General features: G+C 65.4%; 94 protein-coding genes, 2 tRNA genes and 1 pseudogene (2 of these 97 running past the window's edge). 49 read left to right on the top strand and 48 right to left on the bottom strand.

What is annotated here, in order from left to right; genetic code table 11:
- Positions 1-238, top strand: the end of a protein-coding gene (locus tag ACFPO9_RS16040) for a type 1 glutamine amidotransferase domain-containing protein (RefSeq protein WP_379772116.1). It extends 443 nt beyond the left edge of the window; the window shows 238 of its 681 coding nt (coding positions 444-681); its start codon lies beyond the left edge, outside the window; it ends in the stop codon at positions 236-238.
- Between the two features lie 130 nt (positions 239-368).
- Here the strand turns inward: ACFPO9_RS16040 and ACFPO9_RS16035 are convergent, their stop codons facing one another.
- On the bottom strand, positions 369-1,121 hold the full coding sequence (locus ACFPO9_RS16035; protein ID WP_379772115.1) for a PEP-CTERM sorting domain-containing protein: 753 nt from the start codon (positions 1,119-1,121) through the stop codon (positions 369-371).
- Between the two features lie 181 nt (positions 1,122-1,302).
- A complete protein-coding gene (locus ACFPO9_RS16030; RefSeq protein WP_379772114.1) occupies positions 1,303-4,230 on the bottom strand; it encodes a bifunctional diguanylate cyclase/phosphodiesterase in 2,928 nt (975 codons plus the stop codon).
- Positions 4,231-4,601: 371 nt separating this feature from the next.
- Here ACFPO9_RS16030 and ACFPO9_RS16025 point away from each other — a divergent pair, with 371 nt between their 5' ends.
- Positions 4,602-4,985 (top strand): COG4315 family predicted lipoprotein, encoded by a 384-nt coding sequence (locus ACFPO9_RS16025; protein ID WP_379772113.1) that lies wholly within the window; start codon positions 4,602-4,604, stop codon positions 4,983-4,985.
- Positions 4,986-5,023: 38 nt separating this feature from the next.
- Here ACFPO9_RS16025 and ACFPO9_RS16020 read toward each other — a convergent pair whose 3' ends face one another.
- Together ACFPO9_RS16020 and ACFPO9_RS16015 are read right to left on the bottom strand one after the other, a co-directional pair.
- Positions 5,024-5,728, bottom strand: coding sequence for a hypothetical protein (locus ACFPO9_RS16020; protein WP_379772112.1), 705 nt, complete (start codon positions 5,726-5,728; stop codon positions 5,024-5,026).
- Positions 5,728-6,867, bottom strand: a complete 1,140-nt coding sequence (locus tag ACFPO9_RS16015; RefSeq protein ID WP_379772111.1) for a branched-chain amino acid ABC transporter substrate-binding protein — start codon at positions 6,865-6,867, stop codon at positions 5,728-5,730. Before ACFPO9_RS16015 ends, ACFPO9_RS16020 begins: the two co-directional genes overlap by 1 nt.
- Before the next feature lie 180 nt (positions 6,868-7,047).
- On the opposite strand from ACFPO9_RS16015, the gene ACFPO9_RS16010 reads away from it, so the two are divergent.
- The 3 genes from ACFPO9_RS16010 (at position 7,048) to ACFPO9_RS16000 (ending at position 8,648) form a co-directional block, all read left to right on the top strand.
- Positions 7,048-7,488 (top strand): nuclear transport factor 2 family protein, encoded by a 441-nt coding sequence (locus ACFPO9_RS16010; protein WP_379772110.1) that lies wholly within the window; start codon positions 7,048-7,050, stop codon positions 7,486-7,488.
- A gap of 77 nt (positions 7,489-7,565) precedes the next feature.
- Positions 7,566-7,721, top strand: coding sequence for a DUF2256 domain-containing protein (locus ACFPO9_RS16005; RefSeq protein ID WP_379772109.1), 156 nt, complete (start codon positions 7,566-7,568; stop codon positions 7,719-7,721).
- 60 nt (positions 7,722-7,781) lie between these two features.
- Entirely contained in the window at positions 7,782-8,648 is an 867-nt protein-coding gene (locus ACFPO9_RS16000; protein WP_379772108.1) for a DUF4886 domain-containing protein, read from the top strand.
- Here ACFPO9_RS16000 and ACFPO9_RS15995 read toward each other — a convergent pair.
- Together ACFPO9_RS15995 and ACFPO9_RS15990 are read right to left on the bottom strand one after the other, a co-directional pair.
- Positions 8,621-9,571, bottom strand: coding sequence for a LysR family transcriptional regulator (locus tag ACFPO9_RS15995; protein ID WP_379772107.1), 951 nt, complete (start codon positions 9,569-9,571; stop codon positions 8,621-8,623). The genes ACFPO9_RS16000 and ACFPO9_RS15995 overlap by 28 nt on opposite strands.
- 15 nt (positions 9,572-9,586) lie before the next feature.
- Positions 9,587-9,931 carry a CzcE family metal-binding protein gene (locus ACFPO9_RS15990; protein WP_379772106.1) on the bottom strand — a complete coding sequence of 115 codons (345 nt, stop codon included), beginning with the start codon at positions 9,929-9,931 and terminating at the stop codon, positions 9,587-9,589.
- A 283-nt stretch (positions 9,932-10,214) separates the two neighbouring features.
- Between ACFPO9_RS15990 and ACFPO9_RS15985 the strand changes: the two genes are divergently transcribed.
- Positions 10,215-11,144 carry a DUF2167 domain-containing protein gene (locus ACFPO9_RS15985; protein WP_379772105.1) on the top strand — a complete coding sequence of 310 codons (930 nt, stop codon included), beginning with the start codon at positions 10,215-10,217 and terminating at the stop codon, positions 11,142-11,144.
- Positions 11,144-11,848 carry a site-2 protease family protein gene (locus ACFPO9_RS15980; RefSeq protein ID WP_379772104.1) on the top strand — a complete coding sequence of 235 codons (705 nt, stop codon included), beginning with the start codon at positions 11,144-11,146 and terminating at the stop codon, positions 11,846-11,848. Before ACFPO9_RS15985 ends, ACFPO9_RS15980 begins: the two co-directional genes overlap by 1 nt.
- A gap of 166 nt (positions 11,849-12,014) precedes the next feature.
- Here ACFPO9_RS15980 and ACFPO9_RS15975 read toward each other — a convergent pair whose 3' ends face one another.
- Entirely contained in the window at positions 12,015-14,096 is a 2,082-nt protein-coding gene (locus ACFPO9_RS15975) for a M13 family metallopeptidase (RefSeq protein ID WP_379772103.1), read from the bottom strand.
- A gap of 156 nt (positions 14,097-14,252) precedes the next feature.
- Between ACFPO9_RS15975 and ACFPO9_RS15970 the strand changes: the two genes are divergently transcribed.
- Positions 14,253-15,131, top strand: a complete 879-nt coding sequence (locus ACFPO9_RS15970; protein WP_379772102.1) for a CAP domain-containing protein — start codon at positions 14,253-14,255, stop codon at positions 15,129-15,131.
- A gap of 121 nt (positions 15,132-15,252) precedes the next feature.
- Positions 15,253-15,681: an organic hydroperoxide resistance protein gene (locus tag ACFPO9_RS15965; RefSeq protein ID WP_379772101.1), complete on the top strand. Its 429-nt coding sequence runs from the start codon at positions 15,253-15,255 to the stop codon at positions 15,679-15,681.
- A gap of 5 nt (positions 15,682-15,686) precedes the next feature.
- Here the strand turns inward: ACFPO9_RS15965 and ACFPO9_RS15960 are convergent, their stop codons facing one another.
- Entirely contained in the window at positions 15,687-17,060 is a 1,374-nt protein-coding gene (locus tag ACFPO9_RS15960; RefSeq protein ID WP_379772100.1) for an HD-GYP domain-containing protein, read from the bottom strand.
- Between the two features lie 212 nt (positions 17,061-17,272).
- Between ACFPO9_RS15960 and ACFPO9_RS15955 the strand changes: the two genes are divergently transcribed.
- Complete coding sequence (locus ACFPO9_RS15955; protein WP_379772099.1) at positions 17,273-18,727, top strand: catalase; 1,455 nt, start codon at positions 17,273-17,275, stop codon at positions 18,725-18,727.
- A gap of 37 nt (positions 18,728-18,764) precedes the next feature.
- Here ACFPO9_RS15955 and ACFPO9_RS15950 read toward each other — a convergent pair whose 3' ends face one another.
- Positions 18,765-19,457, bottom strand: coding sequence for an alpha/beta fold hydrolase (locus tag ACFPO9_RS15950; protein ID WP_379772098.1), 693 nt, complete (start codon positions 19,455-19,457; stop codon positions 18,765-18,767).
- Positions 19,458-19,572: 115 nt separating this feature from the next.
- Here ACFPO9_RS15950 and ACFPO9_RS15945 point away from each other — a divergent pair, with 115 nt between their 5' ends.
- The 3 genes from ACFPO9_RS15945 (at position 19,573) to ACFPO9_RS15935 (ending at position 21,966) form a co-directional block, all read left to right on the top strand.
- The gene (locus ACFPO9_RS15945; RefSeq protein WP_379772097.1) at positions 19,573-21,297 is read left to right on the top strand and encodes a methyl-accepting chemotaxis protein; all 1,725 of its coding nucleotides are present in this window, start codon (positions 19,573-19,575) and stop codon (positions 21,295-21,297) included.
- Positions 21,298-21,361: 64 nt separating this feature from the next.
- Complete coding sequence (locus ACFPO9_RS15940) at positions 21,362-21,847, top strand: acyl-CoA thioesterase (protein WP_379772096.1); 486 nt, start codon at positions 21,362-21,364, stop codon at positions 21,845-21,847.
- Between the two features lie 43 nt (positions 21,848-21,890).
- Positions 21,891-21,966: transfer RNA gene (locus ACFPO9_RS15935), tRNA-Phe, on the top strand.
- 510 nt (positions 21,967-22,476) lie between these two features.
- Here the strand turns inward: ACFPO9_RS15935 and ACFPO9_RS27720 are convergent.
- Positions 22,477-24,426 carry a DUF262 domain-containing protein gene (locus tag ACFPO9_RS27720; RefSeq protein WP_465263311.1) on the bottom strand — a complete coding sequence of 650 codons (1,950 nt, stop codon included), beginning with the start codon at positions 24,424-24,426 and terminating at the stop codon, positions 22,477-22,479.
- 566 nt (positions 24,427-24,992) lie between these two features.
- The gene (locus ACFPO9_RS15915) at positions 24,993-25,373 is read right to left on the bottom strand and encodes a hypothetical protein (RefSeq protein ID WP_379772095.1); all 381 of its coding nucleotides are present in this window, start codon (positions 25,371-25,373) and stop codon (positions 24,993-24,995) included.
- A 124-nt stretch (positions 25,374-25,497) separates the two neighbouring features.
- Between ACFPO9_RS15915 and ACFPO9_RS15910 the strand changes: the two genes are divergently transcribed.
- From ACFPO9_RS15910 to ACFPO9_RS15900, 3 genes and pseudogenes are all read left to right on the top strand, one after another.
- Positions 25,498-27,261, top strand: coding sequence for a hypothetical protein (locus ACFPO9_RS15910; protein WP_379772094.1), 1,764 nt, complete (start codon positions 25,498-25,500; stop codon positions 27,259-27,261).
- A gap of 84 nt (positions 27,262-27,345) precedes the next feature.
- Positions 27,346-27,722 (top strand): annotated as a pseudogene (locus tag ACFPO9_RS15905) (transposase family protein); the annotation flags it as partial.
- A gap of 15 nt (positions 27,723-27,737) precedes the next feature.
- Positions 27,738-27,809 (top strand) — tRNA-Phe (locus ACFPO9_RS15900).
- Positions 27,810-28,117: 308 nt separating this feature from the next.
- Here ACFPO9_RS15900 and ACFPO9_RS15895 read toward each other — a convergent pair.
- From ACFPO9_RS15895 to ACFPO9_RS15830, 14 genes are all read right to left on the bottom strand, one after another.
- Positions 28,118-28,480: a hypothetical protein gene (locus tag ACFPO9_RS15895; RefSeq protein ID WP_379772093.1), complete on the bottom strand. Its 363-nt coding sequence runs from the start codon at positions 28,478-28,480 to the stop codon at positions 28,118-28,120.
- A gap of 58 nt (positions 28,481-28,538) precedes the next feature.
- Complete coding sequence (proX, locus tag ACFPO9_RS15890; protein ID WP_379772092.1) at positions 28,539-29,588, bottom strand: glycine betaine/L-proline ABC transporter substrate-binding protein ProX; 1,050 nt, start codon at positions 29,586-29,588, stop codon at positions 28,539-28,541.
- 15 nt (positions 29,589-29,603) lie between these two features.
- Positions 29,604-30,674, bottom strand: coding sequence for a glycine betaine/L-proline ABC transporter permease ProW (proW, locus tag ACFPO9_RS15885; RefSeq protein ID WP_379772091.1), 1,071 nt, complete (start codon positions 30,672-30,674; stop codon positions 29,604-29,606).
- Positions 30,671-31,879: a glycine betaine/L-proline ABC transporter ATP-binding protein ProV gene (gene proV / locus ACFPO9_RS15880; RefSeq protein WP_379772090.1), complete on the bottom strand. Its 1,209-nt coding sequence runs from the start codon at positions 31,877-31,879 to the stop codon at positions 30,671-30,673. Before proV ends, proW begins: the two co-directional genes overlap by 4 nt.
- Positions 31,880-32,262: 383 nt before the next feature.
- Positions 32,263-33,228: a hypothetical protein gene (locus ACFPO9_RS15875; protein WP_379772089.1), complete on the bottom strand. Its 966-nt coding sequence runs from the start codon at positions 33,226-33,228 to the stop codon at positions 32,263-32,265.
- A gap of 77 nt (positions 33,229-33,305) precedes the next feature.
- A complete protein-coding gene (locus ACFPO9_RS15870) occupies positions 33,306-34,574 on the bottom strand; it encodes a sugar MFS transporter (RefSeq protein ID WP_379772088.1) in 1,269 nt (422 codons plus the stop codon).
- Positions 34,575-34,586: 12 nt separating this feature from the next.
- Complete coding sequence (locus ACFPO9_RS15865; protein WP_379772087.1) at positions 34,587-36,989, bottom strand: GH92 family glycosyl hydrolase; 2,403 nt, start codon at positions 36,987-36,989, stop codon at positions 34,587-34,589.
- Positions 36,989-37,912, bottom strand: a complete 924-nt coding sequence (locus ACFPO9_RS15860) for a carbohydrate kinase family protein (protein ID WP_379772086.1) — start codon at positions 37,910-37,912, stop codon at positions 36,989-36,991. The genes ACFPO9_RS15865 and ACFPO9_RS15860 overlap by 1 nt, the downstream gene beginning before the upstream one ends.
- Positions 37,905-39,119 carry an AGE family epimerase/isomerase gene (locus tag ACFPO9_RS15855; RefSeq protein WP_379772085.1) on the bottom strand — a complete coding sequence of 405 codons (1,215 nt, stop codon included), beginning with the start codon at positions 39,117-39,119 and terminating at the stop codon, positions 37,905-37,907. Before ACFPO9_RS15855 ends, ACFPO9_RS15860 begins: the two co-directional genes overlap by 8 nt.
- Before the next feature lie 22 nt (positions 39,120-39,141).
- Entirely contained in the window at positions 39,142-40,122 is a 981-nt protein-coding gene (locus ACFPO9_RS15850; protein WP_379772146.1) for a LacI family DNA-binding transcriptional regulator, read from the bottom strand.
- 135 nt (positions 40,123-40,257) lie between these two features.
- On the bottom strand, positions 40,258-42,924 hold the full coding sequence (locus ACFPO9_RS15845; RefSeq protein ID WP_379772084.1) for a beta-mannosidase: 2,667 nt from the start codon (positions 42,922-42,924) through the stop codon (positions 40,258-40,260).
- Positions 42,921-44,441, bottom strand: coding sequence for a tryptophan halogenase family protein (locus ACFPO9_RS15840; RefSeq protein WP_379772083.1), 1,521 nt, complete (start codon positions 44,439-44,441; stop codon positions 42,921-42,923). Before ACFPO9_RS15840 ends, ACFPO9_RS15845 begins: the two co-directional genes overlap by 4 nt.
- Before the next feature lie 55 nt (positions 44,442-44,496).
- Positions 44,497-47,574: a TonB-dependent receptor gene (locus tag ACFPO9_RS15835; RefSeq protein ID WP_379772082.1), complete on the bottom strand. Its 3,078-nt coding sequence runs from the start codon at positions 47,572-47,574 to the stop codon at positions 44,497-44,499.
- A gap of 486 nt (positions 47,575-48,060) precedes the next feature.
- The gene (locus ACFPO9_RS15830) at positions 48,061-48,789 is read right to left on the bottom strand and encodes an alpha/beta hydrolase family protein (protein ID WP_379772081.1); all 729 of its coding nucleotides are present in this window, start codon (positions 48,787-48,789) and stop codon (positions 48,061-48,063) included.
- A gap of 405 nt (positions 48,790-49,194) precedes the next feature.
- Here ACFPO9_RS15830 and ACFPO9_RS15820 point away from each other — a divergent pair, with 405 nt between their 5' ends.
- Entirely contained in the window at positions 49,195-49,602 is a 408-nt protein-coding gene (locus ACFPO9_RS15820) for an NUDIX hydrolase (protein ID WP_379772079.1), read from the top strand.
- 193 nt (positions 49,603-49,795) lie between these two features.
- Here the strand turns inward: ACFPO9_RS15820 and ACFPO9_RS15815 are convergent, their stop codons facing one another.
- Together ACFPO9_RS15815 and ACFPO9_RS15810 are read right to left on the bottom strand one after the other, a co-directional pair.
- Complete coding sequence (locus ACFPO9_RS15815) at positions 49,796-50,161, bottom strand: hypothetical protein (RefSeq protein WP_379772078.1); 366 nt, start codon at positions 50,159-50,161, stop codon at positions 49,796-49,798.
- A 134-nt stretch (positions 50,162-50,295) separates the two neighbouring features.
- The gene (locus ACFPO9_RS15810) at positions 50,296-50,505 is read right to left on the bottom strand and encodes a hypervirulence associated TUDOR domain-containing protein (protein ID WP_379772077.1); all 210 of its coding nucleotides are present in this window, start codon (positions 50,503-50,505) and stop codon (positions 50,296-50,298) included.
- A 174-nt stretch (positions 50,506-50,679) separates the two neighbouring features.
- Here ACFPO9_RS15810 and ACFPO9_RS15805 point away from each other — a divergent pair, with 174 nt between their 5' ends.
- The 6 genes from ACFPO9_RS15805 (at position 50,680) to ACFPO9_RS15780 (ending at position 61,691) form a co-directional block, all read left to right on the top strand.
- Complete coding sequence (locus tag ACFPO9_RS15805; RefSeq protein ID WP_379772076.1) at positions 50,680-51,201, top strand: host attachment protein; 522 nt, start codon at positions 50,680-50,682, stop codon at positions 51,199-51,201.
- Between the two features lie 187 nt (positions 51,202-51,388).
- Positions 51,389-53,014, top strand: coding sequence for a methyl-accepting chemotaxis protein (locus ACFPO9_RS15800; RefSeq protein ID WP_379772075.1), 1,626 nt, complete (start codon positions 51,389-51,391; stop codon positions 53,012-53,014).
- Positions 53,015-53,268: 254 nt separating this feature from the next.
- Positions 53,269-55,803 (top strand): bifunctional diguanylate cyclase/phosphodiesterase, encoded by a 2,535-nt coding sequence (locus ACFPO9_RS15795; protein WP_379772074.1) that lies wholly within the window; start codon positions 53,269-53,271, stop codon positions 55,801-55,803.
- Positions 55,804-55,815: 12 nt separating this feature from the next.
- Positions 55,816-57,216 (top strand): aminotransferase class I/II-fold pyridoxal phosphate-dependent enzyme, encoded by a 1,401-nt coding sequence (locus ACFPO9_RS15790; RefSeq protein WP_379772073.1) that lies wholly within the window; start codon positions 55,816-55,818, stop codon positions 57,214-57,216.
- Between the two features lie 21 nt (positions 57,217-57,237).
- On the top strand, positions 57,238-61,098 hold the full coding sequence (locus ACFPO9_RS15785; protein ID WP_379772072.1) for an AMP-binding protein: 3,861 nt from the start codon (positions 57,238-57,240) through the stop codon (positions 61,096-61,098).
- Complete coding sequence (locus ACFPO9_RS15780; protein ID WP_379772071.1) at positions 61,095-61,691, top strand: hypothetical protein; 597 nt, start codon at positions 61,095-61,097, stop codon at positions 61,689-61,691. The genes ACFPO9_RS15785 and ACFPO9_RS15780 overlap by 4 nt, the downstream gene beginning before the upstream one ends.
- A gap of 52 nt (positions 61,692-61,743) precedes the next feature.
- Here ACFPO9_RS15780 and ACFPO9_RS15775 read toward each other — a convergent pair whose 3' ends face one another.
- Positions 61,744-62,139, bottom strand: a complete 396-nt coding sequence (locus ACFPO9_RS15775) for a hypothetical protein (RefSeq protein WP_379772070.1) — start codon at positions 62,137-62,139, stop codon at positions 61,744-61,746.
- 173 nt (positions 62,140-62,312) lie between these two features.
- Here ACFPO9_RS15775 and ACFPO9_RS15770 point away from each other — a divergent pair, with 173 nt between their 5' ends.
- Positions 62,313-62,885 carry a lipocalin family protein gene (locus ACFPO9_RS15770; RefSeq protein WP_379772069.1) on the top strand — a complete coding sequence of 191 codons (573 nt, stop codon included), beginning with the start codon at positions 62,313-62,315 and terminating at the stop codon, positions 62,883-62,885.
- Positions 62,886-62,986: 101 nt separating this feature from the next.
- Complete coding sequence (locus tag ACFPO9_RS15765; protein WP_379772068.1) at positions 62,987-63,898, top strand: helix-turn-helix domain-containing protein; 912 nt, start codon at positions 62,987-62,989, stop codon at positions 63,896-63,898.
- Between the two features lie 101 nt (positions 63,899-63,999).
- On the opposite strand, the gene ACFPO9_RS15760 is transcribed toward ACFPO9_RS15765, so the two are convergent.
- From ACFPO9_RS15760 to ACFPO9_RS15720, 9 genes are all read right to left on the bottom strand, one after another.
- The gene (locus tag ACFPO9_RS15760) at positions 64,000-64,539 is read right to left on the bottom strand and encodes a DUF2058 domain-containing protein (RefSeq protein ID WP_379772067.1); all 540 of its coding nucleotides are present in this window, start codon (positions 64,537-64,539) and stop codon (positions 64,000-64,002) included.
- Between the two features lie 58 nt (positions 64,540-64,597).
- Positions 64,598-65,755, bottom strand: a complete 1,158-nt coding sequence (locus ACFPO9_RS15755; protein ID WP_379772066.1) for an extracellular catalytic domain type 1 short-chain-length polyhydroxyalkanoate depolymerase — start codon at positions 65,753-65,755, stop codon at positions 64,598-64,600.
- A gap of 10 nt (positions 65,756-65,765) precedes the next feature.
- Positions 65,766-66,182, bottom strand: coding sequence for a CopG family transcriptional regulator (locus ACFPO9_RS15750; RefSeq protein ID WP_379772065.1), 417 nt, complete (start codon positions 66,180-66,182; stop codon positions 65,766-65,768).
- A 56-nt stretch (positions 66,183-66,238) separates the two neighbouring features.
- A complete protein-coding gene (locus ACFPO9_RS15745) occupies positions 66,239-67,537 on the bottom strand; it encodes an MFS transporter (protein ID WP_379772064.1) in 1,299 nt (432 codons plus the stop codon).
- A gap of 2 nt (positions 67,538-67,539) precedes the next feature.
- Entirely contained in the window at positions 67,540-70,032 is a 2,493-nt protein-coding gene (locus tag ACFPO9_RS15740; RefSeq protein WP_379772063.1) for a family 20 glycosylhydrolase, read from the bottom strand.
- A gap of 4 nt (positions 70,033-70,036) precedes the next feature.
- Positions 70,037-72,703, bottom strand: coding sequence for a TonB-dependent receptor (locus ACFPO9_RS15735; protein ID WP_379772062.1), 2,667 nt, complete (start codon positions 72,701-72,703; stop codon positions 70,037-70,039).
- 139 nt (positions 72,704-72,842) lie between these two features.
- The gene (locus ACFPO9_RS15730) at positions 72,843-73,043 is read right to left on the bottom strand and encodes a DUF2905 domain-containing protein (RefSeq protein ID WP_379772061.1); all 201 of its coding nucleotides are present in this window, start codon (positions 73,041-73,043) and stop codon (positions 72,843-72,845) included.
- 126 nt (positions 73,044-73,169) lie between these two features.
- Entirely contained in the window at positions 73,170-74,741 is a 1,572-nt protein-coding gene (locus ACFPO9_RS15725; protein ID WP_379772060.1) for a methyl-accepting chemotaxis protein, read from the bottom strand.
- 30 nt (positions 74,742-74,771) lie between these two features.
- Complete coding sequence (locus ACFPO9_RS15720) at positions 74,772-76,358, bottom strand: methyl-accepting chemotaxis protein (protein ID WP_379772059.1); 1,587 nt, start codon at positions 76,356-76,358, stop codon at positions 74,772-74,774.
- A 198-nt stretch (positions 76,359-76,556) separates the two neighbouring features.
- Between ACFPO9_RS15720 and ACFPO9_RS15715 the strand changes: the two genes are divergently transcribed.
- From ACFPO9_RS15715 to ACFPO9_RS15690, 6 genes are all read left to right on the top strand, one after another.
- Positions 76,557-77,759, top strand: coding sequence for an ABC transporter substrate-binding protein (locus ACFPO9_RS15715; protein ID WP_379772058.1), 1,203 nt, complete (start codon positions 76,557-76,559; stop codon positions 77,757-77,759).
- A gap of 2 nt (positions 77,760-77,761) precedes the next feature.
- The gene (locus ACFPO9_RS15710) at positions 77,762-80,167 is read left to right on the top strand and encodes a sensor histidine kinase (RefSeq protein ID WP_379772057.1); all 2,406 of its coding nucleotides are present in this window, start codon (positions 77,762-77,764) and stop codon (positions 80,165-80,167) included.
- A 105-nt stretch (positions 80,168-80,272) separates the two neighbouring features.
- Positions 80,273-81,151 carry a UV DNA damage repair endonuclease UvsE gene (gene uvsE / locus ACFPO9_RS15705; RefSeq protein WP_379772056.1) on the top strand — a complete coding sequence of 293 codons (879 nt, stop codon included), beginning with the start codon at positions 80,273-80,275 and terminating at the stop codon, positions 81,149-81,151.
- 129 nt (positions 81,152-81,280) lie between these two features.
- The gene (locus tag ACFPO9_RS15700) at positions 81,281-82,192 is read left to right on the top strand and encodes a bestrophin family protein (protein ID WP_379772055.1); all 912 of its coding nucleotides are present in this window, start codon (positions 81,281-81,283) and stop codon (positions 82,190-82,192) included.
- A gap of 12 nt (positions 82,193-82,204) precedes the next feature.
- A complete protein-coding gene (locus tag ACFPO9_RS15695) occupies positions 82,205-83,710 on the top strand; it encodes an acetyl-CoA hydrolase/transferase family protein (protein ID WP_379772054.1) in 1,506 nt (501 codons plus the stop codon).
- Positions 83,711-83,744: 34 nt separating this feature from the next.
- Positions 83,745-84,698 (top strand): alpha/beta fold hydrolase, encoded by a 954-nt coding sequence (locus ACFPO9_RS15690; RefSeq protein ID WP_379772053.1) that lies wholly within the window; start codon positions 83,745-83,747, stop codon positions 84,696-84,698.
- Positions 84,699-84,759: 61 nt separating this feature from the next.
- Here ACFPO9_RS15690 and ACFPO9_RS15685 read toward each other — a convergent pair whose 3' ends face one another.
- Both ACFPO9_RS15685 and ACFPO9_RS15680 read right to left on the bottom strand, forming a co-directional pair.
- Positions 84,760-85,470 (bottom strand): hypothetical protein, encoded by a 711-nt coding sequence (locus ACFPO9_RS15685; RefSeq protein WP_379772052.1) that lies wholly within the window; start codon positions 85,468-85,470, stop codon positions 84,760-84,762.
- A gap of 155 nt (positions 85,471-85,625) precedes the next feature.
- Complete coding sequence (locus tag ACFPO9_RS15680; protein WP_379772051.1) at positions 85,626-86,894, bottom strand: serine hydrolase domain-containing protein; 1,269 nt, start codon at positions 86,892-86,894, stop codon at positions 85,626-85,628.
- Positions 86,895-87,000: 106 nt separating this feature from the next.
- Between ACFPO9_RS15680 and ACFPO9_RS15675 the strand changes: the two genes are divergently transcribed.
- Positions 87,001-87,987: an LLM class flavin-dependent oxidoreductase gene (locus ACFPO9_RS15675; RefSeq protein ID WP_379772050.1), complete on the top strand. Its 987-nt coding sequence runs from the start codon at positions 87,001-87,003 to the stop codon at positions 87,985-87,987.
- A gap of 204 nt (positions 87,988-88,191) precedes the next feature.
- Positions 88,192-88,479, top strand: coding sequence for a hypothetical protein (locus tag ACFPO9_RS15670; RefSeq protein WP_379772049.1), 288 nt, complete (start codon positions 88,192-88,194; stop codon positions 88,477-88,479).
- Positions 88,480-88,596: 117 nt separating this feature from the next.
- Here the strand turns inward: ACFPO9_RS15670 and ACFPO9_RS15665 are convergent, their stop codons facing one another.
- Positions 88,597-89,196, bottom strand: coding sequence for an isochorismatase family protein (locus ACFPO9_RS15665; protein WP_379772048.1), 600 nt, complete (start codon positions 89,194-89,196; stop codon positions 88,597-88,599).
- A gap of 138 nt (positions 89,197-89,334) precedes the next feature.
- Here ACFPO9_RS15665 and ACFPO9_RS15660 point away from each other — a divergent pair, with 138 nt between their 5' ends.
- Positions 89,335-91,044 carry a M1 family metallopeptidase gene (locus ACFPO9_RS15660; RefSeq protein ID WP_379772047.1) on the top strand — a complete coding sequence of 570 codons (1,710 nt, stop codon included), beginning with the start codon at positions 89,335-89,337 and terminating at the stop codon, positions 91,042-91,044.
- Positions 91,045-91,185: 141 nt separating this feature from the next.
- Here the strand turns inward: ACFPO9_RS15660 and ACFPO9_RS15655 are convergent, their stop codons facing one another.
- A complete protein-coding gene (locus tag ACFPO9_RS15655; RefSeq protein WP_379772046.1) occupies positions 91,186-91,605 on the bottom strand; it encodes a hypothetical protein in 420 nt (139 codons plus the stop codon).
- Positions 91,606-91,765: 160 nt separating this feature from the next.
- Positions 91,766-94,516, bottom strand: a complete 2,751-nt coding sequence (locus ACFPO9_RS15650; RefSeq protein ID WP_379772045.1) for a M16 family metallopeptidase — start codon at positions 94,514-94,516, stop codon at positions 91,766-91,768.
- A gap of 239 nt (positions 94,517-94,755) precedes the next feature.
- Here ACFPO9_RS15650 and ACFPO9_RS15645 point away from each other — a divergent pair, with 239 nt between their 5' ends.
- From ACFPO9_RS15645 to ACFPO9_RS15630, 4 genes are all read left to right on the top strand, one after another.
- Entirely contained in the window at positions 94,756-95,034 is a 279-nt protein-coding gene (locus tag ACFPO9_RS15645; protein WP_379772044.1) for a cysteine hydrolase family protein, read from the top strand.
- 28 nt (positions 95,035-95,062) lie between these two features.
- Positions 95,063-96,946 (top strand): amidohydrolase, encoded by a 1,884-nt coding sequence (locus ACFPO9_RS15640; protein WP_379772043.1) that lies wholly within the window; start codon positions 95,063-95,065, stop codon positions 96,944-96,946.
- A 2-nt stretch (positions 96,947-96,948) separates the two neighbouring features.
- Positions 96,949-97,629 (top strand): YoaK family protein, encoded by a 681-nt coding sequence (locus ACFPO9_RS15635; protein WP_379772042.1) that lies wholly within the window; start codon positions 96,949-96,951, stop codon positions 97,627-97,629.
- A 66-nt stretch (positions 97,630-97,695) separates the two neighbouring features.
- Positions 97,696-98,094: a hypothetical protein gene (locus ACFPO9_RS15630; protein ID WP_379772041.1), complete on the top strand. Its 399-nt coding sequence runs from the start codon at positions 97,696-97,698 to the stop codon at positions 98,092-98,094.
- Positions 98,095-98,512: 418 nt separating this feature from the next.
- Here the strand turns inward: ACFPO9_RS15630 and ACFPO9_RS15625 are convergent, their stop codons facing one another.
- Positions 98,513-99,136 carry a 2-hydroxychromene-2-carboxylate isomerase gene (locus tag ACFPO9_RS15625; protein ID WP_379772040.1) on the bottom strand — a complete coding sequence of 208 codons (624 nt, stop codon included), beginning with the start codon at positions 99,134-99,136 and terminating at the stop codon, positions 98,513-98,515.
- A gap of 14 nt (positions 99,137-99,150) precedes the next feature.
- Entirely contained in the window at positions 99,151-99,528 is a 378-nt protein-coding gene (locus ACFPO9_RS15620; RefSeq protein WP_379772039.1) for a hypothetical protein, read from the bottom strand.
- A 158-nt stretch (positions 99,529-99,686) separates the two neighbouring features.
- Between ACFPO9_RS15620 and mepK the strand changes: the two genes are divergently transcribed.
- The 8 genes from mepK to ACFPO9_RS15580 all read left to right on the top strand — a co-directional run bounded on the left by mepK (position 99,687) and on the right by ACFPO9_RS15580 (position 105,587).
- Positions 99,687-100,244: a peptidoglycan L,D-endopeptidase MepK gene (gene mepK / locus ACFPO9_RS15615; RefSeq protein WP_379772038.1), complete on the top strand. Its 558-nt coding sequence runs from the start codon at positions 99,687-99,689 to the stop codon at positions 100,242-100,244.
- A 66-nt stretch (positions 100,245-100,310) separates the two neighbouring features.
- On the top strand, positions 100,311-101,087 hold the full coding sequence (locus tag ACFPO9_RS15610) for a hypothetical protein (RefSeq protein ID WP_379772037.1): 777 nt from the start codon (positions 100,311-100,313) through the stop codon (positions 101,085-101,087).
- Complete coding sequence (locus tag ACFPO9_RS15605; protein ID WP_379772036.1) at positions 101,084-101,401, top strand: hypothetical protein; 318 nt, start codon at positions 101,084-101,086, stop codon at positions 101,399-101,401. The genes ACFPO9_RS15610 and ACFPO9_RS15605 overlap by 4 nt, the downstream gene beginning before the upstream one ends.
- 73 nt (positions 101,402-101,474) lie before the next feature.
- The gene (locus tag ACFPO9_RS15600; protein ID WP_379772035.1) at positions 101,475-102,833 is read left to right on the top strand and encodes a M20/M25/M40 family metallo-hydrolase; all 1,359 of its coding nucleotides are present in this window, start codon (positions 101,475-101,477) and stop codon (positions 102,831-102,833) included.
- A gap of 12 nt (positions 102,834-102,845) precedes the next feature.
- A complete protein-coding gene (locus ACFPO9_RS15595) occupies positions 102,846-103,289 on the top strand; it encodes a thioesterase family protein (RefSeq protein WP_379772034.1) in 444 nt (147 codons plus the stop codon).
- A gap of 64 nt (positions 103,290-103,353) precedes the next feature.
- Positions 103,354-103,962 carry an RNA polymerase sigma factor gene (locus ACFPO9_RS15590; RefSeq protein ID WP_379772033.1) on the top strand — a complete coding sequence of 203 codons (609 nt, stop codon included), beginning with the start codon at positions 103,354-103,356 and terminating at the stop codon, positions 103,960-103,962.
- Between the two features lie 14 nt (positions 103,963-103,976).
- Complete coding sequence (locus ACFPO9_RS15585; RefSeq protein ID WP_379772032.1) at positions 103,977-104,468, top strand: hypothetical protein; 492 nt, start codon at positions 103,977-103,979, stop codon at positions 104,466-104,468.
- Positions 104,469-104,492: 24 nt separating this feature from the next.
- Complete coding sequence (locus ACFPO9_RS15580) at positions 104,493-105,587, top strand: hypothetical protein (protein WP_379772031.1); 1,095 nt, start codon at positions 104,493-104,495, stop codon at positions 105,585-105,587.
- Between the two features lie 101 nt (positions 105,588-105,688).
- Here the strand turns inward: ACFPO9_RS15580 and ACFPO9_RS15575 are convergent, their stop codons facing one another.
- The 3 genes from ACFPO9_RS15575 to ACFPO9_RS15565 all read right to left on the bottom strand — a co-directional run bounded on the left by ACFPO9_RS15575 (position 105,689) and on the right by ACFPO9_RS15565 (position 109,232).
- Entirely contained in the window at positions 105,689-108,079 is a 2,391-nt protein-coding gene (locus ACFPO9_RS15575) for a catalase (protein WP_379772030.1), read from the bottom strand.
- A 140-nt stretch (positions 108,080-108,219) separates the two neighbouring features.
- Entirely contained in the window at positions 108,220-108,720 is a 501-nt protein-coding gene (locus ACFPO9_RS15570; protein ID WP_379772029.1) for a DUF3016 domain-containing protein, read from the bottom strand.
- 11 nt (positions 108,721-108,731) lie between these two features.
- Complete coding sequence (locus ACFPO9_RS15565) at positions 108,732-109,232, bottom strand: DUF3016 domain-containing protein (protein ID WP_379772028.1); 501 nt, start codon at positions 109,230-109,232, stop codon at positions 108,732-108,734.
- A gap of 159 nt (positions 109,233-109,391) precedes the next feature.
- Here ACFPO9_RS15565 and ACFPO9_RS15560 point away from each other — a divergent pair, with 159 nt between their 5' ends.
- The 3 genes from ACFPO9_RS15560 (at position 109,392) to ACFPO9_RS15550 (ending at position 114,128) form a co-directional block, all read left to right on the top strand.
- Entirely contained in the window at positions 109,392-110,129 is a 738-nt protein-coding gene (locus ACFPO9_RS15560; protein ID WP_379772027.1) for a DNA-formamidopyrimidine glycosylase family protein, read from the top strand.
- Between the two features lie 169 nt (positions 110,130-110,298).
- A complete protein-coding gene (locus tag ACFPO9_RS15555) occupies positions 110,299-111,804 on the top strand; it encodes an HD domain-containing phosphohydrolase (RefSeq protein ID WP_379772026.1) in 1,506 nt (501 codons plus the stop codon).
- A gap of 125 nt (positions 111,805-111,929) precedes the next feature.
- A complete protein-coding gene (locus ACFPO9_RS15550; protein WP_379772025.1) occupies positions 111,930-114,128 on the top strand; it encodes a hybrid sensor histidine kinase/response regulator in 2,199 nt (732 codons plus the stop codon).
- On the opposite strand, the gene ACFPO9_RS15545 is transcribed toward ACFPO9_RS15550, so the two are convergent.
- On the bottom strand, positions 114,080-114,243 hold the 3' portion of the coding sequence (locus tag ACFPO9_RS15545) for a hypothetical protein (protein WP_379772024.1). It continues 190 nt past the right edge of the window; only the last 164 of its 354 coding nucleotides appear in the window; its start codon lies off the right edge, out of view; its stop codon occupies positions 114,080-114,082. The two genes, ACFPO9_RS15550 and ACFPO9_RS15545, sit on opposite strands and share 49 nt — an antisense overlap.

Genomic DNA, 114,243 nt, shown 5'->3' with positions numbered 1-114,243 from the left:
CAGTCCGCTGGTCAAGGGCAAGAAGGTGACCGGCTTCACCAACACCGAAGAAGATGCGGTTGGCCTGACCCAGGTCGTACCCTTCCTGGTCGAGGACATGCTGAAGCAAAACGGCGGCGAATATTCGAAAGGCGCGGATTGGCAATCCTATGTCGTCACCGACGGCAAGCTGGTGACCGGCCAGAACCCGGCCTCGTCGGAAGCGGGTGCGGAAGCCCTGCTGAAGCTGCTGGCCTGAGTAGCGTAGTCGGACTGCCGGGTTCGACGGCACCGTGGAGCGACTTCGTTTCCCGAAAAAAAACGCCAACCGCGCAGGTTGGCGTTTCGGTTACTGCCGCCGTGCGATCGGCGGACGCATTGCCGGAAACTCAGGACTTACGGCGCCGCGCCACCGCTCCGCCCAGCAGGCCAAGCGCCAGCAGGGCCATCGAACCCGGTTCCGGCACGGCGGTGCCCAGCACCTGCACATTGAAATCGGAAGCCTTGTCCCAGCCGTTGCCCAGGCTCGTGAACGAATCCACCGAGATCGCGCTGCCGCCGACCATATGCGCTTCCCACAGCAGGTCGTCGGCGCCCTGTTGCGGGGTGCCGCTGAGCGCGGCGTTCGAGGCGCTCATGAAGGGAATCACGTAGTCGCCGCCGGTACCGTCCAGGAAGAACATATAGGTCTGGCCGGCGCCGAGCGTCAGGTTGACCGCAAAGTCGATCTGGGTCAATGAGCGCGTGGCGCCACTGGTGGTGGTGTAGCTGGCGCCGCCCGGGTAAGTGGTCGGGGTCGCGGTGTAGGTGCTGGAAATCGACGTCAGGCTGCCCGGACTGCCGCTGCTCAAGCCGCCAATCAGGGATACCGTCCCGGTCGGCCCGACCGTCCAGATGCGAATGGTATTGATGTTCCAGGTTGCCCCGGTGGTGTTGGTGAAGGTATCGCCCTCGACCCAGTAATCGCCCCGCTGGTAGCCGGCGTCGGTCCAGGCGACGTTCGAGCGGTTGGCGGTATTGAGATTGAGGTTATCCGACGGCAGGCCGCGGTCCACGAGCACATCCGCGTATGCGGCGCTCATCATTGCAAAGGACATCGCCACTGCGCCAATGGCGGAAGCAAAGCGCTTGGTAGTCAACATCAGGTTCTCCCCAGAATGAATGTTTAGGTGACTGCTCTTGCGGTATCTGGGGTATGCAATTTACAGGCCCGGTTCCTGCAGGTCCTTAATAAACAAGTATTTGCACGAATATTATGCAAGACGGCTCAGTCACCCGGCATAACCGGAAAAACCTGTCAATTTTTTCGACAAGGTTTGGACATCAAGCCGCCAGCCGCAACTCGATCCGCTCGATCACCTGGTGTACATCCTCGGGCGGCACCGGTGGGCTGAAGTAATAGCCCTGGCCGATATGGCAGCCGTGCGCCAGCAGCCAGTTCATCTGCTCGCGCGTCTCCACCCCTTCCGCCACGATATTCATCTTCAAGGCATTTCCCATGGCGACGATCGCCTGGGTCAGCTTTTCCGCGTTCGAGTCTTCCAGCATGCTCTGGGTGAAGGACTGGTCGATCTTGAGGCACTGCAGCGGCAGCTGGCGCAAATAGCTCAGCGAGGAAAAGCCGGTGCCGAAATCGTCGAGCGCGGTGGAAATGCCGGTCTCGTTCAGCGCCCGCAACACGTTCTGGGTCTCGTCGAGCTGGCGCATGAAGCAGGATTCGGTCACTTCGACCTGCAGCGCGTGCGCCGGCACCTGGTATTCCTCCAATAGTTCGGCCAGGTAGGCGACCAGGTTCGGCGACAGGATATCCGCGATCGACAGGTTGATCGCGACCGGCAGCGGCGCCAGGCCATGGCTCAGCCAGTTGGCCTGTTCCGCGATCGCATTGCGCATGACCCAGCGGTCGATGCGCAGGATCTGGTCGCTGTGCTCGGCAATCGGGATGAAGGCGCCGGGACTGTTCTGGCCCCGGGTCGGGTGGTTCCAGCGCACCAGCGCCTCGAGGCCGACCACTTTCCGGCTGATCAGGTCCACCTTGGGCTGGAACACCAGCGACAGCTGGTTGCGCTCCACCGCTTCGTCCAGGTCGCGCTCGAGCAGGTAGTAGTCACGCTGGCTCGCCGCCATCGCCAGTTCGAAGACCACGCTGCGGCTGCGGCCCCGGGACTTGGCCTGGTACAGGGCCAGGTCGGCGTGGCGCAACAGTTCGCTCACCGTGCGGCCATGGCCTGGCGGAATCGCCACGCCCACTGAAATCCCCAGGCGGAACTGCTGTCCCTTGATGTCGAAGGGTGCGGCCACCGCCTGATGCAGGCGCTCCGCGAAAGTCAGGGCCGTGGCGGCGTTCGGGTGCGGAATCTGCAGCAGGAGCATGAATTCATCGCCGCCCAGGCGGGCCAGCAGGTCGAATTCCCGCACCACCGCCTTCAGCCTCAGGCTCAGCTGCTGCAGCACCAGGTCGCCGGTTTCATGGCCGTAGGTGTCGTTGATCTTCTTGAAGTGATCCAGGTCCAGCAGCATCAGCGCGGTGTTGTAGCGCGTATCGTCGAGGCGCCGCGCGACCTCGTCCTCCATGGCCCGGCGGTTGTACAGGCCGGTCAGGTGGTCGTGGTGGGCGCGCCAGTGCAGGGTTTCCTGCATCTTCCGGTTGGCCCGCAGCTTGTTCACCTCGCTCAGGATGCGCAGCAGGTTCTGCAGCGCGTCGGCGTCGATCTGCTGCCATGGGTCCGAATGGCCCTTGACCGATTCCTTCCACTCCGCAAACGAGCGCCGCGGTTCCAGCCTGACGCGGCCATCCGGCAGCGCGACGATGTCCTTGACCGGCTCGCCGCCCCAGCGCACCTGCTGCACCGCTTCGGCCCGGGTCATGAAGCAGAAGATCAGGTCGCCGTCATGCCGCTGCGCCAGCAGCAGGCCCGCCGCTTCCGGCAGCAGCAACAGGGATTTCCTGGGCGAGGTCAGCAAGTCGTCCCACATCCGCACGCCCGGACTGGTGTTGCGGCTGTCCAGGCGCGACGCGACTTCGTCCAGTATCCGGTGGATGGACCCCTTGCGCTTTCCCGGCCCGCCCAGGCAGGCCAGGGTCCCGATCTGCACGCCCATGGTGTTGGCATTGAACGCCGGCAAGAGCTTGGGCAGCCATAGGTCCAGCTCGGCCGCGATATCGCCATCCTGGATCAGGGCCTGGTGAAACTCGTTCATCAGGCGATCCAGCATCAGGCGATGGCGTACCGCCTCCAGGTTGCTCAGGCCCTCGATGCGCATGTTGGTGATTTCCGCCAGCAGTTCCGACAGGTGGCGCATGCCGTCGCGCAGCTGGTGCGGCGGCGTGCGGGGGCTGTGGTGATGGCAGGCGATCAGGCCCCAGAGCTTGCCTTCGCAGACGATCGACAGGGTCAGGGTGGCGCGCACGCCCATATTCCGGAGATAGGACAGGTGCACCGGCGACAGGCCGCGCAGCATGCAATGGCTCTGGTCGAGTGTCTCGCCGTTCGGCAGCAGCGGGGGCTGCAGCGCATCCATGGGGGCTTCCACGTCGGCCAGCACGCGCAGCTTGTTGGCCAGGTAAAGCGCGCGCGCCTGGCTGGGAATGTCGGACGCGGGAAAGCGCAGTCCCAGGTATTTTTGCGGGTGGCCCTGCGCGGTGCGCTCGGCCACGACCTCGCCGCTCCCATCGGCCCGGAAACGGTAGATCATGACGCGGTCGAAGCCGCTGATTTCCTGGACCACCTTCACGCACTCGCCAAAGAAAGCCTCCAGCCCTTCGGCGCGGCGCAGCCGGCCCATCACTTCCGAGAAATCGGAAAAGATCTCGTTCTGCCGCCGCAGCTCATCCGCGCCGGCGTTCACCGGCAGCCATTCGAGCACCGCCACCGTGCCGCGCCGGTGCCCGAGGCATTCCCATTGCGTCGCGGCGATCTCTTCCTGGCTGGCGCAGGTCCGCTCGAAGCGGGGACGCCAGGGCAGGTTCACGGGATGCGAGGTGGGCAGCGCGGCGATGTCGAGCGGATCGCCCCCGCCGGCGCCGGCCACCCAATCGGACAAGGGCCCGGCGATCAGCGCATTCGCATCCTGCAAGCCCGGCCAATGGCGCACGATGCCGGCCGAGACTTGCACGATGGCCCGGCTCGCGAGATCGACGACCGTCATGAAGCCATAGGACTGCACGGCGCCCAGCAGATGAATTTCTTCCTGTGCACAGGTTTCTTCCAGTGCCGCCGGAATGGTGTCGTCATGCACACCCGGGCTCATGCTCGTTCGTCCTCCCACACGTTGAAGCGGCGCCAGCGAATTAGACACCCGGCAGGAAGGATGGTTCTCGACGCGGAAATGCAAAACGCCAACCCATGCAGGTTGGCGTTTTGACTGTTGCGGCTCGTGCGATCAGTGGAAGAACATGTAGATCAGCACCAGGACGATTGCGGGAACGCCCAGAATCCATGCCAGGAAATATTTGCCCATGATCGTGCTCCTTTGAAGGTTGTGCGATGAGTACGGCTCCATGGTGCCTCGGGCGCATGTCATTGTCCGTACGCTAATACACAAAGTGCGCGGGGCTTCCTCCTACACGGCTACAATGGCCGCGCAGTTCAAGCAGTCCCCCACTGAATAGTTCACAGGAGATGTCCATGAAAACGCTCGGTCTTGCTTCTGCATTCCTCGTCACCTTCCTCTCCTTCTCCGCCCACGCGGCCGACCAGTCGGCGCCCGTCATGAAAAAGGACGGCATGCTGGTCGACATGAAAGGCATGACGGTCTACACCTTCGACAAGGACGCCGCCAACAGCGGCAAGAGCGCCTGCAGCGGCGGCTGCGCGGCCAACTGGCCTGCCGTCCAGCCCGGCGATGCGGCGCCCAGCGCACCCTACTCGGTGATCACCCGCGACGACGGCAGCAAGCAGCTCGCCTACAAGGGCAAGCCGCTGTACACCTTCGTCAAGGACAAGAAGCCGGGCGACAAGGCCGGAGATAAAGCCATGAACGCCTGGCACGTCGTGACCGATTGATCTAGCGCGGTGGCGCCGGCATGCGCCGGCGACGCACGCTAGCTGTTGTGATCGTGCTCGCCGGAGGCGTGCCCGAGGCCCATGCCGAGGCCCATGCCCATGCCGCCTCCGCCGCCATCGGCGCCCCCACCACCTCCACCGCCACCGCCTTTACCGCCGCCACCGCCCTCACCACGGCCACGCGCGGCGCCGCCCTGGGTCCGGGTCGGGCCCTGCAGCGGAATCGCGACGTCCTTCGGCATCGGTCCCAGGTCCAGCGCCTCGCGGATGAAATCGCGCAGCGAGACCACCAGTTCCGCGGTGTGGATCGGGCGTCCGGCCGCCATGTCGCCGGCGGCCTGCCCCGCCAGCCGGCAGTGTTCCTCGGTGCCGAGCAGGAGGATGTCGGCCAGCGCCGCCTCGACGGCGTCGCGGATGCGGCGTGCGCGGTCGGAGTTCACGCGCGCGTCCGCCGCCGCCGCCGGTGCGATATCGCCTGCCGGCGCCGGAGCCGGCGCGGTGCGCAATTCGCGCAGGTGGGTCGGGTCGACGGTCAGCTCGCCGGTGAAGGAGCCGCCCAGGGTCTTGTAGGCCGCGATCAGGGTCCGCAGGCGCTCGTTGATCTGGCGGTTCATGCGCTCGCGGCGCTGCTGGATGGTCTGCATCATCAGCACGCGGATGCCGACGCCGACCAGGGTCACGATGGCCAGGGAAATGAAGGTCGTCAGTACCGCATGCCAGGAGCTGAAATCCATCGCACGCATCACCGCACCACCTGCAGCTTGACCTGTCGACCGTCGCGGTAGGTGTACAGCGTGAGCGCGGCATCGTGCAGATCGCCGCTGGGGTCGAAGGCGATGTCGCCGGTGACGCCGTGGTACCTGATCTTCGCCAGCGCCGGCAGGAACCTGGCTGGATCGGTCGAATTCGCCTGCTGCATGGCCTGCGCGAACACCATGGTGGCGTCGTAGGCATAGGGTGCGTAGGTCTGCAGCGGGATCTTGTAGCGCTGGCGGTAGCGCTCGGCGAAGGCGGCGGCCGCCGCCTCTTCCTTCGCGCCGCTGACGCCGCCGGCCACCACGCAGATCACCTTGTCGCTGCCCAGCGCGTCGCCGGCCAGCTCCGGCAGCTTTTCCGAGCATACGCCGTCGCCCGAGACCAGCTTGGCGCCGATGCCGAGCGCCTTCATCTGCTTGAGCATGGGACCGGCCACCGCGTCCATGCCGCCGTAGAAGATCACGTCCGGCTTGTGCGCGCGGATCTGGGTCAGGATGGCGTTGAAATCGGTCGCCTTGTCGTTGGTGAACTGGCGGCTGACCAGCTGGGCGCCGCCCACCGCCTTCACGCCCCTGGTGAATTCGTCGGCCAGGCCCTGGCCGAAGGCGGTGCGGTCGTCGATCACCGCGATCTTCGTCGCGTGCAGGGTCTTGATCGAATACGCGGCCAGGGTCTTGCCCACCAGGCTGTCGCTGGCGACCACGCGGAAGGCCGTCTTGTAGCCCTGGCGCGTGTAGAGCGGCGTGGTGGCGGCCGGCGAGATCTGCGGGATGCCGGCGTTGTTGTAGATTTTCGAGGCCGGCACCGTGGTGCCCGAATTCAGGTGGCCGACCACCGCCACCACGCCATTGTCGACCAGCTTCTGCGCCGCCGCCGTGCCCATCTTCGGATCGGCGCCGTCGTCCTCGGCTTGCAGCACGAAGCGGACTTTTTTGCCGGCGATGCTGACGCCCTTCGCGTTCAGGTCGTCGATCGCCATGCGCGCGCCGTTCTCGATGTCCTTGCCCTGGTGGGCGCCAGTGCCGGACAGCGGCGAGACGCTGCCGATCTTCACCGTCGTCTGGGCGGACGCGGAGGCGGCGGCGAGAGGAAGCAGGATGGCGGCGATGATGGCGCGGCAATGCATGGGGTTCTCCGGTGACGATGCTTGTCCGATTGTAATGGCGCAACGCCGCCGCACGGCAAACGCAAGCAAAAGTCGCAAACTCTGCTTGACTTTAGGTAAATGAAAACTAGGCTCCATAAGCGGCCGCTTGCGGCAGGGGCATCCGCGCTTGCCGTCGGGCGCTGCATACAGGAGACGATCATGAACACAGAACAGAACAAGCAACTCGTCCTCGAAGGCTACCGGAAGTTCCAGTCAGGCGACATTGCCGGCCTGCTGGAACGCTTCCGCGACGATGCCGTGTGGACCAGCCCGGATTCGGAGTTCATTCCTTTCGCAGGCCACTTCCACGGCAAGCAGGGCATCGCGCAATTCTTCGCCAAGCTGAACGCCAACGTCCAGGCCACCAGTTTCAGCGTCAAGGAGCTGATCGCGGAAGGCGACAAGGTGGTTGCCATCGGCGACAGCAGCTGGCACGGCCACCTGACCGGACGCGATTACGATTTGCCATGGGTGCATGTGTTCACGCTGCGCGACGGCATGGTCGAACGCGTCGACGCCTACTACGACACGGCGCCCCCCACTGCGGCGCTGCAAGCCCTGCGCAGCGCCGAGGCGGACCGCCCGGACCTGCGCCAGTAGGCTTGCCTTGCACCTGCCGCGCGTTCGTCCTGGCGGGCGCGTGGCATCATCCGTCCGGCATGCACGAGGAGCGGACGATGAAGATGCGCAAGAAGGCGGACTTGCCGTACAAGCTGTGCGCCCACTGCGCCCTGCCCTTCAGCTGGCGCAAGAAGTGGGAACGGGATTGGGAGCAGGTCAAATACTGCTCGGAGCGTTGCCGGCGCTCGGCCAGGCCGGCGGAAAAAGGCTGAGCGGCCCGCCTGGCTCTACAATATCCGGATTGCCGATCATTGCCGATACTGGAGTCCGCCATGCCCCTGCCCCGCACCCTCGCCTTCCTGAACCTCCTGTCGCTGGGGGCTGCGGCCATCCCGGCCGCGGCGGCCACCACCATTCTCTTCATCGGCAACAGCTTCACCTACGGCGATCCGGCCGGCGCCGCGCCGCTGGTGCGCGAGTACCGCCCCGACACGGTGACGGACCTGAACGGCACCCACCTCGGCGGCGTGCCGGCCCTGTTCAAGGCCTTCACCCTGCAGGCCGGCCTGGACTACGAGGTCAGCCTCGAGACCTCGCCCGGCAAGGGCCTCGACTGGCATTACGAGAACCGGCTGGCCACCATCGCCAAGCCCTTCGACAAGGTGGTCCTGCAAAGCTACAGCACGATGGACGGCGCCCATCCCGGCGACCCGGCCACGCTGGTGAAGTATGCCGGCCTGCTGGCCCAGGCCTTCCACGACAAGAATCCGAAGGTGGACGTGCGCCTGGCCGCGACCTGGTCGCGCGCCGACCAGACCTATAAACAGGGCGGCGCCTGGTACGGCCAGCCGATTCAAAAAATGGCGCTGGACGTGCGCGCCGGCTACGACAAGGCGAAGCAGGCGTCCGAGCTGATCGGCGGCGTGATCCCGGTCGGCCAGGCCTGGAACCGCGCTTTCGCCAGCGGCCTGGCGGACGACAATCCCTACGACGGCAAGGTCGCCGGCATCAACCTGTGGGCGCCGGATTCGTACCACGGCAGCGTCTACGGCTATTACCTCGAGGCGCTGACCATCTTCGTGCATATCACCGGGCGCGATCCGCGCTCGCTGGGGGCGCAGGATCAGGTGGCGCAGGACCTGGGCATCGGCGCCGACATCGCCGTCGCGCTTCAGGAGGCGGCGGCGTCCGTGAAATAGGCCATGTCGCGCTCGATGGCCGGCGGCAGCGCTTCCTTCAGCAAGGCTATCCAGGCGCGCGTCTTGGCGTCCACGAAGCGGCTCGAGGGCAGCAGCGCAAAGATGCCGATCTCCGCCGAGCGCCAGCCCGGCAGCACCTGGGCCAGCCGGCCGCTGCGCAGGCCGTCGACCACGCTGTAGGCCGGCAGCAGCACGATCCCGAGTCCGCGCAAGGCGGCGTCGAGCAGCACTTCGGTGGTATTCCCGGTCAGCGGGCCTTGCGGATCCAGGCGCAGGTGCTCGTCGCCGCGCTCGAGCTCCCAGCTGGAAGTAAAGGACGAATTCACCAGCCGCAAACAGGTATGCCGGGCCAGCTCCTGCGGATGCTGGGGTGCGCCGCGCCGCGCGAGGTAGTCCGGCGCTGCGCACAGCACCGAGAACATGCGGCCCAGCTTCAACGCCACCAGCGCCGAGTCGGGCAGGTACTGGGCCAGGTAGATGCTGACGTCGATGCCTTCCGCCAGCAGGTCGGGCGGACTTTGGGAGGCGCTGTATTCGACGGTCACGCGCGGGTTGGCCTGGCAATAGGCGCTCACCAACGGCGTCACGTAGCGGTTGCCGAAAGCGGCCATGCTCATCACGCGCAGGCGGCCGGCGGGTTCGCGCGCGGCGCCCCCGGCTTCCGCTTCGGCCTGGGCCACCATGTCGAGGATGGCGCGGCAATGCGCCGCATAGCGCTCGCCGGCCTCGGTGGCGGAAATGCGCCGGGTGCTACGGTGCAGCAGCTTGGCCTGCAGACGGTTTTCCAGCAGGGTCACCAGGCGCGAGATCTGCGCCTTCGACATGCCAAGATGCTCGGCGGCGGCGGTGAAGCTGCCGCCGTCCATCACGTGCACGAAGGCATTCATCGCGTGCAGCAGTCCGTAGTCGAGATCCTTGCGCATAGCGCGCCATCTTACTCAATTATTCTGATACAGCGGGTTATCCGATACGTAGGTCGTGACAGGGTGGGTCAGCAGGCCCTGCGGCGCAATCAGACGCAGGTCGAAAGGGATCACATGGGCGCTGCCGTTCTGGAAGTTCCAGCTGAAGGAACGCTCGCCGACCACGAAGCGCACGGTCGAGCCGCCGGCGACGTTGACGTGGCGGGTCGCCGCGGTGATGACGACGACCCGGTCGGCCGCGGCCTGGGCCGGTGCAGGACCGCCGCGGAAGTCGGCCGGCTGGGCGGCGGCCAGGGCGCTGGCGCAGGTGGCGGCAAGGGTAATGGCGGCGAGGACGGGCATAAACAGCTTGGTATTCATGATGATTCCTTGGGTGTGCCGGGCGCCCGTGGGCGCACCGGCGTTGTTCTGGTGTGCCACCTGGCGACGGTGGCACGTCAGTCGCCTTGTTGTGGGCGTTTTGCTGACAGACAAATGGTAAGGGCCGCCGTTCCGGCGAAAAATAGCGATGGAGGGAATGCTTTGTTACGCTTGACGTAACAATCGCTGCCTTCCTTGAGGACAAGAAAACAACAAGGTGATAATTCGCGTTTTTGTACAGATTTCCTTTCAGTAATATTTATATTTTTTACCGAAAGACATCATGCGCAAACTCCTGCTTGCAACTCTGGTATGCCTGGCGCTGGGCAGCGCAGGCGCCGCTCCCGGCAATGAGGCAGCGAGCCAGCAACAGGCTCAACAACAATCCGAACAACAGCTGGTCTCCTCCTTCCAGCCCCAGGAAGGCAAGATCAGCCTGCCGGGCAATATCGCCACCCTGGGCCTGCCGGCGAATTTCCGCTACCTGAGCGTGGCCGACTCCGCGCGCCTGCTGGAAGCCTGGGGCAACCCGCCAGGTGCCGAAACCCTGGGCATGATCGTGCCGGCCGGCGTCAATCCGATGTCGAACGAGAGCTGGGGCGTGGTCATCACCTATGACAAGGACGGCCACGTCAAGGACGACGATGCCGACGGCATCGACTACGGCAAGCTGCTGAAGGAGATGCAGGCAGGCCTCGCGGAGAGCAACGCCGAGCGCAAGAAGCAGGGCTACCGCGCCATGAACCTGGTCGGCTGGGCCGAGACGCCGCACTACGACAAGGCCGCCCACAAGCTGTACTGGGCCAAGGAGCTGCAGAGCGAGGGCGAAGCCCATCACGGCCTGAACTACAACATCCGCGTGCTGGGCCGCGAAGGCGTGCTGGTGCTGAACGCCGTGGCCAGCATCGACCAGCTCGGCCAGATCAAGAGCGAAATGCAGAAGGTCACCGCCTTCACCAACTTCACGGCCGGCAACCGCTACGCGGACTTCAACGGCAGCACCGACAAGGTGGCGGAATACGGCATCGCGGCGCTGGTCGCGGGCGGCGTGGCGGCCAAGCTGGGCTTCTTCGGCAAGCTGTTCGCCCTGCTGCTCGCGTTCAAGAAGCTGATCATCGTCGGCGTCGCCGCGGTGGGTTCGGGCATCTGGAAGTTCTTCAAGCGCGAGAAGCCCCAACCCGAATCCGACAAAGTCGACCTGAGCAAACGATAATGGGCAAGCTCCTCGCATGGCTGCTGGTCGCCGGCAAGATGGGCAAGATGCTGACCACCGGCGGCACCATGCTGCTGTCGATGCTGGCCTACAGCTGGATCTTCGGCTGGCGCTACGCGGTCGGCTTCGTGCTGCTGATCTTCGTCCACGAGATGGGCCACTACCTGGCGGCGCGCAAGCGCGGCCTGGCGGTCGGCGCGCCCACTTTCATCCCTTTTGTGGGCGCCTGGATCGAAATGAAGGACATGCCGCACGACGTCGAGACGGAGGCCTTCGTCGGCTTTGCCGGTCCGCTGGCCGGCACCGCCGGCGCGATGGCCTGCTACGGCCTGGCGCGCCAGACCGGCAGCGAACTGCTGCTGGCGCTGGCCTACTCGGGCTGCATGCTGAACCTGTTCAACCTGATCCCGGTCTCGCCGCTGGACGGCGGGCGCATCACGGCGATCATCTCGCCCAAGGTCTGGCTGCTCGGCGTGCCGCTGCTGGCGGCCCTGTTCTTCTGGCGTCCGAGCCCGATGCTGATCCTGATTGCGGTGCTGGCCTACCCGCAGATCAAGGCGGCGCTGAGCGGCGACCATGGCAGGCCGCCCGAGTATTATCAGGTGCCGCAGGAAGCGCGGGTGAATTATGCGGTGATGTATCTGGGGCTGGCGGCGTTTTTGGCGGTCATGAGTTATGACCTGCATGAGATGCTGGGCCGCTAAAACGTCGTGCCCGCGGCCTGAAAACGTCGTCCCCGCGGCCTGAAAACGTCGTCCCCGCGGCCTGAAAACGTCGTCCCCGCGGAGGCGGGGACCCAAGTTCTGCATGCGTTTCGACTGCGCTTGCAAACTTGGATCCCCGCCTGCGCGGGGACGACGAGTCAGCGGCTTACCAGAAAATAACGCGCTCTTCCGGCGCCAGGTACATCTTGTCGCCCGGCTTCACATCGAAGGCCTCGTAGTAACCCGGGTGATTGCGCAGGCTGCCGTTCACGCGGAACTCGGCCGGCGAGTGCGGATCCGATTTCACTTGCGCGATCAGCGCGGCGTCGCGGGCTTTACCACGGCGGGCCTGGGCCAGGCCCATGAAGATGCGCTGTTCGGCGGTGTAGCCGTCGATGACCGGCGCCGGCTTGCCCTTCAGCGAGATCTTGTAGGCGCGGCTGGCCATGATGGCGCCGGCGTTGTCGGCGATGTTCTCGCCCAGCGTCAGTTCGCCGTTCAGGTGATAGCCGTCCACCGGGCTGTAGCCTTCGTACTGCTTGACCAGCACCTTGCCCTTGGCCGCGAACTTCTCGCCGTCTTCCTTGGTCCACCAGTTGCGCAGGTTGCCGTCGCCGTCGTATTGCGAACCCTGGTCGTCGAAGGCGTGGCTGATCTCGTGGCCGATCGAGATGCCGACCGCGCCGTAGTTGATCGCCGGCTCGGCGTCCGCATCGTAGAGCGGCGACTGCAGGCGCGCGGCCGGGAACACCACTTCGTTCATCTCCGGGCTGTAGTAGGCGTTCACGGTCTGCGGGGTCATGTGCCATTCGCTGCGGTCGACCGGCTTGCCCAGCTTGTTCACGCCGTACATGTGGCCGAACTCGCGGGTGCGCATCACGTTGCCGACCAGGTCGTCGCGCTTGACGGCCAGCGAAGAATAATCGCGCCACTTGTCCGGGTAGCCGACCTTCACCGAGATCTTCGCCAGCTTGGCCTGCGCCTGCTTCTTGGTCTCCGGGCTCATCCAGTCCAGGGTCTCGATGCGCTCCTTATAAGCCAGCAGGAAGTTGTGCACCATCTCCTCGACCTGCTTCTTGCGCTCGGCCGGGAAGTAGTTCTGCACGTAGACCTTGCCCACCACTTCGCCCAGGTCGCGGTTGACCTCGGCGATCGCGCGCTTGTCCAGCGGACGGTTCACCTTGGCGCCGCTCAGCACGCCGCCGCGGAAGGCGAAGCTCTCGTCGACGAAGGGCTGCGACAGGTAAGGCGCGTAGGCGCTGATCAGGCGGAAGGCGAAATAGGACTTCCAGGTCTCGACCGGGGTCGCGGCGATGATCTTGTCGAGGCCCTGGAAATACGAGGGCTGGCTGACGATCACTTCCTTGGCCTTGGCCGCCACGCCGCAATCCTTCAGGTAGGTGGCCCAGTCGAAGCCCGGCGCCAGCTTGTTCAGGTCGGCCGCCTTCATCTTGTTGTAGCCCTTGACCGGATCGCGGTTCTCGACGGCGCTCCACTGCGCCTTGGCGATCTCGGTTTCCAGCGCCAGGATGGCTTGCGCCTCATTGGCCGCGTCCTTGTGGCCGGCCAGGCTCAGCATCTTCTCGATGTGGGCCAGGTACTTGGCGCGGGTGTCCTTCAGGCGCGCTTCGTCCTGCAGGTAGAAGTCGCGGTTCGGCAGGCCCAGGCCGGACTGCGAGATGTCGACGATGTAGCGGGTTGAATCCCTGTTGTCCTGGTGGACGCCCATGTTGACCGGCGAGCCGGCGCCGATGCGCTCGAAGCGCGCGGCCACCTTGGCCAGCGCCTTCTTGTCCTTCAGCGCCTCGATCTTCGCCAGTTCGCCCTTCAGCGGGGCCAGGCCGAGCTGGTTGCGGCGGGCTTCGTCGATGTAGCTGGCGTAGAAATCGCCCATCTTCTGGGTATCCGAGCCGGCTTTCGCGTTCTTGTCCTGCGAGGCCTGCTCGATCAGGGTGCGGATCTGGGTCTCGACGCCATCGGCGGCGATGTTGAAGGCGCCCCAGCTGGAGCGGTCGTTCGGGATGTCGACGTCCTTCAGCCACTTGCCTTGCGAGTAGCGGAAGAAATCGTCCTGCGGGCGTACCGCGGCGTCCAGCGCGCCGGCGTCGACGCCGGAGCGGGCAGTGCTTGCGGTGGGGCTGGCGGCAGCCGAGGGTGCGTCCGCCGCCGGGTGGGCGGCGGGTGCGCCGGCGTGGGCAAAGCCGGCGAACAGGCCCGCGATCAGGGCGCTGCACAGGGTACGCTTCATTGTGTTCTCTCCATGGTGAATCGGATGTATCGGACCTTTGATCCTAATTTAATCTTTGACCGATGCCAAGGTTTCACCCCGGTTTTTGCGTATGCATGTGTTGCGTTCCGGACGGCCCGCTTGATATCGACGGTTGCCGGCCCCATCATCCGCTGCATGCCCGTATTTCACCGCGCATTTTCGCTCTCCTTTGCGGCCGCGCTCGCCTGCACCGCCATGGCCGCGCAGCCCGCCCTCGCACGCCAGAACGGCCAGGCGCGCGACGAACTCGCGGACCTGATCAACGCCTACCGCAGCGCCCCCGGCAGTTGCGCGGGCCGCGCCGCCCTCCCTGCCGCGCCGCTGGCGAAGGAGCCTGCCCTGGCCAGGCTGCGCATCGGCGCCGGCACCTTCCTGGAACCGGCGCTGAAGCGGGCCGGCTATCCCGCCGACCTGGCCGAGATGATCTCGGTGACCGGACCGGAGGATGCGCAGGCGGCGCTGGCGGCGATCCGCGACAAGCACTGCGGCCGCCTGCTGAGCGGGGAATTCGCGGCGGTCGGCACGGCGCGCTTCGGCAACGACTGGCAGATCATCCTGGCGCACCCGCTGGTCTACCCCGCCCTGCCCGATCCGGCGCAGTTGAGCCAGGAACTGCTGGCCCGCGTCAACGCCGCGCGCGCCGCGCCGCGTACTTGCGGTGACCAGGCCTTCGGCGCGGCCCCGCCCCTGACCTGGAACGAGGCCCTGGCCCAGGCCGCGCTCGGCCACAGCCTAGACATGGCCACCAAGCGCTACCACGCCCACAAGGAACCGGGCGGCAGCGAGCCGCCCGAGCGCGCCACCCGCGCCGGCTACCGCTGGACCCGGGTCGGCGAAAACATCGCCTCGGGCCAGCAATCGGTGACGCAGGTGGTGAGCGACTGGCTGGGCAGCCCCGGCCACTGCGCCAACATCATGAACCCCGCGTTTACGGAGATGGGTGCGGCGTATGCGGTCAATCCCGCGAACGAAAACCGTACGCCGTACTGGACGCAAATGTTCGGGCGTCCGTAACAGGCTTGTTATCATTTTCAGCTATCGTCCCGATTGGAACAATTGAATAGCGCGCTATTTAATTTCGCGCTATGATTATTTCCATCGACACACCAAACTACTCAAACGAAAGGGCAAGGCCATGACCACCAAACTCGACAAAGTCCTGTACACCGCAAAAGCGCACACCATCGGCGGCCGCGACGGCCGTTCCACCACCGACGACGGCCTGCTGGACGTGCGCCTGGCCCCGCCAAAGGAAATGGGCGGCAAGGGTGACGCGACCAATCCGGAGCAGCTGTTCGCCGCCGGTTACTCGGCCTGCTTCATGGGCGCGATGAAATTCGTCGCCGGCCAGAAGAAAATCGCGATGCCGGCCGACGCCGCCATCGACGCCAGCGTCTCGATCGGCCCGATCCCGGCCGGTTTCGGCCTGGCCGTGGAACTCGCGGTCAGCCTGCCGGGCATGGACCGCGCGCAAGCACAGGAACTGGTCGAAGCCGCGCACGGCGTCTGCCCATACTCGAACGCGACCCGCGGCAATATCGACGTCACGCTGACGGTCGTATAAGAAGCCTAGGCCGCTTCAGGAAACGGCACGCGATCCACCGCCCGCACCAGGGCGTCGTAACAGTCCGGATCGAGTGCCGACCCCACCGTTTTCTGCATCATCTCCAGCGCCTGTGGAATCGGGATCGCGCCGCGGTAAGGGCGTGTCGCCGTGATCGCGTCGAAGATGTCGGCGGTGGTGATGATGCGCGTCTCGATCCGGATCTCGTCCGCCGCCAGACCGCGCGGATAGCCGCCGCCGTCCAGGCGTTCGTGGTGCGCGCCGGCGATCGCCGCCAGCTCGCGGAAGGCGCCGATGCGGCCGAGGATGGTTTCCGTGTAGGCCGCATGCAGCTTGACGGCGTCCCACTCGGCGCGGTCGAGCGCGCCCGCCTTGTCCAGCACGCTGTTGCTGACACCCAGCTTGCCGACGTCGTGCAGCAGCGCCCCGCGCTTGAGCCAGCGCCGCCGGTCCATTCCCAGCCTCAGCGCTTCGGCGATCATGTCCGTGTACAGCGCCACCCGCGCGCTGTGGCCGCTGGTGTAGGGGCTCTTGGCGTCGACCACCTGGCCGAAAGCGGTGGCGATGTCGTCGAGATAATCGTCATCCAGCGCCTGCTGCCGCCCTGCCCCGGCCGGCTGCAGCGCCGTCACCGCCTCGTCGATGTCCGCTGCGGCCAGCGTGGTCCAGAACGCGTCCGACTGCGCCACCTGTTCGAAGGCGTGCACCAGTAGCGGGTCGAACCATTGCCCGGACCGGATCCGCGCTTCCTTCAGCGCGCCGATACGCCCGCTTTCGGTATGGAACACGTCGATCACCTGCGCCAGCAGGGCAATGCGTGAATACAGCGGGATCGCCTCGCCCGCGAGCCGCGCCGGCTTGCCGTTGCCGTTGAAATGCTCATCCAGCGAATAAATGCCGTCGGCGACGCCGTCCGGAAACCGCAGCAGGCGCGCGATGTCGGCGCCGCGCTGGCAGCGGGTCGCGACCAGCTCGCGCGCGATTTCCGGCCCGTCGCGCAGGATCGTCATCACGCTGCGGAAGCGCTCGGCCAGGCCGGCCTTCAAGCCGGTGTGCTTGAGCACGAAACCCAGCACTTGCGGCAGGCTGTCGCCGACCGTCTTGTAATCCCGCTTGAAGTCCAGGTCGTCCGTCAGGTAGAGCTCGCAGATGCGCGCGGCATTGCTGCTGCAGCCCAGGTCTTTCAGCAGCAAAGTGTAGTAAAGCTCCCACAAAGCTTCTTGGCCCATGCCGGCCTGGCGTCCGATGTGCATGCCGATCCAGCAAGCGCGCACGCAATGGCCTGGCGGCTGGCCTTCGGTGATATCGAGGGCGTAGCTCAAAGATGCGATCAATTCCGACAGTTTCAGCTCTGCGGCGGGGAGGAATTCGGCTTTCATGACAAGTATTGGAGGCGGCAGAAGGAAATATTTGATGATTTAAGGAAATAGACTACGCCTAAGCTTAAGCAAGTCAATATTTAATTTCCCTATGGATCAAATAGAAATTGATAGTTTGCGTAAATAATCTGGTGGGCTTAACATCGTTTCACATCAACACAATCTATCGATTTTAAATAATTGATAGCCGAATATAAAACGAGAAAGCCGCCATGACCGACCTCACTACCGCCTCCGGCATCCCCGTCCCCGACAACCAGAACTCGATCACCGCCGGCCCGCGCGGCCCGGTCCTGCTGCACGACTTCCACCTGATCGAAAAGCTCCAGCACTTCAACCGCGAGCGCATCCCCGAGCGCGTGGTCCATGCGAAGGGCTCGGGCGCCTACGGCAGCTTTACCGTCACCCACGACATCAGCAAATACACCAAAGCCAGGCTGTTCAGCGAAGTCGGCAAGCAGACCGCGACCTTCCTGCGCTTCTCCACCGTCGGCGGCGAAAAGGGCTCGGCCGACACCGAGCGCGATCCGCGCGGCTTCGCGCTGCGCTTCTATACCGAGGAAGGCAACTGGGACCTGGTTGGCAACAATACCCCGACCTTCTTCCTCAAGGACGGCATCAAGTTCCCCGACTTCATCCATACCCAGAAGCGCGATCCGCAGACCAATCTGAAATCGGCGGAGAATATGTGGGACTTCTGGAGCCGCGCGCCGGAGAGCCTGCACCAGGTGACGATTTTGTTTTCAAGCCGCGGTACCCCGGACGGCTACCGCCACATGGACGGCTTCGGCAGCCACACCTATAGCCTGATCAATGCGGAAGGCAGGCTGCATTGGGTCAAGTGGCACTTCAAGACCTTGCAGGGCATCAGGAACCTAAGCGCGGCGGAAGCGGTCCGGCTGGCCGGCGTGGATCCGGACTATGCCCAGCGCGACCTGTTCAACGCGATTGCACAAGGCGACTACCCGCGCTGGAGCGTCGAGATCCAGCTGATGGACGACGAACAGCGCGCCGCCTGGGAAGCGCGCACCGGCTGGGATGCCTTCGACCTGACCAAGGTCTGGCCGCAGGGCGACTTCCCGCGCATCAAGGTCGGCATCCTGGAACTGAACCGCAACCCGGACAACTACCACGCCGAGGTCGAGCAGGCCGCGCTGTCGCCGTCCAACATCGTGCCGGGCCTGGGCTACAGCCCGGACAAGATGCTGCAGGCGCGCCTGTTCGCCTACCACGACGCCCAGCTCTACCGCGTCGGCGCCAACCACCAGCACCTGCCGGTGAATCGTCCGCGCTGCCCCTTCCACAACCAGCAGCGCGACGGCGCGATGGCGATCGCCAACGGCGGCGCCGCCGCCAACTATGATCCTGTGCGCAGCGGTGGACCTGCCACCGGCGGTTTCGGCCACGGCGACGCCGGCTGGCACCTCGAAGGCGTCGCGGGCCGCTACGACACCCGCGCCACCGACGATCACTTCACCCAGGCCGGGAATCTGTTCCGCCTGCTGGACGAGGAAGGCAAACGCAATCTGGTCACCAACATCGCCGGCTCGCTGAGCCAGGCCGATGCCGTGACCCAGGACCGCCAGATCGCGCATTTCCTGCGCGCCGATCCGGCTTATGGGCATGGGGTGGCGGAGGCGATCTACGCGCTGGCCAACAAAGGCTGAGCAGCCCGCCTATACGCCTTCGCCCGGCTGAGACATCTCAGTCTGCGTGCTGCGCCAGCCAGGGCACGATGCGCGCGGCCAGCCGCGCCGGCGCCTCGATCGGGATCATGTGCCCGGTGTCCTCGATGATCTCGAGCGTGGCGCCGGCGATCCCGGCCTGCAGCTCGCGCGCCTCCTCGAGGCTGCGCAACTGGTCCTGGGCGGCCGCCACCACCAGGGTCGGGCAGCGGATCTCCCGCAGGCGATCGAGGTCGCCGGGCCGCTCCAGCAGCGACTGGCGGCGGAACACCTCGCCGCCCAGCCGCGTGCCCATCGCCCTCACCTTGTCGATCAGCGCCTCGTTGTTGCGCTCCTTCGGGTGCAGCGAGGAGGCCACCGCGATGCGGCTCAGGCCACTGAAGGCGATCGAGGGCGCCGCATTGCCCACTGCACCCTTGCGCTGGCGCAGCGCCGGCGTGTCGGGGCGGGTCGAGGTGGCGATCAGCACCAGCGCGCGCACGCGCTGCGGCGCCAGGCGGGCGATCTCGCGCGCGACGTAGCCGCCCATCGAAAACCCGATCAACATGAACGAAGGCGGCGCCGTATCCAGCGCGCGGCGCGCCATCGCCGCGATCGAGCTGTCGTGGCGCAGGTCCGCGTAATGCAGGGGACCGAAAGGCGCCAGCGGCGCCTCGAGCCCGGACCACAGGGTTTCGTCGGCCATGAAGCCGGGGACGAGAAGAAGAGACATCGGGTAATCCTCGCGACATATTCTGTTGGGTAAGGTAGCGAATTTTGCGCCATCTCAGGGCAGTGATGTGCCCGCATTCTTAAATTGGTCTTTTCCCTTACTAAAAGGAAACAAAGTGCTGACCAAGCTCACCGCCAGCGTACGGAACCAGCTCAGGTTCGCGTTCGCGATCGTGATCATCCTCTCCTTCGTATCGACTGCGGTCGCGATCTGGCGCCTGCAGGTACTGGCCGACGACACGAACGAGCTTACCCACCGGCCGCTGGCGAAGGAAAGGCTGGTGTCGAGCTGGCTGCTGAACATTTCGATGTCGGCCAAGCGCACCGCCGCGATCGCCCGCGCATCGGACGGCGAACTGGCGAAGCTGTTCGCCGATGAAACCGTGCAGCAGTCGGCGCGCACCAGCGAGCTGCAGAAGCAGGTCGGCGACATGCTCGATACGAACGAAGAAAAAGTCTTGTTCGCGCAGATTGGCGAGGCGCGCCAGCAATACCTCGAATCGCGCGACCGCGTGACGGCGCTGAAGGCCGAGGGCAAGGCCGAGGAGGCGCGCGCCCTGTACGACAAGTCCTTCGCCGGCATCATGGCCCGCTACATCGACAAGGTAAAGGAGCTGCTGGCGCTGCAACAGAAATCGATCGGCGCGCGCACCGGGGAGGTGCTGGGCAGCGCCCACCAGAGTTCCACCGTGCTGGTCTGCCTGTGCCTGGCCACGCTGATCTTCAGCGTCGGCGCGGCGCACCGCTTCGCGCGCGCGCTGTTCCGCCGTCTCGGCGGCGAACCGGCGCTGGCCACCTCGGTAGCCAGCGAAATCGCGGCCGGCAACCTGCGCGTCGAGGTGAAGGTCGCGGACGGCGACCAGGCCAGCCTGATGGCCGCCCTCAAGCGCATGCGCGACAGCCTGGCCGGCATCGTCGGTCAGGTGCGCGAGGGCACCACGGCCATCGGTGTATCGATCTCGGAAATGTCCAGCGAAGCGCAGGAGCTGTCGCGCCGCACCGAAAGCCAGGCCGCCTCGCTCGAAGAAACCGCCTCCTCGATCGAGCAGCTGACCCAGGGCATCCAGCACAGCACCGACAACGCCGAGCAGGCCAACGGGCTGGCCGCGCAGGCCTCGCGCGTGGCCCGGCAGGGCGGCGCGATGGTCGGCCAGCTGGTCGAAACCATGGGCGCGATCAACGAGTCCTCCTCGCGCATCGCCGACATCATCGGCGTCATCGACGGCATCGCCTTCCAGACCAATATCCTGGCCCTGAACGCGGCGGTCGAAGCGGCGCGCGCCGGCGAGCAGGGACGCGGCTTTGCGGTGGTGGCGGGCGAAGTGCGCGCCCTGGCCCAGCGCTCGGCGGCGGCGGCCAAGGAGATCAAGGTCCTGATCGACGATTCGACCGGGCGCGTGACGGAAGGCTCGACCCTGGCCGGCAAGGCCGGCGAGACCATGAAGGGCATCGTCGCCGGGATCGACCGCGTCAGCGGCATCATGAACGACATCGTCGCCTCCAGCCGCGAGCAGGCCAGCGGCATCGCCCAGGTCAACCAGGCCATCACGCAGATGGACGGCGCGACCCAGCAGAACGCGGCGCTGGTCGAGGAATCGGCGGCGGCCACGCTGGCGATGCAGGAGCAGTCGCACAAGCTGAAGGAGCTGGTGTCCGTATTCCGGGTGGACGTGGCGGCGGTGCGTGCGCCGGCTGCAGCGGCTGCCGCGCGCCCTGCCCTGCCGGCCCAAAAACCGGCGCCGGCGGCCGCGAAGCCGGCGGCCGCACGCGCCGCGCGCAAGGCGCCGCCGGCGAAACCGGCCAAGCCGGCCGCCGTCGCCGAGGATTGGGAAGAGTTCTGAGCCGGTGCTTGCCTGGCTGGCGGGTTCCGTGCCAGCATGGCGCTGACATCGACAAGGAGCAGCAATGAATCTACCCAGCCATCAGCTCAGCATGACGGTGCTGATGACCCCGGACACCGCCAATTTTTCCGGCAACGTGCACGGCGGCCACATCCTCAAGCTGCTCGACCAGGTCGCCTACGCCTGCGCCAGCCGCTACGCCGGCGCCTACGTGGTGACGATGAGCGTCGACCAGGTCACCTTCCGCCAGCCCATCCACGTCGGCGAGCTGGTGACCTTCCTGGCAGCGGTCAACTACACCGGCCGCAGCTCGATGGAAATCGGCATCAAGGTGCTGGCCGAAAGCATCCGCACCCAGGAAGTGCGCCACGTGAACAGCTGCTTCTTCACCATGGTGGCGGTCGGCGACGACAAGAAACCGGTGGCGGTGCCACAGCTGGCACCGTCCACGCCGGACGAGGAACGCCGCTTCGAGGAAGCCCGGGGGCGCAAGGACGCGCGTTTGGCGCTGGACCGGCAGCATGCCGAGCGGCAGGCGGCGCGTGCCTAGGACTATGGACGAGTTGCAGGCGTATGCTATAATTCGCCGCCTTGGCCTGGTAGCTCAGTTGGTAGAGCAGAGGATTGAAAATCCTTGTGTCGGTGGTTCGATTCCGCCCCGGGCCACCAAGAATTCAGCAGTTCATGTCAAAACGCCAACCCATGCAGGTTGGCGTTTTTGTTTGTGGAACTTGTAGTCCGCATGTCCGGTCCATGCCCGGCACCCGAAACAAACGCGGCGGTCAGCGAAGTCTCGACCAAATCGTCCAACTGTCCATACCCTCCCCTTTTTGTTGTGCATAAAACTTAAAGGTGCGCCGCCGGCCCGCTACTAATCGCACAGGGCCCGTCGCACGTGGCTGAAAGCCCGGTTTCGTTCCAATGCCGCTGTACTCAGATCGTGCCGTTGCAACCGCGGCAGCGAGAAGATGCGACCCGGCTCGTCCTCCCAAAGTGACAGGTTGCACATAGCCAACATACTGTTACCGGTGGAATCTACGACACCACGTCCGCAGGCCACGTCCTGCGTGGGGGTGGTCGGCCAATCATTTCTCCATTAGCCCAAGCAATTGTTCCGCATGGGCTCTTCGGTCGAATTCTGCCTAAGCTGACTTAGACAGCTCCCTACCCACAAGTCTCTTACTGTTTACGCTTCTGCCTAGGTGCCCTTACATGGGTCGACAGGACATCATCGTAATCAAACTGCAGTTTACTGTCGTCGTCGTCCTGTCCTGGCAGGTTCCAGCGTTCGCAGATGAAACGCACCATGTCCTGTCCACGCTGCTGGATCTGCTTCTCGCCCCACTCGTAGTCCTTACCAGCACGCTCCAGAATGTCCTGACCATCGTCTGTCATCCTGTATGCCGCTGCCTTGGAAGCGAGGTCGATATCCTTGACTGCCTTGTTCGCCCCTACGCCCAGCAAGGTCAGGTTGCCAAGGTCGTCAAGAACGTACTTGAAACGTTTCCCGAGAATTTTCTGGTTCGACTGCCACTGACCTGCCGCCGAAGGATTCTGCGGCATGATGTGCTCGATCGACGCGTACTTGTACGCGCGCTCCGACATGACGTAGGCCCCTTCCCCGGACAAGTCCGCCTCCCACTCACTCAGGAAGTATTTGATAGTCCCCCAGGAGCGCCATCCCTGTTCACCGATAAAACGAGCATGCGCTTTTTCGATAAACCGTCCGGGCGAAAATTCACCGATGAATTCACCATCCTCGTCATAACTCTCGAGGTAGTCCTCAATAGCTTCGGTGATCTCGCAAAACGAGTACTCCGGCACCTCATGATAAATAGCCCAGCCATAGTCCCCGAAATAGGTCTTCGACGAATGGTTGGAGTAATTGTCGCAGAGTCCATAGACGATAAAAATAAAGCGTTCGATCGCCTGTAGTAGTTGCACCAGTGTTTCTTTTGTCTCCGTCGTACCGGGACGCGTCATTTGGTTCAAGGCGCCCAGAATAAGGGGACGGAAATGCCTCATCGTGAGCCGATTCAACCTCAAGAACCAGTCGGCTATCTCCTGTGACGCCGGGAATGACGGCACGCTGACACTGTCAATGCTAGCGTTCTGGAATGCCCATAACTCGGACGAGAGACGCACGCTGTCGACATATCGTTCGATCTCATGCAACGTGATCGGATCGTCGCCTTCAACACTCAGGCGGTCATTCGAGAAACGCTCTTTAAAAAGCACGCGGTCCAGTGCCTCCTGAACTTTAGGCAAAGGTCCGATGTACATGATCGTATGGTTCAGAAGGAATTCATCTTCGCTAAGTGGCGGGTTACTATGACCAAACCAGTCGAATGCCTCACCCCATACGGCATCGATTTTGTCTCTTAAAGCAGATGCTACCGGCAGTTGCGCAAGGTCGGCCTGGCCCAGCAATTCGGCCAGGTAAATCAGCCGATTTTTCAGCACTTCGAATTTCGTCAGCTTTTTGCCGCGGTAGTTGATCGACTCGAACATAGCGCACACATCGAAACTGCTCTTCACTTCGTGCACATCGAAGACGAGTTGTTGCGTCAAGCGAACAAAAACATCGTCGATCTGTGGCTGCGTCATGCCTTGCAAGCATGTATCGAAGAAATCGCTCGCGTTCAGCAGATTCACTTCATAGATGTTGCGTGGGACAATTTCCGCGCTCGTCTTGCCGGCAGCCGGCACAGGATCAATCAGGCGACGCAAGAACTCCATTTTTGCCGGGGCGTCATATCCAAATACCTCGACATTACGCCCGGCGAGCGACGCGGCGAGATAGGTGTAGCTGACGATGGCAAGGGGCTGCCCGGCAAGCAGCTGCCCCGAACGTTCGATCAGTTTTCTTAGCAATAAATAAATGGTTGTCAAGCGCTGCTGCCCGTCAACAACGTGAAACACCTGATGCGGCCCGTTCTCTGGAACATCTCCGCGCGGTGCCGTCACGCCGCGCAAGGTCAACATGCCGGTGTAATGCAGCTGCCCTGACCGCAGCCAAGTCAAGTCTTTCCAAAAATCATCTAGCTGCGACTGTTCCCAGGCATAACCACGTTGGTAATCCGGTACGCGAAACAAAGTATTGTTAAATATGCTTGCCAATTTGTCCACATTACTCTCCGTTCGCAGCTGGCTTGGTCAGAATTGAATGCCAGTATCTTGGATCTATTATTGCACGTGGGGAATTTATATTGAAGAAATCATTCGACTGCAAATTGACAGCGAAGTAGGGCTTCATGCCGACCAGGAAGGCGCACCCAACCTCTGTTGGCGATGACTTCGACAGGTAGGGAGTGATAAGCGAATCGTCAGAAGCCGCAGGATATAAAGTCGTCGAGCTCTAGCCGCTTCTTGAAAATCCTGTCTCGGTGGTTCGATCCCGCCCTAGCCCACTAAGAATTTCCAAACAAAAGCGCCATCCCAGCGAGGTTGGCCTTTTGTTTCTTGCATCTGAAATTGCTACATCCGGTCCTATTCCCGGTACTAACATTGTGAAGCGTCACCTGATGCAACAAAGGCGGGCGGCTATGACTTCATAGTCGCCCGCCTTTCACATTAAGTCAAAGTTCGTTTTGGCGACTTGACCTAGGCACCTATAGCTGTAGCACCGGTGGCGGAACGTCCGCGCCGTACAACTCTGTTTTGCCTCTCGTCGTGGTGCTACTTCATTATGCCACTCAGCGCGCCTTGGGTTCCAGAGTACTCGAAACGCTCCGCGAACCAACCTCCTGTTTGGTTGGCTCTTTCGCCGCAGCGCCCTGCTTTACACCCTGTTGGTCGGCTATTATGGTACGAGTTTGGGCAGCGGTTACGCCGACCTTAGTTTGAACGTCTTTAAACATCATTTTGAAACCCTCAACGTGATCGGTCGTGTAGACTTGGCCAGTGCGGCTGTTGTCGGTCAGTTGCGAAGCAATGGCACGGTTACCCACGCCCGCTTTAGCCATCTTAGCGACACGCTCCAACGTTACGCCAGCACGCGAAGCTGGGTCTGACACCTTGCCAATTGTGTCGACGGCAGCATCTTTAATTGATTTCAGTTTCTTTACGATAGTCATTTTGGTTACCTTGAAGGTTAGTTAGATAGGCTGTCCGCCGATATGCGTAGCAAAGTCAGCAGGCGTTAGTAGGATAGGATCGCGCACCGGTCGGCGGTGCCGGAAATTTACGGAGACGCTGTCAATGCCTTTTGCAACACGCCACCATGCTGTCAAGCTGATAACGGTTGCCGAGTTTGTTGAGGAAGTTGGTGCTTTATTCGACCTCGGCACGCAGCAGGCCGATAAAATCACACTGGCCAGGTCCTTCAGCAAAAAACAGGACCGCTACTCCCTCCTCGACGGTGAAGAAGCCGCCCCCCTGATCGAAGCGCTAGCTGGAATTTCTGTCCGTCGTGGTGCCGAACCTAGCGATGACGCGCGTAACGTTCTGCGTGCATTTTTCGCCCACACTCAGCAACTGGTGTCATGGATACAGGCCAGCCTCGTACATGACGCCGCTGACCAGGAAGACCTGAACATAGCGGTGACCGAGCTGTTCGGCACCCCTCAGTTAGCGACGCTCATCTACGCTCTGTTTGAATCTGATGTCCTGGAGGACTACAGCCCTCTGAAGCAGTTACCCATCTGTGTAAAAGAGCTAACACGACAGGACTATGATCCGATCAAGGCGTGTAAGGAACTCATGCGATCACGCATTCAAGAACGATTAGACGGGCGCGCCCCAGTCACGCTCTTGTTCTTTAAACACCTCAACAGCCTCGATCCTCGCTCGTCCACCCGGCCGGCAACGCAGCGGCGCGAACTGACGGCACTGCGCGATGAACTGAACGCCATCCTGGGGAAAGCAAACGCGGACCTGTTGATCGACGAATTGACAGGTATCTATGCAGCAATGATGGCCCTGAAGCAGCTGCACCGACGCATGTCGGAAACTCAGCCCCAGTACTTCCCGGCATTAATACGGCAGCTAAATAAGGACATGCAGTCCATAATGGAGCGTGATACGTCACGTCGGCTAAGCGCTAACCGAGACTTGTTCGTTTTCTTTATGCATGCAGGTAATATGCGAAGGCTAACGGCCACAATATCGAACACATCAGCGTTCAAGTCCCTACTGGAGGGACACCGGACCTTTGCGAGTTCAGGCTTACCAAACCTATTACGCGATTTTCTGCGCAATGGCCTAACCAAAACTTGGAACCGAACCAAGCTGATCAAGGCACTGAAACAATTACAGCGTTGCTCTGACAAACCATTTCACGACGGTGTGGCGGCATTCCTCCTCGGTGTGCTTGCCATCAGCGAGCAAGATCCGGCAGCTCAATTACATTTCGCTCAGTGCTTGCAGGCTGCAGAGCAATGGGCACTTGGTCCATTTCATAGTCAGGCAGCGCTATTCGCACTGGGACTCAAATTGGCTCTGGAGCCATCACCATCGCCTAATGCTTTAAATCCGCTGCTGTCGTCCTATCTCGAGAATATTCCTCAATACACCACAATTCATCTGGAAGGCAGCAGCAGCGAGTCTACAGAAATATATAACCTACATGAAGCGATAGCCGAGTACAACGAATACTGCTGGACACTTACCGGCCATAAAAACGCTTTAATTGTCAACCCATTCAAAAAAATTGAGGAATACTTGCGAAAGATTTTCGACGAGATCGGGCAACGCAACTGGCCCGTGACGGCAGAAAGCTTAAAATTGGTAACTTTCGATGTGACTACGAAGCGTGACGTTGAGCGCGTAAAGAGTGAGATATACGGTACCAGCTTACATCAATGGCTAACGAAAAAATTTATAGAGGAAATTTTTCGCAGTTTTCGACACCCTGGCATGCTAGAAATTCTACCAGCGATCAACCGCTATGTTAATTTACCGGAGTCGATGCGGGATGCTATTGCAAGCGCTAGCGATCCTCGTTCAGCAGGTGCGGCGCCTTAAGGCTGCTCGTTAAATAGTTACGCCCATAACTACATAAAAACGACTAAAAGGGTGTAGACAAAGTCGGCGACGTAACTGTGGCATGCCGCCGCCGCTGTGGCCGCCCAAGCGTGTTCCAAGGCGCCCGGCCTTGAAAGGCTTTACACCGACGGTCCGTACGGAGGTAAGTGCGCTCGCGACATCGAGCAGCTACACCACGTCCGTGTCGAAGTGGTGCGGCGCCCAGGAAATCGCAAGACGGTAACCCTGCACGATCCAGAACGAGCGGCCGTGCCGGTCGCTGGGATTACGCGGGATTCGTGGTCTTGCCAGAGCGCTGGGTGGTCGAACGTACCCACGCGTGGACCGAACGCTGGTGCCGTACGGTCATGCATCACGACCGCTAGCTGGATGTCTCGGCCGCCTGGGTGTGGTTGACCGAGGCACGTATGCTACTCAATAGACTTGCCCATCAAGTTTGATTTCGTCTACACCCTGTTAGAGCTTGCGCTGATACACGAAGATTGAAAATTCTTGTGTCGGTGGTTCGATTCCGCCCCGGGCCACCAAGAATATCCACGCGAAAACGCCAACCCATGCAGGTTGGCATTTTTTTGTTTCCGGATTTCGTAGTCCTCGTGTCCGGTCCATGTCCGGTGCTTGAAAACAACCGCGTTGTTTGGCGAATGTAAGTTGGTGGCGGTTTTGGCACTCGGCACACTTTCTCATATATCGAACGGCCCCTGTACTACAGCCGTTATCCGATTTCGGGCACCACTCCAATTAGCGGGACATTTGTCACCCGAACGGAGCTTAAACACACGATTTGTGCCATTCTAAGGTGAACTTTGCACTTTTTTAACTGAGAAAGTTAAGGCTAACTAATTGATTTTGCGAACATTCTTGCCCGCATCCTTGATTGAGTGACAAAAGCTTGCAACGTAGTGCCAAAACTCTCACTAACCCACACCCGGGACAAGAAGTACAGCAAGCAGAGTGCGAGCAAGCTCGCCATCACTGGTCGACGGACGGGCCTGGGTAATAGACCGACGATACGTAACTTACCCTTGCTTGCCCAGGGAAATCTGGCAAAAAGCGCGCCAAGCAGCAGACCCGCCATGCCCCGGCCCGTGCCGAGATAATCGGCCAGCACCCCGACGACAAGGTAAGCGCTATAGCTCAGCGTTCCGGCCAGGGCGACCAGCACGCATAGTGCGAGCGCGAGCGTCAGCTTTGGCATACGCATCGCCGCTGTGAGCAAAAATCTCAGGATTTGTGTTCTCCTTCCAGGTGTTCCATCAAGGTTGCGCCGCTGCGCGCGCCTGCGCGATCCAGCTGTCGAACAGCTGCTGATGGTATTGGATCCAGCCTGCCGTATGGCGCGCGATATCGGCCTGCGTGTTTTCGCCATTCCGCATGCGCTCGTTTTGCGCATTGATGTCGGCAATCGGCAGGCGCATGACTTCAAACAGTTTCACTGCCGCCGGATTCCGGTCGGCCCAGGCGCGATTCACGACGATGCGCGTCGTGTTGACGGAAAAGCCGTAGTCGCTGCCATCGTCGAGGCGGGTATTGGCCTTCTGCGGATTCGACGAGAACGGCACCTGCAGCCAGACCACGTCCCTGCCCGGCGCCAGCACCCCGCTCACCCAGTAAGGCGTCCAGGTGTAGTACAGAATGGGTTCGCCGCGCTGGTAGCGGCCGATGGTATCGGCGATCAGTGCGGTATAGCTGCCCTGCACATGCTTGAGCGTCGCACGCAATTTGTAGGCGTCCATGTGATGTTCGATCATCGCCTCGCAGCCCCAGCCCGGATTGCAGCCGGTCAGGTCGGCCTTGCCGTCGCCATCATGGTCGAACAGCCTGGCCAGTGCCGGGTCGCGCAACTGGCCGATATTCGTGATGTGGTACTTCTCGGCCGTGGCCTTGTCGATCAGGTAGCCTTGCGCGGCCGGACCGGCATATTCGCCGGTGCGCAGCAGTTTGGCGTCGCCGCCGGCATTGTTGTAATAGTCCTGGTGCAAAGGATCCCAATGCACCGCGAGGAAGGTGGCGTCGCCGTTGGCAATGGCGATGTGCGCGGTCGGATAATCCACTTCCTTGATCGGCTGCGGCTCGTAGCCGAGCTTTTCCAGGGCGCTGTCGACCAGCATGGTCTGGAATGTTTCTTCGGCGATCGGGCTTTGCAGCGCCTGCACCTTGATGCCCTTGCCGGGCAGGCCGGCATCCGGCGTTTGCGCCATGGCCAGGCTGGTCGTCAGGGCCAGCACGGCAAGCGCCAGGGCCGAGAACCATTTGAATCTGCGCTGTGTTTTGTACGTGGCTTCGAAGTTTGCTATACGTTGCATCAGGATCCTTTCTATTTATTGTGCGCTGATGGAGGTGGCTGGCGCGGCTGCTTTGGCGCGTACCGGACCGCCTCGTACCAGGCGCAGGACGAAACCGGCCGGGCCCGTCTGGTACCAGTGACGCACGCCGCGGCGCGGCTGCCCCATCGCCTGCGTCAGGCGGTCCAGCGTGATGGCCAGCAGCACGATACCGAGACCGCCCACGGTGGCCAGGCCCATGTCCAGGCGGCCAATACCGCGCAACACCATCTGGCCCAGGCCGCCGACCGCGATCATCGAGGCGATCACCACCATCGACAGCGACAGCATCAGCGACTGGTTGATGCCCGCCATGATCGACGGCATGGCCAGCGGCAGCTGCACGCGGCTCAGCAGCTGCCAGGGCGAGGCGCCATACGCGCGCGCCGCTTCGACCAGGTCGGGACGTACCTGGCGAATGCCGAGATTCGTCAGGCGCACCAGCGGCGGCAGGGCGAAGATGATGGTCACGATCACACCAGGCGCGTTGCCGATACCGAACAACATCACCACCGGCACCAGATACACGAAGGCAGGCGTGGTCTGCATGGCGTCCAGCAAGGGGCGCAGGAGTTTTTGGGCGCGGTCGCTGCTGGCCAGGAATATCCCCAGGGGCAAGCCGATCGCCAGGCAAAACGCGAGCGAGGTCAGCACCAGCGACAGGGTGAGCATCGCTTCCGGCCAGACGCCCAGCATCGTCAGGAGCAGCAGCGCCAGCACGGTGCCGATCGCCAGGGTGCGGCTGGTGAACTGCCAGGCCAGCAAACCGACGATGGCGATCACCACCAGCGAGGGCGCGGCCAGCAGCAGGTCGGCCACACCGGCCAGGGTCGCGTCGATCGGCGCCCGCACGGCCTGGAAAAACGGGCGGCAATGTTCGACGACCCAGCCCAGGCCCTGGTTGATCCAGGCTTCCAGCGGCAGCGAGCCATCGAAGATCTGCGCCAGCTGAACGCCCCCGGCGTGCCCGGACGTGGCGGCCGGCGCTGCCGCGTCGAGCCAGGCGGTGTCGGTTGGCGGCGTCGGCAGCCATGGATTGACCGGGGTGGTCACAGTACTGGGATTCATGCTTGTCCTTTCTGATCTCGGTCGAGGAACTTCAGCAAGGTGGTCTTGCTGATGGCGCCGCGGAAGCTGCCGTCCCCGGCCACCACCGGAAGCGCATACGGCAATTGCGCCACCTGGCCGAACAGGCCGGCAACGGGCTCGTCCGCGCTGATGGTCTGCACATCCGGCAGGAAGGCATGCGACAGGCCCAGCGGACCGGTATGGCCGTCGAGCGCGTTGCGCAGCGACTCGGCCGACACCAGGCCGAGGAACTCGCGCCTGGGGTTGACGACATAGGCGTAGGCGCGGTCCTGCTCTTCCAGCATCGACAGCGCCGCGCGCGAACCGCGGCTGGGCGATTCCGACACCACGATCTGGCTCTTGCGGGCAATGTCGCCAGCCTTGAAGACGGCCGCCGCATCGACGCCGCGCACGAAGTTGCGCACATACTCGTTGGCCGGCTTGCGCAGGATCTCTTCGGGCGTGCCCACCTGCACCACATGCCCGTCCTTCATGATGGCGATCCGGTCGCCGATGCGCATGGCTTCATCGAGGTCGTGCGAAATGAAGACGATGGTCCGGCGCTTGATCTGCTGCAGGCGCAGCAGCTCCGATTGCATTTCCGAGCGCATGATCGGATCGAGGGCGGAAAACGCCTCGTCCATCAGCAGGATCGCCGGATCGCAAGCCAGGGCGCGCGCCAGTCCCACGCGTTGCTGCATACCGCCGGACAATTCGTCGGGATAACTGGCGCCATAGGCCGCGAGGCCGACCTGCTCCAGCGCCTGCCGGGCCAGCGCATGGCGCTCGGCTTTGGGCATGCCGGCCAGCTCCATGCCGAAGGCCGTGTTGTCGAGCACGCTAACATGCGGCAGCAGCGCGAACGATTGGAACACCATGCTGATGTCCTTGCGGCGCAAGGCGCGCAACTGCGCATCCGGCAATGTATTGATGTCCTCGTCGTCGACCAGGATGCGGCCGGCGGTCGGCTCGACCAGGCGGTTCAGCATGCGCACCAGGGTCGATTTGCCCGAACCGGACAGGCCCATGATGACGAAGATTTCTCCAGCCTCGATGGTGAAACTGGCGTCGAACACACCGATCGTGCATCCGGTCCGGGCCAGGATATCCTGCTTGCCGGCCCCTTGGCGGACCAGGGCCAGTGCCTGTTCCGGTTGATTACCGTATACCTTGAAGACATGGTCGATAAGGATTTGTTTTGCCACTGTTTGGTTCTCCTTCGATTTGGCAAAGGCAATGAAACCCTGGGCCGTTGGCGATGCAAAGGCGCATCGGCGTGCGCAAGCGGCGAAAAGAAACGAGGCACGCGTTCCGGCGGCGTTCACGCCGGGACCAGGGTGTCATAGGCGTGTTAAAAGAGGCTGGGTTTCAGGACTTTTAACGACGCAGGTATTTGACGAACGATGCGTCAAACGATTACGGATACGGGCGCTGGGCCCAGGAATGATTTCCCGCTCGTTGAGGGGAAATACGGTGCTGCGGAGATACTTTTGAACAAATATATTGTACGAATGATAGCGCAAACAGGCGCAAAAGTCCAGTAGCCTTCCAAATTGGAATGTGCTAATGCCGTTTCGCCAAGGCGCTTTTATTCAGCGTACAGTTGCACGTGAACCGGCGCATCGCCTCGCGTCGGCGTGAAATCCTCGGTGTTGTCCAGGAAGAGCGTATAGGCTCCGGGCTCCAGTTCGGCACGGACTTCAAGGTGTCCATACGCGCCACGTTTCGAAAGGGGCAAGGTGAACAGGCTTGTTTCGTCGATGCCTGTCGTGTTTTTGGGTAGAAACTGTTCCGTTGCTTCCTTCCCGAACAATTGGCTCATCATTTCAGACGCCTCTCCCAGGCCGATATTTATCTTCAGGTTTTCATAATTCTCGGCGGTCCATTTCGTGGGAAGCGTGATTATGTCCACGGGAACCTGATTATCGATATCGATGAGCATGAGTACGCTCGCCTTGCGATAAATGTTGAAAGTGAGATGTGCGTGCTCCTTCGTTGGCACATACACCGTCTCATCGATGAATGCGCGCGGGGAAGCCGCCTGAACCGGGGCTGGCGCAGGCGCCGGTGCAGGCTCTGGCGCAGCAGGCGTTGGCGGGGGCGCCTGCGGTGCGGATGCGGCACTGGCATTTTCTGGGGGTGAAGTAAGGCTGCCATCCCCGGTCACGGAAAGACGCCGAAAGACATCCGGATGCTTGCCGGGCTCCCCGCGCGTGATGAGTTCGTCCGCCTTCAAACTCATGATCTCGGTGCGCAGGGTCGGTGGAGGCTGGTCGGACAAGGACCACTTTTCCAGTTTGTCAGTGATCACGCCATTCTTGATGGACCACCTTCCATTTGCGGAATTCTTCGTGCCGTCGGATTTCGAGCGCCATGTGTAGTACGACGCATGGCCGGGCCGATAGTCGACGACGATCTCGACCTCAGGCACGTCGGCTGCTTGCCACACCCCGACGATTCCGCGCTCGAGTTCGGCGTCGTGGTTCGAGCAACCCGATGCCGCGCACATGAAGGCGATAACCAACGCCAGCGTCCTGCCTTGATCGAAAGCCATACCGGCCTCCTCGACTGTCGCGTCCTCAGCGTATGCCCCCAACCGGGCATACAGGATCAGACATCCAGGACGCCCTACTAGTTCTCCGACTCGCCCGCCAGGTAGAGCCCCGCGAAGCGCAGCCCGAACCAGAGGATGAAGGCGTAGCAGGCCGCCGGCACCAGGAAGGACCATTGCAGGCCCACGGCATCGGCCACCATGCCTTGCACGAAAGGCACGATGGCGCCGCCGACGATGGCCATGCACAGGATGCCCGAGGCCTGGCCGGTGAATTTGCCGAGGCGGTAGAGCGCCATGCTGAAGATGGTCGGGAACATGATCGAATTGCACAGGCCGACCGCGAGGATCGCCCACATCGCCGCCTGGCCGTGGCCGAAGATGGCGACCATGATCAGCGCGATCGACGCCGCGGCGTTGAAGGCCAGGGTCTTGCCCGGGCTGACGTAGCGCATGACCGCGAAGCCGATGAAGCGGCCGACCATGGCGCCGCCCCAGTAATAGCTGACGTAGTGGTATGCATCGGCCGGCGCCAGCGCCGCGACGTGCGGCTCGCCGATGAAGTTGATCAGGAAGCTGCCGATGCTGACTTCACCGCCCACGTACAGGAAGATGCCGATCGCGCCCATCAGCAGGTGCGGATGCGCCAGCACCGAGGCGCGGGTAGCAGTGTCGAGCTGCACCACGCCGTCGTCGGCGTGCTCGATCTTCGGCAGGCGGGCGAAGGCGAACAGCACCGCCAGCAGCAGCAAGGCGCCGGCCAGCACCAGGTAGGGCTTCTGGACGCTGGCGGCCTCGTTCACTGTCCCACTCAGCTGCTGCGCGCCGGCGGACAAAATCAGCACACCGCCCAGGATGGGGGCGATGGTCGTGCCCAGCGAATTGAAGGCCTGGGTCAGCGACAGCCGGCTCGACGCCGTACGCGGGTCGCCCAGCACCGTCACGTAGGGATTGGCCGCCACCTGCAGGATGGTGATGCCGGCCGCGAGCACGAAGAAGCCGAGCAGGAACAGCGCGTAGCCGCTCATCGAGGCCGGGTAGAACAGCGCGCAGCCGGCCGCCGCGATCACCAGCCCGGTCACGGCGCCACTCTGGTAGCCGATCTTCCGGATCAGGGCGCCCGCCGGCAGCGACACGATGGCGTAGGCGCCGAAGAAGCAGAACTGCACCAGCATCGCCTGCACGTAGTTCAGCGTGTACAGCGCCTTCAGGTGCGGGATCAGCACGTCGTTCAGCGCGGTGAGCAGCCCCCACATGAAGAACAGGATGGTGATGATGACCAGCGGCCCGGTGTTGCCGGTGGCTGCGCCCGATTGCGGCCTGAGCGCCGTGCTTGAAGTGTGTTCCATGATGTCTCCTTGTTATTTTGGCGCAGCCGGCAGATCGTCCGCCTTCGTGCCCCAGCCCGCGGTTTGCGGCTGCGGGGACAGGCGGTAGCCGAGGGTGCCGCCGGCCTGCAGCTGCTCCCAGTCCAGCCACACGCGCGACAGCGGCTTGCCGGACCAGTTCACGGACTGCACGAAGCGGCGCTCGCCTGCCCTGGCGTCCGGCGCTTCGATGCGCAGCACGCGGCCTTGCGGCAGGTCGATCTCGGCGCGGGCGAAGCGCGGCGCGTGCAGCAGGAAGCGGCCGCTGCCCGGTGCGTCCGGGTAGATGCCCAGTGCGCTGAACAGGTACCAGGCCGACATGGTGCCGAGGTCGTCGTTGCCGGTGACGCCGCTCGGGCCGTTGCCGAACAGGGTCTCGGCCGCGCGCAGCACGGTGGTGGTCTTCCAGGGCTGGCCCATCAGGGTGTACATCCAGGGGGCGTGCAGGTCCGGCTCGTTGTTCGGGTTGTAGCGGAACTGGCTGTAGTAGCTGTAGGGGCCGACCACCCAGGACTTGCGCACCGCCGCCGGGTCGGCCTGGATGGCGTCGTAGTCGAAGAACAGGTCGAGACGGTGCAGGGCCTGGGCCTGGCCGCCCATGGCCGCGGCCAGGCCGGGCACGTCCTGCGGCACCAGCCACTGGTACTGCCAGGCCGTGCCTTCGTGGAAGCCGTGGTCGCCGCGCGGGTCGAAGCCGCTGCCGACGTCGGCGAACCAGCTGCCGTCCTGCAGGCGCGGACGCGGGAAGCCGTGCAGGCCGGTCGGGGCGTCGACCACCGACGGGTCCCAGACCTTCTTCCAGTTGAGGGCGCGCTGCGACAGCGTCAGCGCATCGTCTTCCATTCCCAGCGCCCAGGCCATCTTGGCCAGCGCGCTGTCGGCCAGCGCGTACTCCAGGGTGGCCGAGGCGCCGTGGTGCGGGTCGGTGTCCATGCCCTTGGCCATGAAGGTGCGGTCGTACTGCACGAAGCCCTTCTGCAGGTAGGTCGGGTTGCCCGAGCGGCCCTGTGGACGGATGTTGAAGGGCGGCGTGCCGAAGGCATTCTGGCGCAGCGCCTCATAGGCTTCGCGCTCGCGGCCCTTCAGCGCGCCGAAGCGCCACAGGTCGACCAGGAAGGGCGTGACCGGATCGCCGGTCATGACGTTGGTCTCGAAGTTGGCATAGCCCCAGCGCGGCAGCCAGCCGCCCTGCTCGCGGATCTTCAGCACGGAATTGGCGATGTCGCGCGCGCGCTGCGGGCGCAGCAGGGCCAGCAACTGGTTCTGCGCGCGGTAGGTGTCCCACAGCGAGAAGTACTCGTAATAAGTCCAGTCGCGCGCGGTGTGGACGTTGTTGTCGTAGCCGCGGTAGCGGCCGTCGGCGTCGTTGCCGGTCATCGGCTGCAGCAGCGCGTGGTACAGCGCGGTGTAGAACACGGTGCGGTCGTCGTTGCTGCCGCCCTCGATGCGCACGCTGCCCAGTTCGCGCTGCCAGGCCGCCTGCGCCTTGTCCTTCATCGCCTCGAAGGCCATGGGACGGCCGCCGGCCATGCCCTCAGCCTGCAGGTTGTTGCGCGCACCCTCGGCATCGACGTGCGAGATCGCGCTCACCGCGGTGACGGCGCGGCCGTTCTTCAGGTCGAAGCTGAGCCAGACGCCATGCGGCTTGGCTTCGCCCGCCTGGCTGGGACCCTTGGCGCCCGGCCAGCCGCCGCGCTCGTCCCAGATGCCGTGGGCGACCACCGGCTGGTCGAAGACGATGCGGAACCAGGTGGTGTACTTGGCGCCGCCGCAGAAGCTGTTGGTGACGATCTTGCCCTCGACGCTACGCTCGTCGACCAGCTTGATTTCGCTGCCGACCACGTTGTGGCGCTCGTTGGCCTGGCCCAGGTTGAGCAGCACGTGGCCGGTGCCGGTGCCCGGTGCGAAGGTGTAGCGCTCGGCCGCGGCGCGCGTCAGCGCGGTGGCCTCGGCCGTGATGCCGCCGTAGCTGCTCAGCTGGACCTTGTAGTAGCCGGCCTGGCCGACTTCGCCCTCGTGGCTGTACTCGGCGCCGTACTTCTTGTAGTCGAAGCTGCCCGGCTTGCCGGTGTCGAAATCGCCGCCGGGACCGATGCGGCCGGTCACCGGCAGCACCGACAGCTGGCCGCCCTGCTCCCAGCAGCCGGCGCCGGACACATAGGAGTGGCCGAAGCCGCGGATGCGCTTGTCGCTGTAGCGGTAGCCGGCGTAATGGTCGGCGGTCGGGCTGATCTGGATCATGCCGAACGGGGCCGAGGCGCCGGGATAGGTATTGCCTTCGTCCTGGGTGCCGATGAAGGTATTGACCGGGGTAAGCGCAGCGGGCTGGGTGGCGGCGAGCGCGGCGCCGGCCGCCAGGGCGAGCGCAAACGGGAGGGTGAATCGGGTCAGGCGCATCACGAGGCGTCTCCTTCGAGCTGTTCGAACAATCGATGCATGGCCGCCGGCGGCGGCGGGGTGGCGCCGGCCTGCAGGCAGGCGGCGGAACCGGCCGCCAGCGCGGCGTGCAGATGGGACTGCAGCGAACGCTCCGGGTAGCGGGCCAGGCTTTGCAGCAGGCCGGCCGCGCTGGCGTCGCCGGCGCCGACGGTATCCACAACTTCCACCGTGGGCGCGCGCGCGTCGGCACGCCGGTCGCGGTGGAACAGGCTGGCGCCCTCGCCGCCGCGCGTCAGCAGGCAGATCGCCTCCAGGTTGAAGGCGCGCAGCCGGCGCAGCGCCTCGTCCAGTTCGAGGCCTGGGAACAGGCCGCGCAAATCGTCGTCGGACACCTTGATCAGGTCGGCCAGCGCGGCCATCCGCTGCAGGGTCGGCGTATAGCGCTCGTCCATCAGGTTGCGGAAATTGGGATCGAAGCTGATTGCCACGCCCTTGGCCTTCAGCTGTCCGGCCAGCGCCACCAGATTCGAGGCCAGCGGCTCGCGCGCCAGGCTGATGCCGCCGAAATGCGCCCAGCGCAGCGCATCCGCCCAGCCGGCGGGCAGCGCCGCCGGATCGAAGTGCAGGTCGGCGCTGTCGTCGCCGATGAAGAAGTAGCGCGGCGGCTCGCATTTTTCCACGATGGCCAGCAGCGGCGAACGCGGCACGCGCTGCAGCAGGCGCAGGTCCAGGCCGACGGCTTCGCTGGCCGCCCACAGGGCGTCGCCGAAGCGGTCCTGGCTGATGGCGCCGGCAAAGCCGGTGGGCTCGCCCAGCACCGCCAGCGCGCGCGCCACGTTCCAGGTCGAGCCGCCGACGCGGCTCACCCAGTGCTCGCCGCCCTGGTCGATCATGTCGGTCAGCGCCTCGCCGGCGCACAGCATCAGCGGCGCGTCATGCATGGTCGGATTCCGCCAGCACCGTCAGGATGTCGTAGCAGGCGCCCATGGTGTGGTAATCGACCTTGCCGGCCGGGCTCTTCTCGTCGCTCAGCTTGCGGTTCTCGCGGTCGAGGATGCGGAACCAGGCGCCGTACTGGTGATCGACGAAATGGGTCCAGCTGTATTCCCACAGGCGCTGGTACCAGTCCCAGTATTCGGCCTTGCCGGTGCGCCTGGCCAGCATGGCGGCGGCCGCCGCGCTCTCGGCCTGCACCCAGAAGTACTTGTGCCAGTCGCAGATCGCCAGGTCGGGCGCCAGCGAGTAGCACAGGCCGCCGTTTTCCTGATCCCAGCCCTTCTCCACCGCCACGCCGAACAGCTTTTCGGCTGTCGGCAGCATCCAGCCCAGGTCCTGGTCCAGGACGCCCTCGCCGCGCGCCTCCAGCTGCACCAGCAGCTTGGCCCACTCCGTGAAGTGGCCGGGCTGGTAGCCCCAGGGGCGGAACAGGTTTTCCGGATCGTCGATGTTGAACTTCCAGTCCGGCTGCCACTGTTCGTCGTAGTGCTCCCAGATCAGGCCTCCGCAGCGCCCGGCCTGGCGCTGGGTGATGTTGAAGGCGACCAGGCAGGCGCGCTCCAGGTAGCGGCGCTCGCCGGTGGCCTGCCAGGCGGCCTGCAGCGCTTCGCAGGCGTGCATGTTGGCGTTCTGGCCGCGGTAGCTCGAGAGCGTGCGCCAATCCTGGCTCGCTTCGTCGGCGTACAGGCCGTCGGCGGCGTTCCAGAAGCGCTGTTCCATCAGCTCGAACGCTTCGGCGATCCACGGGCGCGCCTCTTCCACCCCTGCCATCGTGGCATGCGCATAGGCCAGCAGCACGAAGGCTTCGCCGTAGGCGTGCTGGGTGCCGTCCTCGATGTCGCGGCCGTCCAGCATCCAGGCGTAGCTGCCGTCCTGCTGGCGGTGCGCCTCGCGCAGGAAGCGCACGGCGTGCTTCAGGCCGTCCAGGTAGGCCGGGTCCTGGAAGTGGCGCCACGCCATCGCATAGGTGAACACGAAGCGGGTGCTGCTGACCAGGTGGCGGTGGCGCGGGTCGTAGACCGTGCCGTCGTCCTTGAAGTACTGGTACATGCCGCCGGCGGGGTCGATCGCGCGCGGGTGGTAGAAGCGCATCGTGTTGCGTGCGTGATCGAGCAGGACGGCCGGGCTGCGGAAATTCGGGAAAGTGGTCATGGTGGTCTGGGTCAGGTGTGCTCTAGTCGTCGCAGCTGCTTTCGCGCACGACCATCTCGACTGGCACGGTTATCTGGGATGGGTTTTCGTCTGGTTTGTTGAGCAGTAATTCGATGCCGGCGCCGCCCAGCGCTTCCTTGTCCACATGGATGGTGCTGAGCGGCGGAATGGCGGCGGCGGCGGCGGCGATGTCGTCGAAACCGACGATCGCGATGTCATGCGGGATCTTCATGCCTTCGTTCAGGCAGAACTTCATGGCGGCCAGCGCGGTGCTGTCGTTGTAGCAGAACACCGCGTCGGCCCGCTTCGGCAGGTCCAGCAGGCTGCGCATGGCTTCGGCCACGCCCTCCTCGCCCTCGCCCATGGACGGCACGACGACTTCGAGGCCTGGGTCGGCATGGACCTTGGCATCGAACAGGGCCTGGCGGAAGCCGCGGTTGCGCTGCTGGATACTGTAGTGGGCCAGGGAGCCGGACAGCATGGCGATGCGCTTGCGGCCGCAGCGCAGCAGGTGCTGGGTGGCCAGGTAGCCGCCGCGCAGGTTGTCCGGGTTGACCGAGGTGAAGCCGCGCCTGTGCATGTCGACCAGCACGATCGGCTTGCCGGCATGCTGCAGCGCGTCCAGCACCTCGGGCTCGAAGAAGCCGGCGCACACGAAGGCGTCCGGCTGGTGCACGCGGATCTGCGCCAGCACCGGCTCGGCCGGATCGACCGTGATGAAGGACAGCGCCACGCCCTCGCGCCGGCAGGCGGCTTCCGCGCCCTGCAGCACCGGCGAGAAGAAGGGACTGGACGCCAGCGTGTTGTGCTGGCTGTGCAGCAGGAAGGCGATGCGGCGGATGCGGCCCTTCTTCAGCTGGCCGAAATCGTAGCCCAGTCCCAGCGCGGCGTCGCGCACCTTGTTGCGGGTGAACTCGGTCATGCCGGCCTGGTTCTTCAGCGCGCGCGACACCGTGCCGATCGACAGCCCGGTGGTCTGCGCGATGTCGCGCAGGGTGACCATGCTCACGGCTGCACCTTCGGGCGGCGCGGCGATATCCAGTACATGAAAGGCCTCCAAGATTCTTATGTTTATTAAACGAGTTTTATCCCAGCAGGCTTCGGAGCGTCAATCGAAGAAGCACGATCCGTGCTTTTTTTAGCGCGTTTTAGTAAACGATTTCCCGCCCTCGAGCGCCTCGGCCAGCGAACGCACCCGCAGCGACTTGCGCAGCGCATCCAGGCTGGCCCGCGACGCCACCCGCAGCGACAGGCTTTCGCCCGGCAGCAGGGTCAGGGCATTGTCGGCCGGCTCGGCGTCGAGAGCGCCAAAATCGATCCACACGGCGCGCGCCAGCCTGTCCGCGCGCAGATCCAGCACATAGCCCTGGCCATCGCGGTGCAGAGCTGCATGCAGCCCGGCGTCCGGCCATCGCATGTCTTTGGCCGCCCTGAAGTACACGAGCCCGCGCGACGCCGGCTCGCCCTCGGCGCGCAGCTCGAACACCGCGACCGTGGAGGCCGGATCGGCGCCGCCCAGCAGGTCCGCATCGACGTAATCCGCCGCCCTCGAAGCCGACAGCGGCGCCAGCGTGACGGTCTTGCGTTCGTCGCGCAGCAGCTTGCCGTCCAGGCGCATGACGCGCAGGCGCAGCTCGCCGCGCACCGGATGCGTGCGGTCGTTGAGCAGGCTGACCGTGGTCTTGCCCGCGGCATCGCGCAAGGCCGCCACCGCCACCGGCGCATAGAAGCGGCGCGCGTGGTATTGCAGCGCCTTCCAGCGCCCGAACCAGTCCACGCTGGACCACGAGGCGCCCGGCCACACGTCGTTCAGCTGCCAGTACAGGGAACCCATGGTGAAGGGACGGCTGGCGCGGTGGTGCAGCGCCGCCAGTGCGATGCCTTCGGCCTGCGCGGCCTGGCTCAGGTAGACGAAAGTCGGGAAGTCGGCGGTTTCGCCGAATTCGTAGGCCACGTACTGCATCAGCCGCTCGTTGCCCTTCCCGGCCAGGAATTTCTGGTGCGCCTCGATCACCGGCGTGGCGATGCCCTGCTCGTCGGATTTGGCGAAAGCGGCTATGGTGCGCTGCACCGGCCAGGACTGCAGCCCGTACTCGGACATGAAGCGCGGCGTGATTTCCAGGTATTTGACGGGAGGGTGCGCCGGGTTGCCCCAGACTTCCCAGTAATGCATGTCGCCGCTGGCGGGGGTGTTGGCGGCTTCCGCCAGGTCGTCGCCGGGGGAGCTGGCCCAGTAGGCGATGCCGCCGCCCTCATCAAGCACCACCTTGCGCAGGTCGGCGCCGAACAGCTGCACATAGCCCTTCCAGACTTTATCCGCAAAGTCCGGCGCGGCCGCGGTCATCTCCTTGCCCGGTCCCCAGTACTTCCACGCGATCTCTTCCTCGTTATTGCCGCACCAGAGGGCGATGCTGGGATGATTGCGCAGGCGCCGCACCTGGTCGCGCGCCTCGCGCACCACGTTGGCGCGGAAGGCCTCGTCATAGGCCGGCTGCATGCCGCCGCCGAACATGAAGTCCTGCCACACCAGCAGACCCAGTTCGTCGGCCAGGTCGAAGAAGTCCTCGCTCTCGTAATAGCCGCCGCCCCAGCTGCGCAGGAAGTTCATGTTGGCGTCCGCCGCCGATTGCAGCACGCGGCGCAGCTGGGCTTTGGTGACCCGCGGCTGGAACATGTCGAAGGGGATGGTGTTGGCGCCCTTGGCGAACACCGGGATGCCGTTGACGGCAAAATAAAAACTGCGGCCCCTGGCATCCGGCTCGCGGCGCAGCTCGATCGTGCGCAGGCCGGTGCGCGCGCCGGCTTTGGCGATGGTCGCCTTGCCGTCGCCGACTTCCAGCTCGTAGCGGTACAGCGGCTGCTTCCCATAGCCGTTCGGGAACCAGCGCTGCGGGCGCTCGACGCGCACCGGCAGCTCGATGCGGTTGTCGCCCGCATGCAGCGCCACCCGCTGCTGCGCCGCCAGCGAGCGCTTGCCGTCCGGCGCGGTCTGCCACAAGCGTACCTCGACGCCGCCGTCGCGCACCGCATCGAGCGACGCCACCGCGGCCACATCGGCGCGCGCTTCGTCCACATGGTCCTGGCGCAGCTGTAGATTGTCGATGCGGACCGCGTCCCAGCTCTGCAGCAGCACCGGCTTGACGATGCCGGCGGTGACGTAGCGCGGACCCCAATCCCAGCCATAGTGGTAGCCTGGTTTGCGCACGAAGTTGGCGGTCATCGCCTCTTTCGGCTCGTCGCCGTAGGGCGATGGATAATTCCCGGCCAGCTTGTGCGGCATCGCCTGGACCTGCGGCAGCAGCCTCGCGATGGGCGAATACAGGACGATGCGCAGTTCGTTGCCCTTGGAGCGCAACTTGCCTTGCACCGGCACGCGCCAGGTACGGAAGGCGTTGTCGGCGTCGAGCACTTTGGCGCCGTTCAGCCAGACTTCGGCGTAGGTGTCCAGGCCGTCGAAGACCAGGTCGCTGCGGGCGCTGGCCAGCGCGGCGCGCGGGGCGTCGAAACGGGTCCGGTATTCCCAGTCGCCCAGGCCGATCCATTGCAGGCCCGCTTCCGGCGCGCCCACATAGGGATCGGGGATCAGTTCATGCGCCAGCAGGTCGGTGTGCACGGTGCCCGGCACCGTGGCGGCACGCCACGGCGCTGCTTCGGGATGGGCGCCGCCCTGCGGATTACCGGGCAGGAGCCGGAACTGCCAGCCCTTGCCGATCACGACGCCATCGGGCGCGGCGGCCAACGCCGATACCGCGGCGGCGGCAAGCGCCAGCCCGATCACCAGCTTCGCAAACGGACGCGCGCTCATGCGGCGGGCGCCTTCCAGTAACGTTCGATCCACTCCTCGTGGGTCGGCATCGACGCCACCGCATGCGCCAGCGTGCCGCGCATGCCCTCGACCAGCTCGATCAACCTGTCCTCGGGCATCTCGTCCACCATCGGGTGGTAGCCCTGCGGGACGATGCGCTGGCCCAGCATCACCTGCACCCAGCTCGGCAGCGCGAAGAAATCCTCGCCGTTACGGAAGTAGCGGCCGTCCACGCGGAACAGATCCATGGTCTCGCGCAGGGTGTCCGGCACGTCCATCATGCGGCAATGCTCCCAGAACGGCGTGTCGGCGCGCTCGGTGGCGTGGTAGTGCAGGATGATGAAGTCGCGGATGCGTTCGTATTCGAAGGCGGCCTCGCGGTTGTAGCGCTCGGCCAGCATCGGGTTGAAATCGCGCGTCGGGAAAAGGCTGAGCAGGCGGGTGATGCCCGACTGCGCCGAGTAGATGCTGGTCGATTCGAGCGGCTCCAGGAAGCCGCTGGCCAGCCCGATCGCCACCACATTTTTATCCCAGAATTTCTTGCGGATGCCGGCGCTGAAGCGCAGCTGTCTTGGCTCGGCCAGCGCCTCGCCGTCGAGGTTGGCCAGCAGGGTGGCGGCGGCTTCGTCGTCGCTGATGTGCCGGCTCGAATACACATGGCCGTTTCCGGTGCGGTGCTGCAGCGGAATGCGCCACTGCCAGCCCGCCTTGCGCGCGGTGGCGCGCGTGTAGGGCGTGACCGGATGGGTGCTTGCGCTGGGCACGGCCAGCGCGCGGTCGCAGGGCAGCCAGTGCGACCAGTCTTCGTAACCGGCCTTCAGGGTCTGCTCGATCAGCAGCCCGCGGAAGCCCGAGCAGTCGATGAACAGCTCGCCCTCCACCACTTGGCCGCTTTCCAGCGTCACCGATTCGATGAAGCCGTTGTCAGGACGCTGGTTCACGCGCACGACCTTGCCCTCGATGCGCTGTGCGCCGCGCTGCTCCGCCAGTTCGCGCAGGTAGCGCGCGTACAGGGTGGCGTCGAAGTGGTAGGCGTAGGCGATGTCGGCCAGCGGCGAATTCGGCGCCGCCTTGCGGTCGCCCGGCGCGAATTTTCCGCGCGGCGCCATCACGGTCTGCGGCGAGTAGTCGCCGATCGGTCCCGCGCGTCCGGCCTGGCGCAGCTTGAGCCAGAACTGGTGGAAAGGCAGCGGCCCGAGCGAGCGCCCAATCGCGCCGAAGCCGTGGATATAACTGTCGCCGATGCGGCTCCAGTCCTTGAATTCGATGCCCAGCTTGACCGTGGCCTGGGTGCGCTTGACGAATTCCGCTTCGGCTATGCCCAGCCACTGGCCGTTGAACAGCCGGATGTGCGGCACGCTGGCCTCGCCCACGCCGACGATGCCGATTTCCTCGGACTCGACCAGGCGGATGGTGGCACCCTTGGCCAGGTAAGTGGCGAGGGCGGCGGCGGCCATCCAGCCCGCGCTGCCGCCGCCGACCACGACGATATTCTTGATGCGATTGTCCGCGTTCATTGCAGCCTCCAAAAAAGATCTCCCCGGCCAGGCAGGCCGGGGAGCAAGGGGCAACTCAGAACTTGTAGTTCAGGCCGACGTACGCGATGCGGCCGGCGTAGCCGTTGGAGTAGAAGCGGTCCTTGGTGTCGTTGCCAAGATGCGAACTGGTCTCCTGGCGGGTCAGGTTCAGCACCGATGCGGTCAGGCTGAGCTGCGGCGTGAAGTTCCAGGCCGCGTTCAGGTCGATCTGGCTGTACGGATCCTCATACACGTTCAGGCCGTTCTGCAGGCCGTCCACCACCTCGCCGCGGCGGTTGTACGAAGCGCGCAGCAGCAGCTTGTCGGTTTCGTAGAACACGGTCAGGTTGGCCTGGTTGCGGGCGCTGCCGACCAGCGGCGAGGAGCCGATGTCGGTGCCGTCTTCCAGCGTGATGGCGGCCTGGTTGGTCTTGTTGTAGGTGTAGTTGAACTGGAAGCCGATGCCGTTCGACAGGGTGTGCTGGGCATACAGCTCGGCGCCCTGCGACACGCCGTTGCGGCCGCCGGCGCTGGTCGAGTAGTTCTGCACCGTCACGTTCTGGCCACCGACGTTCAGGACCACGTCCATCACCACCGGCACCGAGAAGTTGCTGACGTTCTTGCGGAACACGTCGAGGCCGAGCACGGAGCCGCGCTGGAAGTACCACTCCAGGCCCAGGTCGAACTGGGTGGCCTTGTACGGCTGCAGGTTCTTGTTGCTGCCCGAACCGAACCAGCCCGGATTGCCGCCGCCACCGATCAGGCGGCGGTCGTTGACGTATTCCTGGCTGAAGTTCTGCAGGCCGCCCGGCGAAGCGATGTCGCCGTAGCTCGGACGCGAGATCACCTTCGATGCGGCGGCGCGCAGCAGCAGGGTGTCGGTCAGGTCGTAGGCCAGGTTCAGGCTGGGCAGCACGTCGTTGTAGGTGCGGTCGAGCGAGCTGACGACGAAGGACTGGGTGCGCGCGATGCTGTCCGGCAGGGTCGTGAAGCCGCTGACGCAGCCCGAACCTGCGGGCGCGCCGGCAGCCGGGGCGCCGCCCGCCAGGCAAGGCGCCGGGGTGCCGTTGGGACCGTTGAAGAAGTAGTCCTTGTAGTTCTCGACCTGGTCGGTCGAATCGGCATGCTGCTTGGTGCGCACCAGGCGCATGCCCAGGTTGCCGCGCAGGCGGTCGGTCTTGATGTTGGCCTGCAGGTAGGCCGAGGTGATCTTCTCGCCGACGTTGTACACGAAGTTGTCTTCGTTACGGGTCTGCATCTGGCCGTAGGTCTTGTTCAGGTAATTGACGTAGGTCGCGTAGTCGATCGCCGGGAAGGCGCTGGCCTTGATGCCGCCGGCGATGTTGTCCAGCGACTGGCCGTACAGGAACTGGGGCTGGAACTTGTTGGCGGTCGGGTCACAGCCGGCCTGGTAGCGGTTGTCGTAGTTGCTGGCGTCCTTGCCGGGGCAGACCCAGTAGTTGTTGCCGGTGCTGCGGTGGGTGCCGCCGTCGCGGTACTTGGCGCCGAACTGCAGCGAATCCAGCCACTTGCTGCCGTCGTTATGCCAGGTGAAGTCGGCCTGGGCATAATTCTGCTTGGTGCTGTTCTTCGTCCACGAGGACGAGGTCGAGCCGAGGTCGATCTCGCCGATGCCCTTGGCCAGGTTGGCCATCAGCTCGGGCGAGAAGTTCATGGTCGGCGTGCCGCTCAGGTTCCAGCTGCTGGCGTAGTTACCGAGGGTCCAGCTGCCGTCCGCATTCTGCACGCGCGGCTTGATCGGCATGGAGAACTGCAGCGAGGGGCCGCCGCCGGCCCAGGTGCGGCCGGCCAGGAAGTTCGCGTCCAGCGACTCGCCCTTCCATTCGGCGCCGATGTCGAAGGTCTGCGACTTCGCCTTTTCGCGGTTGTAGCTGCCGGTGATCTGCGGGGTCGGGATGGTGCAGTCGTCCGGGCCCCAGCCGCCCGGCTTCTGGCCCGCGGCCTTGGCCTGGTCTTCGCTGCAGTAATAGGTCTTGCCGGCATGCGCGCTGTAGTTGGCGCCGGTGACGATGGTGCCGCTCGGGTCGAAAGTCAGTCCATCGAGCATGCGGCCACCCGGCCAGTTGCCGTCGCCGCTGTAGCGCGCCAGGTTCCATTCCGGTACCTTGAGTGTGCTGGTCTGCGAGTTCTGCGACAGGTCGAAGCGGAAGTAATTCGCGGTCAGGTTCAGGTTGCGCATCGGCTTGAACTGCAGGGTCAGCTGGCCGCCCTTGCGTTCGCGCTGCTCTTCCTTGACGTTGAAGTTGACCGAAGTCGGCATCATGAAGTTGGTATAGTACTTGCCGGACTGGTCGTAGAAGCCCGACTGGCCCCACCAGTAGCTGGTCATGTCCGAGGGCTTGCCGTTGACGTCGGTGGCCGGATGGGCGTCGTAATCGTCGCCATACCAGCTCCAGTTTTCGGTGGTGGCGCTCATGGTGCGCGTGGTGCGCTTCTGCTGGGTGTAGCCGACCAGCACGCCGAAGCGGTTGCTTTCATCATGCCAGGCGTACTGGCCGGAGAACTGGCCATCGCCCTTCTTGCTCGTGTCGGCCCAGGTGCCTTCGGCGTTGACGAAGCCACTGCCCGACTTCACGTCCAGCGGACGGCGGGTATGCAGGATCACGGTGCCGCCGATGCCGCCTTCGTCGATGCGCGCTTCCGGCGTCTTGAACAGTTCGGCGCTGCCCAGCATGTTCGAGGGCATCAGCATGTAGTTGAAGGAACGCGAAGGATCGCCGTTCGATTCGGCGGTGGCGACGTAGTTGCCGTTCAACTGGGTCAGCGTCAGTTCCGAGGACAGGCCGCGGACGCTGACGTTCTTGCCTTCGCCGCCGCTGCGGTCGATGATCACGCCCGGCACGCGCTGCAGCGCGTCGGCCACGTTCTTGTCGGGGAATTTGCCGATGTCTTCGGCGGTGACCACGTCGACGATGGCATTGGCGTTGCGCTTCTGGTCGAGGCTCTTTTCGATCGAGTAGCGGTAGCCGGTGACGATCACTTTTTCCGGCTGCTTGGCATCAGCCTTCGTATCAGCCGAAGTGTCGGCGGGGGTGGTTTGCGCATGCGCGCTGGCAATGCTCAACAGGGCCAGGGCGACTGCCGCGGCAATCGGGGTGTTCCTGAACATCATGTGAAATCTCCTTGTGTGCCCTATGGGTGGGCTTCTTTTATCTGACGCTACCGAGGCCATTTACTAAACGGCTGTTCCAGCGTCCCTGCGCCGTGGGGCATCGCACTGCGCCCTAGTGGAGTTATACAAACTTGGTTTTGCGGGCTCAACAAGATTTGAAAAACGGCGCGCAGTTTAGCCGTGTTTTCGTAAACATGCGCTGTTCCGGCATGCGATCGGGATGAACAGGCGCAGCGATGGGCTTACCCGTGTTTCATAAACAGGGCGGATGGATAGGGATCGCGCGGGGATGTCTGCTCGCCGCTCATGCCGTAGCGCGCGATTCGAGCTGCAATGCCCCGACGGCGCAGCCAAGCCCGATGGGCTCTCGAAGCAAATGCTCGATCGGCATGCAGCTTACCTGGGCGTTTTCGGGCACGGCCTGCCACCAATAGATGAGGAGACGCGAGTCATGCCGGGCTTTGGAGTACAACGCACCGAGGTCCGTCATTCCAATCTTGAGTCTCGGTCGCAAGCGTATTTCGGATGCAGCGCCGGAGCGAGAAAGGTATCGATGGCGGATGTAATTCTGGCCTTGAGTTGTTCACTGCCGCCATCTTGCATATCGTTGTGGCGGGAGCCTTCGATGTGCACCACGCAGGTACCGTAGCGGCTTCGTTCTTCCGGGTTCGGCAGGACACCTGGGTCCGCTGTTGTGTCGCTGGCACGAATTGTCAGGACGTGGATATTGGCCGAGCGGGGCAATGTGACCCGCCGACTGTCGAGGCTGATAAGGATGGAAACGCGGTTCGCGTTGTCAGCAGCAAACTGCGCTGAACTGTCCCCGCCGAGGGAGTGCCCGACGAGCAGGAGATGCTGCCAATCGAATTGAGGATAACGTACTGCGGCCTCGTCGATCACGGCGGAGATCGACTGCGAAGTCACCCGGGCCATTGTTTGTACTTGCGGCGAAACCGGGGCATCCCGGTCCAATATTGCGCCGCCGGCACTGTCCCGGAGAGCGACGACCAGGTAACCCATCCGGTTCAGATGCTGGGTGACGAAGGAGTAGTCCGAGCCGGCAAGTCCATATCCCGGGCTGAGGATCGCTATTGGACATTGTTTCGCAGGAGTGCAGGCTTGGATACCGGCTGGAGCGTGAATGTCCACTGGGACGGCAGCCATGGCCGTACTCAAGGCAAACGACAATGGCAACAGGGCGAAGAGGGGGGACATAAGATCCATTCTTGATATTTGACTAAATACGCTTTTGGCCGGGCTCGACCAACATCGGGAATAGCAGAAGTTCAGGTGCTCTTTGGATCTGCATTCACGGTCATTCAGAGATTTCTGAACACGCCAACTGGCGTTGAGGAAAGGTCAGTGTCAAGTAACTCATCGGCGTTTACCGGCAGGTTCAATTCCTCACTGATCTCGCGCTCAACGCATTCCTTAGGCGCTTCTCCAAGCTCGGCCATTTCTGCCTAAAATCGGCTTTCACAGATTAGTGTACGGCGCAATTTTCCCTGATGACAAGTAGTAGTTTTGTAAAATACTCGAATGTATTAATATCTGGCTTATTCCATGAACCTTATACGCGTAGTGGACGCTCCAGGGCTACGCTTGAATAGAATCAGATTTATGGCTTTTGATGATACTTTCCGCTTAAGTTCGCACGCAGTAATTTTAAATTCTGACAACGAAGTGTTAATGCTTAAAGCATCTTATGGCGCTTTTTCATGGGGGCTACCTGGTGGGGCGCTTGAGCCTGGTGAAACCATACATGATGCCTTGCATCGTGAATGTTTCGAGGAAATGGGCGTGCGTCTTAGCGAAGCACGCTTAACAGGGGTGTATTTCCATAAAAATTACAATTCCCAAGCGTTTATATTCCGCTGCAAGATCGCTGACGATACCCCGCAGATTATTCTGAGTGCCGAACATTCTGCTTCAAGATTCTTCACGTTGGAAAATTTAAGCGAAGTGCAGCGAACACGCGTTGCCGACTGCTTGGCGTTTTCCGGAGATGTTATTAGCCGAAAATTTTAAAAGCAGTGGTGCATGCGCCAGGCTGACTATTTTTGGCAGCCCTGAGGTCTGCTCTTGCGTGTGCATTCAATCGGTCGACTGCAGCCGGCCGCCGTGTCTGCAAGCTTGATTTTGACTGTTGATGTAAGGATCGATCGACAAGCTAATAACGAACACGGCCGGCTTAAAAACCGGCCGGATAGGCCGGCGTTAACTACTTGGCGCAGGTTTTGCCCTTCACGCCATGGAAGCCTTTCGCTTTCGCGTCGGCTTCCACCATGTACGAACCCTTCTTGGTCTTCCCGTAGTACTTGTCGCCTTCGCAGTGGTAGACCTTGCTGGATTCGTTCACCCACACTTTGCCGTCACCGCCACCAGCAGCCTGCTCCATCTGCGCTTTGTTTGCTTTGCCGGGCTTTGCAGCGTCAGTCTTGGCCGGGTTCGCTGCCGCGGCGCCGGTGGCTGCTTTCGACGGCGCAGTTGCAGTCGTTGGGGCAAGCGGATTCGGCACCGTTGTCTGGGCGAACGCTGCATTTGCCATTAAGAGGGTGAGCGTGGCGCTGAACAAGAGCTTTTTCATGATGGTTCCAATAGGGACGACACGAACATACGTGCATCACGAAATAACGATAGCGCAATCGGCCAGTTGACAGCGAAAAGTAACTGATTGCAAGCAAGCGAATGTCGTCGCATTACGCTGGCTGGGCGCAGCCCCTAAATCTTCTTGAGCGCCGAGGGCTTGTGCGCGGCCTCGGCCCCGGTCTCGTCGCTCACGACCAGGTATTCCGGATTCGCTTTCGACGCCGCCACGTGGTGACCCTTGATCTCGGTGGGCGCGGTCAGCTTCTTCTTGACCGTGCCGCGCACCGCGCCCTGCGATGCGTGCCATTCCACTTTGTCGCCTGCCTTGAAAGCCTGGGTCATGATTCCCTCCTTGTCCTGGACAGATATTTGAACACAGCCCCCTGCCCCGCAGCGTTCCTTACCTGCTGGATACGTGACGCCAGCCATTCGGAACCTTGGCTATACTGAATTCAAGCCATGATCGGCACGCAATGCCGATCCATCCATCACGTTTCATCGACTACAGGGGGTAATATGCAGACGACCTGGATTGTGTCGGCCAACGCCGGCCGCGCGAGGATTTTTTCGGAAGCCGATCCGTCGGAGCCGCTGGAGGAAATCGAAGACATGGTCAGCAGCGCCGCGCGCCTGCGTGACGCGGACATCAATACCGACGAAATCGGCCGCACCGCCGCCGGCAGCAGCCGCCATGGCATCGGCGGCAACGAGGCCGCGGGCTTCGCCCACAACGCCAAGGCCGGCGCGCCGACCAAGTCCTACCAGCCGGCCCAGACGCCGCAGGAGCACGAGGCCGAGCAGTTTGCCAAGGAGATCTCGAAATACCTGATGGACGCGCACCAGGAAGGCCGCTTCCAGCAACTGGTCATTTCGGCCTCGCCGCAATTCCTGGGCGCCCTGCGCAGCTACCTCGATTCGCACATCAAGCCGCTGATCAAACTCGAGGTCAACAAGGACTACACCCACTCCAACGCGCAGCAACTGCGCGAACAGATCCGCGAGCAGCTGCAAGCCCAGCGCGCCAACAGGCTGCAGTAAGTCCCTGCTTCCTGTCCAGGACAACGCCAGCCTCTAAGGTTGGCGTTTTTATATGTGGCGTTTACCGCACGCCTGTTCGATTTTCTATCCAAAAAGCATATCCGCTTTCCCATCACACTGGTATTCTTGCGATTTTTCTATGTGGCAATACTCATTGTCACTTTGCAATTATTGTAGCGGAGCCAATGTGATTCAAGCAGTCAGCGCCAGCGTGCGCCATCAACTCAGACTAGCCTTTGCGATCGTCATCGCGATTTCCTTCCTGTCCAGCGGCCTGGCGATCTGGCGCCTGCAGACCTTGTCCGGGGACACCCGCGCCCTCACCGAGCAGCCCCTGTTAAAAGAGCGCCTGATCTCGAAGTGGCTGCTGAACATGTCGGTGGGGGCGAAGCGCACCGCAGCCGTGGTGCGCTCGTCGGACCCCGAACTGGCGACCTTCTTCGCCGACGAGGCGAAGGCCTCGACCGCCGACTCCTCCGGATTGCAGAAGAAAGTCGGCGACCTGCTCGCGACGCCGGAAGAAAAAGCCCTGTTCGACGAGATCGGCCAGGTGCGCCAGCTGTACACCAGCAGCCGCAACCGTGTCACCCAGCTGAAGGCCGAGGGCAAGCACGAGGAAGCGCGCGCCCTGTTCGACCGCGAATTCAAGCCGGCCACCGACCAATACATCGCCAAGACCCAGGAACTGCTGGCGCTGCAGCAGAAAACCATCGACGAGCAGGCCCGCACCGTGCTGGCCAGCGCCGCGCGCAGCCAGTCGGTGCTGATCGCCCTGAGCCTCGCGACCCTGGCGGCCAGCATCGTGGCCGGCCTGCTGTTCTCGCGCGCCCTGTTCCGCCGCCTGGGCGGTGAGCCTGCGCGCGCCGTCGAAGTCGCGGCCCAGATCGCGGCCGGCAACCTGCGCGTGCAGGTGGACGTGGCGCCGGGCGACGACGCCAGCCTGATGGCGGCGATGCAGCGCATGCGCGACAGCCTCGCAAGCATGGTGGCCCAGGTGCGCGAGAGCACCCACGCGATCGCCGGATCGGCCGAGGTGATTGCCAGCGAAGCCAGGGATCTGTCGAGCCGCACCGAGCGCCAGGCCGCGGCGCTGGAGGAAACCGCGTCGTCGATGGAAGAGCTGACCCAGATCGTCGGCCACAACCTGGACAACGCCCGCCAGGCCAGCGAACTGGCGGCCCAGGCCAGCGGCATCGCGCGCCAGGGCGGCGACATGGTCGGCCAGCTGGTCGACACCATGGGCCAGATCGACGAATCGTCCAAGCGCGTCAGCGACATCATCGGCGTCATCGACGGCATCGCCTTCCAGACCAATATCCTGGCCCTGAATGCGGCGGTGGAAGCGGCGCGCGCCGGCGAACAGGGACGCGGATTCGCGGTGGTGGCCGCCGAAGTGCGGGCGCTGGCGCAGCGCTCGGCCGGCGCCGCCAGGGAGATCAAGGACCTGATCGGCGACTCGACCCGGCGCGTGGATGGCGGCGCGAAACTGGCGCAGCAGGCCGGCGCCACCATGGAGGGCATCGTCGGCGGCATCGAGCGCGTCACCGGCATCATGCGCGGCATCGTCGAATCCAGCCGCGAGCAGTCGACGGGCATCGCCCAGGTCAGCCAGACCGTGTCGCAGATGGACCAGACCACGCAGCAGAACGCGGCGCTGGTCGAAGAAGCGGCAGCCGCCACCACCGCGCTACGCGAGCAGGCTGCCGCGCTGGAAGCGATGATGGCCGTGTTCCAGATCGGCAGCCCGCAAGCCGGCGCCGCACGCCGTCCTGCCGCCCAGCCTGCTGCCCTGCCGCGCCTGCGCGCCGCCTGAGCCTGAGCCGGGCGGACTCAAATTCAATAATACACCGCCAACTTTTTGCACCATCATGGTGCGAGATTGGCGGTATTACTTTTCCTGCTGGCGTCTGCACAACAACTGAATCTGGTCTATACGCATAGTCATCAAATTGGTATAGCGCAAGTACACGAACATGCTACCATCAGCAAATTCCCTCCGGAAACATTTCAAGACGTATCGTTGCTGCGGATAACAATAATTAACCGGCAATAAAGCCGAGAGACTCCATGAAAAATATCGGTTCCAGGTTGATTGACCGTTACATCACGGCGATTCACTGGTTCATTCCCGCCGAGGCCCAGCAGAACGCGGCCCAGCTGACGCGGGCGCAGAACGTCGTCAACGCCGTGCTGCTGTCGGCGCTGTCGGGTCCTTTCTATTCGCTGGCCTACTACCTGCTCGGCTTTCCGACCGCGGCCCAGGAAATCCTGGCCTGCTGCGCCTTCATGTTCATCGCGCCCTTCCTGCTGCGCGCGACCCGCAGCATCGCGATCGCGCGCGAAGTCTTCCTGTGCGCGGTGTTCTTCAACTTCACCTGGCTGACCTTCAATCTGGGCGGGGTGAACGCGCCCACCGCCGGCTGGCTGATCACGGCGCCGGTGGTGGCGATGTTCCTGGGCGGCGTTGCTACCGCCGTGTTCTGGCTGGCCATGAGCTGCGGTGCGGTGGCGGCCATCTATACCCTGCCGATGGTGGGCATCGCGCTGCCGCCGCACCCGGTCAAGGACATGGACCTGCTCTACCTGCTGTGCGACCTCGGCCTCTACCTCGTCATCGTCGTGTTCGTGCTGCTGTTCGAACTGACCAAGACCAAGGGCTTCATCAAGCTGGAGCAGGCGCTGAACGTCATCAACGAGCTGGCGATCCGCGACGAACTGACCGGCAGCCATAACCGCCGCCACCTGATCGGCCTGATCGAGCAGGAGCGCGAGCGCGTGGTGAAAGGCGCGCAGGCCTTCTGCGTCTGCCTGCTCGACATCGACTTCTTCAAGCGCATCAACGACACCTACGGCCACGCCGCCGGCGACGCGGTGCTGCGCAGCTTCGCGGTCACGGTGCAGAAGCAGATCCGCGAAAGCGACGCCTTCGGCCGCTACGGCGGCGAGGAATTCCTGCTGATGCTGCCGGAGACCACGCTGGAAGACGCCATGCAGTTCGCCGAGCGCGTCCGCATGGGCATCGAGCGCCTGGTGTTTCGCGACATCTCCAGCGACCTGAAGGTCTCGGTGTCGATCGGCGTGGCCCAGTTCCGCCTCGGCGAGACCATCGGCCAGACCGTCACCCGCGCCGACGAGGCCCTGTACACCGCCAAGTCGAGCGGCCGCAACCGGGTCATCAATTACGGCCAGACCGTCGAAATGACGCGCGAGCAGGCTGAAGCCCAGGCCGAAGCCGAATCCGCGCCGAGCCTGCTGCCGCTGGAGCTGACCGATACCAGCCAGTGCGACCCGCTCACCGGCCTGCTCGGCCGCCGCGTGCTGCGCGACCGCCTGAACCACGCGATGTCGCGCTCGATCCGCAACGAGCGCCTGGTCGGCCTGATGCTGCTGAACGTGAACAAGTTCAAGGACATCAACGAAGCGCTGGGCTACGAAGCCGGCGACGCGATCCTGGCCCAGATCGCGGCCAATGTGCGCGACTGCCTACGCGATTCCGACACCGTGGTGCGCTGGGGCGGGGACGAATTCATCGTGATCCTGGAAGACCTGGCCCAGCTCGGCGACGCCCAGCAGGTGGCGGAAAAGATCCTAGACCGCTTCGCCCTGCCGCTGCGCGCCGGCGAGCGCGAATCCTTCGTCAGCCTCAGCGTCGGCATCGCCACCTTCCCGGCGCCCGGCTGCGACATCGACACCCTGCTCAAGCGCGCCGACACCGCGATGACCCGCGCCAAGATGTGGGGCGAGAACAGCGTGCAGGTCTACTCCTCGGATGCGCCGCTGCCGCCGAGCGAACGCCTGATCCTCAAGAACCACCTGCGCGAAGCCCTGGCCCAGGACCAGCTGCTGCTGGAATACCAGCCCCAGGTCGACATCGCCAGCCGCCGCATCGTCGGCGTCGAGGCGCTGATCCGCTGGAACCATCCGCAGTACGGCCGCATCGAGCCGGGCCGTTTCATCACCCTGGCCGAAGAGACCGGCCTGATCGTGCCGATCGGCGAATGGGTGCTGCGCAGCGCCTGCGCCCAGAACCGCGCCTGGCGCGACGCCGGCCTGCCGGCGCTGAAGACGGCGGTCAACCTGTCGGCGCGCCAGCTCAAGCATCCGGAACTGGTCGACCGCGTGCTCGAGATCATCGGCGAGACCGGCATCGCGCCGTCCTGCCTGGACCTCGAGATCACCGAGGGCATCCTGATCGACAACATGGAGATGAACCGCCAGGGCCTGCAGACGCTGCGCCAGGCCGGGGTCCAGGTATCGATCGACGATTTCGGCACCGGTTATTCGAGCCTGGGCTACCTGACCGAGCTCCCGGCTGATATCCTGAAGATGGACCGCAGCTTCGTCACCCGCCTCGGCCAGGGAGAACCCGGCGCGCGCGGCTATGCGCTGGCCGAATCCATCATCCACATGGCGCACCGCCTGCAGCTGGCGGTGATCGCGGAAGCGGTCGAGACCGAAGAGCAGCTGGCCGACCTGACGGCCATGGGCTGCGACTACGCCCAGGGCTACTACTTCCACCGTCCGCTGGCGGCCGACAAAGTGGCCGAACTGCTGCGCCAGCAAGCCGCTGCCGACCAGGGCCAGGCCCTGCAGGTCGCCTAACAGGGAATACACATGTCTACTCCAACGATACAGGACCACCAGGCGATCGATACGGACGAGGATCCGCAACTGGCGGCCGAGCGCGAACTCGCGCGCCAGGTCGACGCCATGCTGGACAACGGCTCGCTCGGCGGCACCGCGGCGCAGTTCGCGCAGCCGCGCGGCGCCGACCTGCTGCGCCGCACCGAGCCGGTCGAGGCCTGGCACAAGGCCCGCAGCGCCGACGGCCTGTGGCAGTACGCCCGTTCGCTCGACGGCGCCCCGCACCCGATCGCCAGCATTCGCGACGAGGCCGGCAACGGCGCGCGCGGCATCAATTTCGCGTCCCAGGACTACCTGTCGCTGGCCTCGCACCCGCAAGTGGCGGACGCCGCCGCGCGCGCGCTGCGCGAAGCCGGCCCGCACAGCGCCGGCTCGGCTGTCCTGCTCGGCAATACCCGCACCTCGCTGGCGCTCGAGGAAGCCATCGCCGGCCTGGTCGCGACCGAGCACGTGGCCCTGTTCCCGACCGGCTGGGGCGCGGCCTTCGGCGCCATCACCGCGCTGGTGCAGGCCCAGGACCACATCGTCATCGACCAGTTCGCCCACGCCTCGCTGCGCCAGGGCGCCAGCGCCGCCACGCCGAACGTCAGCATCAACCGCCACCTCGACGTCGGCCACGTGCGCGAACTGCTGGGCGCGATCCGCGCGCGCGACACCGCGCACGGCATCCTGGTCGTCACCGAAGGCCTGTTCAGCATGGACTCGGACACGCCCGACCTGGCCGCGCTGCAGGCGGTATGCCACGAATTCGGCGCCACCCTGCTGGTGGACGTGGCCCACGACCTCGGCGCCATGGGCCCGGGCGGCGGCGGCTGCATCGCCCAGCAGGGCATGCTGGGCCGGATCGACCTGGTGATGGGCGCGTTCTCGAAATCCTTCGCCTCGAACGGCGGCTTCGTCGCCACCGCATCGCGTTCCGTCAAGCGCCACCTGCAGCTGTACGCCGGGCCGCACATGTTCTCGAATGCGCTGTCGCCGGTGCAGTCGGCCGTGATCCTGGAATGCATCCAGATCATCCGTTCGGACGAAGGCGATGCGCTGCGCGCCGACCTGATGCGCAACGTGGACGGGCTGCGCGCCCACCTGGCGGCCGAAGGCCTGCACTGCATGGGCATCCCCTCGGCCATCGTGCCGGTGCTGATCGGCAGCGAAAAAGTCTCGCGCCTGACCGGCAAACTGCTGTTTGAACAGTCGGTGTTCGTGAACCAGGTCGAGTTCCCCGGGGTGCCGGTCGGCGCTTCGCGCTTGCGCCTGCAGCTGATGTCCAACCATAATATGCAGCAAATTAAACGCGCTGCACCGATCATCGGCCAAACGGTGGCCCGGGCGCGCGACGCCATCGCTGCCGGAGAAGCACGCCGCCGGCAGTAATCAGGAGCTAGCTTGGGACAAATGCGGGACGATATCGACACGGTCAACAATGAATGCATCCTGCTGCACGAGCGGCTGCGCCAGCATGCCCGGCAGACGCCCGACCGCCTGGCCTATACCTTCCTGCGTGACGACGGCAAGATCGACGAGCTGACCTATGGCCAGCTCGAACGCCGCGCCACCGCGCTGGCCGCGGCGCTGGCGAAGCACGCGGCGCCGGGCGCCCGCGCGCTGCTGCTCTACCCGGCCGGCCTCGAATTCATCACCGTCTACTTTGCCTGCCTGCTGGCCGGGATCATCGCGGTGCCGGCCACCATCCCGCACAAGAGCCGCGCCTCGCGCCGCCTGAAGGCCTTGCTCGACGACGCCGACCCGGCCCTGATCCTGACCCGCAGCGACGTCGAGCCGGCGATCAAGGCCAGCCTGTCGCTGGTGGACGCCTCGAACCGCGCATGCATGTGCACCGACATGCTGGAAGAATCCGGGGACCCGTCCGCGCTGCCGGCCATCACGCCGGACATGACCGCCTTCCTGCAGTACACCTCCGGCTCGACCTCGCTGCCCAAGGGCGTGTGCATCACCCACGGCAACATCGCCGCCAACGTCGAGTCGATCCGCGAAGGCTTCGGCTTCGCCCCAAGCACCGTGATGGTGAGCTGGCTGCCGCTGTTCCACGACATGGGCCTGATCGGCAGCGTGGTCTCGCCGATGCACGTGGGCTTCCACTGCGTGCTGATGGCGCCGGCCGCCTTCCTGAAGAACCCGACGATCTGGCTGGACGCGATCACGCGCTACCGCGGCACCTGCGCCGGCGCGCCCAACTTCGGCTGGGACTATTGCGCCGCCAAGGTCAAGGACGAGCAGAAAGCGCAGCTGGACCTGTCCAGCCTCGACGTCGCCTACAACGGCTCGGAGCCGGTGCGCGCGAGCACGCTGCGCGCCTTTACCGACGCCTTCGCCGGCGCCGGCATGCGTGAAACCGCCCTGTTCCCCTGCTACGGCATGGCCGAGACCACGCTGTTCGTGACCGGCGGCCCGCGCGGCCGCGGCCCGCTGGTGCGCACCGTCAGCAAGTCCCTGCTGGAAGGGAACCAGATCCGCGACGCGGCGCCGGGCGATGCGGACGCGCGCGAGATCGTCAGCTCCGGCCGCGTCGGCCTGGGGAGCAAGGTGCTGGTGGTCGATCCCGAAACCTGCCTGCCGGTGTCGAGCCACCGCGTCGGCGAAGTCTGGGTCAGCGGCCCGAGCGTGGCGCACGGCTACTGGAACCGCCCGCTCGAGACCGAAGCCACCTTCGGCGCGCGCCTGGCCAAGACCGGCGAGGGCCCTTTCCTGCGCACTGGCGACCTCGCCTTCATGCGCGACGGCGAGCTGTTCATCACCGGCCGCCTGAAAGACCTCATCATCATCAACGGCCGCAACGTCTACCCGCAGGACATCGAGGAAGTGATCGAACACACGATCGACTTCATCGAACCGAACATGTGCGCGGCGTTCTCGGTGGAGATCGGCGGCCAGGAAAAGCTGGCGATCGTCGCCGAAGCCAACCGCGGCCTGGTGCGCGCGGCGCAGCAGCTGGAAAAGGAACTGGCCCAGAGCGGCGAGCAGCAGAAGGCCAAGGACGACTACCTGGCGCGCATCGAAGCGATGGCGCAGAACATCGTCAAGGCGGTCGCCCAGCAGTTCGATGTGTCGGTCTCCTCGATCGTGTTCGTCAAGCCGGGCGCCTTCCCGCGCACCACCAGCGGCAAGGTGCAGCGTTCGCGCTGCAAGGAACTGGCGCTGAACGGCCAGCTCGAGCTGGTCTACGTGATGCCGGGTTCGATCTTCGACCGCCGTACGCCGCGCGGCCCGGCGCCGGCGCCTGCGCCCGCTGCCGTGCCGGCATCTGCGCCGGCCACGCCGCAAGCCTCCGTAGCGGCTGTGACGCCAGCGGTGCAAGCGCCCGCCCCGGCCAGCGCCGACGCCGCGCGCGCCCTGTCGCGCAGCACCGCCGACCAGATGATCCTCTGGCTGCGCCGCTACGCGCAGCGGCGCCTGAATTCGCGCACGATCGACGAACGCCGCACCATTCCGCCCTACGTCGTGCTGGACCTCGGCAATGCCGGCTTCTTCGGCCTGCAGGCGCCGCGCAGCGCCGGCGGCAAGGACCTGGCCACCGTCGACCTGATGCGCGTGCTGGAACAGCTGGCGGCGGTCGACATGACGGTCGCCACCATGGTCGGCGTGCACAATGGCCTCGGCCTGCGCCCGCTGCTGCGCTTCGGCAGCGATGCCCAGCGCGAACGCCTGCTGCCGCAGCTCGCCACCGGGCGCCAGCTGGCGGCCTTCGCGCTGACCGAGCCGGCCGCCGGCTCGAATCCGATGGCCCTGCGCGCCAGCGCCGTCAAGGTGCCGGGCGGCTGGCGCGTCAACGCGGAAAAACAATGGATCGGCCTGGCCTCCTGGGCCGGCCTGACCACCGTGTTCGCCAAGGCCAGCAGCGCCGAGGGCGCGCCGCTGGGCATGATCTCGCTGCTGGTGGACGCCGACAACGAGGGCCTGGTGCAGGGTCCGGAATCGCTGACCATGGGCATGCGCGGCATGGTCCAGAACACCCTCTTCCTCGAGAATGCCTTCGTGCCCGACGACGCGGTGCTGCTGGCGCCGGGCGAAGGCATGGACGCCGCCCACGATGCGATGCTGTTCTCGCGCCTGGGCATCGGCGCGATCTGCGTCGGCGCCATGAAGCGCTGCGCCCAGCTGATCGCGCGCTACGCCTCGCGCCGCCAGGTCGCCACCGGCCTGCTGGCCGAGAATGCAGTCAGCGTGGTGCGCCTGCAGGAACTGACCGCCGCGATCCAGGCCAGCGAAGCGCTGGTGTATGCGATCGCGGCGGAGGTCGACGCCGGCCGCGCGCCGGGCGCCGAAGCCTATATCGCCTGCAAGGCCGCCGCCACCGAAGCGCTGGGCGAAGCGGCCGACCTGCTGGTGCAGATGCTGGGCGGGCGCGGCTACATCGAATCCAACGGCGCGCCGCAGATCCTGCGCGACGCGCGCGTGCTGCGCATCCTCGAAGGCCCGACCGAGACCCTGTACGCCCACCTCGGCGCGGCGCTGGCCAAGCCGGGCGGCGCCGGGCGCGCCTTCCTGGCCGACGCCCTCGGCAGGTCCGCCCTGTGCACCGAGCTGGATGCCGCCATGGCCCGCGTGGGCGCGCTGGCCGAGGGCGCGCAGCGCCTGTTCGGTTCGAAGATCGCGGCGCGCCAGTGGACCGACTACAAGCTCGGCGAACTATCGGCCAGCGCCTTCCTGCTGGGCGCCGCCGAGCGCCGCCAGCAGTCGCAGAGCGGCGACGCGCAAGCGGCCAGCAACGCCGTGGTGTGGGCGCGGCGCCGCTTCAATCATCAGTTGCAGGCGCTGCTGGCGGAACTGGCCGGCCAGCGTCCCTACAGTTCTTCCGGCGACCTGCTGGCCCTGGTGGCCGGCTACGCCCAGGAGATCGGCGACGTCGACCAGCAGCTGGCCGGCGAAGACCAGCAGCCGGACGCGCTGCTGCTGCGCGCCGGCGCGAAACCCGCTGCGATGCCGCGGGCCGCACCGGTACAGGCGCCGGGCGAAGCGCCTGCGCCCGCTTTTGACATTGGCGGCGACAGCGCCATCCACGCTGCGGTCCACGACTGCGTGCTGGCCTGGCTGCGCACCGAAGGCCGCCAGAACGTCGACCGCATCGACCCCGATACCCCGTTCGCGGCGCTGGGCATGGATTCGCTGGCCACCGCAACGATTGCGGTCGAACTCGAGCAGCGCCTCGGCATGCCCATCGTGCCCGAGCTGCTGTTCGACTACCAGAGCGTCAACGAACTCGCAGGCTTCCTGGAACGCCAACGGAGAACAGAATGATCACCCACCCTCCCCATAGCATGATCAAGCTGTTCGACAGCATTCTTCCGGCGCCCATGCGCGCCGATACCCGCCAATGGCAGGCCGCGCGCAACCTGACGGTGCTGGCGGCCGTCACCGCGGTCAGCGTGCCGCTGCTGACCACCATGTACCACCTGCTCGGCTTCGACGCCGTCGGCATGGTGGTGCTGACGGCCGGCGTGGTCATGATGGTGACGCCGTTCACGCTGGCTGCCGGCCTGCCGATCGCCGCCGCGCGCGACCTGTTCGTCGGCGCGCTGTTCCTGCTGAAGGTCTGGATGGCGGTCTACCTGGGCGGCCTGGCCGCCCCGACCACGCCCTGGTTCGTGCTGTGTCCGGCGGTGGCGATGCTGCTCGGCGGCCTGCGCCCGGCGCTGCTGTGGAGCGCCCTGGTGAGCGTGGTGCTGGTCGCCCTGTTCATGCTCGACCGCTCCGGCGCGATCGCCGCCCCGCCCGCCGGCCCGGCCGCCACCGTGCTGCACCTGTCCAGCGTGATCGGCCTGATGGCGCTGGTGCTGCTGATCCTGGCGCTGGCGACCGGGGCTGCCGCGGTCGAACGGCGCCAGAAGTAGACCAGCGCACCCTTGCATCATGCAAAACGCCACCCGCGGGTAGCGTTTTTTATCAGTTATTGAATAAGCCGGTTTTGTGTGTCACGTCGGATTCGCTCATCGAAAAACGTTTAACGACATCGGCTTGGTCATACATGACCACGAGTTCTTTTTTCTTGCCGCTGGCGCTGGCGCCGAACAGATTTACGATTGGGACATAGCTGATGGCGTCAGCCGAGACGTTCGAAAAATCGTAATTCCAGATTTCCAGGCCACCATCGGTAAACGTGGTCTTAGTTGGCGAACCAAACATCGATCGAATATCATTTTTCGTCGTCTTGCCTTGCACGATCTTTTGGCTGACGCTCGCTTCGCTTTCCTTACGCAGCGATTCGTTACCGACGCTGGCACAACCCGTGACCAAAATACTGCTGATCAGGACTCCCCCGACTACTAATAATTTTTTCATGTGGTCTCTTTAGTTTTTACACATATAAATACGTACTAATTGAAGTTCAGCACGTATTACTTACAGTATAAGAAAATTGCCTCAAGCGCAACATATTGTTTATTCTCAACAAAACGGCGTTTATGGATCTGGGCTGATAGGATGAGCTCTTAACGAGAAATCTTATAAACACCATGCCGCTCCCCGTTTCCCGCCTCGCCCTGATCGCCCTCGGCCTGCTCGGCGCCACCATGACCGTGCTGGCCGCAGCGCGCGAGCGCCATGAGGGCTCCGACCTCGAACCCATCGCGTCCCTGGACGTGCCGCGCTACCTCGGCGCCTGGTACGAGATCGCCAAATACCCGAACCGCTTCCAGAAGCAGTGCGACCGCGACACCACCGCGCATTACAGCCTGCAGCCCGGCGGCGGCATCCAGGTGATCAACCGCTGCCGCCGCGCCGACGGCCGCATCGACGAGGCGGTGGGCAGCGCGCGCCAGATCGGCCCGGCCGATTCGCCGAAGCTCGAAGTGCGCTTCGCGCCGGGCTGGCTGTCCTTCCTGCCGATGGTGTGGGGCGATTACTGGGTGATCGACCTCGATCCGGACTACCAGCTGGCGGCGGTGAGCGAACCGAAGCGCGAATACCTGTGGATCCTGTCGCGCACACCCACCGTGCCGCGCCTGGCCATGGCCGGCCTGCTCGACCGCCTGGCGCGCCAGGGCTTCGACATCAACAAGCTGGAAGCGACCAAACAAGCACGTTGACAACACTTCAGCCATGCATACGCGGCAAATGCTTGCCAAAGGCGGGTTATTTACGGAATATACTTATTTCATATTTGTAATTATTTCGTAAACAAACCCGGATGAAGCCGCCCTCGCGCGTATCGCGCCTGTACGAAGTGATGGACCTGATGCTGGACTCGGTCGGCGACCCGCTCGCGCTGAAAAGCCTGGCGGCGTCGGCCAGCTATTCGTCCTTCCACTTCGACCGCATCTTCCGCGAGCTGACCGGCTTCTCGGCCGTCGAATACCAGCGGAAGCGCCGGCTGCGCCGCGCCGCCCACCTGCTGCGCCACGAGCCCGACGTCGCCATCGTGCGCATCGCCCAGGACTGCGGCTTCCCATCCAACGCGGCCTTCGCCAAGGCCTTCAAGCAGCAGTTCTCGATGTCGGCCAAGGCCTGGCGCGAAGGCGGCTGGCGCGAATACATGGACCAGCAGGTGGGGCGCGAAAGCGACGTCAGTTTCTTCGTGGCCGAGCCGGACAATCTCGAGGCGCTGCTGGCGCCCTACTGCCCGCCGCAGCCGGGCACCATCGCCGCGCGCATCGCCGTGCGCATGCTGCCGGCCGTGACCCTGCGCTACCAGCGCTTTTTCGGCCAGTCCGGCGCGGCGCTGTCGATCGCCTGCAACGATGTGGTCTGCGAACGCGAACGGCGCGACGCGGCGGCCGGCGCGCCTGGCGGCCGGCCCTGGTACGGGGTGTTCGACGAGGATCCCGGTTTTACGGGAGAAAGCGAATACTGCTACGACTTCGGCCACGCCGACGATGCCGGCGCGGACCCCGGCATGGGCATGCGCGTGCTGCCGGCCGGGAGCTACGCCTGCCTGGACTTCCACCAGGAATGGCCGCGCTTCCGCTCCATGTACGAGGACTGGCTCGACAAGCAGTCGCTGTGGCGGCTGGACAGCACCCGGCCGCACATCCAGATGGTCGAGCGCAGCCTCGACGGCCGCTGGCGCGGCTGGCTGGCGCTGCCCATCAAGAAACGCTAAAAGCGCGTAACAGGGCCCTCAGGGCAAGGCGCGTCGTCGAAGACAGTACGTTAGTACGGCGAGACGATGCAACGCCGCCATGAGGGTTCTGTTATGCGCTTTTACCAGGTGAAGTCGTCCGGGATCTTGAAGTCGGCGTAAGGATCGTCTTCCTCGACCGCCTGCGGCGCGGCTTTGGTCACGCGCACCACGCTCTCCGGCGCGCGCTCGGCGATCTTCTCGGCGATCACGCGCGGCACCAGCTCGAAGCCGCCGCCGTGGGCGACGATGGCCAGGCGGCCCGCCACCAGGTGATCCCGCACTTTCCCGGACACGTGGATGCGCTCGATCCTGGTCCCCATCGTGAAGTTGTAGGGAATGTCGCCATTGCCCTTGGGCTGGCGGTTGGTCGTGACCATCTGCGCGATCTGGGCGGCGACCGCCTTCTGCGCCGCGGCGGCGTCGCGCTGGGCGTTCAGCTCGCGTGCGCGCTCGGCGTTCTTGCGCTGTGCTTCCAGCGCGGCCTCGCGCGACGCGTTCTGCTTTTCGACGCCAGTGCGCAGCTCGATCTTGTGCTGCTTGCTCTTTTCCTGGTTGGCCAGCTTGACCTTCTTCTTGTCGACCAGGCCGGCCTTGAGCAGCTGCTCTTGCAGGGAAACCATCTTGTGACTCCATGTGTGTGAAGCCGCAAGCATAGCAAACCCGCCGCTCAGTGGGAACTCAGTGGGAAAGGAAGAAGCGCAACATCTCGGCCGAGGCGTTCGGGCCGGACGACGTCGCATACGAGCCGGCCGTGCTGCCGCCCGACCACGCGTGGCCCGCGCCGTGCAGCGTCCAGTGCTCCGCCACCGCGCGTCCGCCGGCGTCCAGCGCCACGGTCCGGGTGTGTCCCTGGCCGCGCTCCTCGGTTTCCTTCACCGCGCCTTGCGTGAATTGCCGGTACACGGCCTGTCCGTTCGACGCGTGCACGGTCGCATCGCTGTCGCCGTGGAAGACGATCACACGCGCCGGCGCGATGTCCGTTGCGCTCTTGTGCTTCCTGGCGCCTTTCATGGCGTTCAGCGCGGACATCAGGTCATGCGCGGCGCCGGCCGGCAGGCCGGAGTGCACGCCAAGGGCGGCGTACAGTTCCGGGTAGCCGGCCGCCATCACGGCCGCCATCGCGCCGCCGGCCGACAGGCCCGCCACATAAACGCGGCGAGCATCGCCATCGTGTTCGCGCAGCACCTGCCGCGTCATGCCGGCGATCAGCGAGGGCTCGCCCTGGTCGCGATTCTGGTGCCCGGCTTCGAACCAGTTCCAGCACTGCGAGTGATTCGCGCCCGCCGCCTGTTCCGGGTACAGCACCAGGCAGCCCTGCTGTTCGGCCAGCAGGTTCATCGTCGTGCCGGCGGCAAAGTCTTCGGGATTCTGCTTGCAGCCATGCAGCATCACGACCAGGGGACGCGGCCCGGCTGCCGGCTTGCGCGGCACATACAGGCGGTAGTTGCGCGTGCCGGCTTCGTTGCTGAAGCTGCCCGCCAAAAACTGGCCGGGGCCGTGCGTGGCCGGGTCGACGGCCCTGCTGCCGGCCGCCTGGCCGGGCAGGTTCGAGGCGAAGCGCGCCATCCAGTCCGGCATCGCCGTGCCGGCCTTGTCCGGGCCAGCGTCCTGCTGGCGGAACTTGGCCGACCACGCCGGCGGCGGGTTCAGGTCGACGAAGGGCGCCGCCTTTTCCTGCGGCGATGCGGACGACGAAGCGGGCGATGCGCGGCCGCCCATCAAGCCGGCAGCGCTCAGGGCTTCCTGGATGATCGCGGTGGCGGCAGCCGGGTCCTTGCCCTGGCCATTGCGTACCGCGCCGAGGATGTTCTCGACAAATTTTTCATAGGGTTTCATGGGTATTCCTTCAGGATTCGATGCGGTCCGCGAGCGCCGCCTTGACGGCGTTCGAGGCGAGAAAGGCGCCCAGCACGTGGATCGAGACGATCGCCTCGCGCGCCAGTTCGGGGGGGACGTCGTCGTCGATGGAGGCGAGGCCGAGCACGTGGATTTCCAGCCGTTCGCCGGCGGCGACGGTCTTTTCCAGCTCGGCTTTCGAATAGCGCTGCATGCCCATCACGTAGCGCTTGCGCGTGACGGTCTGGCGGATGACTTCGCCGTGCTGCTCCAGCTGCTTGCGGATCGCCATGCGCACGAAGTCGGTGCGGTTGGTATAGAAGCCCTCTTCGACCAGCAGGTCCATCTGCGCGAGGTCGACTAGGCCGAGGTTGATCGTCACCTTTTCGGTGTCGGGGAATTTGGATTTTGCTTCGACAAGCTTCATGAATATACTCTCCTTATACTCCATGTGGAGTATAAGGAGAGTATTTCAAGAGGCTTTCAAGAATTTTCGAGCGGTTCCAGTCGCACGAACCGCGTCAGCACCAGCACCGGAATTGCCGACAAGACAACCCACAGGAAGAAATGCCGGTAGCCCAGCGCCTGCTGGATGTCGCCGCTGACCACCTTGGACAGCACGAAGCCCAGCTGCATGAAGCCCGAGCCCAGCGCGTAGTGGGCGGTCTGGTAAGGTCCGGACGCGATCACCTGCATGATGAACAGGATCATGCCGACGAAGCCGAAGCCGTAGCCGAACATCTCGGCCGCCAGCGACGCAGTGACCACGCCCAGCGAATCCGGCTGCGTCATGCTGAGGTAATAGAACACCAGGTTCGGCACGTTCATCGCCAGGATCAGCCAGGGCATCGCGCGCTTCAGGCCGATCCAGGACGTGAAATAGCCGCCCAGGATGCTGCCGACCAGGAAGGCGGCGGTGCCGGCGGTGCCGTAGATCGCGCCGACTTCCTGGGTCGACAGGCCCATGCCGCCGATCGCGCGGGCGTCGCGCAGGAACAGCGGGCCGATGGTCTGGACCTGGCCCTCGGCGGTGCGGAACAGCAGGATGAACAGGATGCCGAGCCAGATGCCGGGCTTGGCGAAGAAGGCGCGGATCACGTCGGCCAGCACGTCCACGGTGCCGCGCATGGTGGCCGCCTGCTCCCTTGTCGCCGGAATGCCGGACGGTCCGGGCAGCGCCCATGCATGGTAGATGCCCAGCCCCGCCATCAGCGCGCCCAGCAGGCCGAACACGGTGGCCCATGCCAGCTGCGGGCCGGCCTTCTGCTCCAGGTAACCGGCCAGGATCACCAGCCCGCCCAGCGACAGGAACTTGGCGCCGTTGAAGAAGGCGCCCTGCCAGCCGGCATACGCCGCCTGCTGTTTCGCCGACAGGCTGGCGATGTACAAGCCATCCGCGGCGATGTCGTGGGTGGCGGAGGCGAGCGACACCACGCCCAGCAGCGCGATCGCCAGCGCGAACCAGGCCGGCAGCTGCAGGCCCAGCGCCAGCGCGCCGAGCGCCACGCCCCCTAGTATCTGCAGCACCACCACGATCCGCTTCTTGCTGCGGAAAAGCTCGAGGAAGGGGCTCCACAAGGCTTTAAAAACCCAGGCCAGGCCGAGCACGCCGGTCCAGCGCGCGATCTGCTCGTTGGGCACGCCCATGCTCTTGAACATCAGGCCCGCCACCAGCGCCACGCTGTAGAACGGCAGGCCCTGCGCAAGGTAGAGGCTGGGCACCCAGGCCAGCGGATGGCGCATCGTGTGCGGCGCCAGGTGATGCGGTTCTGCCTTGTCCATGCTTAGCTGCCCTGCTCCAGGTCGAGGGTGACGATGCGGCTGCTGCGCCCGCGGGTGTCGAAGGTGGCCACCTTGTAGGTCGAGGCTCCAGCCGGCGCCTCCACCGGACCCGCATGGCGCGGGCTGGCCGCGGTCGGCGCGCTGCCGTCCAGAGTGTAATGCAGGGGCAGGCCCGGCAGGGCGACATTCGCGTGGATGGTCCGGCCCTCGCGCAGCACGCCCGGCGGCGGCAGGCGGTAGCCATAGGCCAGCGGCGCGCGGTCCAGGCGCGGCAGCTCGCGCTGGCCGAGGCGGTTGGCGAACGCGTTCCAGTCGGTCTCGATGGCGGCCGCGCGCTCAAGCGGGTCCTCGATCGCGCACCAGCCGGGGTCCGGCGCCCAGGCCCGCTCCGCCAGCGCCACCATGCGCGGCGCCGCCAGGTATTCGACGCGGGCGCGCGAACGCGCGTTCTCGCCCCACAGCTGCCCTTGCAGGCCGAGGATGCGCGCGCGTCCTTCACTGGACAAGCGCGCCATCGCCGCCAGGCGCTCGGCCGGGATGTCGCGGCCCATCGGGTCGCTGGCGGCGCTGGCGATCATGTCCAGCGGGCAGAATACGAAGGCGTGCCTGGTTTCGACGAAGCCGGCCCAGTAATAGCCCGGCTCCTGTGGGTCCTTGGCATAGGCCAGGTCGAAATACAGGTTGGCGGCGTTCGCCAGCACCACGTCGTAGCCGGCGTTCGCCAGGCGGTAGGCCACGTCTTCCTTGCCCGAGCCCCAGGCATTGTTCCAGGCGTAGACCTGGAAGCCGGGGCCGTCGAAGTCGCGCTTGGGCAGCGGCAGCGGCGCGCCTTCGACCTTTTGCGTGTTCTCGTGCTGGGCCGGCGCGCAGCCCTCGGCGGTGGCGGCGCCGTGCTTCAGCGCCGTCTCTTCCCAGCCGGCGAAGGCCAGGCCGTGCCGGGCCAGGATCGCGCGGCAGCGTTCGACGAAGTCCGCGTGCAGCTGGCTGACTTCACTCCAGCCGCGCTCCTGCATCAGCCGCCGGCAGATGGGCGAACCGAGCCAGGCGCCCAGCGGCACCTCGTCGCCGCCCGTGTGCACGGCGCGCAGCGGCACGCCGGCTTCGCGGTACAGCGCCGCCACGTGGGCGACCACGGTGTCGAAGAAGCGGTCGACCGAGGGCAGCGCGATGCACATCACATTGTCGCGCCACATCTGCACCGATTCGTAGACCGAGGCATCGTCCGGATCGCTCAACAGATAACGTTCGGCGCCTTCGATGTCGCCTTGCGCGCGCAGGCGGTCGTGGCGCGCGCGCATCGCCAGGACGGCGGCGCGCGCATGGCCCGGCATGTTGAATTCCGGGACCACCTCGATGTGGCGCGCATGGGCATAACGCAGGATGGCGATGAAGTCGGCGGCGTCGTAATAGCCGGTACCGGCCGAGCCGACGACGTCGGCGCCGGAACCGAAGGACGGCGGCAGACTCTGCCCATCCTTCGTCACGCCGCGCTTGGAGCCGATCGCCGTCAGCTCCGGCAGCGCATCGATCTGCAGGCGCCAGCCTTCGTCGTCGGTCAGATGCAGGTGCAGCTTGTTCAGCTTGTAGCAGGCCATGCAGTCGAGCAGGCGCAGCACCGTCTCCCTGGACGAGAAATGGCGCGCCACGTCCAGCATCATGCCGCGGTAAGCGAAGCGCGGCGCATCCAGCACGCGGCCGGAGGGCAGCGTGCCGTCCGGCGCCATCAGCTGGGCCAGGGTCTGGATGCCGTTGAAGACGCCGTGGGCGCTGGCGCCGCAAATCCGCACCGATGCCGGACCGATATCGAGCAAGTAGGCCTCCGGCCCGGGCGCGTCGACGGCGCCGATGGCCAGCTCGATACGCGCGCCGGCGCCCCCATACAGGCCTTGCAGGAGCCCATGCAGGAAAGAGGCTTCGCCAGCCAGCGCGGGACCGGCGGCGAGCTCGCTGCCTGCGGCCAGCATGCAGCGCGCGCCGTTGAAACAGGCATCGCGCGGCCGCGGCGTGATGCGCCCGATGTCGTCCCGCGGCAGCAGGCGCAGGCTGGCGTTCTCGCGATAGCGCCGCTCCGCATCGGCCGGCGGCAGCAGGTCCCGCGCGTTGCGGTGCAGCTGCTCGGGGCGCGCGAAGGGCAGGATCTCGGGGTCGCCCAGGTCGCTGACCTCGCCGTCCGCCTCGATCAGGTAGAAGCCCAGCGGCGCATCGGTCACGCTGATGGCCCAGAACTGCGCCACGTAGCCGATCTCGAGCGCCTGGCCGGGCAGCCAGTCCGCGCCGGTGCGGGCGCGCAGGCGGAACAGGTCGCCGTTCAGGTGGTCGATGCGATAGCCTGCATCGACCGTGTCCGCCAGCACCCGGCGGCAGGTGTTGAAGTAGAGCGCCCACCCTGCCGCCACAGGCTTGTCCGACAGGTTCCGGATCGACAGCCTGGCGGAGAAGGCTTCTTCCCCGACCAGGTTGGACAGGCACTCCCAGGTGATGCCAACAGCTGCCATGGGATTACAGCTTGCCGCGCAGGCCGAGGTAGAAGGTGCGGCCATTCGAGTAGAAGGCGCGCGGGCGGTCCTTGTTCTCGGCGTACATCTTGATGGTCTCGTTGGTGAGGTTCAGCGCATCGAAGGTCAGCGTCAGGTGCTCGGTCAGCTTGACGTTCACCGATGCCGCCAGCGAAGGCATGCTGTCCACGTGCTGGCTGGCGCCGCGGTCGACGCCGGCTTTATAGGCCGAGCGGTAGCTGTAGGCCAGGCGCGCGCTGAAGCGTTCGTCCTCGTAGAAGCCGGTCAGGTTGTAGGTGTTCTTCGAGGAGTTCAGCATCTCGCCGCCGTCATCCAGTTCGCCGTCCGCATAGGTGTAGTTGGCCAGGAAGCCGAAGTTGTTCATCAGCGGCTGCTGCCAGCTCAACTCCACGCCCTTGTTCTTGGCGCCGGTGTTGTACGGGGACGTGATCTGGTAATCGGTGAACACGCCGCGCTTGTTGTTGTAGTAGCTGCCGGTGCTGGTGCCCTGGGCCACGATGGAGCCGAAGTCCATGTAGAACAGGCCGGCCGACAGCGCCGCCTTCGGCGCGAAATACCATTCGGCCGAGAGGTCGAAGTTGGTCGAGCGCACCGGGTCCAGGTTGACGTTGCCGCCGCTGCCGGACAGCGCGTCGTCGTTCAGCGATACCGAGCCGCCCAGCGCGCTGTAGTCGGGACGCGCCACGGTCTTGGCGACCGCGCCGCGCACCACCAGGTCGGGGCGTACGTCGAATTTGACGTTCACGCTCGGCAGGTAGTCGCGGTAGGTGCGCTTGAACTCCGTCGGCGTGTAGGGACCGAAGGCCGAGCCGGTGATCGGCGCCGTGCCGCCCGGCAGGTTCACGATCGTGGTCTGGCGCGTCTCCACCGCGCGCAGGCCGGCGTTGCCGCTCCAGCCGTTGCCGCCGAATTCGGCCATGCCGTACAGGGCCGCGGTCTTCTCGCCGACCTTGAATTCGTCCAGCCAGTTGTGGCGCAGCGTGTAGTCGAGCAGGCGGTTGCCCGGCACCGCGCCCCAGGTGCCGAGGGCCGCGCCGTCGTACTTGAAATAGCCGTTGAAGACGCTGCCGCCGAGATCCGAGCCGAAATCGCCCGGATACATCGTGCCGTTCCACACCGGTCCCGGGTTGCTGAAGCCGTTCGGGCCCGGACGGGTTTCGAGCGGGTGCTCGGCGGTGCGGGCGTGGTCCGTGAAGCGCGCGCCGAAGCGCACCGCGCTCAGCCAGGCACTCAGTGCATTTTCACCGCGCACGGTGAACACGCCGTCGATCTGCCCGTATTTTTCCTGGTCCACCGACTGCGCCTCGCCGCCGCCGGCCCAGGCCGTGCTGCCGGGCTTCGCGGTGTTCCCGCCGGGGTAGCTGACGCTGGCCGGGGTCAGGCCGTTCAGCGCATAGACCATGCCGCCGTCGACGTTGTTCTGGTAATAGACGTCGTCGCGGTCGTAGCCGACGCCGTGGGTCTTGCCGACGCGGCCCGTGAAGCTCAGGTCGTCGCTGGCGCGGAAGCGGCCGTTCAGGTCGAGGTACCAGGATTCGCCGCCGGCGTTCGGGCGGTAGATGTTGTCGACCTCGCCCGAGTTGCTCACAAAGCCGGCGCCGACCAGGGTGCCGTTGCGGATCACCGGGTTCTGCGGAATCAGGCCGCTGCTGTTGATCGAGTTCGCGGGCGCGGCCAGCCAGTTGGTGTTCTGGTGCGGCGCCTGCAGTTTCGAATAGAAGCCGTTCAGGTCGACGCCGAAGTCGCGCGAGGGCTTCGCTTCGATGTCGAAGGCGCCGCCTTCGCGTTTCTTCTTCTGCTCGAACAGCGCGGCGCCGATGAAGGTCGGCACAGCCACGCCGGCCAGCGCAGGATTCGCGATGGCGGCGGCGCTGCCGGCGCTGATCGGGGTATAGCCCAGCACTTCCTGGCCGTCGCGGCGCACGCTCTGCTTCTCCGAGAAGCCCTGCAGCAGCACGCCGAAGTTGTTGGCCGGGTTCTTCCAGCCGACCAGGGCCGACACTTGCGGCTCGGTCTTCTTCGACAGGTCGTTGTAGTTGGCCTGCAGCGAAGCCTCGACGGTGAGCGGCTGCTTGAAGTCGAGCGGACGGCGCGTGATCACGTTGATGGCGCCGGACACGCCGCCTTCGACCAGGTCGGCGGTGGCGCTCTTCTGCACCACGATGGAGCCGACCAGCTCCGAAGGCAGCAGAGAGAAGGAGCTCGAGCGGCCGACGTTGCCGCCGATCTGGTTCAGCACGAACCAGTCGCCGGTGCTGATGGCGTGGCCGTTGAACAGGGTCTGCTGCAGGCTGGGGCTGGTGCCGCGCAGGCTGACGCGGTCGTTCTCGCCGAAGCCGCCCTCGCCGCCCGCCGACGACTGCGTGTTCACGCCCGGCAGGCGCTGGATCGCATCGGCCACGTTCTTGTCGGGCATCTTGCCGATGTCTTCGGCGGTCACGACTTCGACCACCGAATCGGCGTTGCGCTTCTGGCGCAGCGACTGCTCGAGCGCGGCGCGCACGCCGGTCACGATCACCTGCTGCGCTTCCTGTCCCTGCTGCTCCTGGGCCTGGGCTTGACCCTGTACCGTCATGCCCAGCACCAGTACCGATACCGCGCTTGCGATCGCGGTGCGTGCGATCACCCTGCCTGCCTTAGCCTCGTTCATGTCATCTCCCGTAAATTGTGGATCAAGCTCTTCTTCGTATGGGGCGCATTGTGTCGTTGATTTCTTGGCCATGTTTGTCAAATCTTGCTATCGCGATTGCGTGCGTCATTTTTTTGACACGCAGCCGTGCTAGCGAAATTCAACGGCGGAAGAACCAGAGCAGCAGGGTCAGGACGACCGAGACGATGAGGCAGGTGACGATCGGAAAGCTGAACGAGAAGCCTTCGCGGACGATGTGGATGTCGCCCGGCAGGCGGCCGAAAGGGAGGCGGCGCAGCCAGGGCCAGGCGAGGCCGGCGATGAGGAGGATGAGGCCGAGGGTGATGAGGAGTCGTTGCATATGCGTTGGCACGCAGCGCTGAAACGTCGTCCCCGCGGAGGCGGGGACCCAAGTTTGCGTGAGGCGTCCGTAGCTGATTTTACAGGTACGCGACGAACTTGCATTCCCGCCTGCGCGGGCGCGCGATCAGCCGATCAGCACCGGCAAACGCGAACCCGTCTGCCCGGTCCTGAACACACTGACCACCTGCGCCAGCCTTCCGGCCTGATCCTGCATCGCCTCCGCGGCCGCAGCCGCTTCCTCGACCAGCGCCGCGTTCTGCTGGGTCACCTGGTCCATCTGCACCACGGCCACGTTCACCTGCTCGATGCCCTGGGTCTGCTCGGTGCTGGCGGCGGTGATCTCGGACATGATGTCGGTCACGCGCTGCACGCTGCTGACGACTTCGCGCATGGTGTCGCCGGCCTGGGCGACCAGGCGGCTGCCGGCCGACACGCTGCTCACCGAGTTCCCGATCAGCGCCTTGATCTCCTTGGCGGCGGCGGCCGAGCGGTGCGCCAGGTTGCGCACTTCGCCGGCGACGACCGCGAAGCCGCGGCCCTGCTCGCCGGCGCGCGCCGCTTCCACGGCGGCGTTCAGCGCCAGGATATTGGTCTGGAAGGCGATGCCGTCGATGACGCCGATGATCTCGGCGATCTTGCCCGATGCGGCGTGGATGTCCTGCATGGTGCCGACCACCTGCTCGACCACCGCGCCGCCGCGCACGGCCACGCTGGAGGCGGTCTGCGCCAGCAGGTTGGCCTGGCGCGCGTTATCCGCGTTGTGGCGGACCGTCGAGGTCAGTTCTTCCATCGACGCCGCGGTCTCCTCCAGCGAGCTGGCCTGCTGCTCGGTGCGCGAGGACAGGTCCTGGTTGCCGGCCGCGATCTGCTGGCTGGCGGTGCCGATCGCATCGCTGCCGATGCGCACCTCGGACACGATGCCGGACAGCGAGGCATTCATCTTCTGCAGCGCCGCCAGCAGCTGGCCGACTTCGTCGTTGGATTCGACGGTGACCGTCTGCGTCAGGTCGCCGTCGGCCACGCTTTGCGCCAGATGCAGGGCCTGGGCGATCGCCCGGCCAATGCCCTGGATCAGGAACCAGGCGACGGCCGCGCCAAGCAGGCCGCCGATCACGTTCAGCGCAATCGCCACGTTGCGCGCATGCTCATAGCGCACCAGGGCGGCTTCGTATTCTTTTTTGGCGACGTCGATCTGCAGCTTGATCAGGGCCTGCATGTTCTGCTGCGCCGGCAGGTAAAGCTTCACCAGCGGGCCGGTGGCCGCGGCCTTCGCGGCCTCGGCGTCCTGGGCGCGCAGCGCCGCGATGACCGGCTTCACGCCCAGCTCGACGAACTGCGTGCGGCTGTCGATGAAGGTCTTGGCCAGCGCCTTTTCATCGCCGGTCAGGAAGGTGGCCATGTACTTGCCCCACTGTTCGGAGATCTGCTTGACGCGGCCCTCGACCTCATCGGCCGAGGCGCGGCCATCGCCGCCTTCGAGGGTGGCGCGCAGCAGGGCGTTCTGGTTCCGCTGCATCAGGCTCAGCACGTTGCTCAGGTCGGCCAGTGCGATCAGGCGGTCGTTGTAGACGGTCTGCAGGGACGCATTGGTGGCGCTCAGGTTCGACAGGCCGGTAAGGCCGACGACGATGGCCACCGCGCTCAGCAAAGCGGTGAGGAAGATGAGACGGGCTTTGATGCTGATGTTCTTGAACATGATGCGGCTCGGTCGGAAAAAAGGGTTGGATTACGGGACTTGGATTCTTGCGGGGGCGGGACGGGCGCCGGTATCCAGCTTGAACACGCTGACCGACTGCGCCAGGCTGCGGGCCTGCTCCTGCATCGCGCCGGTGGCGGCGGCGGCCTGCTCGACCAGGGCCGCGTTCTGCTGGGTGACCCGGTCCATCTGCGCGATCGCGCCGTTCACCTGTTCGATGCCGATGCTCTGTTCGCGCGAGGCGCTGGAAATTTCGCTCATGATGCCGGTGACGCGCTGGACGCTCGCGACCACTTCCTGCATGGTGGCGCCGGCCTCGCCCACCAGGCGGCTGCCCTTGCCGACCTTCTCGACCGAAGCGTTGATCAGGGCCTTGATCTCTTTTGCCGCAAGCGCCGAGCGCTGGGCCAGGGTGCGGACCTCGCCGGCCACGACCGCGAAGCCGCGCCCCTGCTCACCGGCGCGCGCCGCTTCCACCGCCGCGTTCAGGGCCAGGATATTGGTCTGGAAAGCGATGCCGTCGATGACGGCGATGATGTCGACGATCCTGCGCGCCGAGTCGTCGATCTCGCCCATGGTCGCGACGACCTGCTCGACCACCACGCCGCCGCGCACGGCCACGCCGGAGGCGCCGGCCGCCAGCTCGCTGCCCTGGCGGGCATTGTCGGCATTGTTCCGGACGGTGCCGGTCAGCTGCTCGAGCGCGGAGGCGCTTTCTTCCAGCGCGCCGGCCTGCTGCTCGGTGCGGCCCGAAAGATCCAGGTTGCCGGCGGCGACCTGGACGGCGGCGGTCGATATGCTGTCGGCGCCGCCGCGCACCTGGGTCACCAGCGCATTCAGCCTGTCGTTCATGACCTTGAGGGCGGCCATCAGCTCGCCCGCTTCGTCGCTTGACGCCACCTCGACGCGGGTCGAAAGATCGCCCCTGGCCACCGCGTTCGCCAGCGCGACCGCCTGGCGCAGCGGCACCGTGATGCTGCGCGTCAGCCACCAGGCCAGCATGGCGCCGAGCAGCACGGCCAGCGCGCCAAACGCCGCCAGCAGCCGGCGTCCGCTGCCGGCCATCTCGGCCACGTGCGTCCTGACGCCGTCGAAGATGCGTGTCTGGTGCGCGGACAGGCGGCGCACCGCCTCGTCATAGGCCAGCACCGCCGGCAGCATCTTGCTCTCGGCCAGGCGCAGGACCTCGTCCTGGCCGGCCGCGCCGCCATCCTTCAGCGCGAACACCTCGTCGCGCGCCGCCACGTAGACCTTGCGGCGAACGCCGATCTCAGCCAGCATGGCCTTGCCGTCGGCCGAGGCCACCAGGCTCGCGATCTCCTGCTGGATCCTGCTGATCTCGGCGCTGTTGGCCTTCATCCTGGCGTTGATTTCCTTGAGGTCCGCGGCATCCGTGGCGCGCAGGCGGGCGTCGATCAAGGCGCGGTTGACGCGGCTGTCGGCGTGCCACAGGTCGGCCAGGCGGTTCTTGCGGGCCGCCGCGTCCATCGCATCGGTGGCGTCGACCACCTGCTGCAGGCGCTGCGCGCCGATCGCCGTCAACGCCACGGCCAATGCCAGCACGAGGGCAAACGCACAGCCGAGCCGGACCCCTATCTTCAAATTACGGACTTGCATCTCTCCTCCGGATGGCGCATCGGCAATTGTGTCGAAGTGTCAAGAGCGCCGGTTAACAATATTCATGATACGCATATTTACTATCCGTGGAGCAATTGGTTGCGGCGTCGCAACATTCTGTGAACAAGAAGAAAACTGGTCCGAAGAGCGGAAAAGCTAAAATGCTCTCTTTCGATTGTTAAGTTGATACCGAGTCCAGTGAACCCACGCATTTCCTCCCGTTTTTTGCGCCGGCTGAGCCGCCTGCTGACCGTGGCCATGCTGGCCAGCGGGCTGGCGCAGGCGGCCGCGCCGCAGCCGGTGCTGCTGGGGATCGACGGCGAATTCGGGCTGGACAACAGCACCTCGGCCCAGGCCGTCGAGCTGGGCATGCGCGCCGCCATCGCCGAAATCAATGCCGGCGGCGGGGTGCTCGGCGGGCGCCGGCTCGAACTGGTGACCAAGGACCATCGCTCGATCCCGGCGCGCGGCATCCGCAACATCCAGGAATTCGCGCGCATGCCCGGCCTGGTGGCGGTGTTCGGCGGCCGCTTCAGCCCCGTCATCATCGAGGAGCTGCCGACCCTCAAATCGACGAAGACCCTGTTCATGGCGCCCTGGTCTTCGGCCGATGCGATCGTCGACAACGGCATGCAGCCGAACTACGTCTACCGCCTGTCGCTGCGCGATTCGCTGGCCATGCCGCGGCTGCTGCAATCGGCCCACCGGCGCCGGCTGGACCGGGTCGGGCTCCTGCTGACGAACACTTCCTGGGGCCGCAGCAATGCCGAGGCGGCCGAGCGCGCCGTGGCCGCCAACCGCGGCATGCGCATCGTCGGCACCTCCTGGTACAACTGGCGCGACACCACTCTCATCGGCAAGTACCGGCAGCTGCGTGAGGCCGGCGCCCAGGCCATCGTGCTGGTCGCGAACGACGACGAAGCGGCGGTGCTGGTGCGCGAGGTGGCCGCGCTGCCGAAAGCGCAGCGGCTGCCGATCCTGAGCCACTGGGGCGTGACCGGCGGCGAATTCGTCAAGCAGGCCGGCTCGGCGCTGCAACAGGTCGATTTTTCCGTGATCCAGACCTTCAGCTTCTGGCAGGCCGACCCGGCGCGCGTGCGGCGCTTCCTGGCCAGCGCAGGGAAGATCTCGAGCGTCAGGCGCATCGAAGACATTAAAGGACCGGTCGGCACCGCCCACGCCTACGACCTGACACACATCCTGGCGCAGGCCATCGAACGCGCCGGCAGCACCGACCGCAAGGCGGTCCGCGACGCGCTCGAGAAGCTGCCGGCCTGGCGCGGCCTGATCAAGAACTACGCGCCGCCCTTCACGCCTGCCCGCCATGAAGCGCTGGGCCCGGACGAGCTGCTGATGGCGCGCTACCGGGCCGACGGCGCGCTGGTGCCGGCGCGGGAGTGAGGATGGCGCCCGCCTCTCCTCCCGCACGGCTGTCGCGGCAATTCGCGATCGCCGCCGCGATCCTGACCGCGGCCGCCATGCTGCTGATCTCGATCGTCTCGTTCTGGCTGATCGACCGCCAGCGCGGGCACGCCAACGACCTGTTGCAGCAGCGCGAGGTCGCCTTCCACGCGCGCACCGCCGGCCACAACCTGGAAGCGCTGACGACCCGCCTGGCGGACGTCGCGGCCAGCCCGATCCTGGCCAACGCCCTGGTCGACAGCGCCGGCAAGGAAACCTATCTGACGCCCTACCTGCACGGCCTGCGCCAGATGAACGGGATTCCGGTGCAGGTGCTGTTCACCGATTTCGAAGGCAAGAAAATCGCCGACAACGGCAGCACCGGTTTCGGCGAGCCCGAATATGCCTGGCTGCGCGAGCGCCTGGCCAGCGGCATCGAGCGTACGACGCTGCACAAGGGCGAACTGTTCGGAGTCTACCTGCTGCGCTACTCGCGCACCCGCACGCCGGAAGGCGCGCTGATGTACAAGATCCGCCTGGACGACCTCAAGCCGGCGCCCTGGGCCGTGCTCGAACCCGCCGGCGCGCGCACACCGCAGGCGCGCGAGATCAGCGCCCCGGTGCCGCTGCCGCCCGGCCTCGCGCACCTGGACCTGGCGCTGCGCGAGGACGAACGCAAGCTGGCGGCGCCGCTCGACACGCCGGCCCCGCAATACCTGCTGATCGGCGCCATCACCGCCGCGCTGGCGCTGCTGGTCTTCCTGCTGGCCCAGCGCCTGGCCTTCGGCCTGACGCGCGACCTGCGCCTGCTGGAAGCCTTCTCCGCCAGCCTGGGCGGTGCGGGGATCAAGCGCCAGCGCGCGCCGCTGGCCGGCAGCCGCGAAGTGGTCAGCCTGGCCGGCGCCATCAACCGCATGCTGGACCGCCTGTACGAGCAGCACGCGCACCTGGAAGCCGAGCGCCGCAAGTTCCACCAGCTGTCGAACAACATCCCGCAGCTGGTGTGGATGGCCGACCCGGACGGCAACATCCTCTGGTTCAACGATCGCTGGTACGAATTCACCGGCGCCGAAGCGGGCGCCATCTCGGCGGAGGACTGGCAGAAGCTGCACGATCCGAACGTCCTGCCCGAGGTGATGCGGCGCTGGCGCGAGGCCATCCTCAGCGGCCGGCCTGACCAGATGACCTTCCCGCTGCGCGGCCTCGACGGCCGCTATCACAGCTTCTTCTGCTCGATCGCGCCGCTGCGCGATGCGGCCGGCCGCATCCTGCAGTGGTTCGGCACCTGCACCGACGTCAGCCAGCTCGAGGAGGCCGAGCGCGCGGTGCGCTACAGCGAAGAGCGCCTGCAGCAGGGCCTGGTGGCGGCGCGCATGGCGGTGTGGGAGCGCGATCCCCTGAGCGGCGCCGTCAGCTTCTCGGCCAACCTGCACAGCGTCTTCGGCATGCACTGGACCAACGTGAACGAGCTATGGGCGCTGGTCGATCCCGAGGACCAGGCCTCCCTGCGCGAGACCGTCAAGGCCGCGATCAGCGAAGGCCTGGATGCCGGCGAATACCGTGCCACGCCGCGCATCCGCCGCGCCGACGATGGCCGCACCATCTGGATCGACATCCGCGGCCGCCTCGGCCTGGGTCCGGACGGGCGCAGCACGGTGGTGCACGCGGTGGCGATCGACATCACGGAACGCAAGCACGCCGAGGAAGCGCTGCAGCTGGCGGACCGCCGCAAGGACGAATTCCTGGCGATGCTGGCGCACGAGCTGAGGAACCCGCTGGCGCCGATCAGCAGCGCGGCCGACATGCTGCGCATCGCCTATGCCGGCGAGCCGCGCGTGAAGCAGATCAGCGACATCGTCGCGCGCCAGGTCGCCCACATGCGCCACCTGGTCGACGACCTGCTGGACGTCTCGCGGGTGACGCGCGGGCTGGTGACGCTCAGCCGAAAGGCGGTGGACCTGCGGCGCGTGGTGGGCGAAGCGGTCGAGCAGTCGCGGCCCCTGGTCGAGACGCGCCGCCACCGGCTCGAGGTGGCGCTGCCGGAGGCGCCGGTGATGGTCGACGGCGACCACACGCGCCTGGTGCAAGTCGCCGCCAACCTGCTCAACAACGCCGCCAAGTACACGCACGAGGGCGGGCACATCCGGGTGACCCTGGACGCGCACGCCGGCCAGGCCCGCCTGGCGGTGCGCGACAACGGCACCGGCATCGGCCCCGACCTGCTGCCGGTGGTGTTCGACCTCTTCACCCAGGGCTCGCGCACCCTCGACCGCGCCCAGGGCGGCCTCGGCCTCGGCCTGGCGCTGGTGCGCAAACTGGTGGAGCTGCACGGCGGCCAGGTGACCGCCAGCAGCCCCGGCCAGGGCCAGGGCAGCACCTTCACCGTCACGCTGCCGCTTGTTGCCTAAAACCGGGGTCAGACCCCGGTTTTAGGCAATTGCGGCACGGTACTGGTTTGACGGGGCGGGCGTTTCGTTGGAATATGGCATGCCCATCAACGATTCTGGTGCGCTATGGTTCCTGAGCTTGGATTGGTCTGCATTACCGTGTCGAAGGACGTCCGCTACCGCACCGTCACGCGCAAGCGGCTGCTGGAACATTCGGACGAGGGCCAGCGCAAGCTGCTCGACGATATCTACCGCGACAACATCCAGACCCTGGCCGGCGCCCTGCAGTACTGCAAGCGCGAAGGCATCCGCCTGTACCGCATGCCGTCCTCGATCTTCCCCTTCTTCGACGACGACGTCGGCCGCGAAGTGATGCGCGACCTGGCGCCGTCTCTGGCCCACACCGGCCGCCGCGCCATCGAACTGGGGCTGCGCCTGGTGATGCATCCCGACCAGTTCGTCGTGCTCAGCTCCGATTCGCCGGAGGTGGTCGCCAACAGCGTCAAGATCCTGCAGATGCACGCCGATATCATGGACCTGCTGCAGCAGCCACGATCGCCCTGGGCCGTGCTCGAAATCCACGGCGGCAAGTCCAACCGCAGCGATGCGCTGGTCGAACGCATCCGCCAACTGCCGGACCCGATCCGCTCCCGCCTCTGCCTCGAGAACGACGAGTATTCGTACAACGCCGAACAGATCCTCGATGTCTGCACGCGCGCGCAGGTGCCGATGGTGTTCGACGCCCACCACCACATCGTCAGCGAAAAGCTGTCCAGCTACGACGACCCCAGCGTGGCCGCGATGCTGGCAAAGGCCAGGGAAACCTGGCCCGACCCGGCGCATCAGATGGTCCATATCTCGAACGGCCGCGAAGGCTTCAACGACCGCCAGCATTCCGACCTGATCGCGGTGATGCCCTCGGCCTATGCGCAGGCGCCGTGGATCGAGATCGAGGCCAAGAACAAGGAAGAAGCGATCGCCGGGCTGCGCGGATGGCTGCATTAACGAACGGCCACGCTGCGCCGCACCATTCACCGTCCGCATGGCGGCCATCAGGAATCGGAATTGGGCAAGCCGGCATGCCAGGTTCAGAATGGCCCTGCTATTGCTTACCGATGCAGAGATAGATAGAACATGATCGTCCGCGACCGTCCTTCGCCGCTGCGCCTGTTCCTGGTGATGCGCGGGTCGGTCCTGCCGAACATCTGGAAAAGCCTGCTCGGCACCACCCTGCTGGCGGCCGCCGTCACCTGGACCCACGGCAGCCTGTGGGGCCACAAGATCGCGCTCGGCGCGATCCCCTTCACGCTGATGGGACTGCCCCTCGCGATCTTCCTCGGCTTCCGCAACAACGCCGCCTACGACCGCTACTGGGAAGGCCGCAAGCAATGGGGCGAACTGGTGACCCGCAGCCGCAACCTGGCGCGCCAGTGCCTGTCCCTGGTCGATGAATGCGCCGCGCGCGAACGCATGATCCGGCGCGCGATCGCCTTCGCCCACGCCCTGCGCCACCGCCTGCGCGGCAGCGATCCCGCGGCCGACGTCCAGCCCTGGCTCGGCAAGGAAGAATGGGCGCGCCTGCAAAGCCTGCCCAACCTGAACCACGCGCTGATGCTGGAGATGGGCGCGGACCTGAGCCGCTGCCTGCGCGAGCACCGCATCGAGCCCGTGCTGGCGACTAGCCTCGACGCCAGCCTGTCGGCGATGAACGGCGCGGCCGCCGCCTGCGAGCGCATCCGCGGCACGCCCATCCCCTTCTCCTACACCCTGCTGCTGCACCGCACCGCCTACCTGTATTGCTGGCTGCTGCCCTTCGGCCTGGTCGACTCGATCGGCGACCTGACCCCGGTCGTGACCCTGCTGGTCGCCTACACCTTCTTCGGCCTCGATGCCCTCGGCGACGAGATCGAGGAACCCTTCGGCACCTCCGACCACGACCTGCCGCTCGAGGCCATATGCCGCACCATCGAGATCGACCTGCGCGCCGCCCTCGGCGACACCGAGCTTCCCCCACCCCTGCTGCCGGTGGACTACCGGCTCAGCTAACCACCTGGACACATGAAGACTGAATACCTGGATCGAATCCGCTGCGACCGGCTGCGCAATCGCGTCACCGGCGCCGCCGAAGCAGCAAGCTGGATCAAGGACGGCATGACCGTCGGCATGAGCGGTTTTACCCGCGCCGGCGACGTCAAGCTGGTCCCGGCCGCGCTGGCCGAACGCGCGCGCCGCGAACCGCTCAAGATCACCCTGCTGACCGGCGCCTCGCTCGGCAACGACACCGACAAACTGCTCACCGAAGCCGGGCTACTTTCGCGCCGCATGCCTTTCCAGGTCGATCCGGTGCTGCGCGCCGCCATCAACCGCGGCGAGGTGATGTACATCGACCAGCACCTGTCCGAGACCGTCGAGCAGCTGCGTAGCCGTCACATCAAGCCGGTCGACGTGGCGGTGGTCGAAGCGGTGGCGATCACGGAGAGCGGCGCGATCGTGCCCACGACCTCGGTCGGCAACAGCGCCAGCTTCGCGATCCTGGCCGACAAGGTCATCGTCGAGATCAACCTGGCCCAGCCCACCGGCCTCGAAGGCCTGCACGACATCTGGATTCCGAAAAAGCGTCCGATGCGCGAGCCGATCCCGATCATGTCGGTCGAGCAGCGCGCCGGCACGCCCTGGATCGAGATCCCGCCCGAGAAAATCGCCGCCATCGTCATCACCGACCAGCCGGACAGCACCTCCTCCGTGCTGCCGCCCGACGAGGACACCGCGGCGATTGCCGGCCACCTGGTGCGCTTCTTCGAAGACGAGATTCTCAAAGGGCGCCTGACCAGCAGCCTGCTGCCGCTGCAGGCCGGCATCGGCAGCATCGCCAACGCGGTGCTGGCCGGCTTCGTCCACAGCCCCTTCCAGCACCTGACCATGTATTCGGAGGTGCTGCAGGACTCGACCTTCGACCTGTTCGACGCCGGCAAGCTGGAATTCGCGTCCGGCTCCTCGATCACCCTCTCGCCCGAGAAGAGCGCGCAGGTGTTCCGCGACTTCGCCCGCTACAGGGACCGGCTGGTGCTGCGCCCGCAGGAAGTGTCGAACCATCCGGAAGTGCTGCGGCGCCTGGGCATCATCGCGATCAACACCGCGCTGGAGGCCGACATCTACGGCAACGTCAACTCGACCCACGTGGCGGGCACCCACATGATGAACGGGATCGGCGGCTCGGGCGACTTCGCGCGCAACGCGTATTTGTCCGTGTTCGCCACCAAGTCCACGGCCAAGGGCGGCAAGGTCTCGTCGATCGTGCCGATGGTCACCCACGTCGACCATTCCGAGCACGACGTCGACATCATCGTCACCGAGCTGGGACTGGCCGACCTGCGCGGCCTGGCCCCGCGCGAACGCGCCGGCGTCATCATCGAGCGCTGCGTGGCCGAGCCGTATAAAACCATGCTGCACGCGTACGTGGAAGAAGCGCGGCAGCGCGGCGGCCAGACCCCGCACGTGCTGGAGAAGGCGTTTTCCTGGCACCAGCGCTGGCGCGAAACGGGCTCCATGCTGGCCGAGGATTGACGCGCCCCCGCGGTCTGGTGTGGAATACGAAACCATGACCGCACCCTCCACTCCCAAACCGAAGCGTCGCCTGCGGGTGATGCTATCCGCCGTGGCCGGCGTCTTGCTGGCCGCCCTGATCGTCCCGCCGCTGGCGCGCAACCTGGAACACGCCCCGCTCGACGCCTCGGCGCGGCGCCAGGCGCCCGGCCAGTTCCTCACGCTCTCGCACGGCATCGTCCACGTGCGCATGGCCGGCCCCGAACAGGGCCGCCCGGTGATCCTGGTGCACGGCTTTTCGGTGCCGAACTATGTGTTCGACCAGACCAGCGCCGACCTGGCCGCGAACGGCTTCCGCGTGATCCGCTTCGACCTGTACGGGCGCGGCTGGAGCGACCGTCCCGAGCTCGACTACGACCGCGAACTGTTCGCCAACCAGCTGCTGGAACTGATGGATACGCTGTATCTACCGAAGGCCGACCTGCTCGGCCTGTCGATGGGCGGCGCGATCGTCGGGCGCTTCGCCGCCGAGCACCCGGAGCGGGTGCGCAGCCTGGCGCTGGTGGCGCCCCTGACCGAGCCGCAGGACATCAGCGTGATGGCCTGGCCGGGCGTCGGCGAATGGTTGATGCGCACCTGGTATCTGCCGAAGCTGGCCGCCAGCCAGCTCGAGGACTTCCCGCACCCCGAGCGCGTGCCCGGTTGGGCCGAGCGCTTCCAGCCGCAGATGCGCTACGACGGTTTCGGCCGCGCGATCCTGTCGACCATGCGCCATGTGATCCCCGAATCCTCGCTGCCGGATTTCCGGCAGGTCGGCAAGACGGGGCTGCCGGTGCTGCTGGTATGGGGCGAGGCCGACAAAACGGTCCCGTACGTCCAGCACGCCGCGGTGCAGCGCGCGATCCCGCAGGCACAGTTCATCTCCCTGCCCGCGACCGGCCACCTGCCGGTGGTCGAGGCGCCGGCGCTGACCGATCCGCAGCTGGCGGCTTTCTTCAAGCGGAACTGAACGCAAAAAAACACCAGCCCGCAGGCTGGTGCTTTCGATGCTGCTGGCTGACCGGACGCGCTCAGTAGCCGCGGCCGCCGGAGGTCGGCGCAGGGGTGGTGCCCGTGCCGGTGGTGCCGGTGCCGGTGCCGGTGGTGCCGGTGGCGCTGGTGCCGCTGCCCGAACCCGAACCGGTGCCGCTCATGCCGGACGAGCTGGTGCCCGAGGTGCCGGTGCTGCCGCTCATGCCGCTGGTGCCGGTCGAGCCGGAACCCATGGTGCCGGTGGCGCCGCTGGTGCCGGACGAGCCGGTGCCGGTGCCCATGCTGCCGCTGCTGCCGCTGCTGCCCGACGATCCGGTGCCGGTGCCCATGCTGCCGCTGGTGCCGGAGGTGCCGGAGGTGCCGGTGCCGGTGCCCATGCTGCCGCTGCTGCCGGAGGTGCCGGTGCCCATGCTGCCGCTGCCCATGGTGCCGCTCGAGCCCGAGGAACCGCTGGTGCCCATGCTGCCGCTGCTCGAGGAGCCGCTGCTGCTGTCCATGCTCGAACCGCTGGACGAGCCGGTCCTGCCGCTGCTGCTCGAGCCCGAGCTGCTGCTATGTTTCTTCGCTTTCTTCTTGCTCGACTTGTGGGTCGTCGACTTGCCGGTGGTCTGGTCCGACTGCGAGCTCGCGCTGGTGGTGTCGCCGGTCGAGGAACTGCCGCTCGTCTGCGCCTGTGCATTCATGGTACCGAACATTGCCATTGCAACCGAAGCACCCAATAGGCCTTTCAGCAATTTATTCATTTTCATGTCGATCTCCTAATGTATATGGGGCAAGAAAAACTCAACAATATCAACTAGATACGTTGCGGACCCGCAGTGTAAGGCCCTCATGGCAAAGGGTGCGCGCGTTAGCCGTGCGGCAAAATATGACAAGAAAAACGCCGGGCAAGCCGGCGTCCTGATCAGTGCGTAGCGGCCACGGCCGGTGAGCCGGGCGGCTTCGCCACCCCGGCGCTTTCGGCGGCCAGCGTGCCCAGCCTGGTGTACAGCTCCAGCACATTGCTCTTGTCGTCAGGATAGACCCGGTTCGACAGCAGCACGTAGAAACTGCGCGAACCCGGATCGATCCACAGCACGCAGCCGGTAAAGCCCGTATGGCCATAGCTGCCTACCGGGAACACGGCGCCGCGCGGGCGCACGGCATATGGCGAATTGATGTCCATGCCCAGGCCGCGCAAGGCCTCGATGCCGCCCGGGGACTGCACGGTCGTCAGCAGGCGCACGCTTTCCGGACTGAGGATGCGCACGCCGTCCAGCTCGCCATTGTTCAGCAACATGCGCGCATAGCGGGCGATGTCATGGGCGGTGGTGAACACGCCGGCCGAGCCGGCCACCCCGTCCATGCGGCGCGCGGTCGGATCGTGCACCACGCCCTGCAGCAACTGGCCGGGCGCCAGGTCGCCGTGGGCCGAGCCCTCGCCTTCGCGGCCCTTCTGGGTCGGGGCGATCAGGGCGGCGTCGCTGCCCGGGCGGCGCAGCGGCAGGTAGCCGGTATCGCGCATCCTGAGCGGCTCGAAGATGCGGGTGCGCGCGAATTCGTCCAGCGGCATGCCGGACACCTTGTGCACCAGTTGGCCCAGCAGGATGTAGTTGATGTCCGAATAACGGAAGAAAGTGCCGGGCGGATGCGTCACCACCTGGCTGCAGGCCAGCGCATGGGCGGCGGCATCGCCGTGCCAGGTGGGTTTGGCCGGCAGACCGGCAGGCAGGCCCGAGCTGTGGGTCAGCAGGTGGCGGATCGTGATCGTCTCCTTGCCGCCGTTCGCGCATTCCGGGAAGTAATCCGTCAGCCTGGCGTCGAGCGCGATCCTGCCCTCTTCCGCCAGCTTCAGGACCGAGGGCGCGGTCGACAAGACCTTGGACAGGGAAGCCGCGTCGAACAGGGTGCCGGTATGGACGGCGCGCGCATCGGGCTCATAGCTGAGCTTGCCATACGCCTGCTCGTAGACGGCGCCCTCATGCTCGACGTGCACCACGGCGCCCGGCAGCTTGTGCGCGGCGATGGCTTCCTGGACGGCGGCGTCGATTTGCGGCAGGCGCGCGGCGTCCAGCCGGCCTTGCGGGGTGGCGGGCGCGTCGAGGCGGCCGTGGACGCAGCCTGTGGCCAGCATGGCAACACAGGCGGCGGCAATCAGGGAACGGATGGGAGGACGAAAGGCGGATCGGATCATGAGGCGTTCGCTTGCGGGGTGAAGCAATGCATCATAGGCAGGCGCCCAGGCGGGGTCAAGCGGGGCGCCGTCTGCGAGAAAAAAACGATCGGCGTATCATGGCCCCATGATTCCTCTCTCGATACTCGACCTCGCCCCCATCGTTGAGGGCGGCACCGCTTCCGATTCCTTCCGCAACTCGCTCGACCTTGCCCAGCATGGCGAGCGCTGGGGCTACAATCGCTTCTGGCTGGCCGAACACCACGGCATGCCGGGCATCGCCAGTGCGGCGACGTCCGTCCTGATGTGCCATGTTGCCAACGGTACCTCGACGATCCGCATCGGCGCCGGCGGCATCATGCTGCCGAACCACTCACCACTGGTCATTGCCGAACAGTTCGGCACGCTCGCCTCGCTGTTCCCGGGCCGCATCGACCTCGGCCTGGGCCGCGCGCCCGGCTCGGACCACACGACCGCGCGCGCGCTGCGCCGCAACCTGGCCTCCGATGCCGACGAGTTCCCGCAGGACGTGGTGGAGCTGATGGATTACTTTGCCGATTCGCCGCGCAGGCAAGTACGCGCGGTGCCCGGCGCTGGCCTCGACGTGCCGGTCTGGATCCTCGGCTCCAGCCTGTTCGGCGCCCAGCTGGCGGCCGCGCTCGGCCTGCCGTACGCCTTCGCCTCGCACTTCGCGCCGCAGATGATGCTGCAGGCGATCGAGCTCTACCGCGCCACCTTCCGTCCCTCGGCCCAGCTCGACAAACCTTACGTGATGCTCGGCTTTAACGTGTTCGCGGCCGACACCGATGCCGAAGCGCACTTCCGCGCGACCTCGATGCAGCAGGCCTTCATCAACCTGCGCAGCGGCCGCCCGACCAAGCTCAAGCCGCCGGTCGAGGGCTACCTCGATCTGCTGAGCCCGCCGGAACGGTCCATGCTGGACTCGGTCCTGTCGTGCTCGGCCATCGGCTCGCCCGCCACCGTCTCGGCCCAGCTGAAAGCCTTCATCGAACGCACCGGCGCGGACGAACTGATGGTCACCTCGCAGATCTTCGACCACGCCGCCCGCCTGCGCTCCTACGAAATCACGGCCGACATCGCCCGCGGCTCTTAATCTTCCTCAAACCGGGGTCAGACCCCGAATTTTGGCAACTGCTCAGTAGATATTTCCAAAAATCGGGGTCTGACCCCGGTTTTTGGAAACTGCTCTTCGTCAACCGGAGTGGGGCCGGGATCGTTGTTTTCGTTGGGTGGCGTACAGTCGGCTGGGACCACCAGGCCTAGGCTAGCCACATCGATCTACTAATGGAGTCCTGTCATGAACGCCAAACTGATTGCTGCATCCCTCGTCCTCTCGCTGGCCTCGACCGGCGTCGCCTACGCCAAGCCCAGCTGCCTGAAAGGGGCGGCCGCGGGCGCCGTCGGCGGCCACTTCCTCGGCAAGCACCACGTGCTCGGTGCGGCCGTCGGCTGCGCCGTGGGCCACCACATGTCCAAGAAGCAGGAGCGCGAGCAGGCCCAGGCGCAGGCTCGGGCGAATGCCCAGGCTCAGGCGGACGCCAACGCCCGCGCGCAGAACGGCCAGGCGCCGGCTGCCCGCCGTTAACACTGCGCATTTCTGAGCGCCTGCAACGGGCTCAGGGCAAGGCGCATCGGCGAAGACAGTACGCTAGTACGGCGAGCCGGTGCAACGCCGCCATGAGGCCGTTGCAGGCGCTCAGGCTCAGGCGTCGCCGGTGCCTGCTTGCAACGCGTCGATCAGAGCGCGCGTCGACCTGACGCGCCCCATGTTGCGGAACACGTTCTCGCAGCAGTTCTTGTGCGCGTCGCCGCTGCCGCTGCCGCTGCTCATCGCATCTTCAGCAAAGACCAGTTCGTAGCCACGGTCGAAGGCCGCGCGCGCGGTCGACTCGACGCCGTAGTTGGTGGCGATGCCCGCCATGATGATGGTCTTGATGCCGCGCCGGCGCAGCAGCTGGTCGAGCTCGGTGCCGTAGAAGGCGCCCCACGTCCGCTTGGTCACCACGTGGTCCTGGGCCTGCACCTGGGCCGACGCCGCCATGTGCGATGCTTCCGGCGGCGGGGCCGGCGTGCCGGGCTTGAACATCGGGTTGTCGGCGGGCGGCAAGCGCAGCTCGTCCAGCTGCACGCGCACGAAAATCACCATGCCGCCGCGGTCGCGCATTTCGCTGGCCAGCAGCACGCAATTGCCGACCACCCGCTCGGCCGGATGCGGGGCCAATTCCCTTTGTACATTGAAGTTCTGCAGGTCGATCTGCACCAGGGCAGTACGGCCGATGTCGATATTCAGGTTCTTGTCCATTGATTCCTCCTTGACCAAAGTATTCACCAGACGCGCGGCAAGCGGCGCGCGCTGCGCCCGCCGTTAATACAGACCGGCCAGAGTCTCTGTGATAAATTGCCCCGGGATCAACAATAGAGACGGCAAACGCCGCACACCATGAAGAAAATCGCCATCGCCGGCGCCAGCGCGCTGCTGGCGGCTTGCAGCACCACCCAGCCTCCTCTCACCGATTACAGCACCGGCTCCGGCGCCGCCCGCAGCGAAGCCCAGCAAGCCCTCGAATTCGACAAGGCCGACCTCAAGCTGCGCATCGAGCCCGCTACCCGCAGCATCGCCGGCGACGTCACGCTGACCTTCGGCACCCGTGCGCAGCTGTCCAGCATCGAGCTCGACCTCGACCGCAACCTGCCGATCGACGCCATCGCCGTCGACGGCCAGCCGCTGCCCGCCACCGGCTGGCGCAATCCGGAAGGCAAGCTGACCATCGATTTGCCCCATCCGCTGGAACCCGGCAAGCAGGTCGCCGTGCGCGTGCAGTACCACGGCAAGCCCCACGTGGCCAAGAAGGCGCCCTGGGACGGCGGTTTCGTCTGGTCGCGGACGCCGGACGGCCAGCCCTGGGTGGCCAGTGCCGTGCAGGGCGAAGGCTGTGACCTGTTCTGGCCCTGCATCGACCACCCGACCGGGAAAGCGAAACTCGTCGACGAACACATCACCGTGCCGGCCCCGCTGGTGGCGGCCGGCAACGGCATCGCCATGGGCATGGACGAAAAGGATGGCTGGCGCACGTATCACTGGCGCACGAAGAACCCGAGCACCTACGGCATCTCGGTCAATGTCGGGCCCTACCAGCTGCTGTCCGGCGAATACCGCAGCCGCTACGGCAATGTCATTCCGCTGCGCATGTGGTACCTGCCGCAAAACGAAAAAGGCGCAAAGGAACTGTTTGCCGAGTTCACGCCCATGCTGGACTTCTTCGAGAGCACGATCGGTCCCTACCCCTTCGGCGACGAAAAGATGGGCGTGGTCGAGACCCCGCACCTGGGCATGGAGCACCAGACCATCAATGCCTACGGCAACAAATACGCGAAGACGGCCTACGGCTACGACGAGCTGCTGCAGCACGAATTCGCCCACGAATGGTTCGGCAACCAGCTGACCAACGCCACCTGGGACGACATGTGGCTGCACGAGGGACTCGGCAGCTACATGCAGCCGCTGTACATGCAGAGCCTGCGCGGCGACCTCGAATATTTCGCCTGGCTGATGCGCCAGCGCGGCCTGATCGAGAACAAGGCGCCGATGGTGTCCGGCAAGCCGCGCCTGGAAGAAGACGTCTACGACACCAAACGCGGCGGCCCCGGCCAGGACATCTACAACAAGGGCGCGCTGGTCATGCACACCTTGCGCAACCTGATCGGCGACGAAGCCTTCTTCCGCGCTGTGCGCGAAGAAGTCTACGGCACGCCCGACCCGCGCCCCGGCAACTTCGCGCCGCGCTACGGCACGACACCGGAATTCATGGCCATCGTCAAGCGCGTGAGCGGCCGCGACCTGGACTGGTTCTTCCAGGCTTACCTGTACCAGAAGGCGTTGCCGGAACTGCAGGCGACGCGCAGCGGTTCTTCGCTGCAGCTGGCGTGGAAGACGGAAAAGAACACGCCCTTCCCGATGCCGGTGGAGGTGAAGGTCGGGGATCGCGTGGTGAGCGTGCCGATGACGGATGGTCGCGGCAGTATTGCGCTGGCGGAAGGAATGGCTTATACGCTGGATCCGCATTCGAAGCTCCTGCGCAGGGAGCAGCATGTCGAGCGCTACCACGAGTGGCAGGAGGAGATGAAGAAGAAGCGGGAGAAGGCTTCGTAAAACGTCGTTCCCGCGAAGGCGGGAACCCAAGCTCGTCGAATACCACTAGCGATTGACGTCAGTGGTACGCGCAAAACTTGGGGCCCCGCCTGCGCGGGAACGACGGTCTTCAAGCAAACAACGTTTGCTTACGCTAACGAATTATTTCGAAGCGTTCTGCATCTTCTCGCCAGTACGCTCCAGCGCGCGGCCGGTTGCGGCGGTCGCATCCTTCGCGCCTTCCTTCACGTTCGCAGCGGCTTCCTTCGATTCCTGGCGCACTTCGGCGCCGGCTTCGTGCATGTTGGCGGCGGCGCGATCGGCAGCGGCGTCGACTTTCACGGCGGCGCGGTCGGTGGCGGCGTCGATTTTCTCGCCGGCGCGGTCGGCGGCGGCGTTGGCATTGGCGGCGGCTTCACGGGTCGTCGCGGCGGCGTTGGCGCCCGCATCGTCGACGGCCTTGCCCGCGGCCTGGGCCGGCCCCATGCCGTCGGTAGTGGTCGTTTCGGCCTTGTGGCAGCCGGTCATCAGCACGGCAGCAGCAAGAACGATGCTCGAGAGAGAAATGGTCGTGGTCTTCATGGTGGGCTCCTGTTGTTATTAAATAAACAAAGTGTATGGACGTATCCTACACGCCCAAAACCCCGCGCACGATTGCCAATTGTGCCAAACCGTAACAAAAAATCATCTTCCGTGAGGCAGCGCACGCAGTCCGGTTACATCTGTTTGCAAACGCGGCCGCTCAGGGCAGCAAATTTCCATCGGCATCGATCTTGCGTACCTCGCCGAGGCCCAGGCCCCGCACATCGGCCTCGACCTTTCTCATGTCGCCCACCACGATCCATAGCTGCTGCTTCGGCAGCATCGTCCGCGCCGCCAGCGCGTTCAGCGCGGCCGCGCCCAGGCCCAGCACCTTGTCCGTGTAAGTGTCGTAATAGTCCTCGGGCAGGCCGTACTGCAGGATGGTGGCGTAGCCGTTGCTGAGCTGGGCGATGGTCTCGAAGGCGCCCGGCAGGCCGAGGGTCTCGTTGTCCTGGGCCGCCTTCAGTTCAAGCTGGGTGATCGGGCGCGCGCTGGCGATGTCGGCATATTCGCGCACCAGCTCGCGCAGGGCCGGCGCGGTCTGGTCGGTCTGCACCGGCGAACCGCTGAACAGGATGCGCTGTCCCCTTGCCGCCACCAGCGAGGAACCGGCGCCGTAGGACCAGTGCTTGTCTTCGCGCAGCTTCATGTTCAGGCGCGAGCTGAAGGTGCCGCCGAAGACGTCGTTCAGCAGGTTCAGCGCCACCGCATCCGGCGTGTTGCGCGGCGGCGCCAGTTGGGCGCCCACGATGTCGCTCTGCAGCGCGCCCGGGCGGTCGATCAGGTAGATGACGGTCTTGTCCGGCTGCGCCACCTGCGCCACGTTTTTCGACGGCGCCGCGCCCTGCCGCCAGCCGGCGAAGGCCTTTTCCAGCAGGGGTTTCAAGGCCGCCATGCTGGTGTCGCCCACCACCAGCAGGGTCGCGTTGCCCGGCTTGAACCAGGCCTGGTGGTAGCGCACCAGGTCGGCCCGTGTCATGCGCGCCACCGCGGCCTCGGTGCCGGTGCCGCTCAGCGGCAGGCCGTAGGCGTGGTCCTTGCCGTAGAGGAGCCCCGGCAGCACGCGCAGCGCCATCGCCCGCGGCACCGTCTTTTCCCGGGCGATGGCGGCGATGCGGTCGCGCTGCAGGCGCTCGAAATCCGCCTGCGGGAAGGATGGGTCCAGTACCAGCTCGGCGTACAGGCCCAGCGCGCGCGGCAGGGTCGGCGCCAGCACGTTCATGTTGACGAAGGCGCCGTCCAGGTTGGTCGCGGCGCCGAAGGAGGCGCCCAGCGCTTCCAGTTCGGTGCCGATCTGCAGCGACGACCGCGTGCGCGTGCCCTCTTCCAGCATGCGCAGCGTCAGGCTGGCCAGGCCGGGCAGCGCGTGCGAATCGGAGGCGAAGCCGGCATCGATCATCATCGACAGGTTCACGACCGGCGCAGCGTGGCGCTCGGCCAGCACCACCTTCAGCCCGTTCGACAGCTGCGCCGACTGCATGGGCGGCAGGTGCAGCTTTTCGGGATGGCCGGGCGGCGGCCCCTTGCTGCGGTCCAGCGTGGTGAGCGTTGGCGCGAGGCCGGCCGGGAAGGGATCGACCTGCAGCACATAGTCGCCGTCGCCGAGCCAGGCGAGCATGGCCTGCTTCACCATGGCCGGCGTGGCGGCCTGGATGCGCTTCAGGTAGGTCTTGTAGCAGTCCGGGTCAGCGGTAAACGTCATGCAGCGCGCCAGCATGTCGCTCTTGCCGCCGAAGCCGCCGACGCGTTCGACGACGCGCGCGTACTGCGCCAGGATCGCCGTCTTCGCTCGGCGCAGCTCGTCCTCGCGCGGCCCGGTCTTCATCAGGACGCGCAGCTCTTCATCGGCGATGCGTTCCATGCGCGCGGCGTCGGCGCCGGGACGGGCGGTGAGGTTGACGCCGAACTGGCCGGCGATCTCGCTCGAGTCGTCGCTGGAAAACGCGGAGGTGGCCAGCTGCTCCTTCACCACCAGGCGCTGGTAGAGGCGCGAGGTCTTGCTGCCGCCCAGTACATGGGCCGCGAGGTCGAGCAGCGCTTCTTCCGGCGTGTCGGCGCCCGGCACGTTCCACACGCGATAAATCCGCGTCTGCGGCACGCGGTCCTGCACGCTGCCGCGGTGGGTGCCGCTGCGCTTGGCGATCCATGCCCGCTGCCTGGCCACCGGCGGGCCGGGCGGGATGTCGCCGTAGTACTTCTCGACCTTCTCGCGCGCCTGCGCGGGCGTGAGGTCGCCGGCCAGCACCAGCACCACATTGCCCGGGCCGTAGTTCCCGCGGAACCAGTCGGTCACGTCCTTCATCGAGGCGGCGTCGAGGTCTTCCATCGCGCCGATCGTGGTCCAGGAATACGGATGGTTCGCCGGCCAGGTGTTCCCGGTGACGATCTGCTCGACCACGCCATAGGGCTGGTTCTCGCGCTGGCGCTTCTCGTTCTGCACCACGCCGCGCTGCAGGTCCAGCTTCTTCTGGTCCAGCGCACCTAATAAATGCCCCATGCGGTCGCTTTCGGCAAACAGCGCGTAGTCCAGCATCGAGGCCGGCACGGTCTCGAAGTAGTTGGTGCGGTCCTTGTTGGTGGTGCCATTCAGGTCGCTCGCGCCGATGCCTTCCAAAGCGGAGAGAAAGGTCTTGTCGAAGTTGGCGCTGCCCGAAAACATCAGGTGCTCGAACAGGTGGGCGAAGCCGGTCTTGCCCGGTTTCTCGTTCTTGGAGCCGACGTGGTACCAGGTGTTGACGGCCACCACCGGCGATTTGTGATCCTCATGCACAAGTACGGTCAGGCCGTTCTTCAGCACGAATTTCGTATAAGGGATGTCGGGGATGGGGATGTCGACGGCACTTTGCGCCGCGGCCGGCGGGACCGGCATCGGCATGGCCAGCAGCAGGGCCAGAAGCATGGACGGGCGCATGCGCTACCTCCTGGAGTCCGGGGCGCCCATTCTAAGCCGCAGCGCCGCCCGCACGGATCATGGCCAGCCGGTGAGCATTCGAAAATTTCGATGAAACATGCGCAAATAATCCGTTTTTCATTGCCAATCCGGCATCGCATAATGCTTCCATCGCAGCGAAACACACAGCAGGATGAAGCTTCGAAGGGATCGACGAATTTTTTCCATGGCCTGCTGGACCCAAACTGAAGGAGCACATCATGAACAACCCGAAACTGGAAGTCCTGACCCCGCAGAACTCGCAGCTGATCATCATCGACCACCAGCCGCAGATGGCCTTCGGCGTGCAGTCGATCGACCGCCAGACCATGAAGAACAACGTGGTCGGCATGGCCAAGGCCGTGATGAAGATCGTCACCGAACACTCGGGCGCCTACGGCATGGGCGTCGACTACGCCTGCACGATGGTCCACAAGGCCGCGGCGCGCAACCAGGGCCATAACGAGGTGCTGGCGCCGGTGCCTGCCCCGGTTCGCTGATACCATCTTCAAAAACAGGGAGTCCGACATGCAGGCATCATCGACCGCGGCCAAGTCGCCAACGCTCATCCTCATCAACGGCAAGTTCGCGACGCTCGACCGCGAGCAGCCCGACGCCAGCGCGGTCGCCATCCGCGACGGCCGCTTCCTCGCCGTCGGCAGCGTCGACGAAGTGATGCGCCACCGCGACGCCGGCAGCCAGGTCGTCGACCTGAACGGCCGCACCGTGATCCCGGGCCTGAACGACTCCCACCTGCACCTGATCCGCGGCGGCTTGAACTACAACCTCGAGCTGCGCTGGGAAGGCGTGCCCTCCCTGGCCGACGCCCTGCGCATGCTGAAGGAGCAGGCCGACCGCACCCCGCATCCGCAGTGGGTGCGTGTGGTGGGCGGCTGGAGCGAGTTCCAGTTTGCCGAGCGCCGCATGCCGACCCTGGACGAGATCAACGCCGCCGCGCCGGACACGCCGGTCTTCGTCCTGCACCTCTACGACCGCGCCCTGCTGAACCGCGCCGCCCTGCGCGCCGTCGGCTACACGAAGGACACGCCGAATCCGCCCGGCGGCGAGATCCAGGTTGATGCCGCCGGCAACCCGACCGGCATGCTGATCGCCCGTCCCAACGCGATGATCCTGTACGCGACCCTGGCGAAAGGCCCGAAGCTGCCCTACGACCTGCAGGTGAATTCGACGCGCCAGTTCATGCGCGAGCTGAACCGCCTCGGCATCACCAGTGCGATCGACGCCGGCGGCGGCTTCCAGAATTATCCCGACGATTACGCCGTCATCGAAGAGCTCGACCGCAAAAGGCAGCTGACGATCCGCATCGCCTACAACCTCTTCACCCAGAACAAGGGCCAGGAGCTGGAAGACTTCCAGCGCTGGACGAAAATGGTGACGCCGGGCCAGGGCAGCGACTGGTACCGCCACAACGGCGCCGGCGAGATGCTGGTGTTCTCGGCGGCCGACTTCGAAGACTTCCTGGAACCGCGCCCGGAACTGGCGGCCGGCATGGAAGACGAACTGGAAAAGGTGGTGCGCCATTTGGTGGCGAGCCGCTGGCCCTTCCGCCTGCATGCGACCTACGACGAATCCATCACGCGCATGCTGGGCGTGTTCGAGAAGGTCGATCGCGAGATCCCCTTCGACGGCCTGCACTGGATGTTCGACCATTGCGAGACCATCAGCCAGCACAACATCGAGCGCGTCAAGGCGCTGGGCGGCGGCATCGCCATCCAGCATCGCATGGCCTTCCAGGGCGAGTACTTCGTCGAGCGCTACGGCGCCGACGCCGCGCGCGCCACGCCGCCCGTGAAACACATGCTGGCGACCGGCGTGCCGGTCGGCGCCGGCACCGACGCCACCCGCGTGGCCAGCTACAACCCCTGGACCGCGCTGTACTGGCTGGTGAGCGGACGCACCGTCGGCGGCCTGCCGCTGTATGGCGAGAATGGCCTGCTCGAGCGCAGCATCGCGCTCGATCTGTGGACCTCGGGCAGCGCCTGGTTCTCGAACGAGCAAGGCCGCAAGGGCCGCATCCAGGCCGGCATGCTGGCCGACCTGGCGGTGCTGTCCGCTGACTTCTTCAGCGTGCCCATCGATGCGATCAAGGCGCTCGAATCGGTGCTGACCGTGGTCGGCGGCGCGATCGTCTACGGCGCGGCCGAGTTCACCAGCCTGGGGCCGCCGCCGATTCCGGTGCTGCCCGAGTGGTCGCCGGTGCAAAAGGTGCCGGGCCACTGGCGCCGCGCCGCACCGCAGCCGCCGCAAGCGCAGGTGGCGATGCCGCACCAGTGCAGCGGCCCGTGCGGCGTGCACGCCCACCAGCACGACAAGGCCCGCAAGTCGACCGTGCCGGTGCAGGATTTCGGCGGCTTCTGGGGCGCCTTCGGCTGCAGCTGCTTCGCGTTCTGATCATGACGGCGCCTGACTTCGCACGCCTGCAAGGCGTCGGCATGGGCTTCCTGGCCGGCTACGTCGACACCCTCGGCTTCGCCGCCCTGTTCGGCCTGTTCACCGCCCACGTCACCGGCAACTTCGTGCTGATCGCGGTGGCGCTGGCCGATCCTGGCCAGACGCCGACGCTACTGAAACTGTTGGCCTTCCCCGCCTTCATCCTCGGCGTGGCCGCGGCCCGGCTGCTGGTGGCCAGCTGCGAACGGCGCGGCAGGCCGGCCGTCAAGCCGTCCTACCTGCTGCAGCTGGTGCTGCTGATCGGCTTCATGGTCTGCGGCATGCTGGCCGAGCCGGTCAGCCGCCAGGTCGGCGCGCTGGCGATGGCGGCCGGCCTGTTCGGCGCGGCGGCGATGGGCGCGCACAGCGCCGCCAGCAAGCTGCTGCTGACCCACCTGGCGCCGACCTCGATGATGACCGGGAACGTGACCCAGCTGGTGATCGACACGGTCGACCGGCTGCGCGGCGCGGCCGATGCGGCGACCAGGGCCCGCTGTGCGAAATTCTTCTGGCCGGTGCTGGCGTTTGCGCTGGGCTGCGGGGCGGCGGCGTTTGCCTATCTGGCGGTGGGCTTCGTGGCGCTGATCGTGCCGGTGGCGATCCTGGCCCTGCATTTGTGGCTGCCGGAGCCTGCGGCGCAATGAATAAAGCCAGCTGTACCAGCCGAGTCTTGATACCATGTGAAAATCACAAGATCAAGAGGCTCCCGAATGAGACATGCTTTTACAGCAGCTTTCGTCGTCGCAGCGTCCGTATCGGCTCATTGCTTCGCCATGAGTCCGGTTACCGTGACTAAAGGTCCGCCGGCATCGGTGGAAATCCAGGTTCACAAGTACGGCGTCCACGAGTTTTACTTGACCCGCCCGGCAGGCCCGCTCTCGTATGTTCCTTCAGGGCTGCAAATCAGGCTGACTCGCGGTGCGTATCCCAATATTTTTCAGGTCGACCTTGCCTACAAGGAGCTGCCGGACGGGCGTATCTATTTTCGGGTAGATGTCCCCGAAGAGGAAGCGTCTGACTACGAAATCCGGGTCGTCGATATGGCCAAAGGCGGCGTATGGTACGAATTATATTCAGGTAAATTGACTACCTTAATTACCGATAAATGAATCGTCCGTGACGTCATCCAGATGTGATCGATGCGCCGCCACCGCATCGACGATGGCGCGAAACACGTTCAGGTCGACGCCGCTGGCGAGCATGAGGACGACGACGGGCGCTTGCGCGGACCAGCGCTTCCGCCTTGTTTCATGATTTGACGCGATGGAGCGCGCACAGCTTGTTCCCGTCCGGGTCGCGCACATGGGCCAGGTAGAGCGGGCCGAATCCATTGTCGCGCATGCCCGGCGGCTCTTCGATCGAGACGCCGCCATGCGCGATCGCTCACGCAGAAGGTGCTGCCCTCGTGCCGGTGGAACAGGCGCGTGTGGCCCGAAGGCGCGCGGCTGCGGAAGGCTTCGCCCGCGCCCAGCGCGCCGAGCACGGCGTCGTAGAAGCGCCTGGATTTGTCGATGTCGTTCGTGCCGATCATGACGTGACTGAACCTGCTTTATCTCCTGTCGTGGTTGTGGCGTAAGCGATGGCGTCTTCGAGACGGTCGTTCCCCCAGAACATCTCGTCGCCGATGAAGAACATCGGCGCGCCGAAGATGCCGCGGGCCTGGGCTTCGGCGCTGCGTGCGCGCAGCGCGGCCTTGCAGGCGTCGGTTTTCGCTGCGGCGATGATGGCCGCACTGCCGGCGCCGAGTCCGTCGAGGATGCCGGCGATCAGGGCTTCGTCGCCGATCTCGCGGTCGTCCGCGAAGTTGGCCAGCATGACCCGCTCGCAGAAGCCGGCCAGCCAGGGCGCGCCTTCGCCCTGCAGCGCGACGCGCGCGGCCAGCAGCGCATTACGCGGGAAGACCGAGGGACGCTGCCAGCGCAGGGCGTATTTGGCGCACTGGCGCTGCATGTCGCGCCACACGTAGTTGCCCTTCATGGTCTGCAGCACGAAGGGCGAGCTCTCCCATCCCAAGGTCTTGAAGATCGGGCCCAGCATGAAAGGTTTCAGTTCGACCCGCAGGCCGGCTTCCTGCGCCAGGCGCTGGATGCGCATCATGCTCAGGTAGCTGTAGTTGCTGCCGAAGTCGAACCAGAATTCGATGGTCTGCATGGGCTCTGTTCCTGTCAGTCGTAGATGAGGAGGCAGCGGATCTCGATGCTCTCGCGCGGCGGCGTCCCTGGCGGCGTGGCCGGATGCGCGAACGCGGCGTGCGGCGCATAGCATGCCATGCGCTGCGCCGAGGCGGGCGTGAAATCGCAGTGGACGCGCGTGGCGGTCTGTTCCAGCGAAACCTTATCGATGTAGAAGGCGCCGCTGTTGACATCGGTGGCCAGGAAAAACGCTAGCCGCGTCAGCTTGCCGGTCGCAATGAAGCTGCCGCTCGATTGGGTGTAGGCAAAGTCCAGCCGCTCATGCCCTGCTCGAAGCCGCCGTTGACGATGCGGTTGGCGTGCGCACTGGCCATGGCGGCTGCCATGCTGAGACCGGCGGCGATGTTGCAAAGAGCCCTATTTATGTTTTTTCTAGTGAAATTTTTCCATATGTAAAAAATTTCGACAGTTGTAGTTCTAGGCTGACACCCCTTGGGGAACTTATCCGCTACATCCCCTGCGCATGAGGCGTATGATGTCCCCTTGACGAACAGCACAAGGGAAAGCTCATGAACCAACGACGCTCCTTCCTCAAAAGCTCCGCCATGCTGGCTTCCGTGATCGGTGCACCGGCAGTCATCAAATCCGCCAGGGCCGCCACCGTTCCGGGTACGGCGCCTCCGAACGAGCGCATCCTGCGCCTCTATAACACCCACACCGGCGAGAGCCTGCGCAGCATTTTCTGGGCGGAAGGCCAGTTCATTCCGGAAGCACTGCAGGACATCAACAAGTTGCTGCGCGACCACCGCAACAACAAGATCTCGGCCATGGATCCGCAGCTGCTGGTGCTGCTCGACCGCATCAGCGCCCAGTACGGCAGCCATCCGACCTTGCACGTGATTTCGGGCTACCGTTCGCCGGAAACGAATGAGAAGCTGCACGAGAACACGCCGGGTGTGGCGAAACACAGCCTGCACATGGAAGGCAAGGCCATCGACGTCCGCGTGCCGGGCCAGGACATTGCAAAGCTGCACAAAATCGCGATGTTGCAAAAAGCCGGCGGGGTCGGCTATTACCCGGACTCGCAATTCGTCCACATGGACGTCGGCCGCGTTCGTCACTGGTAAGCCGGTGCACCCATGCGGCGGCTGCGCGGTCTTCTGCCTGTCCTGTTCTGTTGTGCCTGGCCAGCAATGGCCCTGGCGCAGCAGGCGCAGCCTCAGGCTTCGGCTGAACCGAAGCCACAAACCGTCACGGTCACCTCGACCCGCGATCCGGTCGACAAGTCCTATCGCAAGATGATCCGCGGCATGGAACGCTTCGAGCGCGAGCACGCGCTGGCGCCCCAGGCCGGCTTGCGCTTCCACCTGCTGCCACGCACGCCCGGCGTGAACATGCACGGCATCACGCTGCGTGCGCTCGGCGACCACCTTGCCCTGCCGATTCCCGTCGCCGACGACAATACCTTCACCCTGCCGCGCAACGAGCAGGCCTTGCGTGAAGACGCCGCCGTGATTGCCAACCGCAAGACCACCAGCATGACCTGGCGCGCCCAGGTCATCACGCCCGGCTTGCCGCCAGGTACGCGGCGCCTCGGCGACTTGCGGCTGGAATGCCTGGTCGGCATGGAGGCAGGCCTGGTGTCGAACAGTTCGCCGCTGTTCGGCTGGATCTCGAATGCCCTGACGACGCCGGAACAGGTTTGCAACAGCCCGGACGGCAACTTCCTGTTCTTCAGCGAGCGCCCCATTTTTTCGGTGATCCTGCGCGCCGGCGCGCGCAGCGAGATCCTGCCCTTCCGCATGCTTTACGCCGGCGGCGAGCAGACCCGCGAGATGCTGCCCTTCTGCGATTGCCAGGTCCTGCTCGACCGCACCTATTACGCGCCGATCTGGGACCGCAGCTGGCCGGACGACGCCCTGGTCAGCTTCGAGTACATGGATGAGCCTTCGGCGGAGGTGAAGCCATGAGGCACCTGCTCGCGATGTCCGCCATGGCGCTGGCATTGGGCGGCTGCGCCACCGGCTCGAATGAACCTGGCAAGATCGTCGCCGAGGACCGCTTTGCCCAGCTGGTCGTGCCCGGCCGCACCACGCGTGCCGAGCTGCTGGCCGCCTTTGGTCCCACCAAAACGGTCGGCTTCGACAGCGGCATGGAAGCCTGGCTGTACGAAGCCGATGCCGGCGGCGGCCGCCACACCGAGCTGGTGCTGCTGCTGGACCGCGCCGGCACCGTCCAGAAAATGCGCCGCCGGCCGGCCTACCCGACCGACAAGCCGCGCTGAACCGGCCCTGTCCATACAGCCGGCGGACGCGAATCGGTGTACAGTTGAGCATCCTTATTTCTGGAAAGATCCGATGCGCGGGAGCGTAAAGACCATGCTGGCCCTGGCCGCGGCCATGACGGTGCAGCTGGCGGGAGCACAGGAACCCGCCCAGCCGGCAACTCAGCAGCTGAGCCCGGTAGAACGGCAGATCGTGGCCGAAATCCACGCCCACGCCCCGCAAGCCCTGGAGCTGCTCCGGCAAAGCGTGCTCATCAACAGCGGCACGATGAACCAGGCGGGCGTGCGCGCCGTCGGCAAGCTGTTCCGCGACCAGTTCGACGAACTCGGCTTCAAGACCCGCTGGATAGCCCTGCCGCCCGAGATGCAGCGCGCCGGCCACCTGCTGGCCGAACTCCCCGCGAATCGCGACAGCCGCGGCAAGCGTTTGATGCTGCTCGGCCACCTCGACACCGTCTTCGAGCCGGGCAACACCACGCCGGCCTGGGAGCCGCAAACAGAGGCCGACGGCAGCGTCCGCCGCATCAAGGGCCAGGGCGTGTCCGACATGAAGGGCGGCGACGTCGTCATCGTCGAAGCCCTGCGTGCGCTGAAGCGGGTGGGCGCGCTCGAGGGCAGGCGCATCGCCGTCATGCTGACCGGCGACGAGGAAGAAGCCGGCAACCCGAAAACCGTCTCGCGCGGCGACGCAGTCGAATTGGCCAAGCGCAGCGACGTCGCCCTCAGCTTCGAAGGCAGCATCACCAACAAGGACGGCATGGCGGCCGCGACAGTCGGCCGCCGCTCGACCGCCTTCTTCGAGCTGGAAGTCAAGGGACGCCAGGCGCACTCGATGGGCGTGTTCGGCCCGGGCGGCTATGGCGCCGTGTACGAGGCGGCGCGCATCCTCGACGCTTTCCGCCAGCAGGTCGTGGAGCCGGGCCTGACCTTCAATCCCGGCGTGATCCTGGGCGGCACCGAAGTCGCCTTCGACGACGAACACTCGCGCGGCACCGCCTTCGGCAAGACCAACGTCATCGCGAATACCGTCACCGTGAAAGGCGACCTGCGCTACCTGGACTATCCCCAGCGCGACCGCGCCCAGGCGCGCATGCGCGAGATCGTCGCCCAGAGCCTGCCCGGCGCCAGCGCCAGCATCAACTTCCGCGATTCCTACCCGCCGATGGCGGTCACGCCCGGCAACCTGAAGGTGCTGGAACAATATTCGCGGGCCAGCCAGGACGCCGGATTGGGCCCGATCGGCGCGGTGCCGCCGGAGTCGCGCGGCGCCGGCGACATCCAGTTCGTCGCGCCCTTCATCGACAGCCTCGACGGCCTGGGCGCCAGCGGCGGCGGCGCGCATTCGCCCAACGAAAGCCTGGAAGTGGCATCCATCGAGCGCAGCGCGATCCGTGCGGCACTCCTCATTTATCGCCTGACACGCCAGGACTGATTTTTCAAGACTATGGCACGCCTACATTTAGACTTCCCCGAAGACCAGTACTACTACACGACCCTGCTGACGGTGCGCGTCACCGACATCAATGCCGCCAACCATCTCGGCAACGACTCGATGATCTCGATGATCTCCGAGGCGCGCGCCCGCTTCCTGTTCGAGTTCGGCGTCCCCGAAACCGAGCGCGACGGCACCGGCATCATCGTCACCGACCTGGCCACCACCTACCGCGCCGAAGCGCATGCGCGCGACCAGCTGCTGTTCGAAGTCGGCGTCATGGACTTCAACAAGTACGGCGGCGACATCATCTTCCGCATCAGCCGTCCGAAGGACAAGAAGCTGGTGGCGATGGCCAAGCAAGGCTTCGTCTTCTTTAACTACAAGACCAGCCAGGTGGTCGCCATGCAGGAGGATTTCCAGGCGAAATTCGACCGCGTGAACTGGATCGATTAAAAAATCCAGAAATAGCTGGAACTTTTCTGGTTCCTGGGCGGAATATGGGTAAATACCGACACCCATGAACACGACCGCCACCACCAACGACACCGACCTGCTGCGCGCCATGCGCGGCGGCGCTGCGGACGCCTTTTCGGCGCTGTATCGGCGCCACCAGGGTCCGCTGTACCGTTTTGCGCTGCTGCGCTGCGGTTCGGATGCCACCGCCGCCGACGTGGTGCAGGAAGCCTTCATGGGCCTGCTGACCGAACGCTTCCGCTTCGATCCGCTGCGCGGTCCCCTGCAGGCCTTCCTGTTCGGCGTGGCGCGCAACCTGATCCTGAAGCTGGAGGAAGGCCGCCAGCGCCACGTCGCCCTGCCCGCGATCGAGGCCGCGCAGGACGGCGACGACGATGCCGAGCTGGATCTGCCGCTGGACGACGGCGGGCCGCTGGCGCGCGTGCTGGACAACGAGGCCGCCGAGCAGGTGCGGCGCGCCCTGGCCCAGCTGGCGCCGCACTACCGCGACGTCGTCATCCTGTACGAAATGCACGAACTTTCCTACGCCGAGATCGCCGACATCTGCCAGGTCGACATCGGCACCGTGCGCTCGCGCCTGTCGCGCGGCCGCGCAGCCCTGGCCAAGCGCCTGGCCGGATGGCGCACCGCGCCCGACCTGGCGCAAGCATGAGAAGGATCCAAACCATGGACAACCGAGACCCGCTAGATCCGCTGTTCGACGCCCTGCGCGGCGAGATGGCGAAGCTGGACGCCCCGCGCGGCGTCGAGAAAGAGCTGCTGCAGGCTTTCGCCCGCCAGTTTCCGCAAAAGAAGCGCTGGTACCAAACGCTGGCGCTCAAGCGCTGGGCGCTGGCCGGCGGCCTCTCGACCGCGGTCACGGCCCTCACCGTGTTCAGCCTGGTGCTGCACAACCCGCGCCTGGGCGCCGATCCGGACGCCGGCAGCCGCGCCCTGGTAGCGCGCAGCGGCGGCGGCCTGTTCATCGCCCTCGAATCGCTTGATCGCATCGAAAGCGAACCGGCGCCGCGCGTGGTCGAAACCGAAGTGTCCCGCAGCAGCCTTGCGCCGCTGGGGATCCCCCTCACGCCGGAAAACGCCGGCGATACCGTCAAGGCGGAGATGCTGCTCGGCGCCGACGGCCAGCCGCTGGCCGTGCGACTGACTTCCATCGATTAATCATTGAATGAAACAGAGGATGCCATGAAGACCAACAAACTGATGATTGCCGCACTGCTGGCCAGCCTGGGCCTCCCCGCCCTGGCCGAGGAAGGCCCGGCCGAACAGGCAGGGACCACCACGCGCATCATTGCCCGCGGCGCGGACGGCGGCTACCGCGTCGACGGCCTGGGCACGATGTTCATCGCCCCCGGCGTGCACGTCGGCGCGATCAAGAACGCGCCGTACAGCGCCCAGATGGTGACCGAGCGCCAGCAGAACCTGTCGGACGGCAATCAGATCGCGGAGCGCCACACGACCATGGCTTACCGTGACAGTGCCGGCCGCACGCGCCAGGAAGTGGTGGATGCCAAAGGCGAGCTGAAAGTCGTCACGATCCACGATCCGGTCGCCGGCGCCACCTGGATCCTGAAACCGCAGGACCGTACGGCAACGAAGATCGCCCGTCCCGGCGAGGCGGAGCGGCTGGCCGCCCGCCAGGCGGCGGAAGCGGCGCGCAAGGCAGGCGAGGCAGGCCGGAAGGCAGGCGAGGAGGCCCGCGCCCGCATCGAACAGATGCGCAAGGATGGCACCCTTCCCACCATCGAGCGCCACAAGCTGGCGGACGGCTCGGAAGAGGTCATCGTCAAGCGTGTCGTGCGCGCCGATGCAGGTGCGCGTCATGAGATCCAGGAGAACGTGCGCGTGCAGGTATCGAAGGCAATGGAGGCGCATGGCGCCGCCCTGCGCGACATGCAGGTGCGCCTGGCGCCGCTCACCGCCGGCGCCTTCGGCGACATGAAATGGGCCTCGAAGGCGAACACCAAGGATCTCGGCAGCCGCGACTTCAACGGCGTCAAGGCGGAAGGAAAACTGCGCAGCTACGAGATCCCGGCCGGCGAGATCGGCAACCGCAACCCCATCGTGGTGGCGGACGAGACCTGGTATGCGCCGGACCTGCAAGTGACCGTCTACACCAGGCACAGCGACCCGCGCAGCGGCGACACCGTATTCCGCCTGGACAGCCTGAAGCGCGAGGAACCGGCCGCCAGCCTGTTCGCGGTGCCGGCCGACTACACGGTCAAGGAGCCGCTGGCCAAACTGGCCGAAAAGGCTGAAAAGGCCGGCAAGGCGCAGTAAGTAAAACGCCGGCAAGGGCCGGCGTATACAGTTTTCACTGGGATGCGGGAACTCTCCTCCGCTTCAGGCCCGGCGCCTGCGCCGGGCCTTTTTTGCGTCGCTTACACCATCGGCGGATCGGTCTCGCGCACGAACGCGCGATGGCCGGCCAGCGCCGCCTCGAAGGCATCGAGCTTGCCGTCCACCAGCAGCGCCGGGTCGGGCGAGCCGTCAGGCAGCGCCGTCGGGATCATCGCCTTGGAAAGCAGGTCCGCGCCGCTGCCCAGCACCAGGATCGGTTTGCAGTGGCGGTACTGCTCGCGCACGAAGTCGATCGCATGGGCGTTACGCGCCAGCCCATCCGCCGCGCCGTCCGGCACGATCATGCCGTCGTACATCACCGACGGCCCGGCTTCCAGCGAGATCTCGACGTCGAGCGCGGCGCCGTCCGCCGCCTTCACCTTGCCCAGCATATTGCCCACCAGGCGAGGCACCGCGCCGCTCTTCAGCAGGCCCGCGTACAGCTTGCCGACCTGGGTGCCGTCCACGCCCGGCGCCACCAGGATCGCGACGCGCCGGGTGCGCACGCCGGTTTCGCCCGGACGGCTCAGCAGCGACAGGGCCGGCGACGGCGCGTACTCCGGCACCTCGCCCTGGTAGTCGCGCGGCAGCGGTTCCGGCACGTCCATGCCCAGCCCCTCAGCCACCTTGGCCGCCAGTGCATCGTCGACGTTCGCCAGCAGCGCCAGGATGCGCTGGCGCACCATCGGCGTCTGCACGCGCGTCAGCTCGAAGCGGAAGGCGTTGGCGATGTGGGCCTGCTCGGCAGGGGTCTGGCTGTTGTAGAACAGGCGCGCCTGGCCGTAGTGCTCGGCGAACAGTTCGGGGTTGCCGCGCACCTTGTCCTCGGTGGTGAAGCGCTCGGGGAAGCTGGTGAAGCCGCGCTTGCCGGCCTGGAACGGACAGCCGCCGCCCAGCGAGTTCGGTTCGTAGTTCACGCGGCCGCGCGCGATCGCCTGGCGGTGGAAGCCGTCGCGCTGGTTGTTCTGGATCTGCACGACCGGCGAATTGATCGGGATCTCATGGAAGTTGGGGCCGCCCAGGCGCGTGATCTGGGTGTCCAGGTAGGAGTGGTTGCGGCCCTGCAGCAGCGGATCGTTGCTGAAGTCGATGCCCGGCACGATGTGGGCGGTGCAGAAGGCAACCTGTTCCGTCTCGGCAAAGAAATTGTCCGGATTGCGGTTCAGGACCAGGCGGCCGACCGGCGTCAGCGGCACCAGCTCTTCCGGCACCAGCTTGGTGGCGTCGAGGATGTCGAAGGGGAAGGACGCGGCCTGCTCCTCGGTGAAGATCTGCAGGCCCAGTTCCCATTCGGGGAAATTGCCGGACTCGATGGCTTCCCACAGGTCGCGGCGATGGAAATCGGGATCGGCGCCGGAAATGCGCACCGCCTCGTCCCACACCAACGAATGGGTGCCCTGCAGCGGCGTCCAGTGGAATTTCACGAAGCGCGACTCGCCCTGGGCATTGATCATGCGGAAGGTGTGCACGCCAAAGCCCTGCATGGTGCGGTAGCTGCGCGGGATCGCGCGGTCCGACATGACCCACATCAGCATGTGCGCGATTTCCGGCGACAGGCCGGCGAAATCCCAGAACGTGTCGTGCGCGGTGGCCGCCTGCGGCATGGCGTGGTGCGGTTCCGGCTTGGCGGCATGGACCAGGTCCGGGAACTTCATCGCATCCTGGATGAAGAATACGGGAATGTTATTGCCGACCAGGTCCCAGTTGCCTTCGTCGGTATAGAACTTGACGGCAAAGCCGCGCACGTCGCGCGCGACGTCGGTCGAGCCGCGCTCGCCGGCCACGGTCGAGAAGCGCACGAACACCGGGGTTTGCTTGCCCTTGGCGGCGAAGGGCGCGGCGCGGGTCAGGCTGCTGAAATCGTCGTAGGCTTCGAAAAAGCCGTGCGCCGCCGAACCGCGCGCATGCACCACGCGCTCGGGAATGCGTTCGTGGTCGAAATGGGTGATCTTTTCGCGCAAGATGAAGTCTTCCATCGCGGTCGGCCCGCGCAGGCCGATCTTCAGCGAATGCTGGTTGTCCGCCACCGGCACGCCCTGGTTGGTGGTCAGGTGGCGGTCGGCGGGGTCGACGCGCACGCGGTCGAGCGGCGCCACGGTCGGGTTTTCGCCCTGCGGCGGCGTGCCGCTGCCGACCTTGTCGGAGCTGACGATCTCGCTGCTGGTGCTGCCGGTGGCGGCATGGGTGGAAGGCTGGTGGTGGTCGCCCTCGGCCGGGGTGCGCGAGGCGTCGCCGTATTCGCCCGGCTTGTTTGGGTTGAACGGCATGTCGGCAGCCAGCTGCTTTTCCGCGGCGGCCTTGTCGAACAGCCGCTGCTCGACCGGGTTGGCGCCTTTGGGCGCGCTTGGCGGCGCGGCATCGGACGGGCCGGCAACGGTGCTCAGTACCGAACCGGCGCCATCTGCGCCGGAAGTCTTCTTGGGGGCGGTCATCCTGTCCTCGTCTGTTTGACTACATTGATAGGACGATCAACATAGCCGACCAGGCAAGGACACCACGGTTAGTTCACTAACATATGCGGGGTTGAGGTCATAAATGATTTCTAAGACCCCGATTGCTTATTTCAATCGACTCAGCGGCGATCGCCCCTCGGCAGCGGGGCGATGTTCTTTTCGAACCACCGGTCGATCATCTGCTTTTCATAGCGTTGCGGCTGGTCTTCGGAATAGCGGTTCACCTTGGCCATGTAGTCCATGTCGGAAAGCTGGGCTTCGCCGCTCTTGAGCACTTGGCCGTTCGCCTCCACCGCATAACGCAGGCGCATGCGCGGCCAGTCGGCGCCGCCGCGCATCACGCGCACGTCGCGCACGACGCGGGCGCTCGGCTCCTCGCGGCCGGCCAGGTCGACGTCCAGCACCTCGATGCGCAGGTCCTGGCCCGGCGGCAGCGCCGTGCCCAGCCAGGTGAAGTGATCGGTCAGGTCGCTCATCATGCTCTCGCGCGCGCTGCTGTCGCGCGGCACGTCGGCGTACTTGTCCGGCGCCGTCCAGGTGACGGTCACGGCCGCGGCGGCGCTGCCTGCCGCCAGGGCAAACACGCCGGCCAGCGCAAGTTGTCGCAGGATCGTTTTCATATTTTTTCCTCTCAGCGGCGGCCGCGGCGCGGCAGCGGCCCGATGGTCTTCTCGAACCAGTCGTCGATCATCTGCTTTTCATAGCGCAGCGCTTCGCCGTCGAAGTAGCGGGTGGTGTGATCGAGATAGCTCATGTCGCTCAGGCGCGCCTCGCCGCTCTTCAGGACCTGGCCGTTCTGCTCGACGGCATAGCGCAACTCGATGCGCGGCCAGTCCGCCCGTCCGCTCAGGACGCGCAGGTCGCGGCCCGCGCGCGCATTCGGGATCAGGCGGCCGGCCAGGTCGATGTCGGTGACTTCGATGCGCAGGTCCTGGCCCGGCGGCAGGCTGTCGCCCAGCTTCGTGAAGTGCTCGGTCAAGTCCTTCAGGGTTTCCTCGCGGTCCCAGGGCACGAAGGGAACGTCGCTGAATTTGTCGGGCTGTACATAGGTCACCGTGGTGGCGGCGCCGGCGCTGCCCGCCGCCAGCGCGAACATGCCTGCCAGGGCCATTTTTTGCATCCGCGATTTCATCGTCTTATCCTCTCGTGGTTTTATATTCTATCCATGAATATACGCTTCATATAGCGCCTGTGTCCGTCAGTTTCCATCATCACTTTGTAATGGATTGTTAGTGCGCGCACATCGGTCGCAAGCGCTTCCGCCGGAGAATGGCGGCGAAGGGAGACCGCCGTGCCGGAAGGACCATCGCTCTATATTCTGAAGGAACAGACTGCCCGCTTCGTCGGCCAGACCATCGTGCGCGCCGAGGGCAATACCTGGGCCATCGATACCTCGCGCCTGATCGGCCAGCCGGTGGTGGCGCTGCGCACCTGGGGCAAGCAGTTCCTCATCCAGATGCCGGCCATGGCGGTGCGCATCCACATGCTGCTGTTCGGCACCTACCGCATCGACGAAGAGCGCGACAAGCCGCCGCGCCTGTCGCTGCACTTTGCCGACGGCAGCTTCCTGAATTTCTACGCCTGCTCGGTGAAGGAAGTCGACTGCGATCTCGACGCCTTGTATGACTGGGAAGCGGACGTCATGTCGGATGCCTGGAACCCGAAAAAGGCCAGAAAGAAGCTGCGCGCCAATCCAGACATGCTGGCCTGCGACGCCCTGCTCGACCAGGACATCTTTTCCGGGATCGGCAACATCATCAAGAACGAGGTGCTGTTCCGCATCCGCCTGCACCCGCTGTCCACCGTCGGCGCCCTGCCGCCCGCCAAGCTGCGCGCCCTGGTCGAACAGGCGCGCGCGTACAGTTTCGACTTCCTGGCCTGGAAAAAGGAATGGACCCTCAAGCAGCACTGGCTGGCCCACGCCAGGAAGATCTGCCCGCGCTGCGACATCCCCTTCCACAAGGCCAAGCTCGGCAAGTCCATGCGCCGCAGCTTCTGGTGTGAGCGCTGCCAGAAGCGTTACACGTAGACAAAAACTATCAAATTATCACGTTGCGGCATTGTGACTTATTACGTGGTCAATTCAATATTTCCTGTTGTTAATGGGTACTGCTCATACTACAATCGATTTCGAGTAATACTGCTTTAACGCAAGATTTGTTCTTATTTCCCTCGTCATCACGATACTGGACATTGTCATGTCATTCCTGTCTGCCGCCACGCCCAAGCTTGCCCCCTGGAAGGTGCTGCTCGTCGACGACGAGCCGGATATCCACGACATCACCAAGCTGACCCTGACGCGCTTCCGCCTGGACGGCCGCGGCCTGAGCTTCGTGCACGCCTACAGCGGCGCCGAGGCCAAGGAAGTGCTGGCGCGCGAAAAGGACATCGCGCTGGTGTTCCTGGACGTGGTGATGGAGCGCGAGGACAGCGGGCTGGAAGTGGCGCGCTGGATGCGCCAGGAGCTGGACAACCAGTTCACCCGCATCGTGCTGCGCACCGGCCAGCCGGGCCAGGCGCCGGAAGAACGCGTGATCGTCGACTACGACATCAACGACTACAAGGAAAAGACGGAGCTGGACCGCACCAAGCTGTTCACCACCACCTTCGCCGCCCTGCGCGCCTACCGCGACATCATGAAGGTCGAGGATGCGCGCCGCGTGCAGCTGACCTACCGCGAAGGCCTGGAGCGCGTGATCGAGGCTTCGGCCCACATCTTCCAGCAGCGTAACCTGAAGGACTTCGCCAGCGGCCTGCTGCAGCAGGTCGTGGCCCTGCTGCGCCTCGAGCAGAGCATGCTGCTGCGCGTGACCGGCGCCAGCGTCATCACCGGCGAGAGCCGCTACGAGATCCTGGCCCGCATCGGCGACATGGGAGAAAGCGACATCGGCCCGGAACTGGTGGCCCAGCTCGACGAGGCGCGCCACAACCGCATCTCCAAGCTGCACGGCGACACCTATGTCGGCTACTTCCCGAACAACAGCGGCAAGGCGTCGCTGCTGGTGCTGCGCGGCGTCGATGAGATTTCCGAGATCGACGTCCAGCTGCTGGACGTGTTCTGCTCGGGCGTGGCGATCGCCTTCGACAACATCCTGCTGAACCAGGAAATCACCGATACCCAGGCCGAGCTGATCCTGCGCCTCGGCGACGTGGTCGAATCGCGCTCCAACGAAGCCGGCAACCACGTGCGCCGCATGGCCCAGGTCTGCCACCTGCTGGCCCAGGAATCCGGCATGTCCGACGACGAAACCGCGGTGCTGATGCACGCGGCGCCGATGCACGACATCGGCAAGATCGCGACCCCGGACGCGGTGCTGCTCAAGCCGGGCCGCCTCACGCCCGAGGAATGGGAAATCATGAAGCAGCACCCGACCGTCGGCCTGCAGATCCTGGACGGCTCGCAGCGCCCGATCCTGAAGGCGGCGGCCGTGATCGCCCACCAGCACCACGAGAAGTGGGACGGCAGCGGCTATCCGCAAGGCCTGAAGGCCGAGCAGATCCATCCGTATGCGCGCATCGTGGCGGTGGCCGACGTGTTCGACGCCCTCACCCACGAGCGCGTCTACAAGCAGGCCTGGCCGGTCAAGCAGGTACGCGACTACCTGCGCGAAGTGGCGGGCAAGCACCTCGACCCGCACTACGTCGACCTGCTCATCAAGAACATCGACAAGGCGGCCGAGATCAACCGCCTGTGGCCGGACTGAAAACAGGGACTGGCCAGGCTTTTGGCCAGGCCACTTTACCCGTCGGCTATACCAGCGACAAGCCGATCATTGTCAGGTAGACTACGCCGGCCGGCGCACGATTGCCCGGAATTCATCGTGCACCAATGCGCATCCGAACCCGACTGCTGATCCTCATCCTGGCGATCCTGGTGCCCGCTCTCGTGGCGGCAAGCCTGGCGGTCGGCTACGTCTACGTGGAAGAACGGCGCGCCCAGGAAAACAGCGTCAAGGAGACCACCCGGGCCTTCGCCCTGCTGGTGGCGAATGAACTGGAAGCGCACGAAGGCATGCTGCACGCGCTCGCCAGCTCGCCCGCCCTGGTCCAGGGCAACCTGGAAGAATTCTACAAGCACGCGAAAAGCCTGACGCCGACGCCGGAGACCACGCTCATCCTGATGGAGCCCGACGGCCGCCAGCTGCTGAATACCCGCGTGCCGCTGGGTAAGCCCTTGCCGGCGCGGCGCTTTTCGAACATCGGCGCCCTGATGGAAAGATACGGCGCCGACCGCACCCTGGTCTCCGACCTCTTCAAGGCGCCGCTGGGCGGCCGCTACGATTTCGTCCTGCAAGTGCCGGTCCGCATCGACGGCAGCATCCGCTATTTCCTGAACATGGGAATCAACGCCGCCAGCCTGCAGGAGCTGATGGGCGGCCAGCGTTTCCCAGCCGAATGGCAGGCCTCGATCGTCGACCGCAGCGGCAAGGTGGTGGCGCGCTCGCGCGACGCCGACCAGTACCGCGGACGCTCGGTGAGCGCCCTCGCCCTGCGCCATTTTACCGCCGGCAGCGAAGGCGTCTTCAATAGCCGGAACCTGGCCGGCCTGCCGGTGCAGGCCTTCTTCAGTACCGTGCCTGGCGCCGAGTGGAAGGTCATCGTCAACATCCCGACCGCGGAAATCCGGCGCGTGCCCCAGCATGCGGCCATGTTCCTGGCCGCGATCATGGCCGCGCTGCTGGTGCTGGCCGTGCTGCTGGCCCGCCATTTCGGCCGCCGCGCCATCGCCCCCATCGAATACCTGAGCCGCGGCGCCGAAGACCTGGGCCAGGGCCGCGAAGTGGCCTACGAGCAGCAAGAGATCGCCGAGATCGACGCGGTGGCGCGCCGCATGGCCGAGGCCAGCCGCCAGATCCGCGCCTCGCAGGCCGAACTGGAGCAGCGCGTGAGGGAGGCGGTCGAGGCCAGCGAGCGCGCGCAGGCCGCCCTGATGCGCGGCCAGAAGATGGAAGCGCTGGGCCGCCTCACCGGCGGCATCGCCCACGAATTCAACAACCTGCTGCAGACCCTGACCACGGCCCTGCAGCTGGCCGCGCTCACCTCCACGCAGCCCAAGGTGCAGAACCTGATCGACACCTGCAAGCGCACCATCGCCCGCGCCACCGCCCTCACCGGCCAGCTCGGCTCCTTCGGCCGGGTGCAGGACGCCAAGCTGCTGACGGTGGCGCCCTGCGAACAGCTGCACAACGCAATCCAGTTGATCAGGAACGTGCTGCGGCAGGGGATCGCGCTCGAACTGGAGTGCGAGGACGCGCTGTGGCCGGTGACGATCGACCCGCTGCAGTTCGACCTCGCCCTGCTCAACCTGGCGATCAATGCGCGCGACGCCATGCCGGAGGGCGGCAGCCTCGCCATCGCGGCCCGCAGATGCACGCTCGAGCCGACCCGCGAGCGCAGCGGCGGCGACTACGTGCTGGTGACGGTGAGCGACACCGGGACCGGCATGCCGCCGGAAGTGCTGGCGCGCGCCCTCGATCCCTTCTTCACCACCAAGGAAGCCGGCAAGGGCAGCGGACTGGGACTGGCCCAGGCCTATGCCTTCGCCACCCAGTCGCAGGGCTGGCTGGCATTGTCCAGCACGCCCGGCGAGGGCACCCGGGTCGAGCTGTGGCTGCCGCGCTCGGCCCTGCCGCTGTCACCCGTGCCGGGCCGCGGCGCACCGGCCGAGACGCTGCAGGCCAGCGGCCGCATCCTGTTCGTCGAGGACGACGAGCTGGTACGCGAGGCGGTGGTGCAGGGACTGGAGGAAGCGGGCTTCGAAGTGCTGGTGGCGGCCAACGGCGAGCGCGCGCTGGCGATGATCGAGGCGGGACTGGACGTCGATGTCGCTTTCTCCGACATCGTCATGCCGGGCCGGATCAGCGGCGTCGACCTGGCCGGCATCCTGCGCGAACGCCGCCCCGGCCTGCCGGTGGTGCTGGCCACCGGCTACACCGACCAGCGCGCCAAGGTGCCGGGGGTGCAGGTGCTGGCCAAGCCCTACGAGATCGACCAGCTGGTGGAACTGCTGGCGCGCCTCAGAGGCTGAAGCTTAAAGGCTGAGGCGCACGCGTTCGCCGCCGAAGGCCACGGTGCAGGTGGTGCCATGCAGCTTGCGTCCGCCGGCGGTCGAGCAATCACGCTGACGCGCTTGCCCGCCCAGG

It is taken from the genome of Massilia aerilata (genome assembly GCF_042656905.1).
Lineage (GTDB): Bacteria > Pseudomonadota > Gammaproteobacteria > Burkholderiales > Burkholderiaceae_D > Telluria > Telluria aerilata.
Note: the sequence above shows the minus strand (reverse complement) of the source record. Positions and strands in the feature narration are given on the sequence as shown.

Excerpts from the sequence above, each read along its gene's own strand:
- uvsE (WP_379772056.1), top strand. The coding sequence starts at position 80,273 with ATGGTTCCTGAGCTTGGATTGGTCTGCATTACCGTGTCGAAGGACGTC.
- ACFPO9_RS15810 (WP_379772077.1), bottom strand. The coding sequence starts at position 50,505 with ATGACCCAGGCTTTCAAGGCAGGCGACAAAGTGGAATGGCACGCATCG.
- ACFPO9_RS15550 (WP_379772025.1), top strand. The coding sequence starts at position 111,930 with ATGCGCATCCGAACCCGACTGCTGATCCTCATCCTGGCGATCCTGGTG.
- ACFPO9_RS15710 (WP_379772057.1), top strand. The coding sequence starts at position 77,762 with ATGGCGCCCGCCTCTCCTCCCGCACGGCTGTCGCGGCAATTCGCGATC.
- ACFPO9_RS15960 (WP_379772100.1), bottom strand. The coding sequence starts at position 17,060 with ATGAAAGCCGAATTCCTCCCCGCCGCAGAGCTGAAACTGTCGGAATTG.
- ACFPO9_RS15855 (WP_379772085.1), bottom strand. The coding sequence starts at position 39,119 with ATGACCACTTTCCCGAATTTCCGCAGCCCGGCCGTCCTGCTCGATCAC.
- ACFPO9_RS16000 (WP_379772108.1), top strand. The coding sequence starts at position 7,782 with ATGCCCCTGCCCCGCACCCTCGCCTTCCTGAACCTCCTGTCGCTGGGG.
- ACFPO9_RS15795 (WP_379772074.1), top strand. The coding sequence starts at position 53,269 with ATGAAAAATATCGGTTCCAGGTTGATTGACCGTTACATCACGGCGATT.
- ACFPO9_RS15750 (WP_379772065.1), bottom strand. The coding sequence starts at position 66,182 with ATGAAGCTTGTCGAAGCAAAATCCAAATTCCCCGACACCGAAAAGGTG.
- ACFPO9_RS15820 (WP_379772079.1), top strand. The coding sequence starts at position 49,195 with ATGGCTTTTGATGATACTTTCCGCTTAAGTTCGCACGCAGTAATTTTA.
- ACFPO9_RS15760 (WP_379772067.1), bottom strand. The coding sequence starts at position 64,539 with ATGGTTTCCCTGCAAGAGCAGCTGCTCAAGGCCGGCCTGGTCGACAAG.
- ACFPO9_RS15830 (WP_379772081.1), bottom strand. The coding sequence starts at position 48,789 with ATGTCCCCCCTCTTCGCCCTGTTGCCATTGTCGTTTGCCTTGAGTACG.
- ACFPO9_RS15770 (WP_379772069.1), top strand. The coding sequence starts at position 62,313 with ATGCCGCTCCCCGTTTCCCGCCTCGCCCTGATCGCCCTCGGCCTGCTC.
- ACFPO9_RS15765 (WP_379772068.1), top strand. The coding sequence starts at position 62,987 with ATGAAGCCGCCCTCGCGCGTATCGCGCCTGTACGAAGTGATGGACCTG.
- ACFPO9_RS15655 (WP_379772046.1), bottom strand. The coding sequence starts at position 91,605 with ATGAAGACCACGACCATTTCTCTCTCGAGCATCGTTCTTGCTGCTGCC.
- ACFPO9_RS15845 (WP_379772084.1), bottom strand. The coding sequence starts at position 42,924 with ATGAGCGCGCGTCCGTTTGCGAAGCTGGTGATCGGGCTGGCGCTTGCC.
- ACFPO9_RS15600 (WP_379772035.1), top strand. The coding sequence starts at position 101,475 with ATGCGCGGGAGCGTAAAGACCATGCTGGCCCTGGCCGCGGCCATGACG.
- ACFPO9_RS15595 (WP_379772034.1), top strand. The coding sequence starts at position 102,846 with ATGGCACGCCTACATTTAGACTTCCCCGAAGACCAGTACTACTACACG.
- ACFPO9_RS15735 (WP_379772062.1), bottom strand. The coding sequence starts at position 72,703 with ATGAACGAGGCTAAGGCAGGCAGGGTGATCGCACGCACCGCGATCGCA.
- ACFPO9_RS15690 (WP_379772053.1), top strand. The coding sequence starts at position 83,745 with ATGACCGCACCCTCCACTCCCAAACCGAAGCGTCGCCTGCGGGTGATG.
- proX (WP_379772092.1), bottom strand. The coding sequence starts at position 29,588 with ATGCAACGTATAGCAAACTTCGAAGCCACGTACAAAACACAGCGCAGA.
- ACFPO9_RS15965 (WP_379772101.1), top strand. The coding sequence starts at position 15,253 with ATGACCACCAAACTCGACAAAGTCCTGTACACCGCAAAAGCGCACACC.
- ACFPO9_RS15990 (WP_379772106.1), bottom strand. The coding sequence starts at position 9,931 with ATGAATACCAAGCTGTTTATGCCCGTCCTCGCCGCCATTACCCTTGCC.
- ACFPO9_RS15745 (WP_379772064.1), bottom strand. The coding sequence starts at position 67,537 with ATGGACAAGGCAGAACCGCATCACCTGGCGCCGCACACGATGCGCCAT.
- ACFPO9_RS15610 (WP_379772037.1), top strand. The coding sequence starts at position 100,311 with ATGGCCCTGGCGCAGCAGGCGCAGCCTCAGGCTTCGGCTGAACCGAAG.
- ACFPO9_RS16005 (WP_379772109.1), top strand. The coding sequence starts at position 7,566 with ATGAAGATGCGCAAGAAGGCGGACTTGCCGTACAAGCTGTGCGCCCAC.
- ACFPO9_RS15875 (WP_379772089.1), bottom strand. The coding sequence starts at position 33,228 with ATGGCTTTCGATCAAGGCAGGACGCTGGCGTTGGTTATCGCCTTCATG.
- ACFPO9_RS15725 (WP_379772060.1), bottom strand. The coding sequence starts at position 74,741 with ATGTTCAAGAACATCAGCATCAAAGCCCGTCTCATCTTCCTCACCGCT.
- ACFPO9_RS15790 (WP_379772073.1), top strand. The coding sequence starts at position 55,816 with ATGTCTACTCCAACGATACAGGACCACCAGGCGATCGATACGGACGAG.
- ACFPO9_RS16020 (WP_379772112.1), bottom strand. The coding sequence starts at position 5,728 with ATGCGTGCGATGGATTTCAGCTCCTGGCATGCGGTACTGACGACCTTC.
- ACFPO9_RS15605 (WP_379772036.1), top strand. The coding sequence starts at position 101,084 with ATGAGGCACCTGCTCGCGATGTCCGCCATGGCGCTGGCATTGGGCGGC.
- ACFPO9_RS15740 (WP_379772063.1), bottom strand. The coding sequence starts at position 70,032 with ATGGCAGCTGTTGGCATCACCTGGGAGTGCCTGTCCAACCTGGTCGGG.
- ACFPO9_RS15785 (WP_379772072.1), top strand. The coding sequence starts at position 57,238 with ATGCGGGACGATATCGACACGGTCAACAATGAATGCATCCTGCTGCAC.
- ACFPO9_RS15660 (WP_379772047.1), top strand. The coding sequence starts at position 89,335 with ATGAAGAAAATCGCCATCGCCGGCGCCAGCGCGCTGCTGGCGGCTTGC.
- ACFPO9_RS16010 (WP_379772110.1), top strand. The coding sequence starts at position 7,048 with ATGAACACAGAACAGAACAAGCAACTCGTCCTCGAAGGCTACCGGAAG.
- ACFPO9_RS15980 (WP_379772104.1), top strand. The coding sequence starts at position 11,144 with ATGGGCAAGCTCCTCGCATGGCTGCTGGTCGCCGGCAAGATGGGCAAG.
- ACFPO9_RS15870 (WP_379772088.1), bottom strand. The coding sequence starts at position 34,574 with ATGGAACACACTTCAAGCACGGCGCTCAGGCCGCAATCGGGCGCAGCC.
- ACFPO9_RS15645 (WP_379772044.1), top strand. The coding sequence starts at position 94,756 with ATGAACAACCCGAAACTGGAAGTCCTGACCCCGCAGAACTCGCAGCTG.
- ACFPO9_RS15755 (WP_379772066.1), bottom strand. The coding sequence starts at position 65,755 with ATGAAACCCTATGAAAAATTTGTCGAGAACATCCTCGGCGCGGTACGC.
- ACFPO9_RS15685 (WP_379772052.1), bottom strand. The coding sequence starts at position 85,470 with ATGAAAATGAATAAATTGCTGAAAGGCCTATTGGGTGCTTCGGTTGCA.
- ACFPO9_RS15565 (WP_379772028.1), bottom strand. The coding sequence starts at position 109,232 with ATGAAATCGCGGATGCAAAAAATGGCCCTGGCAGGCATGTTCGCGCTG.
- ACFPO9_RS15775 (WP_379772070.1), bottom strand. The coding sequence starts at position 62,139 with ATGAAAAAATTATTAGTAGTCGGGGGAGTCCTGATCAGCAGTATTTTG.
- ACFPO9_RS15580 (WP_379772031.1), top strand. The coding sequence starts at position 104,493 with ATGAAGACCAACAAACTGATGATTGCCGCACTGCTGGCCAGCCTGGGC.
- ACFPO9_RS15975 (WP_379772103.1), bottom strand. The coding sequence starts at position 14,096 with ATGAAGCGTACCCTGTGCAGCGCCCTGATCGCGGGCCTGTTCGCCGGC.
- ACFPO9_RS15590 (WP_379772033.1), top strand. The coding sequence starts at position 103,354 with ATGAACACGACCGCCACCACCAACGACACCGACCTGCTGCGCGCCATG.
- ACFPO9_RS15805 (WP_379772076.1), top strand. The coding sequence starts at position 50,680 with ATGCAGACGACCTGGATTGTGTCGGCCAACGCCGGCCGCGCGAGGATT.
- ACFPO9_RS15860 (WP_379772086.1), bottom strand. The coding sequence starts at position 37,912 with ATGCATGACGCGCCGCTGATGCTGTGCGCCGGCGAGGCGCTGACCGAC.
- ACFPO9_RS15915 (WP_379772095.1), bottom strand. The coding sequence starts at position 25,373 with ATGACTATCGTAAAGAAACTGAAATCAATTAAAGATGCTGCCGTCGAC.
- ACFPO9_RS16025 (WP_379772113.1), top strand. The coding sequence starts at position 4,602 with ATGTCCATGAAAACGCTCGGTCTTGCTTCTGCATTCCTCGTCACCTTC.
- ACFPO9_RS16015 (WP_379772111.1), bottom strand. The coding sequence starts at position 6,867 with ATGCATTGCCGCGCCATCATCGCCGCCATCCTGCTTCCTCTCGCCGCC.
- ACFPO9_RS15730 (WP_379772061.1), bottom strand. The coding sequence starts at position 73,043 with ATGCAACGACTCCTCATCACCCTCGGCCTCATCCTCCTCATCGCCGGC.
- ACFPO9_RS15695 (WP_379772054.1), top strand. The coding sequence starts at position 82,205 with ATGAAGACTGAATACCTGGATCGAATCCGCTGCGACCGGCTGCGCAAT.
- ACFPO9_RS15585 (WP_379772032.1), top strand. The coding sequence starts at position 103,977 with ATGGACAACCGAGACCCGCTAGATCCGCTGTTCGACGCCCTGCGCGGC.
- ACFPO9_RS15555 (WP_379772026.1), top strand. The coding sequence starts at position 110,299 with ATGTCATTCCTGTCTGCCGCCACGCCCAAGCTTGCCCCCTGGAAGGTG.
- ACFPO9_RS15575 (WP_379772030.1), bottom strand. The coding sequence starts at position 108,079 with ATGACCGCCCCCAAGAAGACTTCCGGCGCAGATGGCGCCGGTTCGGTA.
- proW (WP_379772091.1), bottom strand. The coding sequence starts at position 30,674 with ATGAATCCCAGTACTGTGACCACCCCGGTCAATCCATGGCTGCCGACG.
- ACFPO9_RS15670 (WP_379772049.1), top strand. The coding sequence starts at position 88,192 with ATGAACGCCAAACTGATTGCTGCATCCCTCGTCCTCTCGCTGGCCTCG.
- ACFPO9_RS15700 (WP_379772055.1), top strand. The coding sequence starts at position 81,281 with ATGATCGTCCGCGACCGTCCTTCGCCGCTGCGCCTGTTCCTGGTGATG.
- ACFPO9_RS15970 (WP_379772102.1), top strand. The coding sequence starts at position 14,253 with ATGCCCGTATTTCACCGCGCATTTTCGCTCTCCTTTGCGGCCGCGCTC.
- ACFPO9_RS15815 (WP_379772078.1), bottom strand. The coding sequence starts at position 50,161 with ATGAAAAAGCTCTTGTTCAGCGCCACGCTCACCCTCTTAATGGCAAAT.
- ACFPO9_RS15840 (WP_379772083.1), bottom strand. The coding sequence starts at position 44,441 with ATGAACGCGGACAATCGCATCAAGAATATCGTCGTGGTCGGCGGCGGC.
- ACFPO9_RS15780 (WP_379772071.1), top strand. The coding sequence starts at position 61,095 with ATGATCACCCACCCTCCCCATAGCATGATCAAGCTGTTCGACAGCATT.
- ACFPO9_RS15895 (WP_379772093.1), bottom strand. The coding sequence starts at position 28,480 with ATGCCAAAGCTGACGCTCGCGCTCGCACTATGCGTGCTGGTCGCCCTG.
- ACFPO9_RS15570 (WP_379772029.1), bottom strand. The coding sequence starts at position 108,720 with ATGAAAACGATCCTGCGACAACTTGCGCTGGCCGGCGTGTTTGCCCTG.
- ACFPO9_RS15675 (WP_379772050.1), top strand. The coding sequence starts at position 87,001 with ATGATTCCTCTCTCGATACTCGACCTCGCCCCCATCGTTGAGGGCGGC.
- ACFPO9_RS15850 (WP_379772146.1), bottom strand. The coding sequence starts at position 40,122 with ATGGTCACCCTGCGCGACATCGCGCAGACCACCGGGCTGTCGATCGGC.
- ACFPO9_RS15865 (WP_379772087.1), bottom strand. The coding sequence starts at position 36,989 with ATGCGCCTGACCCGATTCACCCTCCCGTTTGCGCTCGCCCTGGCGGCC.
- ACFPO9_RS15955 (WP_379772099.1), top strand. The coding sequence starts at position 17,273 with ATGACCGACCTCACTACCGCCTCCGGCATCCCCGTCCCCGACAACCAG.
- ACFPO9_RS15665 (WP_379772048.1), bottom strand. The coding sequence starts at position 89,196 with ATGGACAAGAACCTGAATATCGACATCGGCCGTACTGCCCTGGTGCAG.
- ACFPO9_RS15650 (WP_379772045.1), bottom strand. The coding sequence starts at position 94,516 with ATGCGCCCGTCCATGCTTCTGGCCCTGCTGCTGGCCATGCCGATGCCG.
- ACFPO9_RS15630 (WP_379772041.1), top strand. The coding sequence starts at position 97,696 with ATGAGACATGCTTTTACAGCAGCTTTCGTCGTCGCAGCGTCCGTATCG.
- ACFPO9_RS15640 (WP_379772043.1), top strand. The coding sequence starts at position 95,063 with ATGCAGGCATCATCGACCGCGGCCAAGTCGCCAACGCTCATCCTCATC.
- ACFPO9_RS15720 (WP_379772059.1), bottom strand. The coding sequence starts at position 76,358 with ATGCAAGTCCGTAATTTGAAGATAGGGGTCCGGCTCGGCTGTGCGTTT.
- ACFPO9_RS15680 (WP_379772051.1), bottom strand. The coding sequence starts at position 86,894 with ATGATCCGATCCGCCTTTCGTCCTCCCATCCGTTCCCTGATTGCCGCC.
- ACFPO9_RS15835 (WP_379772082.1), bottom strand. The coding sequence starts at position 47,574 with ATGATGTTCAGGAACACCCCGATTGCCGCGGCAGTCGCCCTGGCCCTG.
- mepK (WP_379772038.1), top strand. The coding sequence starts at position 99,687 with ATGAACCAACGACGCTCCTTCCTCAAAAGCTCCGCCATGCTGGCTTCC.
- ACFPO9_RS15635 (WP_379772042.1), top strand. The coding sequence starts at position 96,949 with ATGACGGCGCCTGACTTCGCACGCCTGCAAGGCGTCGGCATGGGCTTC.
- ACFPO9_RS15950 (WP_379772098.1), bottom strand. The coding sequence starts at position 19,457 with ATGTCTCTTCTTCTCGTCCCCGGCTTCATGGCCGACGAAACCCTGTGG.
- ACFPO9_RS16030 (WP_379772114.1), bottom strand. The coding sequence starts at position 4,230 with ATGAGCCCGGGTGTGCATGACGACACCATTCCGGCGGCACTGGAAGAA.
- ACFPO9_RS15995 (WP_379772107.1), bottom strand. The coding sequence starts at position 9,571 with ATGCGCAAGGATCTCGACTACGGACTGCTGCACGCGATGAATGCCTTC.
- ACFPO9_RS15985 (WP_379772105.1), top strand. The coding sequence starts at position 10,215 with ATGCGCAAACTCCTGCTTGCAACTCTGGTATGCCTGGCGCTGGGCAGC.
- ACFPO9_RS15910 (WP_379772094.1), top strand. The coding sequence starts at position 25,498 with ATGCCTTTTGCAACACGCCACCATGCTGTCAAGCTGATAACGGTTGCC.
- ACFPO9_RS15940 (WP_379772096.1), top strand. The coding sequence starts at position 21,362 with ATGAATCTACCCAGCCATCAGCTCAGCATGACGGTGCTGATGACCCCG.
- ACFPO9_RS16035 (WP_379772115.1), bottom strand. The coding sequence starts at position 1,121 with ATGTTGACTACCAAGCGCTTTGCTTCCGCCATTGGCGCAGTGGCGATG.
- ACFPO9_RS15625 (WP_379772040.1), bottom strand. The coding sequence starts at position 99,136 with ATGCAGACCATCGAATTCTGGTTCGACTTCGGCAGCAACTACAGCTAC.